The sequence below is a fragment of the Rhodococcus sp. 14-2483-1-1 genome, assembly GCF_002259335.1.
GTDB lineage: Bacteria > Actinomycetota > Actinomycetes > Mycobacteriales > Mycobacteriaceae > Rhodococcoides.
Genome location: NZ_NPFX01000006.1, coordinates 1 through 115,343, shown reverse-complemented (window position 1 = coordinate 115,343; position 115,343 = coordinate 1). Strand labels below are relative to the sequence as shown.

Below are 115,343 nucleotides of genomic sequence, written 5' to 3'. Positions count from 1 at the left end.
CCACCCCCGCCGGACGGGGGTCGATTTTTCGTGTCAAACTGTGGTGTGACGTTCGCGCTGGCCGAAGCAGGATCCGCAGTCGACACGGACACGGGAGAGTTGACGGTGCAGCCGTATTTCGCCCCGGTCTGTCGGCTGGACAACGGCGCGCTCGCAGCGATCGAAGTGCAGCTGCGTGGGCCCGAGAACGGTCCACTTGCCTCCGCCGATGCACTCAAGCGTGCGGCCAGGGCCATGGACGCCAAGCGTGAGCTCGACGCCCTGGCATGGGGGGTCGCTCGACTCGAGCAGTCGGTGCGATTGCCGATGCTCGTCTCGATGGATGTCGATTCGCTCGCCGCCATCGACTCCGCCACCGAAGAGCAACTTCGCCGCGACATCGTCGTCGTCACCGAAGCGGCGCTCGTGGACAGCCCGGCTCGTACTCTCGCGGCGATCGACAAGGCCCGGCGCGACGGCAAGGTCGTCGCCGTAGACGATGTCGGTCGTCGGCCACAGTCGATGACTCTCCTCCCTCTCATCGAACCGGACGTGATCATCCTGGCGGGAACGATGGTGTCCGCACGTCCCGACCTGTCCACCGCGCGAACCGCCCACGCCGTGTCTGCTCAGGTGGAACGAACGGGAGCGGTTGTCGTCGCCAGCGGCGTCGACACGGCGCTGCATCGAAGCCGCGCGCTCGGACTCGGTGCGACGTACGGGGTGGGCGAGCTGTACCCGGCCGCGCAGTCGACCGACGAGCTTCCGGCCGACGCCGCCGAGGTGATGCCTCCGTTCCCCACCTGGAGCACGCCCGCGGTCGCTCTGGAATCGCCGTACGCCATCGCATCCGCGGGAAAGAACGCCACGCGAAGCACCAAGCGCCTGTTGGTCGCGATGAGCACGTCGCTCGAGATGCAGGCTGCATCGGCAGGGCCGGAAACGTTGGTACTCGGCACTTTTCAGAGGGCCGAACACTTCACTCCCACCAGCCGTGCACGCTGGGTGTCGATGGCCGAGCAGATCTCGTATGCCGGCGTCTACGGGGTCGGGATGGGATACGTGCAAGAGGGCGGCATCGTGCATGCGCCTCTCGATCCGACGGACTCGCTCGTCGAGGAGTGGAACGTGGTGGTGCTCGGACCACACTTCTGCGGAGTGCTCGCTGCCATCGACCTGCACCGTGGTGAGGTCGACGCAGACCGTGAATTCGACTACGTGATGTCGTACGACCGAGCGACCGTAGTCCGTTGTGCGCGTGCAATTCTCGCGCGTTTCTGACATACCCGTGACGGCGCTGCCGGAAGGGATGTTTCGGGCAGCCAGGGCAGGGCATACCGGTCAGCAGGTAATGAAGTAGTCCGGACTGCCGCATTGCTCAGGCCCCGTACGTTGAAAAAGCAGCGTACGGGGTCGACTCAGCTATTACCGTTCGGTCGAGGCTCTGTCCACCAATTCCTGCGCGATATCACGAAGCTTTCGATTGCTGTCCTGCGATCGGTCGACGAGCAGAGCGAACGCCGCATCGGCAGAAATGCGATGTATTGCCATCAACATTCCCTTCGCCTGTTCTATCGGTGCTCGCTGCGAGAGTGCCCTCTGAACATCGTCCGGCAGCCCGAAGTGGGTTACGTGCGCTGCGGTCATGGAAGCATTGTTGCGCAACTTGTTCCGACGCAGGTCAGGCATGATAAGACACACCGAATTCGCGTCGAACAGAGCTGTTGGCGTTACCGAATTCGTAGCTTTCCGTGACCGCAGTGTTATCGAACGACTGGGTGATCAGGCGGCAGGGTTGGACAGCGGTCGTCCGATCAAGAATTCGAGAGTGCGGTACGCATCGGTCCTGCGACCGTTGCTCGCATTGTCGTGGTAAGCGGCACCGGCGACCACAACGCCGACCGGAATGCGACCCGACTCGATATCGCGCGCCGTCTGCTCCGCGCAGTTGCGCAACACCGGGCAATCGGCGCACAGTCGCCATGCCTTTTCTGCGCGCTTGCGTCCATGGCGGGGGAGTTGCTGCGAGTCGTAGGCATCCATGTCGTCGATGCACGCACCCTTGAGGCGCCAGACCTGGTCATCTGTCATCGTCGTGATCCGTTTCGCGTCGTGCCGATCGTTCCACGACCCACATTCCCCACCTCGGGTAACTCGAAACACCCAAATGCCTTGCGCCGCCGCGGACCGTAGGAGTCAGACTGCGCGACGGGCCGATACCCGCGCGGCTGCGCCCGCCGCCGCGATGGTCACCAGGCTCCGAGCACGATGGCCGGGCCCTCACCGGGAGCCAGGACGCCGCTTTGCGCGCCGAGTGTCACTGCCGAAACCGGAACGCCGAGTTGGGCTGCCGCGAGTATCCCGAGTCCGGCGGGTTGGCCGGTCAGGCGCATGGCAACGTGCACTGCCACGGCACCGCCTCCCAATACGAGCCCCAGCACGATCATGCCCGGATGACTGCCCAAGGCACGCAGATCGAGGGACGCTCCGAGCCAGACGAAATACAGTGGCCCCAGAAAACCTTCGGTGATGGCGAACAGTTGTTTCGTCAGACGTCTCGGTTCTCCGATTGCGGCGACGGCCAGACCGAAACCGAAGCCGGCGAGCATCACCGACGCGTGAGTGTGGACCGCAAGGGCCGCGAGGCCGAACAGCAGAACCAGGTTGAGGCGCAATTCGAGCGCGAGCTTGCGCTGGGCAGAGGCGTGGTGGATTCGGCGGCGCAGTCCGGTGAGGTCGAAGTGGCGCAGGACAACGAAGATCAGGCCGGCAGTTGCGATGACCGCCGCCGATCCGAGCGCGGCGGGGACGGCGCGCGGTGGATCGATCACGAGGGGCAGCGCGACGATACAGACTGCGTCGGCAAGCGCGATCTGAGGCAGAAGGGACATCAGCCCGGGTGTGGCCGTCTTGCTGGACTCGACGATCGGCATGATGACCGCGGCCGACGAAGAAGCCATCAGCACCGCGTAGAGACCGAGGTGTGGTGAATCGAATGCGGCGGAGACGGCCCAGCCGAGCGCGGTGGCCAGCAGCCCGACGGCCACAGCCCGCACAGCGCCTACCCGGAGGCCGACCCGTAGTCGCGGGTCACGAATGGGAACCTGGCTGCCGGCCACGAACATGACGAGCGCAAACCCCACCTGCGCCAGGAAACTCAGTGTCTGTTCACTCGGATCGATGACGCCGAAGCCGGTGTGGCCGATGGCAATTCCGGCGACGAGTTCTCCGATGACGACGGGTATCCGAAGCCCGCGTGGCAGCGCGAGCAGTGGGCCGAACAATCCGACCGCGGCACACAGGGCAAGCGTCTCGAAGGTCATACGACCGCGCCGTAGGATCGCAATCCGCTGCTGCCGTCATCGTGCATCCTACGAGCGGTGTCGGAACAGCGAATGATCGACGGCACTAGCACGAAGGATGATCGCGCGACCGCACGAAGCGTTGCCAGTCTTCGTCCCACTGCCGCATGCGTGAACGGTCGCCGGCCACGGTAATGAGGTGGACCAGACCACCGATGACGATTGCGCCGAGAAACCACACGAACACGGCTGTGGCAGTTCCGTTGACGACGGCACCGGCAGCAGTAGCGGGTGTATGCGTGAGGTTCCCGCGCGCATCGAGCCACAGTGGCGTGGTGTCACCGATCGAGACGGGTGATGGCACCTGGGCCGAACCCGTGCGCGTAGTGCCGTCCGGTGCAGTCCATCGCACCGTCGCGGTACCGGTCGCATTCGTGCTGACGTAGTCGTCGGACTGGATCGGCTTCGGATAGTCGATGATTCGAGCATCGACCCGAAGATATTCTGCGCGTTGCTGTTGCGATCGGCGCGACAGGTCGCTGTAGGTCACCGAACCGACCGTCGCGGCGACGGGTACGAGCAACAGAAGCATCGCGACCCCGACGACGAACACCGTTCGTTCGATTCTGTCGGGCAGTCGCATCAGGGGATTGGAGATCCATGGACTCCGTCGCCACCAACGGCGCACGTGTTCTGTGAACATGCCCGTCTCCTACTCCCGCCGGCCGTGTGTTCGGCATCGACTACGAGTCTGCGCCGCTGTGCACTGGTTGCGTAAGGGCACAAGGTCCCGATACGCCGAGGGCGGTGGACCGCGAATTGCTCGATCGGACGTTGGATCAGCTCAGAAATACCGCGTCGATGACGACGTATCCGGCTACTGCGAAGACCAGGTAGGCGAAGAGGCGTTGCAGCCGCGCAGTATCGACTCGAGTTCCGAGGTGTGCGGCCAAGAGGGAGCCGACGATTGCCGTCCCTGCGAACGCGAGGGTGATGGACCAGTCGATGCTCGTGCCGGCCAGGTGTGAGACGAGACCGGCAACGGAGTTGGCGACGATGATGACCAGCGAGGTGCCGACCGCGACCGACATCTCGATACCCAGCATCAGCACCAGCACCGGGATGATGAGGAAGCCCCCGCCGACGCCGAACAGTCCGGTCATGAAACCGACGGCCAGGCCCGCTGGAATCGAGCGTGGCGCACAGCGTCTCCAGTTGATGCCCGATCCCGATGTCTTACAGGCTGTTCCGATATCCCCCCGCTCGGCGAGCATGCGGGCTCCGGCAGCAACCATCACGGCGGCGAAGCCGAGCAGCAGTAGCCTGTCCGGCAACAACCGGCCGACTGCGCTGCCGGCGAAGGTCGCGGGAATGCCGGTCGCAGCGAAGACGGCCGCAAGTCGCCATTCGACTCGGCGGGCCCGAAGCTTCGGAATCACGCCAACGGCCGAGGCGGAACCGACGACGAGCAACGAGACCGGGATCGCCTCCGCTACCCCGAGACCCAGGGCGAACACCAACACCGGTACCGCAAGAATCGATCCGCCTCCGCCGAGAAGGCCGAGCAGAATCCCGATCAGGGCGCCGAACCCGAGCGCCAGGGCCACTGTCATCGTGCAATCACTTCGTTTCGTAGAGTCGTTGCCATACCCCAGGGGGTACTTGACATACCCTAGGGGGTATTACACACTGTGTCTATCGCCCCGTGAATCGCGCCTGGCGACAGCAAGATGGAGGAAACCGTGATCCTCGAGCAGTACTACCTCGAATGTCTTTCCCACGCTTCGTATCTGATCGGTGACGAGACCACCGGACGTGCGATCGTCGTGGACCCGCGTCGCGACATCGCCGAGTACCTGGACGATGCGGCGAAGTACGGACTCGTGATCGAAGGCGTCGTCAATACCCACTTCCACGCCGACTTCGTCTCGGGTCACCTCGAGCTGGTCGACGCGACCGGTGCATGGATCGGCTTCGGTGAATCCGCCGAGACCGACTACCCCATCCGGCGACTGCGCGACGGGGAGCGGTTGTCCCTCGGTGACGTCGAACTCGAAATCCTCTCGACGCCCGGTCACACCTGGGAGTCGATCTCGGTGCTGATTCGGCAAAGCCCCGGCGCGACACCCACCGCGGTGCTGACCGGTGATTCCCTCTTCATCGGAGATGTCGGACGTCCGGACTTGGTCAATCTCGGAGATGGCTCCACCACAGACCTGGCCCGTGCGATGTACTCGACGATCCACGAGAAGCTGCTGACGCTGCCTGACGAAGTCGTGGTCATGCCCGCCCACGGTGCAGGCTCGTCCTGCGGCAAGAACCTGTCCACCGAGCTCACCTCCACCATCGGTGAACAGCGGGCGACGAACCCGTCGGTGCAACCGATGACCGAGGATGCCTTCGTCGCGCTCGTCACCGAGGGGCAGCCTGCGGCGCCCTCCTACTTCTCCGCCGACGCCGCGATGAACAAACGAGTCCACCCACTGCTCTCACGAAGCCGCACGATCCCCGCTCTGACGCCCGACCAGGTTCGAGACGAGCTGGCTGCGGGAACACGAGTGCTCGACGCACGAAGTGTGGACGACTTTGCGGCCGGTCATCTCCGCGGGTCGGTCAACGTGGGTTTCGACGGCCGCTTCGCCGAAACCGGCGGAATGGTCGCGGAGATCGGCGGGCGCATCGTTCTCCTCGCGTATCCGGGTGACGAGCAGGAGGCCGCAGTACGCTTGGCCAGAATCGGATCGGACAACGTGATCGGCTATCTGGGAGTCGATGGGGACGGAGCATTTGCTGCGGGGCTGACCGAGCTGGTCGAGGCCGCGCCTCGTACCACCGTCGAGCAACTGGACGCGATGCGCGCAGCGGGTGAGGTGACGCTCATCGACATTCGTAACCCAGGTGAACGCGATCTCGGCACGATACCGGGAGCGATCCCGATCCCGCTGGCCCAGTTGAGGACTCGGCTCGATCAAGTTCCTACCGGTAAGTCCGTCGTGGTGCATTGTGCCGGCGGATGGCGTTCGAGCGTGGCGGCGTCACTGCTTCGAGCGCAGGGATTCGAGGGCGTCTCGGACTTGCTGGGTGGGTACGACGCCTGGGCCGACGCCCACGTTCCGGCCTGACGCACGACAGATCAGAAGAGGAGAAAATCATGTGTTATCCCGTTGCCTGCGCGAAGTGCCACAAGACCGGATGGGGTGGTTGCGGTCGACATGTCGACGCCGTCATGCGATCGGTGCCGGCATCCGACCGCTGTACCTGCCGTGAGAAAGCGACGCCGCCTCGCCAGGAACGTCGAACTGTGCGGTCGTTCTTTCGCCGCTGAATCGCGAAGTGGAGAGAAGTCATCGAGGCGGCGGACCGGTATTCGCATCGGAACGATGTGCCGAGGGGCAGACGTGTGTATGTATCTCGGCGGCCAGCTGCGCCACCGATTCGGTGAGGACGGTATTTGCCTCGATCATGTCTTGCAGCAGGGCGGTATTCGAAAGTGTATGTACCGCAACCTCGCTGCTCACCGAATCCGCGCGTTTCGCCGAGATCAACAGGATTGCGCCCTGAAGTCCTGCGATCATCGAGAGGAACAGGTTCAGCAGGATGAAGGGGTACGGGTCGAATCCGTCGTTCTGGTTGTAGGCGGCCCACAGTGCCATCACACCGAGAAACAGGAAGACGAAGGGCCAGGAGCCCATTCCGTTCCGGACGTAGTCCGCTGCTCGTTCGCCGGTGGTCAGTGCGTCACCGGTTCGGACGCCCGGATGTCTCCTCCACAGGTTCATCGCTCGCAGGTCTTCGATCGGGAGTGTGCAGCAGAATCCATGCTGCCCAGTGTGTTCGGCGTGCCCGTGCTGTGCCAGGGACGAAAGCCCCTGTTCTCCGAGCCCTTCGGCTCCCGACCTGGCCTCTCGGGATACGTCCCGATCCGGCGGTGACTTCCGGCCCTACATGTCGATCGCGGCAGCGCCGACCATCGACAGTGTGCATTGCTCGATGGTCGAGAACGGCATTGGTTCGGATAGTTGGAGGTAGTCCACGATGAAAGCTGCTGTTGTCACCGAGTTCGGCAAACCCCTGGTCGTCAAGGACATCCCGATTCCGGAGCCCGCGCCCGAGCAGGTGCTGGTGAAGATGGAGACGTGCGGGGTCTGTCACACCGATATTCATGCTGCGCAGGGGGATTGGCCAGCAAAGCCGACCTTGCCGTTCGTCCCCGGGCACGAAGGCATCGGAGTGATCGAGGCGGTCGGGTCGCAGGTGTCGAAGGATCGAATCGGTGAGCGGGTCGCCATCGCGTGGCTCGGTTCGGCGTGCGGCGAATGCGATCACTGTGTATCGGGCTGGGAGACACTGTGCGAGAAGCAGCAGAACAGCGGCTACTCCGTCGACGGGGCCTACGCCGAATACGCTGTGGCCCATGCGCGGTACGTCGTCCGCGTTCCTGACAGCATCTCCTCGTTCGACGCGGCTCCTTTGACTTGCGCCGGCGTCACCACCTACAAGGCAGTCAAGGTCGGCGGAGTTGCTCCGGCTCAGCGGGTGGCCATTTTCGGCGTCGGAGGGCTCGGTCACATGGCGGTGCAGTACGCCAAGATCGCGGGCGGGTTCGTCAGCGCTGTCGACATCGAAGACGAGAAACTCGAACTCGCGCGTGAACTCGGCGCAGACCACACCGTCAATTCGACGACAACCGACCCGGTGGACGCCATCCAGGCGCTCGGTGGTGCCGACGTCGCGATCGTTCTGGCCGTCATCCCCAGCGTCTTCGATCAGGCCTTCCGGTCACTGCGCCGCGGTGGTCGGCTGGTATGTGTGTCGATGCCGGCCCACGGTGTGTTCCCGGTGCCGATCTTCGAAACGGTGGTCGGCGGAATTTCGGTACTCGGTTCGATAGTCGGTACCAGGAAAGATCTACGTGAGGTGTTTGCACTGCACGAGGCCGGTCGGACGACGGTGTCGGCGGTCTCCCGCAAACTCGACGAGGTCAACGAATGCTTCGACGACCTCATGGCCGGACGCGTCACCGCACGCCAGGTCTTCGAGTTCTAGCACGTTCGACGCCTGATTCACCACAAACGAGCGAGGTGGATCAGGCGATCGGCGTGCTCATCGATGCGGTCAGACGGACCGCGGCGCAGTTGTCGTCAGAGCTCGGCAGATGGTGCCGGCCCACTCGTCGACCTCGGCGCGTGACCTGTCGTCACCGTCGCCGGCCTCGATCATCCGAACCACCACTCGCTCGAACCTCGACAACGTGGATCGGTCCAACTTGCCGCCGAACAGCTTGTGCTCCATCGCCCAAGTTGCCTCGCTACGTTCCGATTTCGGCGTGGGCTGCAGGCCGGCACCGATGGGACCACTGGAGAACAGCCACACCGGCATGGTCTCGAGTTCGGCTTGCTCACGGGCAACCAGGGATCGGGCATCGCCGAGCCAACGGCCCATGTAGACGCCACTTCCGATGACCACGGCGTCGTACTCGGCGATGCTGTCCACATCGGCGGCGTCACGGACATCGACCGTCACCGATACCGCGGAGTCCGCGAGTCTTGCGGTGAGCGACGAGCCCAGCCATTGCCCGAGTTCACGGGTGGAACCATGACGGCTTGCCGTCGCGATCAGGATGCGCATGGTGGCCTTTCTTTCTCGAGTTTCCAGGGGCCGGTCACGTTCCCAGACCACGTTGCCGGGCCGAAGCATCGAGCAACAGGGACTTAGGACCCGGACCGGTCGCCGAACTGCTCGACATGGCGAAGGCTCCCATCGAGGTATCCGGAGCCGGTGATTCGCGCGAGTCGGCGACCGGGCGACGGGACGACGGTGACCGGGCAATGCGCGCGTGCCAGCAACGACCGGCTGGTCGAGCCGAGCATCATCTCTCCGTAGCCGCCGCGCCCGTGACTTCCGATCACGAGAAGCTGAGCGCCCTGTGCATGATCGAGGAGGGCCTGCACCGGCCGGTCCTTGACCACCACGGTTCGCACCGAAACCGTCGGATGACGCCGGGTGTGCGGCTCGAGCATCCGGGCCAGCTGACCGGCGGCAGCCGGGCGGTTCTCGGGCCATTCCAATCCTCGAATCGGAAACCCGACCGACAGATCCGCGTCGGACCAGCTGTGCACCGCCGTGAGCGGAGCCGACCGTGCGAAGGCCTCTTCGAAAGCCAGTGCCACTGCGGCTGCGCTCGCCTTCGTTCCGTCCACCCCGACTACCACCGGGTGCGTCGCGTCCACGCCGTCGCCCGACCAGCCACGCACGACCGTGACGGCGCATCGAGCATGGGTGGTGACGGCAAAACCGATGGACCCGAGTGATCGTTGTTCGGCCCCGCCGATGCCCCGGGTGGCGATGACCACCATGCGGGCGGTAGCCGACAGTTCGAGAAGCGTGGCGACTGCGGGGTTCTCGGACGAGACGGTGTCCACGGTGATCGCACCGGTCGTCGCGCTCTCCCGTGTGGCGAGCACCCGGGCCTCGTCGAGAATGGTCCTGATCTCCGATCGCGATTGCTCTACAACGGGTTCGGGAAGAACGCCCATCCCCGTCAGCGCTCTCGGTAACGACCTCGCCGAGACGAGAACCAGATCAGACCTGTGTAAGTGTGCGTCGAGAACTGCCCAGCGCACCGCATCCAAGGCTGCAGCTGATCCGTCGACTCCGACGACGGTCGGTAGTGAACCCATCGTGTGACCTCCTCGGTCGTGGTGTCGGAACATTCATCAGACGCCGCGCACGGCCCCAGGCGCGGCAGGACAACAACACCGACACGAAGGACTTCGGTCACCTGTTTCGGTGACGAAAGGTCACGTTGTGCGCACCCGTGACCCGTAGGCTCGGAAGTCGAGGCGCCCAATGTGGACGCAGGTGAGGTGTATCGACGTGGTCACGGTGTTCTTGGTGGACGATCACGAGATCGTGCGGCGCGGTCTGATCGACCTCATCGACTCCGATCCCGACCTCGAGGTCGTCGGCGAGGCAGGCAGCTGTGCACAGGCGCTCGCTCGTATACCGGCCCTGCAACCCGATGTTGCGGTGCTCGACGTGCGACTGCCCGACGGCAACGGCATCGAACTGTGCCGCGAACTTCTCGATCGTCTGCCGAACCTCAAGACCATGATGCTGACCTCGTTCACCGAGGACCAAGCCATGCTCGACGCGATACTCGCGGGTGCGAGCGGCTATGTCGTCAAGGACATCACCGGCATGGAACTGACCCGAGCGATCAAGGACGTCGGTTCCGGTCGCTCGCTGCTCGACAATCGTGCGGCCGCGGCGTTGATGGACAAACTGCGGTCCGGAACGGCGACCCCCGGACCGATCGACCACTTGACCAGCCAGGAGCGCACCTTGCTGGATCTGCTGGGTGAGGGCCTGACGAACCGGCAGATTGCTGCCCGGATGTTCTTGGCGGAGAAGACGGTGAAGAACTATGTGTCCCGGCTACTCGCCAAGCTCGGGATGGAGCGGCGCACTCAAGCTGCGGTGTATGCGTCGAAACTTGCCGACACCGCTCCGCCGACAGGGCGTCACCCGGGGTCACGGGATGGATGACAGGCACGGCGACACCGGATCGTCGTTGCCCCAATTGCGACTCGGTGAATTGTTGGCCGAGGTGCAAGACCGCATCGGCCGAATCGCCGATGCCAGAGTCCAAGCCGACGGTCTGCTCGACGCCATGCTCGTCATCACCTCCGGCCTCGATCTGGAGGTGACGTTGCGGTCGATCGTGGAATCGGCTGTCGAACTCGTCGACGCTCGATACGGAGCCCTCGGTGTACGGGGCGAAGGCCACGGATTGAGTGCGTTCATCAATCACGGAATGGACGAGGACACCCGCGTCGCGATCGGTCCGCTCCCCACCGGCCGCGGGGTGCTGGGACTGCTCGTCGACCGGCCGAACGTGTTGCGCCTGGAAGATCTCAGTGCGCACCCGGAGTCGGTGGGATTCCCGCCGAACCATCCGCCGATGAAAACGTTTCTCGGCGTGCCGATTCGGGTTCGCGACGAGATCTTCGGCAACCTCTATCTCACGGAGAAGAAGGACGGCAAGCAGTTCACGGAGGACGACGAGGTCGTCACCAAGGCGTTGGCGTCCGCTGCCGGCATCGCCATCGAGAATTCCCGGCTGTACGAGGACTCGCGCACACGTCAGGCATGGATGGAAGCAACTCGGGACATCGGCACCGAACTCCTCGCCGGGACCGATCTCGACGAGGTGTTGCAGATGGTGTCTCGGAAGGCATTGCACCTGACCGGTTCCGATGCGGCGTTCATCGCGGTTCCCGAGGACACCGACCAACCGTTCGAGGACGTCACCGAACTCGTCGTGACGGTCAGCGAAGGAGTCGGAGCGGATCGAATGGTGGGTGCTGTCATCCCGGTCGAGGGATCGAGTACGGGAGTGGCGTTTCGACGTAGAACAGCGTTGAGAAAGGGACGTCTCGAATACAAGGTGAGCGGTGTGGACGCTGTCTTCGGTCCCGCACTGATCTCACCGTTTCGCGTTTCCGACGGAGTCAGCGGCGTGTTGGTGGTGCTTCGCAGGGAAGGCAATGGGCCGTTCGAAGATACCCAGCTCGACATGGTCTCGAACTTCGCGAACCAGGCCGCGTTGGTGATGCAGATGGCCGATGCCACCCGTCGGATGCACGAACTCGAAGTGTTGTCCGACCGTGACCGCATCGCCCGCGACCTGCACGACCACGTGATTCAGCGAATCTTCGCTGCCGGCTTGGCTTTACAGAGCACCCTGCAGCGCGCCGAATCCGAGGACATCAGGCAGCGGTTGTCGCGAACAATCGACGATCTGCAAGACACTGTGCAGGACATTCGAACGACGATTTTCGATCTTCAGAGCACATCCCACTCCGCAACACGATTGCGCCAACGCATCAACAGCGCGGTACTCGAACTCACCGAAAACGTCGATATCCGTGCCGTCGTGCGGATGTTCGGACCACTGTCGGTCGTCGACACCAAGCTCGCCGATCATGCCGTTGCCGTCGTCCGCGAGACGGTCAGCAACGTCGTTCATCACGCTCAGGGCGACACCGTTACCGTTACGTTGTCGGTGGGCGACGACATGCAGATCGTCGTGTCGGACAACGGGATCGGAATGCCCGAGGACACCACCGCCAGCGGACTGTCCAACCTCGGTGCCCGTGCCATCGAGTGCGGTGGGTCGATGGACATCGGCCCCGGCCCTTCCGGCGGCACCGAGGTGACCTGGTCGGTACCGCTGCCCTGACGGGTGTAGCCGTTCGTCACCTCTTTCGGTGACCTCCGGCCGCTGCATCGAGTGGGTGTGCGCTCGTAGCGTTCTCGATGAAGGTGCCGAACCTGTTTTCGCACCACCGAGAGGAACCCGATGAACATCGCGCACACCACCGGACCCGTTGTGGTCGGAATCGACGGATCGACAGCTGCGCTCGATGCAGTGCGCTTCGCCGTCCGCGAGGCTCGCGGGCGCGGAACATCTGTGCGTCTGGTGCACGTGATCGAGGCTCGACTGCAGCGCGACACCGTCTACGGCGCACCCGACGTCGACGGTGACTACGCTCGCACCGTATTGGACCGGGCCGCGATCGTGGCGAAGACGAGCGATCCGACCGTCATCGTGGAAGCAGTTGTCCTGCAGGGGCGACCGGAGACGGTGTTGCTGTCCGAAGCGGCGTCGGCGTGTCTGACGGTGTTGGGCACGACTACCGAAAAATCTCTTGCTGCATGGGTTCTCGGATCCGTGGTGCATACGGTGGTCGAATGCTCGGCTCATCCCGTGGCGATCGTCCGTACCTTCGACGCCGAACGCGGCGGCGCAGTCGTCGCCGCATTGGGAGACGCGAAGGTCTCGGCGACAGATGTCGTCGTGGCTCAGGCATTTCAGGAAGCGGCGATGCGCGGGGCCAACGTGTTGGCCGTGCACACCCAGACGGTCTCGACCATTCTGGTCAGCGCCATCAGTGGTCCGGTCGACCATCTACACCCCGAATCGGCAATGGACGTCCGGTTGGAACCCTTCGGTGCGGACTACCCCTCGGTACGAGTGGCGTCGGTCTACGCCGAGGCCGACTCGGGATCGGAGTTGATCGCGGTGTCCGACAGCGCACAGCTGCTCGTACTCGGCCACGAGCGTGATCGCGTGCCGGGAAGTACATTGACCACCGTCCTGCGGCACGCAGAGTGCCCCGTCCTCGTCGTCCCGCACGCATGAGTACCTTCGGCGCGAAAGCGATAGTCGTCGGTGTCGATGGCTCGAGTTCGTCACTCGACGCGGTCGGCTGGGCTGCACGTGCGGCAGAGCTACGCGGCGCACCGCTGAAGCTGGTGTCCGCGTATCAAGTCAAAGCGTTGTACACCAGTGTCGTTGCGCTGCCGTCCCATATCGGCTCCGAGGAGCATGCAGCTGCAGAGTCGATTCTGACGTCGGCGTCGTTGGTGGCGAGGCGATCGGTCGAGAATCCGAACGCACTGACGATCACGACCGAATCGCTTGTCGGACCGACGATTCAGTCGATGCTCGATGAGTCCTCGACCGCCTCGATGTTGGTGGTCGGTTCGCGCGGCAACGGCGAATACTTCGCCGAACTGCTCGGCTCGGTGAGCACGGCGGTCGCCGTGCAAGCACACTGCCCGGTGGTCATCGTGCCGGGAAGCGTCGAGGTGCATTCGTCGCGCGGACCGGTCGTCCTCGGAGTCGACGTGTCGGCACACAACCAGAAGGCCGTCCGCTTGGCCTTCGAGGAAGCCTCGCTTCGGGGTACCGGACTGGTGGCCGTGCACGTGTCGACGGACGAACTGATCTCGTCGCCCGACGCGTCCGCCGCGGACAGGGCTGACGCGATCGTCTCCAACGGCCGAACCGTGCTGGCCGAGAGCCTGTCCGGCTGGATCCATCAGTATCCCGACGTGGCGGTGGAACGAACAGTGTTGCGCGGCAACGTGGCCGACAAGATTCTCGAGGTGGCATCACGAGCGCAGGCCGTCGTCGTCGGTTCGAGTGGACGCGGTGGTTTCAGCGGTCTACTGCTCGGGTCCACCGTCCGGTCACTGGCCCACCGCGTCGACTGTCCGTTGATCGTCGCTCGCGGATAGCTACCGATCGGTCACGACCACCGCCATTCGCGAATTTCGGGGAGATCCTCGAAATGTTCTCGAATGTAGGTGTCGTGTCGGGTCAGTTGGTCTTGGCAGAACTGTCGAAGTTCCGCGCCACCGTCCGATTCGCTCGACGCGCGATCGAGAGCTTCGAGGGCCAGGTGGTACCGACTGATCTTGTTGAGCACCACCATGTCGAAGGGTGTTGTGGTGGTGCCCTGTTCGATGAACCCGCGAACGTGGAATCGCTGGGCGTTCGGGCGGCCGTGCAGCAACTGGTGCACGGCGCGCGGGTAGCCGTGAAACGCGAAGACGACATCGACCGCATCGGTGAACAGATCGACGAACTGCTCGTCGGAGAACCCGTGCGGATGATCTACGACGGGCAGCAGTGCCATCAGGTCGATGACGTTGACTACGCGAACCCGTAGCCCTGGTGTCCACGTACGCAGAAGGTCTGCGGCCGCGAGGGTCTCCTCGGTCGGCACATCGCCGGCGCACGCCAACACGATCTCGGGATCAGTTGACGCATCGGTGTTCTCGGTACCGGCCCAATCCCACCGCGATGCACCGGCTGCTGCATGCGCGCGAGCCTCGGTGAGCGTCAGATACTGGGGATGGCTCTGCTTGTCCACCACCAGAACGTTGACGTGACCTCGACTGCGGAAGCAATGATCGGCAACGGCGAGCAAGGTATTGGAGTCCGGTGGCAGCCACACGCGAACCACCTCGGGGGCCAACGGGATCACCGCGTCGATCAGGCCGGGCCCCTGGTGGCTGAAACCGTTGTGATCGTTGCGCCAGCATGTGCTGGTGAGCAACACGTTCAGTGACGCGACAGGCGCTCGCCAGGGGAGAGAGCTCGCGTGCTGCAGCCACTTGGTGTGCTGAATCAGCATCGACACACTCACCATGGCGAAAGCCTCGTAACTGGCGAACAATCCGTGTCGACCCGACAGCAGGTACGCCTCGAGCCAGCCCTCACACAGATGCTCGCTGAGGACCTCCATGACGCGGCCGTCGGGGGCCAGGTTGTCGTCGAACTCGGTTGTCGGCAGCTGCCAGCATCGGTCGGTCGCCTCGAACACGGCCTGGAGCCGATTGCTGGCGGTTTCGTCGGGGCAGAACAGACGAAAGTTACCTCCGCCGTTGGGTTGTGCGTTGTCGAGGTAGATGTCGCGCATCATCGCCCCGAGCACTGTGGTCGTTTCGTGGGACGTGCGCCCCGGAGACTCGACGGTGAGCGCGTAGTTCTCGAGCTCTCGAATGACCAAGGGCTGCAACAGTAGGCCGCCGTTGGCATGGGGAGTTGCCCCGAGCCGTGCGTCTCCTGTGGGAGTGAGTTCGCGGATGGACTGCGTTGGGGCACCATCCTCGTCGAACAACGATCGCGGATCGTAGGAGAGCAGCCACTTCTCGAGCTGCGCCAGATGCGACGGATTCTCACGAACACCGGACAGCGGCACCTGATGAGCCCAGTGGGTTCCCTCGATCAGCTTGCCGTCGACCTCGTGTGGTCCTGTCCAACCCTTCGGGGTGCGCAGCACGATTGCGGGCCACTCGATGCCGTGGTGCGGTTCGCCGGCGCGGGCGGCATGCTGAATTCTGCGGATCGTGTCGTGGGCGCGAGTGAGAGCGAATTCCATCGCCGGGAACACCTCTCGCGGATCGTCGCCCTCGACGAAGATCGGAGCCCAGCCCTGACCACCGAGATAGTCGGCAATCGACTGGTCGGTGCTGCGCCCGAGCACGGTGGGACCGGAGATCTTGGCGTCGTTGAGATGCAGGATCGGCAGCACTCCACCATCGCGAATTGGATTGAGAAAGGCCGGAATCTTCCAGGAGCCCGACAGCGGTCCGGTTTCGGCCTCACCGTCGCCGACGACGCAGGCGACCACCAGATCGGGGTTGTCGAATGCTGCACCCGCGGCGTGGATCAGTGCATAGCCCAGTTCGCCGCCCTCGTGGATGCTACCGGGGGTCTGCACGCTCACATGGCTCGGAATGCCTCCAGGAGTGGAGAATTGGCGGCACAGACGACGGACACCGTCGTTGTCGAGTGAAATGTCCGGGTAGATCTCGCTGTATGTACCTTCGAGGTAGGTATTCGCGACCAATGCCGGGCCGCCGTGGCCAGGTCCGGTTACATAGAGCCACTCCGAACCGGTTCGGCAGATCAGACGATTGATCAGCGTGTAGATCATCGACAGTCCGGGGCTGGTGCCCCAATGCCCGAGTAGCCGGGGCTTGATGTGCTCCACGGTCAGAGGGTGCCGTAGCAACACATTGTCCTGCAGATAGATCTGCGCCACCGTGAGGTAATTCGCCGCCGCCCAGTAGCGTAGGTCCGCGTCGAGTTCGTCGGTGCTGTAGGTGGTTTCGGTGGTGGACGCGCTCATCGGTTCGTCGGCACGACGACGACGGGAACATCGACCGAGTGCAGCACCGCGCGCGAGGTGGAACCGAGAAGCATCGAGGCAAAGCCACCCCGGCCACGGCTACCGACCACGATCAGCTGAGCATTCTCGGACGCGCGGACCAGTTCACGAACCGGCCTGTCCTGAACCACCACTCGCCGGATTCCGACGTCGGGGTAGTCGATCGACCACCCCGCCAGGCTCTCGGCCAGCGATGTCTTCTCGGCGAGTTCGGAATCGACCCACGGACCCTCGTCGTCACGCGTCAGGACGCTCCCGAGTTCGAGGTCGCTCCAGGCATGTACCGCAACGAGATCGACGCCTCGCATCGACGCTTCCTGCAGAGCGAACCCGATGGCGGGCTGGCTGTTGGACGTGCAATCCACACCCACGACGACCGGACCGTCGCTGACGATGTTCGACTTGATCACTGCAACGGGGCACTTCGCGTGCGACACGACGGCCGTACTGACCGACCCGACCAGGCCACCGGTGAACTCGCCGAGTCCCCTCGAACCGACGACGATCAGCGCCGGCGCGACATCGAAGTGCGTCAGATTGCGTGCAGCCGAGCCATGTTCGAGGCGAGTGTCGAGAATCAGCGAATTGCCTGCCGCGGTTTTGTGCGCAACGTCGACCGCAGCGGTCAACACCCGCTTGGCCTCGACATCCGGATCTGCGAAGGCCCCGATACGGAGGCTGATGGCATCTCCGTAGGTTCCGGGCGCGAACAGTGACGACGTGACCAACTCGAGCGGGGCGTGGCGTCGAACGGCCTCGCGTGTTGCCCAGCGGACCGCGTCCAGCGATGTGGCAGATCCGTCGACTCCGACGACGACTCGGCTCGATGCATTCATGATGTGTTCCCGTCCATTGACTTCTCGTGTGCCGATACGCCTCGAGCATGGCTGGATCGGACCCGACACCGACAGAGGCGGAAGTCCCTCGACTTCGGGCGGAAGTCCCGCAAGTTACCCCCCGGGGGTATCGCTGCTATCGTCGGTGGCATGCACTCATTGGATCGACACGGCCGCCGGGGCCGTGCCGTGGTGACGACAGTGCTGATCGCTGTGTCGATTTTCGGGGTGCTCCTCATGCACTCGGTGACACCGACGACAACGATGAGCGGCGAGCATGCCGCCATGGCGTCGGTGTCCCACCACGACAGTTCGATCGAGGTGGCGGCCGCTGAGCCCGACTGCCCGTGTGCACACCAGATGATGCATCCCTGCGCGGGAACCACGGCGTCGTGGCCTGCTCTGTCGGGACCCATGGCCGGCAACGCCATCGACGTCACGTACACGACCGTGGAGGGCATCGGTGGTCGTGCCCAGTTCGCCTCGGAGCGGGCACCGCCCTGGACTCTGTGGGAGTTGGACCGATCGGTGACCTTGCGAGTGTGACAGGGAGCCCGGTGGACGCGCGTCCACCGGCGGATCGACAGATCTCAGTTGCCTGTTTCAACCTCTCGTGCAAGGAGATTCACATGCGTACAAAACTGGTCGCTGCGCTGGCTGTTGCCACCGTCAGCGCATTCCTGGTCGCCGGTTGCAGTAGCGACAGCTCGTCGGAGTCGGCGCCGGCGGGGAGTTCGTCCTCGTCATCGGCGTCGTCGAACGTGTCCGAGGAGTTCAACGATGCCGATGCGATGTTCGCGCGGATGATGTACCCACATCATGCGCAGGCGGTCGACATGGCCGAGATGGTCGAGGGCCGCACCGACAACCCCGAGATCTTGACGTCGGCGTCGGCGATCGAGGCGGCGCAGCAGCCCGAGATGGATCGAATGGCCGCGTGGCTCACCGAGTGGGGCCAGCCCGCACCCTCGTCCGACATGGGTGAGATGAGCGGAATGGACCACGGTTCGGGCATGGGCATGATGTCCCAACAGGACATGGATGCGCTGACTGCTCTGTCGGGTGCGGAGTTCGACCGCCAGTGGTTGACGATGATGATCGCCCACCACGCCGGTGCGATCGAGATGGCGAACACCGAAATCGCGGACGGCTCCAACGCGGACGCGCAGCAGATGGCTCGCGCGATCGTGACAACTCAACAGCAGGAAATCGACACCATGCGAGCGTTGCTCGGCTGATCCGAACCGATGTCGAGTGCCGCGCCCTCTCCTCGGGGGTGCGGCACTGGCGTTGCGATGGGCCTGCTCGAGTACGCTGAACACTCGGAGAATCCATCTCCGCAGTTCGGTCCGAGGGAGAGCGTTCAGATGGCACGTCCACGGGTTTTGGTCCTCGGCGGCGGATTCGGCGGACTTCACGCTGCGCGACGCCTCCGCAACGAGGACGTCGATGTGACCGTGCTCGAACGCGGCACCTCCCACGTCTTTCAGCCGTTGCTCTACCAGTGCGCCACCGGTCTGGTGTCCGAGGGCTCGATCGCCAGCCCACTACGACACCTGCTGCGCAAACAGAAGAACGTCTACGTGGCACTGGGTGAAGCGACATCCGTCACCACCGTCGGCGACGGCGGAGTGGTGACGGCCAGTCGATTCGACGGGTCGACCTTCGAGCTGCCCTACGAATACCTCGTCGTCGCCGTCGGAATGCAGCAGGCGTATCACGGACACGACGAGTACGTGCAGTGGGCGCCGGGCATGAAGACCCTCGACGACGCCCTCGCAATCAGGCGAAAGTTGATCTCCGCCTTCGAGATGGCCGAATCCCTCCCCACCGCCGAGGAGCGGCGGCCGTGGCTCACCTTCGCCGTCGCCGGGGGAGGCCCGACGGGCGTCGAACTTGCCGGCCAGATACGGGAACTCGCCAGCAGGGCGTTGGCGAAGGAGTTCGATTCGATCCACCCGTCGGAAGCTCGCGTGCTCCTCTTCCACGGCGGCGACCGCGTACTCGAATCGTTTCCCAACTCGTTGACGAAGAAGGCTCAGCGCACCCTCGACACCGTCGGTGTGGAAACCCATCTCGGGGTTCACGTCACCGATGTCACGGCCACCGACGTCGAAGTGACGGCCAAGGCCGAACCGAAGACGGTCACTCGCTACGACACTCACACAGTGCTGTGGACCGCAGGCGTGGAAGCTGTTCCGTTCGTGAAACAACTCGCCGATGCAATGGGCGTGGAGCAGGACCGATCGGGGCGCATCGCCGTGGAGCCCGACCTGTCGATCCCCGGACACCGCAACGTCTTCGTCGTCGGAGACATCATGTCGCTGGACAAGCTCGCCGGGGTGGCAGAAGTGGCGATGCAGGGCGGTAAGGCTGCGGGCGCGGCGATCGCAGACGACATATCCGGTTCTGCGCGTTCGGATTTCAAGTATCGAGACCTCGGCACCGCGGCCTACATCGCGCGCGGACACGCACTGGTGCAGGCCGGGCCGCTGAAGATGTCGGGATTCCTCGGCTGGGTATCGTGGGGCGTCATCCACATCGCGTTCCTGGCCGGCAACCGCAATCGCGTCGGGACGCTGATCAACTGGGCCGCAACCCTGGCCACCGGAACCAGACGCGAACGCGCCATCACCTACGGCGACCCGGCAACGGCGCGTAAGCCGTACAACTGACCTGAGCGTCCACTATTTGCACCCTCACACGGAATCCCGCTTTCGGGGGCGAAGAGTGGACACTGACGTCAGTTGCTGCTGGCGTCGACCGGGTCAGCCGATGCCAGGGATGAAGCCGGGGTAGACGAAGTGCCCTGGGCCGCCGCCGGGGAGCAGGTGGCCAGTCGAACCCGGGTAGTCCATGTTCAACTGAATCAGCTTGTGCGGGTTGCCGTTCGAATCGGCCTGCCAGCATTCGAGCAGCACCCCGTGGAATCCGGTGCACACGATGCGGGTGCTGTTGCCGTAGGGCGAGGTCAGTCTATTCTCGCTGACGAAGGGATTCCAGTAGTCCGGGTCCTGAGGCGTGAGGAACACTCCGGCGACGTCCTGCGGAGCTGTCGGGCTCGGATACGGCGGCGGAGTAGGCCACTCGTCGGCGGCGGCGGTACCCATACCGAGGGCGGCGGCACCTGCAATGACGCTGGCAATGACGGCTGTGCGACGAAACATCTCGATCGACTCCTTCGCGGGGCGGGCACCCAATAGACCACAGACACCCGTCCCGTGGGAACACCTCTACATTTGACGACCATGACGGCGATGGATCGCTACGGGCCTGTGGCGGCAACGGTGTGCGGTGGATTCGTTGCCGGATATTCGATTCGAGAATCGCTGGGGTGGGACTCGTTCTACATCGAGTCCTCGGGTGACTGGTACGGGGCGTTCGTCACCGCGCAGTGGGCCGGCACCCTCGCCGTCATGTCCGCCGCGATCGTGTTGGCCGTCGTACATTCCCGACGCTCCCCGGTGGCGGCCGCACTGGCGGCAGCGCTCGGCGCGGTGATCATCGCGCTCCCGTCGGTCGTACCGATCGCGTCCAATCAGGCGGTCACCACCAACGCCATCGGTGCCGGAGTTCTGGTGGGCATGTGTGGGCACATCGCGGCCGGTCGCCGAGGTCCGTCGGCCGCACTCGCCGTCGGCCTGCTCGGTTCGATGCTGTTCTACGCGGCGATCTCCGGTTTGCGGGGGCCGCGCGAAGGTCGCTGGATGGCGACACTCGGGCCGCAGTACGTCGAATCCACCGTCCCTCTGCTCCTTCTTCTTCCGATCGCAGCCCTTGTGGTGATCGTTGCTTCGAGGGCACCCGTCGTGCGGTTCGAGGCGGCGGATGCGGTGATCGTCGTCGTGCTCGCGTTCGTCTATCTGCTCGTCTACGCCTATCTCGGCAATACGACGTCGTCGTGCTCGCGTTCGTCTATCTGCTCGTCTACGCCTATCTCGGCAATACGACGTCGTCGGTGCGAATGTGGCTCTTCGCCGTCGTGATCGCAGTGGCACTCACTTACGGCGGGGCGCTGAACCTCGACGGCCGCGACGGTCGATATCTGATGGCGGGGTTGGCGATCGCGGCGTCGGGGGTGAATTCGCTGGGGTGGTCGGACGCGTCGTGGTGGGTATTGCTCATCGCTGCGTCGCTGTTCGTCGCGGCGGTACTGGTGGGCCTGCGCCGAGAACTGTCGACGCCCGCGCTCGTAATGCTCGCCGCCGTCACAGCAACCGGCCTGATTCCGGCCGGCAACAGTACGGTCAATGTCCTTGGAGCCGTTGCATATTGCACTGTCTATCCTATTGCCTTGGGCCTTGCTGTCGGATCGATGCAACCCTCGCGCACGGTGGCGTCGACCATCACGCCCCTGATTCCGTTCGCAATGACGCTGTTCTGGATCTCGGCCCCGGTGCCGCCGCGAGAGTTCGGATGGACGGACGGGCTGCCCGACGACGACGTTCAGCCCATCGTCTGGTTGTATTCGCCGCTCCCGGTCGGGGTGGTGACGGCGGTGATCGTCGTCGTGGCCTGTGTTTTCGCAATCCGCAGCGGCACTCCGGAGCATCACGATCGGGTGTCGGATTCCTCCGGTCCGTGACTCCCCGGTCGGTTGCTCGAGGTAACGTCACCTCATCTTCGGCCGATGTAGAAACTCGACCGGTGTAACTCGACGAAAAGGTGAAACAGCGTGCCACGATCTCGACGACACGGCTTCCGGCGAATCGGTTCGGCTACGGCCGTCGCCCTCGCAGTGGCGATTCTTCCGACCGCGCTGATGACGCCCGTCGCGTCCGCGGACGAGCTGCCCGCTTCGACGACCCAGTCGAGCAACGGATCCCGCATCGAGTCGGTGAGCACTCTCGACAACCGCCAGGTGCAGTTGCAGGTGTTCTCCGCGTCGATGAACCGCACCATTCCCGTCACGGTGCAGCGGCCTGCCGACGAGAGCGTGTCGCGTCCGGTGCTGTACCTGCTCAACGGTGCAGGCGGCGGCGAGGATGCCGCTTCGTGGCAGTCGCAGACCGACGCCGAGGCATTCCTTTCCGACAAGAACGCCTGGATCGTGACCCCGCAGAAGGGGAAGTGGTCGTACTACACAGACTGGCTGCAGGACGATCCGAAGCTCGGCAGCAACAAGTGGAGCACCTTCCTCGGTGAAGAGCTTCCCCCGCTGATCGATGCTCAGTTCGACACCAACGGTCGCCAGTCGCTCGCAGCGCTGTCCATGACGGGTACCTCGGTCCTCAACATCGCGATCAAGTACCCGGGCAAGTTCACCGGCGTCGCGGCATACAGCGGTTGCGCACAGACGTCGGACCCGATCGGACAGCAGTTCGTCAAGCTCGTCGTCGAGACGTACGGCGGCGGCAACGTCGAGAACATGTGGGGACCGCTCGACGGCCCCGTGTGGCGCGAGAACGACCCACTGCTCAACGCTGAGAAGCTCCGCGGCACGCAGATCTACATGAGCACCGGCAGCGGCCTGCCCGGCATTCCGAACGACACCTACGCCAACCCGCGCTTGAACAACGATCCGGCGACCCTCGCCAACCAGGTCATCGTCGGCGGCGGTATCGAGGTGGCCACCAACTTCTGCACGTCGAACCTGGCGAAGCGACTCGACCAGCTCGGAATTCCGGCCACCGTCGACTTCCGTCCGGTCGGCAACCACTCCTGGGGCTACTGGCAGGACGACCTGCACAAGTCCTGGCCGTTCCTGGCGGGATCGCTCGGAATCTGATCTTCGTAGAACACGACAACGGCCCCTCGCACATCATGTGCGAGGGGCCGTTGTTCGTTTGCCGGGTGTGTGGATCGAGGTGGGTAATCGAACGTATGATCGAACGATGGCACGGCGCGCGCAACCTCGACCGGCGTCCGCCGTGCGCCCCTTCAAGCTGCTCCGACCGCCGCTGAAGGTGTGGATCGACCTGAACATCCTCTACCCACTACCGCCACACCACGCGTCGAAATTCAACCCCGAAGGATTCGATGTTCGACGCGTGGTGCCGGGCGATCTGGTCGAGTGGTCCATCACCGTGGACGGCGACTGGCTGGGCCGAGTCACGTACGAGCTGATGTCACGCGACCGCAGCGAAACCGTCACGCATTGGGTGCCCAGCCGCGCGCTCAAGCCGCTCTAGAGACGCGAAAGCCCCGCCTCGAACGACGAGGCGGGGCTTTCGTGTAATCACCTTCAGAAGCTGTGCTTGCGCGCCTTCTTGGCGAGCTTGCGGGTGGTGCGCTTCGACGGAACGAACAGGTGCGCGGCGCTGCGGCGACGGTTGCGTCGACGGATCAGCACGAACGCGACGGCACCGGCTGCGGCTGCGATGGCGGCGATGACCGGAGTGCCGACCTTCGCGGCCTGCGCGACATCGTCGCTGTCTATGTTGCGAACTGTGTTCTTCACGTCGTCCGCGACGGCGGAGGCCTTGTCGGCTGCCTTGTCGGCGACCTGGGAGGCCTTCTCCTTCACGTCGTCGACATCGACGTTCTGAACCTTGTCCTTGACGGTGTTCTTGACATCCTCTGCTATGTCGGCGGCCTTGTCGGCCGCATCGGAGGCTGCGTGCTTTGCCTCCTTGGCGGCATCGGCTGCGGTGTCGGCAACGTTCTCGGCTGCGTCGGACACGGAGTCCGCGGCCTGGTGGGTGTTGGCCTTGGCCTGATCCGTTGCACCCTCGGCGCGGAGGCTGTCGTCACCGGTGGCCTCGCCGACCTTCTCCTTCGCAGTCCCGGCCAGTTCCTCTGCCTTGTGCTGAGCCTTGTCGATGAAGTCGGCCATCGGTGCGTACCTCTTTCGTGTAGGTCATCTCCGGCAAACCCGGAGCTGGGGGCGTCGCGGACGACGCCGATAGGTATGAGTCGAAATCGACGCTCCGAAACATACGTCCGACGGGGCGTGTTTCGGGTCACTATCGGCGGGCAGGCTCGAGGCCGACGTCGCCCCCATGCCCGTGGGCATCTCGGGTAGCCGACAGACGCCTATGTCCTCGAGCGGAGCCAGTGCGTTCGGCGGGACGCGCGCGCTGTGCCCGACGCGTAGGCCATCGAGACCGAACGTCGGTCGAAGTCCAAACCGGAACCGCGCGAGGTGAGCAAGATCAGGGCGATGACTCCCGCGGCCCCGACCACCACGGGAGTCATCGGGCACTGGTCCCGAGTGCGATGGCGTCGCATCGGATGAGCCCACGGGTCGTTCCGCGAGCTCCACTTCTGGCGAAGGGCATGTGATTCATGAGAGTTCCTGTCTTCGGGGTGTTGTGAACGGTGCCATTGACATAGCCATTCGTCAATGGCACATTGTGTGATGTAGGTCGCGGTTGTCTGCTCGATCGGTCGAATCGCGAAGGTGCTCGGGGAGACAGCGAGGCGTGACGTGACGACAAGTGCAGGTCGATGGCCAGAGGTCGACGGTTCTGTCGACAACTTCATGGACGTTCTCATCATCGGTGCCGGCATATCGGGCGTCGGCGCCGCGTATCGACTGCAGCAGATGGCACCCGAGCTCAGCTACGCGATCCTCGAGGGTCGCGAGCGGGCAGGCGGTACCTGGGATCTGTTCCGATACCCCGGAATTCGATCGGACAGCGACATCTTCACGTTCTCGTTCCCGCACACGCCGTGGCAGGGGGACACTCTGCTCGCCCATGGCGAGGACATCCGCAACTACATCGTCGATACCGCCTACGCCAACGGTATCGACGAGCACACACACTTCTCGACCATGGTCACGGCCGCGAACTGGGATTCGTCGACGGACCTGTGGACGGTCGACGCCCTGACGAACGGCGTGCCCACGACCTACCGCAGTCGATTCGTGTTCTTGTGCACCGGATACTTCGACTACTCGGGTGGGTACACCCCCGACCTTCCCGGGCTCGACGAGTTCACCGGGCAGGTGGTGCATCCCCAGCAATGGCCGGAGGGGCTCGACCACTCCGGCAAGAGGGTCGTCGTGATCGGGAGCGGTGCAACCGCAATCACATTGGTGCCTTCGCTCGCGGCCGACGCCGCGTCGGTGACGATGCTGCAGCGTTCACCGACCTATATCGCATCACTACCGATGACCGATCCGTTCACCACGATCACTCGGCGCGTACTGCCGGACGCACTGGCGCACAGTGCGTTGCGATGGCGAAACGCACTGTTGATGGTCGGCTCGTATCAACTCTGCCGACGCGCACCGAAGACGGCCCGCAGGGTGTTCCGGGCGATGACGAAGGCGCAGTTGCCGCGTGGGTACGACGTCGACAAGCACTTCGACCCGACGTATGCCCCGTGGGACCAGCGGTTGTGTGTCGTGCCGGACGGCGATCTCTTCAAGGCCATTCGCCGAGGTCGTGCGACGGTGGTGACCGACCGAATCGCGAGGGTGACCGCTGACGGCATCATGCTGGAATCCGGTGACCAGATCGCCGCCGACATCATCGTCACCGCAACAGGCCTCAAGCTCCAGGCCTTCGGCGGAATCGAGCTGTCGCTGGACGGAAATCCGTTCGAGGCGCACGACAAGTTCGTCTACAAGGGACACATGCTCGAGGATGTGCCCAACGTTGCCTGGTGCATCGGGTACACGAATGCATCGTGGACGCTCAAGGCCGACATGACGGCCAAGGCAGTGGCAAAACTGCTCGTGTACATGCGCTCTCACGGCTATACCCATGCGATTCCGGACCGGGCAGGAAAGCCGGTGGAATCTCGGCCGGTCGTCGATCTCGCATCGGGATACGTCACCCGCTCGCTCTACGAGCTACCGAAATCCGGGACCGAACGGCCCTGGTCGGTGCGGCAGAACTATATTCTCGACAGAATCGACGCGCGGTTCGACGACCTGACGGAATCGATGACGTTCGGGCGAACCGTGCCTGCGACGGTGGCCGATCCCGCATCGGTGGACGTTCGGACTGGGTAGACGAGAAGAGATTGGATCGCAATGACTTTCGAGATCGACGGTCCCGCACTGGCGCACACCATCCGCGGAGAGGGCCCGACCCTGGTGCTGATCCACGGCATCGTGCACCGGCAACACGCGTGGGACAGTGTCATCGAGACACTGTCGCGGCACCGGCGAGTGGTGACGGTGGATCTGCCCGGCCACGGCGATTCGCCGGAACTCCCCACCGAGGCATTCGATCTCGGTCCCTGGATCGTGGCCGAATTGGAGCGCTTTCTCGAGCACGTGGCCGTGGACGGCGAGAAACCGCACGTAGCCGGAAATTCGCTGGGTGGGTACTTTGCACTCGAACTGGCCGCCCGCGGGTCGGTTGCCTCGGCCACAGCGCTCTCACCGGCCGGCTTCTTTCGCGGCCACTGGGATCAGACGCGGGCGCTGCTGGTGTTTCGTTTGCTGCGGGCCTTGTCTCGAATCATCAGCCCCATCGCGCCCGCAATCATGCGTTCGGTCGTCGGACGCACCGTCGCCAACGGCGTGTTCTACGCCAAGCCGTGGCGAGTTCCCGCGGAGACGGCCACGATCGACGCGCTCAGCATCACCACCAACCGCGCGATCGATGCGGCCGGAAATGCGTTGCCGCGCTTCAGTATTCCGGTCGACGAGACCGTTCCCGTCACCGTGGCGTGGGGGCGTCGTGACTTGGTCCTGCCGGTGTATCAGGCACCGCTGGTGCGTCGAACGTTTCCGCAGGCCGAAGTGACGACGTACCCGGGTCTCGGGCACGTGCCGATGTCTGACGATCCCGAGCTGGTTGCGTCGATTCTGCTGCGGGGATCACGAGCGGTATCGCAGTCGGCATGAGCGTGGCGGTCAAGGTCGACGGGCGAAGCCTCCGGTGGCGCGACCACAGAATCACTCGGCGGCGTGAACTGCTCGATCGCACCCTGGTAGCCATTCGTGAGCACGGACACGACGTGGGTATGGATGCCATCGCCTCGGCGAACGGCGTCTCGAAAACCGTTCTGTACAAACACTTCACGGACAAGAAGGGTCTCGCCGACGCTGCGATGGCTCGATACGTCGAGACTGCACTGGTGCCCCGGATCCAGGACGCGATCTCCGAGGACCACGACGAGTACCACCTCACCCGTGCGGTGATCAGTGCCTACGTCACGACGGTGGCCACCGATCCCGATATCTACATCTACGTTCATGCCAACAATGCTGTCAGCGGCAACCAGGACATCATCACTGCGGCGGAGGGGCTGATCGCAGATTTGCTGGCCACCGTCATCGCCGACAGATTTCTACAGCGCGAATTCTCGACGGCCGGCTCGATGCCCATCGCGTTCGCCATGATCGGTGCGGTCCGGTTGGCGTCACATTGGTGGATCTTCGATAGAACGATGACGGCCGACGAACTCGTCGACTACCTCACCATGATGGTCTGGGGCGGAATCGCGGGGATAGCGCGCGCTGCGGGATCGGCCGCGACTTTCGCCTCGGAGCCCCACTCGTTGACGCTCGACGGCTGAGCGTCCGCCTGCGGCATCAGCGGTCGAACACCGCGCGAACCGTGGTGGAATCGGGCACGGACTGGCACGCCAATCGGACGCCGTGCTGGAGTTCGTGCTCGTCGAGAGTCTCGTTCGCGAGCATCGTCACGGTGCCTTCGGTGAGCGTGTATGCACACCCGCCGCAGTTTCCTTCGCGGCACACGTACGGCGGATCGAGACCGAGCTCGAGGAGTCGGTCGAGCAGCTTCGTGTCCGCATTCCAGGTGAACTCGGTATCGATTCCGTCGATCTCGACCTGAGCGGTGACGGAGTTCGCATCCGATTCGTCGGAGATCGTCACGTCGCCGGCCTGGAACGGATTGGAGTCGAAGGAGGAGAACACCTCTCGATGTGTTCTGTGCGCCGTCGTGCCGGTGCGGGTGAGCCACTCCTCGGCGACGTTCATGTACTGCGCAGGGCCGCACAGGAAGGCCTCGCATTCGGCCGGAACCGTTGTATTCATCGACGCCAGTCCGGCAGCGGTGGGTAGCCCCGAGTCCGAGGTGTACCAGTGCTGAACGTCGAGACGATCGGGAAAACGAGACTGTAGTTCGGTCAGTTGCTCCCCGAAGATCACCGAGTCGCGGTTCTGGTTGGCGTAGACCAGGGTGATCCGGTTGTCGTGCCGGAACAGGGCCGTTTTGATGATCGACATGATCGGGGTGATGCCGCTGCCGGCGGCCATGAGGACAAAATCCGCGTCCCAGCTCTCGGGTCCGAACATCCCCGACGGCTTCAGGGCCTTCAGTCTCATACCGCGAACAGCATTGTCGTGCAACCAGTGTGACGCTCGACCACCCTGGATGCGCTTCACTGTCACGGTGGGAAGCGAGTCACGGGCCGGGGAACTGGAGAAGGAGTAGCAACGGGCTACCGAGCCACCGTCGGTGCACGGGATCTCCAAGGTGAGAAATTGCCCCGGCTCGTACCGAAACTGGGCTTCCCGGTGATAGGGGACCGCAAAACCGAGAGAGATCGCATCCTCGTTTTCATGGGTCACCTCGGCGATCTCCAACTCGAAGATCCTGTCCTCGGAACCGATGGCAGACGGATCGAGGTCCGCCGATGGCCCGCTCCTGAACATCGTCACGTGTGCTCGCTCCCTTGCGCCTTCGGTGTTGGTCTTCACTGTTACATACTTCGCCACCAATTAATAGGCCATTGACAAATGGCGAATAGCGGGTGACAGTGATGTCGTGACTTCGACCACCGACGCCGACCACCTGCCTCGCGGCGCATTCAGCGCCGGGTCTCGGCGAACTCGTCTGGCTGCCTTGATGACTCGGCTGATTCTGCGTCCGATCACGAACCTGCTCCCGACGTCCCGCGGCGGCATCGAGTTCTCCCGACGCCTGGTCGCTACCTCGATGAACCTGTTCGGTCCCGTCCCCAAGGGCACGAGAGTGGACCTCGTGGCCGACGGCCCGGTTCGTGGCGAGTGGGTGCGTGCGCCCGGACTGACTCCGGGGCCGCGCGTGATTCTCTACATCCACGGCAGCGCATATGTCATCTGCTCGGCGCGTACGCATCGTGGCCTGGCCGCGCGACTGTCCGGCTCGACCGGCCTGCCCGTGTTCACGGTGGACTATCGGCTTGCCCCGGAACACCCGTTTCCGGCCCCCGCCGACGACCTCGAAGCCGCCTACCGCTGGCTGCTCGGCCAGGGATACGAGGCGGCGAACATCGTCGTCGCCGGGGATTCTGCCGGCGGCCACCTCGCCGCCGACCTGCTCATCGAGAACGACCGCACCGGAACGCCTCAGCCCGGTGCGATGGTGTTGTTCTCGCCGCTGGTGGATCTCGACTTCGAGCTCTCGGCGCGGATGGAGCGCACGCGCAAGGATCCGATGATCTCGGCGAAGGCAGCGCGAGGACTCGTGGCGCTCTACACGGACGGTCACGACTCGAGCCTCCCGCGACTCCGACTCGATCTCGCTCGCATGCGCGATCTGCCACCCACGCTGATCCAGGTGGGCGGAACGGAGATGCTGCGAGGCGATGCGCGGCACCTGCACACGATGATCGAGGCGGCAGGCGGACGAAGCGAACTCGAGATCTGGCCCGATCAGATGCACGTGTTCCAAGCTCTCCAGAGGTTGATACCCGAGGCCGAGCATGCACTCGAGCATGCCGCCGAGTTCATCGACCGTGCGCTCGACAGTCAAGTCGTACAAGATGAATCGAAGGAACAGGTGAGCTGATGAGAACCAAGGCCGGAAAACCCTCGTACGGGTCGAGAGCGGTGGTGACCGGTGCAGGCAGCGGCATCGGCCGGGCGTTCGCACTCGAACTGGCGCGGCGCGGAGGAGCCGTCATGTGCGCCGACATCTCGTTGTCGCGAGCGCAGGAGACCGTCGCGATGGTGAACGCACTCGGGGCCATCGGATACGCCGTCGAGTGCGATGTGTCGATCCGCGAGAACGTCGAGGAACTGGCGCTGCGTGCCGGCATCGAATTCGACGGACCCACCACGGTGCTCATCAACAACGCAGGCGTCGGCATCGGCGGAAAGCCCGTCGGCAGCATCGGTTTCGACGACTGGAACTGGGCGCTGGGAATCAACTTGTGGGGTGTGATCCACGGTTGCGAGGTGTTCACGCCTGGGCTTCGGGCCGCCGGTGAGGGCGGGATCATCAACGTGGCCTCCGCCGCCGGCTTTGCTGCCGCACCGCTGATGGGTCCGTACAACGTCGGGAAAGCCGCAGTGATGAGCCTGTCGGAAACGATGGCGGCGGAACTGTCGGGTACCGGGGTGCGGGTATCGGTTCTGTGCCCCACGTTCGTCAAGACCAACGTTGCCGTCGACGGCCGGATCACCGCGAGCTCGTCCCGACTGGCCGAGTTCGCGATGCGCTGGACCGGACGGTCTCCCGACAAGATCGCCGCCCGAACGCTCGACGCCTTCGACCGGGGTCGGCTCTACGTCGTGCCGCAGTTCGACGCCAAAGCCGTCTGGCGATTCAAGAGACTGCTGCCCGCCGTGTACGTGCGTTTTCTCGGATTGCTCAATCGTGTGATGCCCGCCGAGCAGGAGCCGGCGAAGAACGAATCCCTCACCTCGACAACCTCAGGAGCCTGACATGGCAATGGATTTCGATGACATGTTGACCAAGATCAAGGACCGTCAGTGGGCATTGGCCGACATCGATTGGGACGGCCCGGGAGCCGAGACCATCAGCCCCGAACTGCACGCCAAACTCAAGCCCTTCATGTCCGATCTGATGTGGATCGAGAACGTGGGCGCTCGCGGTTTCGCAGCGATGGCGCTCAAGGCTCCGAACGAGACGCTGGCGGAGATCTATCGCTACTTCCATGCCGAGGAGCAGAAGCACGCCAACGCCGAACTCGCCCTCATGCGGCGCTGGGGAATGCTCGACGGCGATCAGATGCCCGAGCCGAACGTCAACGTCAAGCTCGTGATCGACTGGCTGGACAAGCATTCCGACGGGCTGTCCCTGACCGTGCTGGGCACCGTCATACCGATGCTCGAGGTGGCACTGGACGGCGCGCTGGTGAAGTTCATCATGGACGAGATCGACGATCCGGTGTGTCAGGCAGTGTTCAAGAAGATCAACTCCGACGAATCTCGTCATCTGGCAGTCGATTTCGCCGTCATCGAATTGCTCGGGCATTCCCGGATGCGCAAGCTTGTGGTCGAGACCATCGGTGCGTGGATGAACCCGGCCCTCATCGTCGGATTGCTGCGATACATCCCACTGCTGAACAAGATGCGCGACAACATCGTGGAGATGGGTGTCGACGAAGAGCGGCTCTACACCGCGATGAAGCGATTCCGCAGTGTGGGGGAGCGTAGCCCCGAGGCACTCCGCGTGCCGATGTATCGATTTGTGCAGTGGCACAGCAGCATCGTGATCAACCGCAAGCATCCATACCACCGCCTTGCGGACGGCCTGGTGAAGCTCACCCGCCGGTACCCGACCAAGACTCTCAATTCCGAGCCCACCTGGGCCAAGGAACTGACCTACGAGCCCGTCGCATGAGCGAGTTCGACGTGCGCGAAGGCGTACTCGACGCCGTGATCGTCGGTGCGGGATTCGCTGGAATCGGTACCGCTATCCGACTGCGCAACAGTGGAATCGAGAATTTCGTCATTCTCGAACGCGGTAGCGCGGTCGGCGGAACCTGGCGCGACAACACCTACCCGGGCGCAGCCTGCGACATACCGTCCAGGTTGTACTCGTACAGTTTTGCCCCCAATCCGAACTGGTCGCACACGTACTCCGGTAGCGGTGAGATACTCGACTACATCCACACGATGGTGGGCGAGTTCGACATCGAATCGCGTATTCGATTCGGACACAACGTAGTCGACATCATCTGGAACGAGGCCGCCGGACATTGGCACCTGAGCATCGACGGGCGCGCCGATGTTCGGGCGCGCACGGTGGTGATGGCGTCGGGGCCGCTCGCCAATGCCAGCCTGCCGAACATTCGCGGCATCGACACCTACGAGGGGCGCAAGATCCACAGTGCTCGGTGGGATCACGACTACGACTTCGAGGGCAAGAAGATCGCCGTCGTCGGAACCGGGGCGAGTGCTGTGCAGATCGTTCCCGAACTGGTGAAGATTGCCGATACGGTCAAGGTCTTCCAACGCACCCCGGGTTGGACGCTGCCCCGAGTCAATCGAAAGACGCAGGCCGGTACCAAGCGTCGTTATGCGCGGTACCCGCAGACGCAGACCCTGGCGCGTTCGCTGTGGTTCTGGGGCCACGAGTCCGTTGCCCTCGGTGTCGTCTGGAAGACCCCGTTGACACGCATCGTCGAACTGGTCGGTCGCGCCCATCTGCGTCACCAGGTTCGCGATCCGTGGCTGCGGCGACAGCTGACACCCCGGTTCCGGGCCGGCTGCAAGCGACTGTTGATGACCAGTGACTACTACCCGGCACTGCAGAAGCCGAACTGCACGTTGGTGACCTGGCCGATTGCAACGCTCTCGCCCAAGGGAATTCGGACCGTGGAAGGGGTCGAGCACCAGTTCGACGCCATCGTGTTCGCCACCGGATTCGACGTGTCCAACACCGGGACGCCCATACCGATCACCGGGCGCGACAGCCGCGTGCTGGCCGACGAATGGAGCGCAGGGGCCAAGGCGTACAAGAGTATTGCGGTCTCGGGTTACCCGAACATGTATTTCACCTTCGGTCCGAATTCCGGTCCGGGACACAGCTCGGCACTGGTGTACATGGAGGCTCAGATCGATTACATCGTCGAGGCGATCTCCCTGGTGCTCGAGGGAAATCTGCACAGCGCCGATGTGCGACAGGACGCCCAGGATGCCTACAACGAGGACATGCAGCGCAAACTGGCCAAGACGACCTGGAATTCCGGTTGCAGCAGTTGGTATCTCACCGAGGACGGCTTCAACGCCACCATGTTCCCCGGTTTCGCCACCCAGTACGTCAACCAACTCAGAGGTGTCGAACAGGGCGACTTCACCATGGTTCCGCGCCGCGTCGACCTGCCGCGGGAACCGGCACGGGCCGTCGCGCACTCCTGAATCGCTCGCGAGCACGCTTGTCGCTGCGATGACGTTCGGACTCCGATTCGGAACTTCCTTCCGCCGCGTCGTCGACGTATATCCTGTGAGTCGACGCGCGGCGGAGGTAGGGAGCTCGGTGGAATATCGAATCGACGACTTGGCTCGAGAGGCCAAGACGACCACTCGCAACGTGCGGGCGTACCAGGAACGTGGACTACTACCGCCGCCCACGCTCCGAGGACGAGTCGGTATCTACGGTGACGATCACCTGACGCGGCTCAAGGTCATCGACTCGCTGCTCCAGCGGGGTTTCACCTCGGCGCACATTGCCGATTTTCTCGCTGGCTGGGAGCAGGGCAAGGACCTGGAAGAAATCCTGGGCCTGCAGGAAATCGTGACTCGCAAGTGGTCGTCGGCCGAGACCACGATCATCCCCGTCGAATTGATTGCGCAATTTCTCGGTGAGGACAACGACAGCATCGTTGCCCGGCTGGTCGAGGCGAAACTGATCAGGATCGACGGGGATCAGGCCGAGATCCTCGACCCCACTCTCCTCGAGGTGTTCGTCGATCTGAGCCAGTACGGTTTCACCCTCGAACAACTGCTCGACCAGCACGAGCGGACCGCCTCGAAGATGAACGCCATTGCCGAGTCGATGGTGGGAAGCGTGACCGACCACCTGATCGCGCAACACGGTCCGGGTTGGCTTCCCAAGTCGGGGGAGGTGGCCGAGACGACCGAGATGTTCGAGAAGATGCGCAGCCTGGCGATGAAATCTGCCCAGGCAGAGCTGGCTCGCGCCCTCGACCGCGTTCAGGAACAGGCATTGAGCGACTATCTGTCGCAGACGCTGTCCGGCCAGAACGACTGACAATGGTTTGAAGACTGCGACAATCGGACATACCTGGCTCCCGACAGCCGAACGGCGGCTGACCGCCTAAGGGGGCACCATGAGGTTCGTAACGTTGATCGTTCTCGTCTGGCTGATCATCGGCGCATTCGCGTCGTACCAGCGCGGGGATTTCGAGAGCGCACCCGACAACTGCGCAGGCGCGGGCACCATCGCCCTGACCGTTGTCGCGGGACCGCTCAACTACTTCGGGGTCAACCCCGAGGTCACCGATTGCAACGTGACCGTCCCGCAGCCGAGTGAGTGATTCGAGTCTCTGACCGCGCGTACACGGAGCACCTTCCCTAACCTGGTGAGGTGTTCCGTGGACGCTTGTTGCTGCTTCTCGCCTTCGCGATCCCGGTTGTTCTGGTGTCGCTGGTGGGCGTCGGCGGGTACGTCGCGTTCACCAAAGCCCGCGTCGATCCGCTGACGACCGCCGATGCCATCGTGGTACTCGGCGGCGAGCACGACGGTCGCGAGGCCTACGGCATTTCTCTTGCCCAGCAGGGTCTGGCGAAGACGGTGGTGCTCTCCGACCCGTACGGATCCAGCGATCCCACCATGAAGAAGGCCTGCGCGTCATCCACCACCGAGTTCGAGGTGCTGTGTATTCCGCCGACTCCGTCGACCACGCGCGGAGAGGCGATGTTCACCGAGGAGCTCGCCCGCGAGCGGGGATGGAACCACGTCATCGTCGTCACGTGGCGCTACCACTTACCTCGCGCCCGGTACATCTTCGACCAGTGCTTCGACGGCACCGTCACGATGCGTCCGACGCCACGCGCCTACGATTTCTCCCTCGTCGAGTGGGAGTTCACGTACCTCTACCAAATTGCAGGATTCGTCAAGGCCGGCGTGCAGGGGTCGTGCCAGGACGCGGCAAGCGACTGACCCCGATGGGGCTCAGACGATCTTGTAGTAGAGCGTGACGCCCGACTTCCAGGCCAGGAATCCGAACATCGCCGCAGCGATACCTCCCACGACATTCGCGGCGAAAAAGGTTGCCGCGCTCCGGTACCGCCGGCGTCGGGCGAGTCCGATCGTGACCGATGCCAGTGCCGCCATCGGAGCCACCGAGGCCAGGAAGCCGATGCCGACCACAGATCGGAGAGCATCCGGCGGATCGATCGCGAACACGAGCCCCAGCGCTGCACATGCCGTCAGATTCAGCGCGGACAACCGGCGGCGAGACGTCATCGCGAACGCGAACACGAACTGGAGAAGTGCTGCCAGTCCGCCCCCGACGGCCACGAGAACGATGGTCGTCATCGGCTGCTCGGTTTGGTTACAGCTGCACCGATGGCCATTGCGATCAACGCGATCACGGGTGTGAACACGAGGTACACCACCGAATTCCATGCTCCGCGGTGCGTCACCGCCTGGAGCGCGTACAGGCTGAAGGTGGTGAACCCGCACGCCAGCCCGAACACTCCGGCGCGGGCAACCGGGGCCGATCGTCCCGACAGATAGCCCAGGGCGGCTCCGACGACGAGGCAGCCGAACACATCGACGCCGAACGTGCTCATCAACAGCCATCGCGGCGTGACGCGCCACGTCCAGACCTCGTACCGCATCGCCGCACCGACTGCACCGCCGACAGTGACCGCGAGGTACTCACCGATCGATCGACGGCGGTCCGCTCCCTGCAGTCCCTCGATCACCGAAGCGAGCCTAATGGGAGTCGAGCAACTCGGCCGATCGGAAGAAAGTCGGCCAGGGTGGACCAGGGTAAAGTCGCCGTGTGACTGTGGACGACATGGGCCTCGGGCCCCAGCACTTCGATGTGATCGTGGAATGGCGTGATCGGGATGTGGTTCTGGCCGTGTCCGGTGAACTGGATCTGGTGACTGCTCCCGACTTGTCCGAGTCGGTTGCTCTCGTGCTCGAGAAGTCGCCGACGGCGATGGTGATCGATCTCAGCAATGTGGGATTTCTCGCGTCCGCTGGTATGTCGCTGTTGGCGTCCACCCATCAGCAACTCGGCGGCGAGGCCGGGTTTGCGGTGGTCGCAGAGGGTCCGGCCACCGGTCGTCCACTCACTCTGGTCGGTCTGGACGAGGTGTTCGGTATCTATGCAACGGTTGACGAAGCTTTTGTTGCACTTCGTAAGGGTAGATCCTGAACTTTTGGGTAGACGGGACTCATGATGGCGACACTCTCCGGAGGTGACGACTCACGTTCCGACAGTTCGATCTCGACGGCAGGCACGCGAATGAAAGAACTGCTGTTCACCGGCGAGCCTGCCGACGCTGATCGAGCGTCGGCCATTCGTCGTGAGCTCGGTGAGTGGTTGGACAGCGTGGGCGTCGATCCGGATCGTGCTTACGACGTGGTGTTGGCAACGTACGAGGCGATAGCCAACAGCGTCGAGCACGCGTACCGGGATCATGCCGATCGCGGGACTCTCGATATCCGAGTGTTGTGGGTGGCGGACGGTCGGATCGATGTGAAGGTTGTCGACCGCGGGGATTGGGCGTCGCACAACTCCGATCCGAATCGCGGGCGCGGAGTCCCGCTGATGCGAGCATTGGCCGACAGCGCGGCGGTCACCTCGGATCAGAACGGCACGACGGTTCACATGATCTGGGATGCGATCCGTAGTACCTGATTCCTCCGGCACACTGGTGGCATGGTCGACATGCAGATCGCTACGGCGGAGAAGAAGAAGATAACTCTCCCCAACCTTCGTGTGCTGTGGCAGTTCGTTCGACCGCACAGCCGCACCCTTGCGCTCGGAATGACCCTCGGTCTCGTCGGAACGGGGGCCGCCCTTGCTACGCCGATGGTCGCGAAGGGAGTGCTCGACGGCCTCGGCACCGATGCCTCGCTGATCGGGCCGATTCTGCTGCTCGTCGGTTTGCTCGTAGTGGGGTCGGTGGTGCTGTACTTCCAGTGGATCGTCCTGGGGGTGTTGGCCGAACGCATCGTTCTCGACGCCCGCAAGTCCATCGTTCGCAAGTACTTCGGAGCCACTGTCGGCAGTCTCGGCACGCGGCCCACCGGCGAGCTCGTCACCAGAGTCACCTCCGACACCGTTTTGCTGCGTGAGGCGGCGTCGAATGCGTTGGTGGGCATCGTGAACAGTGTGGTGGGCTTGGTGGGCGCACTGATTCTGATGGCAGTTCTCGACCTCGTTCTGCTCGGTGCGATCGCGACGGCCATTATCGCGATCGCGGTTCTGTTCTCGCGTCTGATGCCGCCGATTGCCGTGGCGCAGCGGCAGTCTCAGGAAGCAGTGGGTCGGTTGGGCGGGATTCTGGACGGCACCCTGCGGGCAATCCGCACCGTCAAGTCGAGCAGGGCCGAGACCCGCGAATCGGAGCGGGTGATCTCCGAGGCGCGCACGTCGGCTCAGCACAGCGTGCGAGCGGTGAAGATCTCGGCACTGGCGTGGACGTTCGCCGGTGGCGGTGTTCAACTGGCAAGCATCGGGATCCTCGGTCTCGGCGGCTATCGAGTCAGCACCGGAGCGCTCGCGGTGTCGAGTCTGATTGCGTTCCTGCTGTATGCATTTCAAGTGATGGGCCCGGTTCAGACCCTGGCCACCAACATCACCGCGCTGCAGGCCGGAATGGCAGCGGCTGCACGTATCCGCCAGATAGACGATCTGGTGACCGAGGTGGGCGTGGAAGGCGCAGCGAACTCGACGAGAACCGACTCGGTTGCCCCCGCCCTCGAATTCTGCAGCGTCACAGCACGATACGCACCCGGTCGAGAACCCGCCGTGCACGGCATCGATCTCGAGGTGCCGGCACGTGGACACACGGCGATCGTGGGCCCGTCCGGTGCAGGCAAGACGAGCGTGTTCTCGTTGATCCTGCGTTTCCTCACGCCCGAGAGCGGTGAGATTCGGCTCGGTGGCACCCCCTACGACAATCTGACCATCGACGAGGTGCGATCCCGATTGTCCTACGTGGAGCAGGAGACACCGGTGATCCCCGGGTCGATCCGAGACAACCTGCTGTTCAGCCATCCCGAGGCCAGTGAGGCCGACATCTGGGCGGCACTCGAGTCGGTACACCTGGACTCGACCATTCGTGCGTTGGACGACGGGCTGGACACCGATCTGATCGGCTCGACCGTCTCCGGCGGTCAGCGTCAACGAATCGCGTTGGCACGAGCCATCGTTCGTCGGCCCGAGATTCTTCTGCTGGACGAGGCCACGGCACAGGTCGACGGTCGCACCGAGGCGGCCATCCACGAGGTGATTCGAGCCATTGCGTCGGAAGCCGCCGTCGTCACCATCGCGCACCGGCTGTCCACCGTGCTCGATGCCGACACGATCCTGGTGATGGAGGACGGAGTCGTCCGCGCTCGCGGCACTCACGAGGAACTGATGAACTCCGATTCGCTGTACCGAGAACTGGTGGCTGCGTTGCGAATCGGCGACGCCACCGCGCTGCCGACGCCGAGTTGACCAGCTAGCGTCCGGAACCGGACTCCGTGGTGGTGGTCTCGTCGTCCGACTCGTCCTCGGACGTGGTGGTCGTTCGGTCGGCACCGGTCGTGCGACGCGAGCTCCGCGTTGTCGTCTCGGACCGATCCGGAGTGGTCGTCGTGGGACGAGCCGTGGTGGGCACCGCAACCTGCCACGTGGGGGACGGAGGCACGACGACGATGGTCGAGCTCGGCGACGACACGACCGAGCTCAGGTTGTCCGACTTCAGTGCGGGTGGACGCACCGTCTGACTCGTGTCGTCGAACGCACCGCCCAGAGCACCGATGGTCAATCCGACGGCGATGGCCACTCCCGCGCTTGCCACTGCTGCCAACGCGATGACCTTGTCGCGCATGCACAGACCCTAACGCCGTGGCCGAACCCGGATGGTCGGCAATGATGCGAGAACGTTACCTCAGCGAGCGAAGCGGTGAGGGGTGGACGTTCATTGCGGCGTCAACCGCAGCACGGTGGGCAACGCGTCCGCGATCAGTTCTCCGGCCAGCTCGTACTCCGAGGGCTCACGGCGGTACGGATCTCCGATGTCCAGAGTGTCGACCCGATGCACCGCCCGCGCATCCGCGAGAGCCGCAATCGACTGTGCACCCGACGCAGCGGCCAGGCCGGATGCTTCGAGGAGTGTGAATGTCCGACGCATCTGCCGCGGTGCGAGGGCCAGAACGGCATCGCGATGGGCGGACGTCATCGTCAGGACCAGGTCTGCGTCGGCGGCGATAGCCGGGGTGAGGCGTCGGGCAACAAAACCGTCCGGATCGCCGCCGAGCTGAGTCAGCACCATCGCCGCCGTCGGGTCCATGGCGTGACCGGTCAAACCCTGGGTTCCGGCGCTGCTCGCAGTCACATCGAAGCCGCCTTCGTGGGCGAATGCGGCAGCGAGTCGCTCGGCCGTCGGAGATCGGCAGATGTTCCCGGTGCAGACGAACAGAACGCGCATGCGGCAACTGTAATGGTGTGGTCGACGCGAGATGTCGCGTCCACTGGGGCGCAGTCGCGGGACGCGCTACAGTGTGCCTTTGGGGGGATCGAGACTGGTTCGTGACATCGGGTCTCGGCGTGTGTTCACGGGGAAATCGACAAGAGGCGGGTAATGACCGAAGTTCTCGGTGTGTCGGTGGGAGCCAGTGCGGTGCGCATGGCTCGCCCTGACGCGCGCCCGCAGAATTCGGGTCGTCTGGGTTTTCACCACGACACCGTCGACGCTTACTGGGATCGCGCCGAGGAGTTGGCGGCCGAGTCGATCGGGGTGGTGCTGTCGCAACCGGGTGACGGCGGCCCTGTGCAGGCAACCGGAGTGGCGTACCGCGACCAGCAGCAGTTCGGTGAGATCCAGCAGGCGATGGCGAGCCAGCGGCTCTACAACTACCGGCTGGTGCCCGAGGCGCGTGCGGCGTTGCAGTATCTGGAGGCATCGGGCGAACTGGGCCACTTCGGCACGATCGGGCTCTACGACCTCGGTAGCTCCGGGTTGACGATAAGCGTCATCGACCGCGGCACCGGCCAGGTGCTGCTGGCCGAGCGCACCATCGACATCAGTGGAGACGACTTCGATCGGCTCATCTCGGACAACCAGCTCGCCAAGCAAGGCGTCGACATTGCCGACAATCAGGAACTGAGCCAGTTCACCGCGCGGTGCCGCGTGGCCAAGGAGCAGCTGTCGACCAGTGGCGCGGTGTGCCTGCCCGGTGACGGCGGCGTCATTCTGATCTCTCGTGAGGCGTTCGAGTCGCTGGTCACCGTTCCGATCGAGTACTCGGCTCGGTTGGTGCGCGACGTCATCGGGCGGTCACCCAAGCACGTCGACGCTCTTGTCCTCATCGGTGGCGGAGCGCGTATTCCGCTGGTGGAGTCGATTCTCAGCGCGTGGATCGGCCTTCCTGTCATCACCCCCGCAGATCCGGAATCCGTCGCTGCCCGCGGAGCGGCACTGCTGGCGACTCCGGTTGCGGACGCGCCGCGTCAGCCCACTCCGGCCCCGGGCGTTCGGCAGTCGTCGTCCGAGCCCGCATCGTTGTCGGGAGCTCCGGATTGGTTGAGCCCCGATCCCGCGACCGACAAGCCGGCCGACTCCAAGCGCAAGGTCCGCGGCGCGGTGCTCGTCGCGGGCGGTCTCGTTGCCGTTGCCGCGCTCGGCTTGTCTCTCGGGTACGGCGGTGGTTCGACACAGCCGACGAGCGCTCCAGCGGAAACGACCGCTCCGATCACGGCGGTGCCCACCACGCCGAGAACAACGGTTCCGCCCACCACGGCGCCACCCACCACTACCACGGTGCCGCCCACGACCGAGGCCGCCCAGGCTCCGGCGCGCACCTATTCCGAGCCGGAATACGATCCGCCGGCTGCACCCGCGCCCGCACCCGCCCCGGCACCGCTGATCCCCGGCCTTCCTCAGATTCAGCTTCCGCAGATCCAGTTGCCGGCACCACCGGTCATCCAACTGCCGCGCTTCTAGCCCGCTTCGGCGTCAGGCCGCGATCAGGGCAGCTGCAACTCGGCGAGAACCGCCAGGTGATCGCTCTCGGGGATCGCGAGCGGCTGGACCGACAGGGCACGAACGGAATCGCTCGTCACCACATGATCCAGGCGGGCCAGTGGGCGCTCCGAAGGGAACGTGCGGAACAGGCCCGAGCCCGCTGCGTCGGCCGCGTCGGAGAACGGAGTCGACGCCAACGTTCGGAACTGCCGGTGATCGTTGGTGGCGTTGAAGTCTCCGGCAACAATTGCGGTGTCCTGGTAGGTCTCCATGATCGACCGCATCCTGGCCAGGTCGGCATCCCATTCGGCGGTGTGCCTGGGTGTTGCCGGCGACATCGCATGGAACGAGACGAGAGTCAGATCCTGCCCGTCGACGGTGGTTTGGGCCTGTACCGGCACGAAGCCGAAGTTGTCGAGACGGGTGCCCTCGGTCAGTGGGGTGCGGCTCCACAGGCCGGTGCCGTCGGCCACCGGCAGAGCTGCGGTGAAGGAGAACGGGAGTAGTTGGTCGATACCCGCAGCCTGCAGATCGGTCACTTCCTCGGGTGTCAGTTCCTGGACGGCGAGGATGTCGACATCGTGGTCACGGACGGCGTCGACGATGGCTGCAGCGTCGGCGTCCCCATGCGCGACGTTGACGGTCAACAGGGACAGCTCGGGGCCGGAGTTGTCCGGCCCGTCGGCCAGGAACATCGGCACCTGCACTCCGACGACAGCGATGGTGAGCAGCACAGCGACTGCCGACCCGACGCGGGCGCGGGCAGCGGCGAAGAGGATCACTGCGGCGAGGGAGGCCACGCCCAGATACGGAGCTCCGACTACCAGCGCCACGAAGGAGATCTCGGTCACTCCGACTTGCCGGATGACGAACATTCCGAGGGTCACGGCGACCAGAGCCCAGCCGACGACCTGCGCTGCGGTGCGAATGAAACGGCGCATCGCCGCGGTACCTCCTGTTGCGTGCCCGAGTTGGGCATGGATGTGTCTGGTGTTGTCTACACTCGGCATGTGCCCAGCTCAGAGCCGATATGCAAGTGCCATCACGAACAAGCTGCGCACCGGCATTACCGGCGTGGAACCAACTGTTCGCTGTGTGACTGCCCTCGTTTTCGGGGTCCGATACCGCTTCTGTCGAGATGGTGGCCCAGAAAATAGTTCGCCGGACAAAAACAATCTTACCGTCCGATCCTGTGCGAATAATAAATCCAGTCGATAGGATTAGGGGCCTGGATACAGGCAATACGGACAAATGCGGCTCGGGGACCGTCCGACATTCGATCCGGTAGGAGAGGCTTCATGTCGAACGATGCAGTGCTGGACAGGCTCGGAACCGGATTACGGGTCCTCGAGCTGGACCCCATCACGTACCGACCGCACCCGATTCACAACCACGACCGCATCTGGACCGAAACCAACTGTTACGTCGATCTCTGGATAGAGGTTCTGCACTCTCTCGGCGCGGATCCCACTCCCGCTCTGGCGTTCGTGCTCAGTGCCGGGTGCGACGGCAGGCAATGGGACTTCGTGAAGATCATGCCCGAGGACCTGCGCACCCTCTACGGCATCGACGTGGCCGAGATGAACGTGTGGCGGCCCGTGCTCGAGCATGTGGTCGAGGGTCTGGACGACGGCATCCACGTCACCGTCGAAGTCGACGGCTTCTGGCTGCCCGACACCGCAGGCACCAGCTACCGAAACCAACACACCAAGACCACCATCGTGCCGAACCTCGTCAACCGCGAGGACAAGGTGATGGGGTACTTCCACAATCGCGGGTACTTCGATCTCACCGGGGCCGACTTCGACGGGATCTTCAACCTCGCTCCCGAACCGCATGCCGAGGTGCTGCTGCCCTACGTCGAGCAGATCCGCGTGGACTCTGCGGTACTCGATGCCGGATTCGGTGATCGAGACCTCGACGTCGCTCGCGCGCACCTGGCACGGCGGGCACCGGGAAACCCGGTCGACGCGCTTGCCCGGCGCATCGTGGCCGACATTCCGCTCGTCCAAACCGCCGGGCCCGACGCATTCCACCTGTGGTCGTTCGGACTGCTCCGCCAATTCGGAGCCACCGCGGAGCTCGCGGCGAATTACGTCGAATACCTCGACGGCCGCGGCGCGCCCGGTGCTGCCGCGGCAGCACCACACTTCCGCGATGCCGCCTCCGGTGCCAAAGCCGTGCAATTCCGAATGGCACGCGCCGCACGTGGCCGGGACGTCGTGCTCGACGAGCCGCTGATCGAGATGAGCAAGAACTGGGCGGCAGCCATGGATCTCGTTGCAGGCGCAGTGGGCACGTGATCGATCTGCTCGACGGCGCTCGGTGGCAGCTGGCCAGAACCGACGCCGGCTCCGTTCTCGACCCCGGTGATCTAACCGCCGATCTCGAGTGGATCGACGCAGAGGTGCCCGGAACGGTGGCGTCGGCCCTCGGCACGTCGCTTTCCGGAGTGAACCCGGACGGTCACGACTGGTGGTTCGTGGCGGAGGTCTCCACCGCCGACCACCGTCGGGTGCGAGTGACGTTCGGCGGCATCGCAACTCGTGCCCAGATCTGGATCGACGGCAGCCACCGCCGAACGGTGACGTCGATGTTCGTTCCCGAGATCGTCGATCTGACCGAATGCGGCCCCACAGTTCGTATTGCCCTGCACGTCGAATCGCTTGCTGCGCAACTGAAGTCCCGACGTCCACGCGGGCGTTGGCGATCGTCGTTGATTGCAGCGCAAGGGCTTCGGCACGAGCGCACGACGATGCTCGGCCGGGCACCCGTGTACGGGCCCCTTCCGATCGCCGTCGGACCATGGCGTCCGGTGTCGATGGCGCCGATTCCCGATGTTCGTCGCAGCGAACTGTCGGCAGCTGTGTCCGGCACGGACGGGATCGTGGTTCTGCGCGCCGAGCTGGATTCGCCACGAGACGCGCGAATCGTGATCGACGACACCATGTCTCCGGTTCACACAGTCGAGCTCGGCACGGTCGAGCGCATCGATTCGACTCTGACGTTGCCGGATGTCGAACTCTGGTGGCCGCACACGCACGGCCGACCGCGAACGTACCGGGTGGCGCTCGAGATCGACGGCACCGTTCATCGCATGGGGGTCGTCGGGTTTCGTACGGTGGAGCTGGACCGCACCGCGGGCGGCGCGCAACTCGTGGTCAACGGAGCGGACGTGTTCTGCCGAGGTGGAACGTGGACGCCGCTGAATCCGGTGCGGTTGTGGTCCTCGGAGGCGGAACTGCGTGCCGCGCTCGAACAGCTCCGATCCGCGGGTCTGAACATGGTGAGGGTGGTCGGCACCCTGGTGTACGAGCAACCCGAATTCTGGTCGCTGTGTGCAGAACTGGGCATCATGGTGTGGCAAGACGTCATGTTCGGCACCGTCGACCCGCCCACCGACGAGACCTTCACGGCGTCGGTCACCCGCGAGCTCGACGCGTTGGCCGATACCGTGTCGGCGAACCCCGCCCTGATGATCGTCAGTGGGGGAAGCGAGACGCAGCAGCAACCGACGATGCTGGGGCTTGCCGCCGACGATCAGCGAATGGAGATGCTGGACAGCGTTGTTCCCGACATTCTGGCCGGTCGCCTGCCCGCGGTGGCGTATGTGACATCGAGCCCGTCCGGTGTGCAGGGGGAATTGCACACGCATGTGGGCGACGGTATCGCCCACTACTTCGGGGTCGGCGGCTATCTCCGCCCGTTGTCCGATATCCGCACCGCCGGTGTACGTTTCGCGGCAGAGTGTCTGGCTTTTGCCGTTCCTCCGGAGCGAGCGTCGGTGGAGAGGTTCTTCGGTTCCGCCGCAGTTGCCGGCCACCACCCGGAATGGAAAGCTGCCGTTCCACGCGATCGCGGCTCGTCCTGGGATTTCGAGGACGTGCGAGATCACTACGTACGCAGCATCTTCGGAGTCGATCCGCATCTGATTCGCCGGGACGACGCCGAGCTGTACCTCGATTACGGCAGGGCCGCGACGGTCGAAGCGTTCACGGAAGCATTCGGCCATTGGCGTCGGGCATCCTCGGGGTGCGCCGGTGCCCTGGTGCTCACGTTGCGGGATACGGTTCCCGGTGCCGGCTGGGGCATAGTCGATAGCGCCGGTGTACCGAAAGCGCCCTTCTACGCATTGGCGCGGGCGAGCGCGCCGGTGGCCCTACTGTTGTCCGACAACGGACTCGACGGTTACTCGGTGGAAGTGGTCAACGACGGCCCGGCGCGCACGGGCACGGTTCGAGTGGTGCTGCACGCGTCTCGGGGCAGTCACGAATTCGAGCAGTCGGTGAAGGTGGGCACGAATTCCTCGGTGGCGCTGACGGTGGACTCCATCGTCGGCACGTTCACCGACGTCAATCATGCTTACCGCTTCGGCCGTCGAACATACTCCGCCGTCACCGCTGCATTCCTGGACGCCAGTGGGGTGGAGGTGACGCGAACCACCGTCCTCGTCGGCCCGCAGGCCCGTCAGAACTCTGTCGGCTTGTCCGCCGAGGTCACCGAAAAGCATTCCGGTACATGGGAATTGACGGTCAGATCCGAGTGGGCAGCGCAGTACGTCTGTGTCGACATCGAGAATTTCCAGGTGTCCGACTCGTGGTTCCACCTGGCACCGAACGAACCCCGGACGTTGACTCTCGTCGGTGTTGGGGCGACTGCACCACGTGGGCATGTGCGTGCGCTGAACTCCTTGCAGCGGGCCTCGGTGGCACCGACGGTCGTGAACAGAACTTCGTAGTGGACTACGAATTCAGTCCATGGCCCAAGCCGCGCACGTGCCGCTAGCGGCTCGTGCTGAGTTTGCCTCGGGCATAGCCGATTCCGGCCGCGCCGACGCTTGCCACCACGGCCATCGCACCCCAGGCGCGCACCGGATTACCGCGGGCAGCGGCACTGGTTTCGCGACCGACTGCGCGAGGCAGGATCTTGGCGGTGTAGGCCCGCTCCGAGGACAGGGCGTCCTCGGCCCCGATCAAGCGGGCGATAGCTGCCTTCGAGACGCCCTCGGCGTAGCTGCGAGTGATGAGGTAGCGCGGACGAGTGCGGTCTGCGCTGACCGTGTGATCGACGACGATCGAGGGATCGAACACGATCTGTGCATCGGGATGCGTCTGGCGTAGACGGATGCACAGTTCCGTTTCCTCGCAGCCGAGCGGAACGCGACCGATTCGGCCGATGCCGGAGACGAATCCGCCGAGTGCGACGACCGGTTCGCGGCGGAACGACATGTTCGCGCCCATGAGGTTGCGGACCTGAGCGGTTTCCGTTGGCTGCCCGCGGTAGGTGCACCCGACGACCCAATCGAGTTCGCCGGGTTCACCCACTACCTCGGCCGGTAAGAAGGCCGGACGTTTGTCCGGCCATACCGGGTATGCAGAGCCCCCAACGGCGTACACGGCATCGTCCGAGTAATGGGACAGAATGGCTCCGAGCCACTCTGTGGTGCGCGGTGACGCGTCGTCGTCCAGGAAGACGACGATGTCACCGGTAGCGAGATCCAGAGAGGTGTTGCGCGCACCGGACAAGCCGCGCGGGTGGTTGTTCTCCACCACGTTCACGGTGTCGTGCAGCGGCAGGAACTCCTCGCGTGCGCGCTCGGCCAGCTGTGCGTTGTGATCGATGACGACGATCAATTCGTCGGCCGGTACGGCCTGATCGAGGACGGCACGCACGGCGGTCCGAAGTTCGGACCACCGAGCCAACGTGTACGCGCAGATGACGACCGAGGAAGTCGGCAGACTCACGCCGTCCTCTCGCGCAGTTCGAGAACCTCGTTGTACGACTCCAGGGCCTCGAACTCGAGGTCCATGTCGGTACGAGCGTCGATCGACTCACGCAACGGACGAACGATGGACTTGCGCTTGATGCGGCGAGCCCGCATGCGCTCGGTCATCAGCGTGCGCAGTACTCGGAAGCCGTCGGAGAAGGTGCGCAGGTTGCTCTGGCCGTAGATCCGGGCCAGTTCGACGCTCGGCACCTCTTCGATACGAACCGAAGCCTCGGCGAAGCGGCAGTTGATGATGGTCTCGATCTCGAAGCCGTCGCCCCAGAGCATCATGCCCTCGGCTCCGGGCTGATCGACGACGGGCAGATCCAGCACCGGCACCAGGTCGCGCCAGAAGGCGTTGTAGCCGTAGCAGAGATCGGAGAAGCGGGTTCCGAACAGCGTGTTCGCCACCAGGTGCAGGCCGCCGTTGCCGGCGCGACGCAGCGGCGTGATGTCGTGGCTGCCGCCACCCTCGCAGAACCGGCTGCCCTTGGCGAAGTCTGCACCGGCGATCAGGGCCTCGACGAACCGCGGAATCTCGGCAGCGTCGGCCGAACCGTCGGCGTCGAACATGACGATGATGTCCCCGGTGGCAGCCTCGAAGCCACAGGCGAGTGCATTGCCCTTGCCCTTGCGAGTCTGCTTGATGATGCGGATATCACCGCGGATCTCGCGAGCGGCATCGATGGTGCCGTCGACGGATCCACCGTCGACGAGCACGAGCTCGTAGTCGTGGGAGAGCAGGGGGAGGACATGGCGAAGGTTCGCGGCCTCGTTGAGCGTCGGGATGACGACACTGACGCGGGGATTCTGACGATTCAACATATCCATTCCACAGGGGTCGAGTGCGATGGGCAGATGTCTCCGAGCTCCGTGAAACGACCCCCGCCGCATCCACAGACAGTGTCTTGGCGCTTGTTGTGAAGCGTAAGAACCTGTTTCCATTGACTGATAGCAAGCTTAAAAGATGCGACGAGTTTGTCAAGCTGCAAACAAACCAACTGGAAGATTGTTTGGAGACGCTCGTCATAGTTTGTGATGCGGCTACCGAGATCGGTACTGGTAGACGATCGTGTCGGCATCCTGGTACCGAACCGACCACGCCGAGTTGGTGCGCAGCCACTGCCGGAAACGGTTCACGGCGTCGTCGGGAACGAACCCGTAGTAGTGCATCGCTTCCAGCGACTGCCGAGTCAACACCATGTACGTCGGTGTATCGCTGACCGACGCGTTGTAGTCGATCTGGCCGAGCTTCTCCGGCGTCGGGAAACCCTGCATGTACTCGGGGCCGAGAGCGTACAGAGGAACGTCCCAGTAGTCGTTGGCCTCGGTCAGACGGCCGTAGTCCGATGTCGACCGAGCCGGGTAGCCCGAGGAGTAGAGCATCGTGACGGCGGTGCCGGAGGGCGACTGTGCGGCCACCGCGCGGGCATCGTCGATCTGGTCACGATGCTCGAGCACGATGGGCCACAGTCCGAAGTACGCCTGCAGGCCGAGGACAGCCGAACCGATCGCGCCGGCCGTGGCGACCGCGACCGAAGTACGGGCGGTGAGCCTGCGGGCCCGCGACGGCCGGTCCTGGGACGGCTGACGGTCGAACAAGGCGAGGAACATCGGCGTGATCAACAGAACGCACCCGGGGATCGCGTAGAGGTACACCCGGAAGATCGCCTCGCCGCCGTAGCTCTGCCCGGCGAGCAGCATGATCGAACCGAATGCCATCACCATCGGGGCCCAGAACGTCTTCTTGGTACGCCAGGCGTAGATCGCCGAGACGAACGCCAGGCCGAACACCCCGCCGGACAGCGCCCGGCAGACCAGGGACGTGATCTGTTTGCCCAGCACGCCCTCTTCCTGGACGTTGCTCGCCGCGTTCTGAACCGGGTCGAACCCCTGGAAGAGCCCGTACGGTGCCACGATCGGCAACCGTGGATACAGGTACCCCAGCAGGATGACGCCGAGCGGAATCATCAGCCACCACGGCTTGGCTCGTCGCGTCACCAGCAGTACACCGGTGACGGCCATCAACCAGTACGGAGTCAACTGATGCGTCGGCACCAGCGCTGCGAACGGAACGATCGACAGGAACGCCGCGGATCGGGTCAGCGGCGAGGACATCAGCAGCGCCAGGAAGCCGACGGCGAGCAGCAGCGCCCAGGCCTGCGGGGAGTAGTAGTCCTGGCCCACCCAGTTGATGACCTCGGCGAGCATCGCGGCGGTGACGGCGGCCCGCTTGGTGAACTTCATGACTCGGGCCAAACCGTAGATGCACGCGGCGAGCACCACGTGGATCATCGGCGCGAACACGTGCGCCAGCGACAGTGTGTCGTAGCCGGTGACGTGCTGGAACCACGCCGAGACGAGGAAGAAGCTGGGCCACTCGCTGTAGATGTCCACCCCGCTCGGGGCCAGCCGGTTCAGGTCGAGGACGAATTCGGTGACGGCGACGTGCTTGTACGTCCAGTCGTAGATCGGTGCGGACGTGATCAGTGTGACGGTGAATCGTTGCACCACGATGGCGAGGCCGACCGCGACCATCATGGTGCGCAGCTGATTCCGCCGCAGTGCGATCAGGAACGCAGCGATGATCAGGACCATGCACAGCACGAGCCCCGGGCCGGTGCCGGCGGTCAGCAACCCGAACTGCGAGTACGTCGCTCGTTCGAGACCGGGCAGCATCGGCAGCCACAGAAAGAAGGCCAATGCGAGAATCAGGCCGGCAACGTTGCGGCGCAGTGTGTCTCGGTCGGTCAGCACGAACTTGGTCGACGCGAAGGCCGCGGCGCGTGACGACGGTGAGACGACTGCACGTGTGTGCACGATCCACTCGGGCAGGTCGGGACGACCGTGCTTGCGGTACCACAGCACCGACGAGCCGATCAGGGCCAGACACAGCCACAACGTCCACATCCGGGGCGACCAGCGGTATCCCCACATCGCCGCCGACACCATCAGTGTCACCACCGAGATGCTCAGAATCGGCAGCGCAGCCGGAACCGCGGTACGGGGGATGCGAACCCACGACAGAATTGCCGCACCCGGACCGAAGAACAACAGGACGGTGAGCAGCACGACGCGAACGAGCGTGGGCAGCGCGATCATCGAGGCCAGACCGGACCCCGCTGCCAGAACGGCGATGTCGGCGTAGCGCAGTCGACTGCCCGCGTGTCGCGTCGTGCCGGCCGCGGTATCGGTTGTGCCGACGGGCCATTCGAAGGTCCAGTCGGACGGGACGAACAGCTTGTGCCGCAGGTCCCCGAGGGACCGGTGGCCGGAATCAGTCGAGGACCGGCTCACGGCTCACCCCCGCCAACGGAGTGCGCTCGCGACCTTCGCGCCTGCTGCGCCGAATGGCCGCGGGGCCCTTGGCGATGGACAGCAATTCCATTCGGCCGATGCCGTCGGGAAGGTCGGCAGCGAGATCGTCAGGAGGCGACGCGACCTTGCTCATCTTGGCCGACAACCGAATTGCGCTGCCGAGCCGGCGGAGCGCCACCGTGGCGGCGAGCGTCGCAGATCTGCGGTTCGTGGCGACGGTGTACAGCCAGGCACCGAGGCCGAGGCCGTAACCGCGGGCCTGCACCGCCAAGGCCTCCGAGTCGGCGCGGTGTCGGTGCCACACGATGGCCGCCGGCTCGTACACCAGCTTGTCGCCCGCCATCAATACTCGAAAGAACATGTCGAGGTCCTCACCGCCGTTGGTCGGGGAGCCGACTCCCAACGCCTCGTCGAATCCTCCCAGATCGAACATCCGTCCGCGGTCCACGGCGAAATTGGCCCCGGTTCCGTACATGCCGACCTGGAACGGAAACAGCGGTACATCGTCCGGGGGGTTCTTCAGGTCGTAGACCCGAGGCGTGACCGAACTCGCCCACCCGACACGGCGGTCGAAGTACGCCTGAGCCTGGGTTCTGATCTCCCCGCTCGGCACGATCCCGGACACGCACGTCACCCGGTCGGCTCGTGCGAAACCGCGCGCGATGCTCTGCAACCACTTCGCATCCACCGCGACATCGTCGTCGGTGAACGCGACGATGGTGTTTCTCGCCGCACGCAAACCCGTGTTCCTTGCCCTCGACAGCCCTGCCGTCGGTTCGGACACGACGCGAATGCGCTTGTCGCTCAGACCGTGGACGTACTGCTGCGTCGCATCGGTCGGAGAGGCGTTGTCGACGACGACCACCTCGAAATCGGGGTATTCCAGAGCGGACACCGATGCGAGCGCGCCCTTCAGGTGATCGACCCGATCACGGGTGCAGATCACCACCGTGATCGGGGGCAGTGACCGGCCGGGTTCCGGCAGAGCCTCGGGCATCGGAACCTGCGCGAGAGACATGGCCGCTCGTCGCGCGTCTTCTGCCGCGACCGCGCCGTCGACGACATCGAGTTCGACGAAGCCGAGCGGGTCCAGTCCACGTCGGATCAACAGCCGGGCACGCCGATAGCCGTCGGAATCGTCGAGGGCGAGAGACTCCGGAAGATCCTGCTCCAGGTCGATGTCACCGATCCACACGGCACCGTCCCAATCGGGAGACTGGAGTCTGGGGAGCGCGGGAGGTAACACGGGAGGGGATCCTTTCGGGTGACACACATAGGGCAGGTACTGCGGTCTCAATCGGTGCGATACCGCACCCAGTCGACCGCCATGGTCGCCGGGAACGGCGTCGAATTGTCGGTGGGCCCGGGCCAGTCGCCGGCAACGGCGACGTTGAACAGCAGGAAGAACGGCTTGTCGAACACCCAGTAGTCGTCTCCGCCGACGAGGTCGGCCGGGGTGACGGTAGCCAAGGTGGTGTCGTCGATGCCGGTGGTCACGCGGCCCGGTGAGCGTTCGACCCAGTAGGTGTGGAAGCCCTCCGACAGCGGCTCCGGTGGAATACCGCCTGCGTCCACCTTCTGGCTGGTGAGCGAATTCGGCTGGGGCGCATGGATTCCGGTGTGGTACTGGTCTGCCTGGTTCAGGGTCTCCATGATGTCGATTTCGCCGGAGAGGGGCCAGCCGACGGAGTCCAGATCGGTACCGAGCATCCAGAACGCCGGGTGCAGTCCGGCTCCGGCAGGCATCTCGATCCGAGCCTCGACGCGGCCGTAGGTGAACTCGAACTTGTCCTTGGTGGTCACTCGGGCCGAGGTGTAGCCGTCACCGTTGCGCATGGCGTTGATGACCATGTGGCCCTGGCCGTCGAGGGAGGAGTTCTCGGTCGAGTCGGTGTAGTCCTGCTTCTCGTTGTTTCCCCACCCGGTCCGACCGACGTCGTGGCTCCATCGGTCGTCCGCCAACGCGTCGCCCGCCGTTCCCGAGAAGTCGTCGTAGACGGTGTATCCGGGCTTGGCTGCCGCGGTGTTCGACGCCGACGTCGTGGAGGTGGCGTCGACGCCGCCCTCGGCCGTGGATCGACCATCGGACTCGGATCCGTCCGAGCGATGCGCAATTCCGTACACGGTGCCGGTGACGACCAGTCCCAACACCACGAGAAGTGTCAGCACCGACGGCCAACGGCGGCGCGGACGCTCGACGAGCAGACCGGAGCCGGGGAGCCGCGAGACCTCGACGGTCCCTGTGCCGGACTCCCCGCCCGATGCGGAGTGACGGCTCACGCGGACTCGTCGAGGGTTTTCGGCACTCGCGTCGCGTTGAACTGCGAGACCGAGAGGATCAGAACGCCCACCAGAAGGGAGTAAGTGGCGACGCGTTCCATGGAGCCGATGCCGAGTCCGAATTCGTGACCACCCATGTAGGCGAAGTACCCGGCCAGACCGACGGCACCCAGCGCAGTGACCACGATGCGGATCGTTCGTCGCAGACTCCGGTGCCCACCGGCGACGACGAGGCCGAAGTTCCCGAAGATGAAGAACACGGTGGCACCGAACGAGTGGATCGGGTAGTTCACGCCTTGGTTGACGACGCCGGCCGTGATCGCACCCGCACCGGCAACGACGAAGAACGAGGCTGCCCTGCCATCGATCCGGCGAACGATGTACCACGATCCGCCCACGGCCGCGATCGCCACACCGAACAGCACCATCGAGGCGTTCAGCAGGACGTAGAGCTGGCTGCACGGCCAATCGCCGACAGGACCGCAGAAGGGGATTCCGAGTTCGCTGATGTAATTGTTGCGGTAGCTGTAGAGCCCACGCCATGTGGCCGAGACGATGTACTCGACAAGGACGAACTGCACCACCGACAGCCCCGCCCACCGAGCGACATGGGCAACGAAGCGCTCTCGTTTCGGTGCTGCGGTCGGCTCGGCCCGCTCCGTCGCGGCGTTCACTTCGGATTTCGCTTCGGTGGTCATGCGGTCTTCTCCTGAGGGGCGAGCAAGGCGAGGGGGTCGGCTGCCACGAGATCGAGTGCTGCCTGCACGGTGTGGCTGTCGAAAACATTGTCGTGGAACGATGCCGAGACGAACACGACCGAATCGATGGTCTCCATCGTGATCATCACCGACTCCGGTCTACCGGGAGCCGCGATCACGAAGAACGCGCGGTCGGCAGGTTCGGCAATCCAGGAAACCGGCTCCAGCTGCCTGACTCTACCGACATCCGAGAACATGAGTTCGACGTTCGGCCGCACCGGAACGCGGTCGTCGAACACACCGGAGACAGCTCGATGCTCACGCTTGTACTTGATCGTGCTGATCGTCGCGGACGCGATCGGACGACCCTTGTCGATGGCACCGGACAACGCGTCGTTCACCTCACCGGGCGAGGCGGGATCGATATCCGTGAAACCGATCCCAGCGGCGAAATTGCCGAGCACCGTGGTCGACGGCGGGAGGTAGCGGCGGCAGTCGAAGAGAAACCCTGCGGACCGAGCGACCGAAAACGATGTACGCACGAACGCCGTGGACACGGCCGCGCACATCACGGCACTGACACTCGCGCCGGGCAGATTGGATTCTCGCCACCGACGAATCGCGGTGGTGGTGCCCGCCGGCGTCACGGCAACGGCGACCGCGGCGGACGGTGTCCAGGGCACAGATGCTGTCGGCGATGCGGTGCTGGATACCTCGGTCGATTCCTGCTTCATGCCGGGACGAACGCGGCCGTAGATCGTGTCGATAACCTTCCGGGGATTGCGAAAAGCCCAGTGCAGCAATGCCTTCCGCAAAGGATGGCCCTCCACTGCACTGCCGGCCCAGGCCGGAAGCGAAGCGTCAGGGGTGGCGTCGGCCAAGTAGGCGAACAGGTCGACCGGCAACAGCGCGTCGCCGAGGCCGTGATTGAGATCGAGGAACAGGTACCGACCGGCCAGGCGGATCCGAACGGGAACCTCGGCAGCGGACGCATGCGAGAACTCGGTCAACTCCTCGGCCAACTGCTCGTGGTCGACGTGAGGGCCCTCGGTGATGTGCTCGACAACCCGATCCGGCTCGAAAGCCCATGCCGCCGAGGACTGTTGGGCACGCAGACCCAGTCGAGTTGCCGGACCGATGGACGCCAACGCGAGCACGCGGCCCTGCACACGTGCGAGATCGCCGAAATCCGCAGGCCCCAGCACGGTGACGATTCGTGAATCGGACCGAAGCATGTCCAACGAGCTTGCTCGATAGATCTGGGTCATGGCGCCGTCCTGTGTTGAGCGTGCACCGGAATGCGACGCGGCGACGGCTCGTCGTGTTGCCGCGGCGCGTCCTGTGGCTCGCTGTGACGAGGTCCGCGATCTCCTGTTTCACCGTGTCGGGGTTCCCGTCGACTCTCGCGGGGGGAGCCGCCGTCACGATCGTCGATCGGCCCGCGTGGACCGGGATGATCGGGCGATCCAGCATCGTTGCCGGACTGACCGTTGCTGCCTGCCGACAGCTCACGGATCCACCGAATCAGCGGCACGATCAGCACGAGTGCGCCGAATGCCTCGGCAGCGAGGTAGGCCCAGCCCACGGCCGCGATGCCCATCGACGACGACAGCCCGATCGATCCGCCGATGATGAGCGAGGTGGCCACGACCTGCACGATCACGGCCAATCGCATGCGACGACGGACCCGAGCCAAACCGTCGTAGAGGGAACCGACCACCGAGAGCGGAATGGTGAGCGCGGCGAGCTGCACGATGATGGTGCCCTGGTCGCGGTAACCCTGGCCGATCAAGCCGAGGCCGAACGGTGCGATGAAGGCCAGGAAGATCGACCCTCCGACAGCAACGATGCACACGAGAGTCATGAACCGTTTGGTCAGGCGGTGGAACTGTTCGGGATGTGCGGCGACCTCGGCGACATACGGGCCGATCAGCACACTGATCAGAATGTAGAGGGCGCTCACGATCGACCAGGTGAGGGAGAAGTATGCGTTCTGCTCGGCTCCGAGGGTGGCGACGACGATCATCGGCACGAGCAGTGGAGCGAGCGAACCGAGTGCGGTGATGCCGTAGGCCGAGCCGAAGTAGGCCCACATTTCGCGTCTGGGCGGCAGATCCGGCTTGCCGGCGTACCGCTGTTCGGTGCGCACGTTCTTGAAGATGGCGCGCAGGACGAAGATCGATGCCACGATCGCGGGGACCGCCCACGCAGAGATGATCGAGGTGCTGCGCTCGGTGGTGAAGAGCGCCAACAGGAGGATGAACTTCAGGACGGCGTGGAAGACGTTCTTGCCGGCCGCCCAGCGTGCGACACCGAGACCGGACGAGGTCTGATCTTGGAGCGCGAACACCGCGAGCACCGCGACGAAGAACGGGAACGTCACGATTTCGGCGGTGTTGGTGAACATCTCGTCCCTGGGAGCCACCAGGAGGAAGCCGCCGCCGAGCACGAATGCGAACGCCGTCACGGTGAGATAACCGCGCACGATGAACGATTTCGCCAACCGGCCCGAGACCGGAAGGAATCGCTCGTACATCGAACCGAGGCTCAGGTTGGAGAGCGTCGAAAGCATCACCGCGGACGTGATGACGGCAGACGCGCTGCCGACCTCTGCCACGGGATAGAGGCGGCCTGCCGCAGCCCAGAACAGCAATCCGAGCGCCCCGGTTATGGCCGTCGAGAGCATCAGTGCCAGCGAATTGAGCGCGAGGTTACGATCGGACGCCTTCGAACCCGGACCCGATTCGGGTACCGACTTCACGTCGGCTGCGGCGAGGTGATCGGGGTTCGTATCCAACACGCGGACCGAATTGTGACGTGGCACGGTCGAAACCGGCATCGTCGGACTGTTCATCAAACCCATGTCGAACCGCGCAGGTTCGACCGGATACCACCGAAGTTGTTCGAGCTGCTCGTGTTTGGGTGGCGCGATCCTGGGAGCGCGGTGCTTCACAGCCGGACCCGCCCCACTGCGACAGGCGGCGACGGCGCGGAGATCTCGATGTCGAACGCAGCGGAGGTGGCCGCGATCAGTTCGGCTCTCACGTTCTCCCGTAGATCGCGGCCGTAGAGCGAATGATCACCGGACTCGAAAGACGTGACGGTGGGGACGGATGCTCGACGCTGCAACCGGCGCATACCTTCCGGCCCCCGGTTGGTCTCGAACCAGGTGGCGTCGGAGGGGGAGAGCAGTACCTGCGTCCGAACGCCCCGATCGCTGAGAAGACGCAACGAGATCTCGGGCACTTGAATCAGCCCGCGCCGTCCGAGCCAGATCCAGAGTGCATAGGGAATCCGCGGCTGCAGTGCATTCTTGGTCGCGACACCCCAGTGGTGCAGTCGATCGAGTACCCGCGCCCGCAGTCCTGTCTCCTCGGTGTGCATCGAGGAGCGTTTGACGAACTCGAGTCGACGAGTGGTCCAGTCCAGCGTGTTGAGAAGTACTGCCGACCGCACTCCCATCTCTCGGGCAGCAAAGCTGGAATACCATGACCCCGAGCACATTCCGGACACCAGCACATGGTCGGGGGAGGTACCCGACTGCTGGACGGCGGTGAGGGCGTCCTCGTTTCCTTCGGAACTGTAGAGCCGAGTCACCTCCCCATCGGTGACGGCACCGGACTCACCGGTGCCACGCCGATCGAAGCGCACCGTCGAGACTCCGAACCAGGGGAGCAGCCGGGCCAGTTCCACCCACATGCGCACCGGACCGACGCGATGCTCGTTCGCGGTGGGGTAGAACACCACCGTCGGCCCACCGGGTAGGCAGCGATCCGAACTGGAACGAATCGCGAAAAGCTCCTGCGCACCTAGGAATTCGATGCTCTCGGCGATTCCGTCGACCAGTGATCGCGTTCGACGCAGCACCTCGACGTCGTAGGCGGGTCGGCTCGGGAACTTCGACGCCGTCCAGGTGGCGAGAGTGGCGATGTCCGCGGCCGGGATGATGACCTCGAAGTCGCTCGGCTCGAGAAACTCGTCGTGATCGGACAACGTGTGCTCGTCGGCCGAGAGTGCGTCGACCAGTCGGCGTACCGGCTTCGAGTCACCGCGCTCGGCGCGAGTGGCGACCAGTACCGGTGCGTCGGTCGTCGTCTTCGCGGCGTCGAGTGCGGCGAAGTCTGCGACCGAATCAGGATGCAGCACAGCGCCGATGATCGACACACGGGGATCGGCGTCGGAGTCGGTGGTGACGCTCACCGAATACAGTGCGCGCTGCTCGTGCAGGTACGACCGTCCGCGGACGACCGGATCCCACAGCGTCAACGAGGTCAGTGGCCCACACTCGGCGGCGACCGAACAGGCCAGGAGTGCGCCCATGCGGAGGCCCACCAGCCCGACCTCGCCCACACCGCAACTGCGCACATAGGCAACGGCCTCGACGACGCTGCGCTGCCAGTGGCCGACCGCGCCGGGCCCGTCCTGATCTCCCCACGAATCTCCGGTGCCGCGGTAGTCGAATCGCAACACCAGAAGTCCCTGCGCACAGAGCTTCTGCGCCAGCAGAGTCATGCCCCGGTACGAGTCCACTTGCTCCTTGCCGAGCGGCGGGCACAGGACGACGCCTCCGCGAGCCCGGCCGTCGGACGGCACGTGGACGGTACCGAACAGCGGTGAATCGGACGGACCGAACCACGTCGGGTACTTGCCGCCCGGGGTACGCGAGGAGGACTCGGCGGGAACGGAGCCGATGCGCCGAGGAGCGGTGCGGGAACTGTTCACTTCAAATGGTCCTTCTGCGTACACGGGTGAAGCGGAATCGATCAGGGGCGCAGTGCAGCCGGCCACGCGGAGCGATCGAGCCCGTGGGTGCGGAGCATCGCCAGCGCGATGCGTTCCATACCGAACCCGACGCATGCACTGTGAGCCGGTTCGCCGCCGACGGTTGCGATGTCGAAGGTGTGGCCGAAGTGATCGCGGTGGCAGTTGCACGAGACGACCGCGGTGCCGTCGTCCAGATCTCCGTAGAGCTTGACGACCAGTTCGGTCTTGAGGTTCTCGTTGCGCTGGTTTGCCGCGAGCATGCGTCCGGCGCGACCGAAGAACGGATCGTTGGCGATGACCGCCTCGGCTTCGAGTCCCAGATCTGCCAGCACCTGCAAGCCGCGCGGCACCCAGCGTTCGCGGTGCTCGATCGCCTCGTCGGGGGTGCCGACGCGGACGAACTCGTGCATCCGAAATGCTTGCATCCGAGCCGGATCGACCGCAGGCTCGTGCCGGAAGCAGAAGCCGTAGATGTCCATCAGGGCACCGTCGGCGGGCAGTGTTCCGGTGAGCATCGAGTACGACGGGTGGCAGGCCGCCGAGACCAACATGGTTCCGGCGGAATGCAGAAAGTGATCCCAGTCCTTGCCGTCGGATCTCTCCGCCAACAACGCTGCGTGCTCCTTGTTGTCCCCCTCGAACGTATTGATGGCACCGGTGAGATTGGGGAACGACGCGATGTAATCGGTGCGCTCGAAGGCCTCTCGGGGGAAGACCGGAGCGAAGCGGAATCGCTTGGCCCGATAGCCGTGCTCGGTGGCCCCGGCCGCGACGACGCGAGAATCGATGAATTCGATGATGTCCTCGAATTCGCCGCTGCGCCCGTACAATCCGGGAATCGAGCTGGGCACCAACAGGCCCGCGTCGATGAGTTCGGCGCGGAAAGCTGCTCGGGCTGAGTCGAGTTCGCTGATTTCGGTCTCCGGTACGGACTGTGTGGTTGTCATCATTTTCCCTTGTAGACGAGGGAGAGCTGCGAGTTGTGGCCGAGGATGCGCTCGTTGCTCACCATGATTGCGGACCCGTGCGCATCTCGGAGGTGCCGGCCGATGCTGAGCTCGCCGTCCTGTCGGTAGCCGGAGATGCCGCAGATCTGCAGGGCCTTGCCGACGATGTCGATGACGAGCGTCGACGCGGTGACCTTGACGTTGTTGATCTTGAGCGCAAAACCGATTGCCCCGAGCTCGGCCGGACTGTCTGCGACGGCCTCGAACTTCGCCGCTGCGCCGAAGACCGTGTCCACCAACTGCTCGTGAACCACCATCAACTCCGCCAGCCGCAGTGCGCTCGGCGGCGGTGTTCCCGGTGTCTTGCGCGCGGCCTTCTGTACGGACTTGCGCGCCTTGGTCACGGCGGCGTCGGCGATGCCGAGCCAGGCCGATCCCCACAGCACGTGTGCCACCGGAAGCATGGTCTGCGCGGAGATGTCGCCGTAGTTGTCGCCCAGAATGTTCGACGTCGTCGTGCGCGCGGCCAGCATGAAGCCGGGACTGCAGGTGCCGCGGAATCCGAGGGTGTCCCAGGTGCCGGTCTTCTCGAGCGTCACATCGGGCTTCTCGCACACCACGAGGACCTGGTCGCTCGGCGGGCTGTCGACGCTGCGTCGCGCCGTTGCCAGCACGATCTGTGCGTACTCGCCGTACGAGATCACAGGCGCATTCTTGCTCAGGGTGATCCGCTCACCGTCGTACTCCACCGCACAACTGCTCGAGCGGACGTCGCCGCCGATGTTGATCTCGGTAGTGGCAGAGGCCACCAGGATGCGATCGGTCACAATTCGTCGCTGCAGGTCTGCCATGGCGTCGGACTTGCCGTGGCGCACGATGCTGAGCACCTGCGACTGGTGCATGACGAAGATCATCGCCGTCGATGCGCACTCGGAGCCGAGGGCACGCGAGATGCGGGCGATGTCTGTCAGGGTTGCCCCGCCACCGCCGAACTCGCGCGGAATCCCGACACCGAGCAGCCCGGCGTCGCGCAGCGCATCCACCGATTCGGTGGGGAAACGGGCATCGCGATCGACTTCGTCGGCATAGGTCCGCAGAACGGCCAGCACGTCGGTCATCGACTGGTCGATCGAGCTCTCGTAGACGGTGGTCATGGCTTCAGTCCGTCAGCTGGGCGATGGCCGCGGCGATGGCGTTGATGCTGCCGAACGTCGACTTCTGCAGCATGGTGTCGGGGAATTCGACGTCGAACTCGTCCTCGAGGGCGATCATCACGTTGACACTCGCGTGCGAGGTCAGGCCGCTGTCGTACAGATCGGCGGCTTCGTCGATGCCCTCCACGGGGACCGGCAGCTTTCCGAATTTCTCCAGAACAGTTCGCACCCGAACCACGTCCTGAGCATTGAGCGTCTGCATCGAAAACCTCCACCGATCGCGTTAATCACGAGACCGGACGGCCTCGTAGTCGTCTCCAGGTCCGCTGGCTGTGCGCCTTTTCGACCCAAAGTCTCCCCAGACCCTCCCAAACAATATCCTAGATTGTTTAGTAGCGTTAGTTCGATGCCCGCATCGGTCCTTCGGACCGCCGTACACTTCGAGTGGAGCGGGGGCTCGTGAGGGCGCCGGATCGGGCGCCGAATCGCAATGTGCAAAGGACTGTCTGGTCGATGAGTGGAGTCTGCGGGGTGTCCGTCGGTACCGGTGCCGTGCGCATCGCGTACATCGCGGACGGGCGCCGCGTCGAAGACTCCATCGATGCAGCGGGTGCACACGACCTGCTGCCCGGCAAGCTGGTCGACCACGGCCCGTTCGAGGACATCGTGCTCGCCGGGTGGGACACCGCAGCCGTCACGGCCCTTCTCGACACTCTGGGCGACCGAACGGTCCCGAAGGCCCGCATGGTCGAGGAATCTCAGGCCCTGATGGCCTATGCGCGCACGGTTCCGGAACTGGCCGACAAGGACTACGTGCTGGTGGTGGACCTGGGCAAGAAGGGGCTGTCGGCCACCGCGCTCGACGTCGCGGGCGACTACATCGAGTGGACCGCACGCACCGTCGACATCAGCGGCGATCGCTTCGACGAGGTGGTCCGCGGCATCGTGATGGCCAAGGGCATCCTGCCTGCACCGGTCGGCCCGGAGGGCGACGAGGAATATCAAGCGTTCTTCCGTGAACTCAAGGAACTCGTCAGCTCGTCGGCGGGTGTCCGGGCACCGAACCGCGGCCCGATGTTGCTCAGCCGCAAGGAATTCGAGCGCGAGATCACCCCACTCGTGTCCGACGCCCTGGACTGGGCGTCCAAGCAGGCTCCCGACGCGGTACTGCTCATCGGCGGCGGCGCAGCCATTCCCGCGGTGCGCACGATCATCGAAGACAAATGGAATGTGCCGGTCCATGTGCCGGACGCGCCGGCAATGGCCATCGCCAAGGGCGCAGCGCTCGACGAGAGGCCCGTTATCGGAGCCGCCGTCGACACCGATGTTCCGGATGCCGCGGATGTTTCGGACGCGGATGTGCTGAACGCGGATGTGGGAATCATCACCGTGCCGGACGACGCGTCGGAGCTTCTCGATGCGCCCCGGACCACGGATTTCGGCGCGGTCGACGAGTGGATGGTCGACGGCCTGACCGTCGATCAGCTCGCCACCGAAGAACTGGCGATCACCTCGACCGTCTTCGACGCTGCCGCAGCCGACTCTTCGGTGATCGGGCCCGCGGTTGTAGAGCCTGCGGTTGTAGAGCCAGCGGTCGAAGAGCCCGAGGTTCTCGAACCCGATGTCGTCACCCAGCCGGCGCGGCGCACGACGAGATGGTCGGTGCGGGACGCATCCGTGCTGGCGGCGGTGGCCCTGGTGATCGTCGCGGTGGCAGGTCTGGTGTTCACCCGCGGGAACACTCCGGCACCCACCCCGCTCATCGACGAGCAGATTCCGGTCGATGCCGGCTTCGCTGCCGCGCTCGCCGACGCGGCCGGTCCGGCCGAGGATGCAGCTCCCGGGCCGGCCGAGCTGCCCGTCCAGGGGCCGGTTCGCCTGTCGGACGCGGATCTGTACGAGCGGGCCTTCACCTACGACGGCGAGCTCTACCGACCGGAAATCGGTTCGGAACTGCCGGAATAGACCGCACGACGGGAACGAGCGGCTCCAACGGGGAGCGAGACCCGTATTGCCATGGCTGCTCAGGGGCGCGCGCCCCGTAGTTTCGGTCGAGGCGGTAGCCTGGCGCTCTGGACGAGGTGTACCGCGTCCGCCGTAACTGCCGAACGAAGTGAGGCCGACAACCGTGACTGTGCTGCTTGGGGTGTCCATGGGGACCCGGGCTGTGCGCACGGCGCAGCCCCGAGCCGAGCAGTTCCAGGCTCCCGTCGCCGACGCTTCCGGCCTGGTCACCGACATCGAGCGACCACTGTTCTTCCGCAACGAACTCATCGACAGCGTGGGCGGCGACCTCCCGCATCTGGCCGCCGAGTCGATCGGCGCGGCCGTCGAGACCGAGCCCGAACTCGCCACCGGTGTCGCCTACCGCGACCCTCGGCAGGCCGATGCGCTGCATGCCGCGCTCGCCGGTGCCCACCTGCACAACTACCACCTGGTGCACGAGGTGGAAGCCGTCGTCGAGTACCTCGCAGCAACCGGCGAGGCCCGCGACCACAGGTCGGTCGCGCTGTTCGATCTCGGCAGTTCCGGACTGACGGTCAGCGTCGTCGACCTGGTGCAGCGGACCGTCACCGCCTCGCAGCGATCGGGTGAGTACAGCGGCGACCTGCTCGACGCCTACGTACGCAACAACCAACTCCAGCGCCTCGGCAAGAAGACGACGGACCCCGACATCTCGCTGTTCGAGAAGCGCTGCCGAATCGCCAAGGAACGCCTGTCCACCCAGGATGCGGTGTGCCTGCCCGATGCGAGTGGAATGATTCTGCTCTCGCGCGAGAACTTCGAGCTGTTGATCACCGACCTGCTCGACGAAGCCATCGAATTTGCGCGCGGAGTGTTGATCGGCGCGAACGTGCCCATCGACGCCGTCGTGTTGATCGGTGGAGGCGCACGCATGCCGATCGTGCAGAATCGCGTCGGGCCGCTGCTGGAACTGCCGTCGATCGTGCCGACCGAGCCCGAGACCGTCGCTGCGCGTGGAGCGGCTCTGGCCGCGCGACCTCATTCGCGCACTCGAACCGATCCGCGACGGAGCCCCGACGCGAACCGGCAGGCGGTACCGCAACCCTCGGATCGGATCGACCCCGCGACTCGCGTCGACTCGGCCCTCGCATCTGCGCCGATTCCGCAGCACCGACCGGCACCGCCGCGTCCGCCGCAGTCGCGGGTGGCGCGGCCTCGGCCCCCGCAACCTACTCCGCCGCCGGCAGCGCCGGTCCGTCCGATTCCGGCTCGCACCGAATCGATGCACGCCGCACCGCCGGTACCTGCTCCGGTGCCGACCGCAACCCGTCCGGTGCCCGCGCGTCCCTGGGTCGCGTCGGCCCCGGTCGACACCACCATCGCCGACGCGGTCGACCCCACGAGTACGGTCGGCGGGTTCGAATCCTCGAGATTCACCGATTCCCTTGTCGATTCTCCCAATTCTTTTGCTGTCGAGCCGGAGTCGTCTCCGGCCGTAGCGGATGATGTTCCGGGCGACCACGTGCAGGGGGCGCGGGTCGACGGGGAGGTCGTTGCGTTGAGCACGAATGCCGGGGAGGGCACCGTCGAGGACGCGGTCGACGATTCGGAGGTGGCCGACACTGCTGTAGCGCACAGTGTCACGCAGGCACCCGAGAAGCGGGTCGACACCGAGGCGACGGTCGACGACGACGGTAAGCCGGTTCCGTTCCAGCTGAAGAACATCTACTGGCTCGATGCCGACTACGACGACGACGACGGTGAGGACGATCGAACCCGCGCTCGGCGCAGGCTTCGCACCGGTGGTGTGCTCGCGCTCGGCCTCGCCGCAGTGGTAGGCGTATCCGGGTTCATGCTCACCCATCAGAACACGCCGCAGGTGGTCGACACCTCGGTGAGCCGCACTCAAACTCAGGCCCCCGCCGCCACGACGGTTGCGCCCACGTCGGAGACACCTGCTCCGGTGTTGCCGCCTCCCGCGCCGGAAACCACCGTCGAACCGACCACCGTGCCGTCGGAGACCGAGGTCTACCAGGAGCCGTGGACGCCGGAACCGACGACGACGACCACCACTGCCGAGCCCGCACCGCCGCCGCCGGTCGAGTCCGTCCCCCCGACGACGCAACAGCCGCCGCCGCTGATTCCGGGCTTCCCGGACTTCACGCTGCCCGGCTTCCCGCCGATCGCTCCGGCTGCTCCCTGACCCGATTCACCTCTCTCCGTGAGTGTTTCGCGGTCTGATGTGTTCGAAGATCAGGATCGTCTCGGTTGCGGCGACGGCAGGGTCGGCGCTGAGATTCTCGACGACGAAATCGCGGAGCGTGGCGGTGTCGACGGTTGCCACGTGGACGAGGAAGTCGTCGGCACCGGCAATGAAGTAGATGTTCAGCGTCTCTTTTCGGGAGGCGATCTTGGATCCGAATTCGCTGATCCGCCGTCGAGCATCTGCTTGGAGCCGGACCGAAATCATGGCCTGGATGCCTTGGCCGAGGGCCTCGGGATCGATGTCTGCGTGAAAGCCACGGATGACACCGCGTTCGACGAGGGCACGAACCCGGGCCAGTGCGGTGGACGGGGCCACGCCGGCAGCGGCAGCAAGTGCATTGTTGGGTGTACGGGCGTCGCGACGGAGCTCGTCGAGCAGGATGTGATCGATCCGGTCCAACGGGATGGGCCGAACATCGTTCGGCTGGGACCCCGTGCCACCCGTCTCGAACGAACTATTACTCACCATTTCAGGATCGTACAGAATTATATTCACTTCCGTTGCGGGTATTCCGTAGATAATTCATAGTTGGCCTACACGGATGGAGCCACGGCTTCACATCACCCACCACCGAGGAGGCCGCCATGAAGATCGGAATTCCACGCGAGATCAAGAACCACGAATACCGGGTGGCCATCACCCCGGCAGGCGTGCACGAACTGGTCTCGCGAGGACACGAAGTGATCATCGAAACCGAGGCAGGAGCCGGATCGTCGTTCACCGACACCGACTACAAGGCCGCCGGTGCACAGATCCTCACCGATGCCGCCGAGGTCTGGGAAACAGCCGAGCTGCTGCTGAAGGTCAAAGAACCTATCGCCGAAGAGTATTCACGCCTGCGCAAGGGGCAGGTGCTGTTCACCTACCTGCATCTCGCGGCGTCGAAGGCCTGCACCGATGCGCTGCTGGATTCGGGTACCACGGCCATTGCCTACGAAACGGTCACTGCCGCAGACGGTTCGCTGCCGCTGCTCGCGCCGATGAGTGAAGTTGCCGGGCGCCTTGCGCCGCAGGCCGGTGCCTACCACCTGATGTCCAGCGAAGGAGGACGTGGAGTTCTCATGGGCGGAGTGCCCGGAGTACGTCCCGCCAATGTCGTTGTCATCGGAGCCGGTGTGTCCGGAAAGAATGCCACTGCAATCGCTTTCGGTATGCACGCCGACGTCACCGTTCTCGATCTCGATGTGAAGGCGCTGCGTGCCATCGACGATCAGTACCGCGGTGCCGTCAAGACTCTGGTGTCGAATGCGTACGAACTCGAACAAGCCGTTCTCGCCGCGGATCTCGTCATCGGTGCGGTGCTGGTGCCCGGAGCCAAAGCTCCGAAGTTGGTATCCAACAGCCTGGTTCAGCGTATGAAGCCAGGTTCGGTGCTGGTCGACATCGCCATCGATCAGGGCGGCTGCTTCGAGGATTCGCATGCCACCACCCACGCCGATCCCACGTACAAGGTGCACGAGTCGGTGTTCTACTGCGTCGCCAACATGCCAGGAGCCGTTCCGCGCACGTCGACCTACGCGCTCACCAATGCCACCCTGCCGTACGTCGTCGCACTCGCCGACAAGGGTTGGGAAGCTGCCTGCGAGGCAGACGCGGGTCTGAAGGCAGGACTGAGCACGCACAACGGTGCACTGTTGTCGGAGACCGTCGCAGCTGCATTCGCCTGAGGAGCGGCTCCGCCGCACGTGAGCGGAAACGCGTAGTCCACTACGAACTTTCGTGCACGTGCGGCGAAGCCGCTCTACGCGCTGTGGCGACCCGAGCCCCGCGATCGAGCGGGCTTGGGCGTCCGCGACGACGACGCGCCTTTTCTGGACGAGTTGATCGGCCGGGCGAGCAGCACGGCGATCGCGGTGGTGAGGGGCACCGACAACGCGAGGGCTACACCGCCCACGGAGGATCTGACTATTTCGATCGACACGGCGTCGCCGGTCAACACGTCCTGAATCGACCGATCGGCGACGCTGAAGAGCAACAGCAGCGGCAGCGCGCCACCGGCGTAGGCGAGTACGAGGGTGTAGACGGTACTGGCGATGTGATCGCGCCCCACCCGCATCGCGGCGGTGAAGATCTCGCGCCGCGACGCGGTCTCGTCGACCGATGCCAACTCGAAGGCCGCCGAGGCCTGAGTGATCGTCACGTCGTTGAGCACACCGAGCGAGCCGATGATGAAGCCGGCCAACAGCAGCCCCGTGACACTGACGGTGCCGATGTACGTCTGCACCGCGGTGTTCTGTTCCTCCGACAACCCGGTCAGGTGCGTCATCCGAATCGCGACGTACGACAGGACTGCGGCCAGGCCCATCGAGGTCAGTGTGCCCAGTAGCGCCGAGCTGGTGCGCAGATTCACCCCGTGCGCCAGATACAGCACGGCGTAGAGGATCACCGCACCGGCGACGAGAGCGACGGGAATGGCGGGTGCGCCGTCGAGCAGAGCCGGCAACATGAACACCACCAGCACGGCGAACGCAATGAGTAGGCCGACCAGCGCGCGGAATCCCCGCCAGCGGGCAACGACGCAGATGACCACTGCGAACACGCCGACGATCAACCCGAGCGGAAGTCCGCGGGAATAGTCGTTGAAGGAGTAGCGGATTCCACCGGAAGGATCTGCCTGCAGAACCAGTCGGATGTCCTCACCGGCGCTCAGCGTCGGTTGGCCGGGACCCGGCGCGATCTCGAGCACCGTCCGCTTGCCCGCGTCCTGGCCAGAGGTGATGTCGACGATGCTGCGCTGACATTCGTACGAGTCGTTGACCGCAGGCGTCGGGTTGCCGGTGAACGCTCTGCCTGCGTCGGGACTCCCGCATGGCCCGATGCTCTGCGAAGTGATGGTGCCCGCCTCGGTGGACACCGCACCTCCGCCCGAGGTCTGGAACGGCAGTGGGATGTCGATGTTCTGTTTGCTGGGCCACAGCGCGAATGCACCGGCGATGACGGCTATACCGATGACGACGAGCAGTCCGACGACGACCTTGGCGGCGACCGGGCCGAGCGGCACCGGACTGTCGCTGTGTCCGTGACCGTGGCCCACATGGGAGTCGAGGCCCGGCTTGGTGCCGTCGGGATGATTGCCGTGTGGTTCCACGGTGCAAGGCTAGTACGGGGCCATCTCGGTGGCCGATGCGAGGAGCTCGGTGGCGGGGAGCAGGGGGGGCGTCCCCCGCCACCACCTGACCGACCCGGGGGGGAGGGGACGACCAGGGCTCGCGGGCACCGAAGTGCCGTCCGCCAATCTACAGATCATTCGGCCGCGGGGCGCGCTCCCGCCCAAGTTTCTTGCGTCACTTTCAACTACTCGAGCGTAACTTTCGACGTCACTGCTTGTAGGAAGCGAGAAAGTTGCCGAACCTTTCGATCGCCACAGCCAGATCTCGTGCCCAAGGCAGAGTCACGATGCGCACGTGATCGTGACCGGGCCAGTTGAAGCCGGTCCCCTGAACCACGAGGATTTTCTCCTGTAGCAACAGATCCTGCACCAGTTTTTCGTCGTCGTAGATTTCGTGCACTTCGGGATCGAGTCGCGGAAACGCGTACAGCGCTCCCCGCGGCTTGACGCACGAGACGCCATGAATCGCGTTGAGTTTCTCCCATGCGACGTCACGCTGCTCGAGCAGGCGTCCGCCGGGCAGGATCAGATCCTCGATGCTCTGGTAACCACCGAGCGCGACCTGAATGGCATGCTGCGCAGGCACATTGGGGCACAGCCGCGTCGACGCGAGCAGGTCGATTCCCTCGATGAACCCCGCTGCGTGCTTCTTCGGCCCGGTGATCGCGAGCCATCCCGCGCGGTAGCCGGCCACGCGATACGCCTTGGACAGCCCGTTGTAGGTCAGGCACAGCAGATCGGGAGCCAGGCTCGCCAGCGAGGTGTGCTGCGCGTCGTCGTAGAGAATGCGGTCGTAGATCTCGTCCGCGAGCAACAACAGCTGGTGCTTGCGCGCCAGATCGACGATGCCCTGCAGAACTTCCTTCGAGTACACCGCGCCGGTCGGATTGTTGGGGTTGATCACCAGCAGGGCGACGGTCTTGGGAGTGATCTTCGACTCGATGTCGGCCAGATCGGGATTCCACCCGTTCTCCTCGTCGCACATGTAGTGCACGGCCTTGCCACCGGACAGCGTCGTCATCGCCGTCCACAGCGGGTAGTCCGGGGCCGGGATCAGCACCTCGTCACCGTCGTCGAGCAACGCCTGCATCGTCATCGTGATGAGCTCGGACACCCCGTTACCGAGATAGATGTCGTCGACGTCGAGCTCGGGGAAACCCGGTTCGAGCTCGTAGCGGGTGACGATGGCACGTCGCGCCGACAGAATGCCCTTCGACTCCGAGTAACCCTGGGCGACGGGCAGTGCGGCGATCATGTCTCGCACGATCACGTCGGGGGCCTCGAAGCCGAACGGAGCCGGATTACCGATGTTGAGCTTGAGGATGCGGTGCCCCTCGGCTTCGAGTCGGGCGGCATGGGCGTGTACCGGTCCACGGATCTCGTACAGCACGTTCTGCAGCTTGGTCGACTGCTGCAACGTGCGGTAACGCGGCTGGGAGTTGATCTGTGGAGTGGTCACCCGTCATATCGTGCCAGGCGAGCGGTGTCGGTTTCCACAAGGTTGTTTCGGCCGGGTTGTCGGTGGCGAGTGGAACAATCGACTCATGTGCGGACGGTATGCCAGTACCCGGAGTGACACCGACCTCCAGGCGGTGTTCGACATCGCCGAAACAGTGGGCGAGGAGGTGCCGCCGTCGTACAACGTGGCCCCGACGCAGACGGTGCGTACGGTGCTCGAACGCGCACCCAAGGACGAGCCGGAGTCCGACGCCGTGCGGCAACTGCGTTCGGTGCGCTGGGGTCTGATCCCCTCCTGGGCGAAGGACGCGAAAATCGGTTCCCGGCTGATCAACGCCAGGTCGGAGACCATCACCGAGAAGCCGTCGTTCAAGAAGGCCGCGAGCCGTCGACGCTGCATCGTGCCTGCGGACGGGTACTACGAGTGGGAGAAGCGCGACGGGGGCAAAGTGCCGTACTTCCTGCATACGGAAGGCGTGCTTGCGATGGCAGGCCTGTACGAACTCTGGCGAGACCCCACCAAAGCAGACGACGACGAAAACCGCTGGGTCTGGTCGGTCACCGTCCTCACCTCGCCGGCAGCCGATGCGCTCGGCCACATCCACGATCGCTCGCCGGTCGTGCTCCCACCGGATCTCCGCGCGAGCTGGCTCGATCCCACCGTGACCGACCTGGGCGCGGTGCAGGACATGTTGGCGGCAATCCCGGAACCCCGGCTCGCGCCCTACGAGGTGAGTACCGCGGTGAACAGCGTCAAGAACAACAGCCCGGAACTGTTGACGCCGGTGTGACGGTGGCTCAGGTGAGTCTCGTTCGGCAGATGTCGAGGATCGCCGCCCGCTCGTCGGGGGACAGATCCTCGGCCACCGGCGAATCGAGAATACGACGCAGCCGCTGGAAATAGGTACGCCCGTCGACACCGAATGCGACGTAGATGTCCTCGTCGCTGCCGCCGCCGTATCCCTGCCAGGTTCGGCCGAATGTCAGAATCTCGTGGTCCACCGATTGGGTAGTGGTCCGGCGCATGGTGTTCCCCCTACTGCTGCTTGTCCTCCATCATCCGGGTCACTGTTGAAGGGCCGGTGAACAACGCGTTACGGCCACGTCAGTTCACTAGGGTGGAGCTCGTGACTGCACTCGCCTTCGGATCCTGGCCTTCGCCCATCACTGCAGCAGACCTGTCGTCCGCGGGCCATCCCGTCGAGGGCGGTCGCTACGTCGGCGACGAGATCTGGTGGTCGGAACTGCGACCTGCCGAACAAGGTCGGACGGCGATCTGTCGCCACGTCGATGGAGAAGTGCAGCCGATTCTGCCCGCACCGTTCAACGCCCGCACCCGAGTACACGAATACGGCGGCGGGGCATGGACTGCGACGGCAGACGGCGACCTGGTGTTCGCCGAGTTCTCCGATCAACGCGTCTATCGCCTCACCCCCGGCGGGTCACCCGTGCCGCTGACTCCGAAACCGGCTGTGGCGTCGAGCATCCGGTACGCCGAATTGTCGGTGGTCGGTAACGACGTCATCGCCGTCCGTGAGATGCACGACGCCGGTGCGGTATCGCGAGACATCGTGGCGATCGACCTGAGCGGCGGCGGAGTGCGCTCGTTGGTGGCGGGCTCGGACTTTCTTGCGTTCCCGCGCTTGTCGCCCGATGGCACCCGCATCGCTTGGATAGCGTGGAACCATCCGCAGATGCCCTGGGACGGAACCGAACTGCGCGTGGCTTTGCTGGCCGATCCGTCGTCCTGGACGGTGCTGCTGGGTTCGACCGAGGAATCGGTGATGCAGCCGGAGTGGATCGACGACCAACTGTTGTACGTCATCAGCGACCGAAGTGGTTGGTGGAACCTGTATTCGGTCACTCTCGATGGAGCTCTAGCGCCGCTGCTGACGCTCGACGCCGATTTCGGGGCCCCGCTGTGGCGACTCGGATCGAGTTGGTACAAGGTGCTGGGCGACGGAAAGCTGCTGACCGTGCGGACCGTCGGTACCGACACCCTCGCCGTGCTCGACCCTGCATCCGGCACTCTGGACGACATCGCGCTCGAGGGTGTGACGTCGGTAGGTCTCGGTGGGCGCCGTGGATCGACCGTGTTGATCAAGGGCGGTGGCGCGCAGGTGGCGAGCGGGCTGTTCGCACTCGATCTCGAAACCCGTGGACTCACGCCTGTGCGTTCGGGTTTCGAGTCCGTCCCCGACGGTGCGTACTTGCCGGAGGGACGTCAGGTGACGTTCCATGGACCGAACCGCGAGGTGCACGCCATCGCCTATGCGCCGCGCAACCCGTCGTACGAAGGGCTCGACGGGGAACTCCCGCCGTACGTCGCGTTCGTGCACGGCGGCCCCACGGCACACGTGGCACCCGCACTGAACCCGCTGTTCGCGTACTTCACCAGCCGCGGCATCGGCGTCGTGGATGTGAACTACGGCGGGTCGAGCGGGTACGGCCGCGAATACCGCAATCGCCTGCGCGGGCAGTGGGGCGTCGTCGACGTGGAAGACACCATCGCCGCCGTGCAGGGGCTCGCCGACAGCGGCCTTGCCGACCCGCGCCGGTTGGCCATCGAAGGTGGCTCCGCAGGTGGTTGGACGGTGTTGGCAGCACTGACGTCTTCGGATGTATTCGCATGCGGGGCTTCGTATTTCGGTGTCGCCGAGCTCGAGCTGTTCGTCGCCGAGACCCACGACTTCGAATCCCGTTACATCGACGGTCTCATCGGACCCTTGCCCGAGGCCATCGACCTGTACCGAACCCGTGCACCGGTCAACAACGTCGACGGACTCTCGTGCCCGGTGCTGTTGTTGCAAGGACTGGACGATCCGATCGTGCCGCCGTCACAGGCCGAGCGATTCCGAGACGCCATGGTGCAGAAAGGAATTCCGCACGCATACCTCGCCTACGCAGGCGAGTCGCACGGATTCCGCAAACTCGAGACTCAGGTGAACGCACGAGAGTCCGAACTGTCCTTCTACGGCCAGGTCATGGGATTCACGCCGCCCGGAATCCCCGAGCTGGAGCTGTGGCGTCCCCCTAGCTGAGTGGCGGGTGTGCGCGCTTCGCCTCGAGAAACTCGAGCAGCGCGCTGGGGATGGCGCAGTACTTGCTGTTGCCCACGGACAACTTGCTGCCTGCCTCGAACGCGGCCTTCGACGGGCCGTCGTTCTCGAGGATCAGTGCGCAGAGGCGCTCGTCGGTGCGGCCCGATTCGCAACACTTCTCGACGTGTGCTCGGTCGTCGGGGGTCAACGCCGCCCACCACGCGTCGTAGCGTCGCCAGAGCTTGTCCGCGTCGTCGGTCATGCCTGCTCCTACTTGTCGGGTATGCCGTGCGTTTCCGACCATACTCACGGTGCCCGATTCGTCCACGTCGCGGGGGTGCGACAGGAGCTTCACGCCGCATTTGCAGGGTGCGCGCCCCTGCTCCGACGTGAGCGGGGGCGCGCAGTCGGTAGAAGAGGCGCTCACTTACGGTTTCGGGCGCGCTCGGCAGCGTCGAGAATCATCCGATCGACCAGTTGGGGACGGTCGAGGTCTGCCCAGGCGATGCGCACTACCTGACGGCCGGTTGCGCGAATGCGATCCTCGCGACGCTTCTCTTCCCACACCACGTCCGCCGCGGACCTTCCTTCCGGCACATAGCGTGCGTACTTCACCTTGCCGTCGAATTCGAGCACGGTCTCGATCTCGGGCAGGTCGAAGTCCACGCGCCCGACGAAGCCACGGGAATCTGTGATCGGTACCTGCAGCTGTGGGGTGTGACCCAGGTGATGCAGCAACACCCGGGTACGCGATTCACCCACACTCTCGGACCGGCCGTCCATGAATCGCGCAACCTTGCGGGCCATCCGATTCCCGGGATGGTTCGGGCATGAATCCAGCACTGCAACAATCTGTTCCACGGTCACACCTGCGGTTCGCGCGGCGACATCCGCAATGCACACCGCCGTCTCGAACGGAAGAGTGCGAGCGCAATCGGCGACGGTTCGCGCGAGCCCCGTAACCAGCACACCGTCGAAGGTCGTGACTTCCTCGTCCGTGTAGGGAGACGTGTGCAGACTTCTGACGGCGCTGCTGCGCCCACCACCACGGGCGCGATTGCGCGTGATGTGCACTCGGCTCAGATCGGCATTCCACACGTCGAGACCGTGAAAGACGGCCGCGCTCACATGACTGACGACTGCGTCGGGTGAGGTGGTCGCGTCGAACACAGCCTCCGCGATGACGCGGTGCTTCTCCTCCGTTGTGAGCGAGTCGAACTGTGTCCTGCTCACGAACCGTCCGGGTCGCAGTCGACGCCAGGCCCGCGTTCGGCAGTACCGCTGCAATTCGGCGTCGGAGGTGCCGCGGGCGAGAGCGTCGGATCGCGAGACGATGCGGGTCATGCAGGAATGCTCGCCAGCGCAATCGCTTTGGACAAGCCCCCTGTGCCTGATTGTGGATAACTGAAGTGCCTGTGGATAACGGTGCCTGTGCACAGCGTGGCCGGGGACCTCACATCCCTACTGACGACTGCGCGCCCCTGCTCTGAGGTGAGCGGGGGCGCGCAGTCGGTAAAAAGGGTGTGAGGTTACTTTCGGCGACCCGGAACCTTGGCTCCCGGAGCGAATCCGAGTCCACCGGCCTTCGGCTTGGGCGGAGTCCGATCATCCGAACCGCTGGACGCCGCATCGGCTGCAGTGTCCGACTCTTCTGCTTCCGGTGCCTCTGCTTCCGGTGCCTCGGCCGCTGGTGCCTCGGTAGTCGGTGCGTCGGCTACCGGTGCTTCGGCCACCGGTGCCTCGGCTTCCGGGGTCGGCTCGGCCTTCTCCGGCTCCGCTTTTGCCGGCTCGGCTGGTGTCGCCGCAGGTGCAGCGGCCGCCGCACCCGGTGTCCGTGCGCCTGGCTTCTTGAATCCGGACTTCACGGCCAGGCCCTTGGGCTGGACGGTCGGCTTGGATTCTGCTGCAGCGGAATTCGTTGCAGCGGGCTCTGCGGCGGCGGGTGCTTCCGAGGTCGCGGCCTCGGCAACAGGTGCCTCGGAAGCAGATGCCTCAGCAGCAGGTGCCTCGGCAGCCGGAGCTTTCGCCGCAGGGGCACTCGCGGTCTTGGCTCCCGGCTTCTTGAATCCGGACTTCACGGCCAGGCCCTTGGGCTGGACGGTCGGCTTGGATTCGCTTGCCGCAGCGCCTGATTCCGCGGATTCGCTCGCGGTCTCGGGGGCAGGTGCCGCAGCAGCCGGTGCAGCCTCGGCGGGCTTGCCCGGTGCCTTGGCTCCCGGCTTCTTGAAGCCCGACTTCACGGCCAGACCCTTGGGCTTGACGGTGGGGGTCGACTCCGAGGCCTCTGAGGGAGCAGGTGCTTCGGTGGCCGCGGGAGCGTCGGCAGGTGCCGGGGCGGCCGCCTTCGCGCCGGGAGCCTTGCCCTTCATCTGCAGACCCTTGCCACCGGGTGCCTTGCCTCCGGCCATTCCGAGACCCTTCGGCTTCGGAGCAGCGTCGGCGGGAGCGGCCCCTTCGGTGTCAGGCTCGGCGGTGTCGGCCTTGGCAGCGGAACCGGGTGCCTTCGCCCCTGGTGCCTTGGCCAGACCCTTCATCTTCAGTCCGCCGCCGGCCTTGGGAGCGGGAGCTGCCGGAGCGGTCTTCGCCTCGGCAGGCTCTTCGACGGGTGCGATGCGCTCGGCCTCTTCGACCTCCATCGCCTTTTCGGTTTCGAGCTTCTCCTCCGGAGTGCGCTCACGCGGGATGACCTTGATGTTCTCGGCCAGCACCGAGGACTCGACGCGGGTGATCGACTCGAGCATCAGCTGCGCGACATCGACAACCTCGACGCCCTCGTGCGCGCCGCCTTCCTGCCGGGCAGTGACACCGTCGGTGAGCATGACGCGGCAGAACGGGCAACCGGTGGCGATCTTCTTCGGGTTGGTCGCGAGTGCCTCGTCGACCCGGTCGATGTTGATGCGCTTGCCGATGTTCTCTTCCATCCACATGCGAGCGCCACCGGCACCACAGCACATGGAACGCTCACCGTGACGCGGCATCTCCTTGAGGTTGGAGCCCGACGCGGCCATGAGCTCACGCGGAGCGTCGTACACCTTGTTGTGACGGCCGAGGTAGCACGGATCGTGGTACGTGATGTCCTGGCTGACCGAGGCCACCGGGATCAGCTTCTTCTGGCGCACGAGGCGGTTGAGCAGCTGCGTGTGGTGCACCACGTCGTAGTCGCCGCCGACCTGCGGGTACTCGTTGCCGAGTGCGTTGAAGCAGTGGGCGCAGGTGACGACGATCTTGCGCTTGGTCTGCTCGACACCGTCGAACACGTTGTTCAGCGTTTCGATGTTCTGCATCGCGAGCTGCTGGAACAGGAACTCGTTGCCCGCACGGCGAGCGGAGTCGCCGGTGCAGGTCTCATCGGCACCGAGCACCATGAACTTCACACCTGCGGTGGCGAGCAGCTCGGCGACGGCCTTCGTGGTCTTCTTCGCGCGGTCCTCGTAGGCACCGGCACAGCCGACCCAGAAGAGGTATTCGTAGTCCTGGAACGAGTCGGCGTCCTGGCCGAAGACCGGGATGTCGAAGTCCATCTCGTTGATCCAGTTGAGCCGGTCCTTGGAGTTCTGGCCCCACGGGTTGCCCTTGTTCTCGAGGTTCTTGAACAGACCTGCGAGCTCGGACGGGAACTCGGATTCGATGAGCACCTGGTAGCGGCGCATGTCGATGATGTGGTCGACGTGCTCGATGTCCACCGGGCACTGCTCGACGCAGGCACCACAGGTGGTGCAGCTCCACAGTACCTCGGGGTCGATGATGCCGCCCTCGATGGCGTCGGCGACGAGCTTGCGATCGGCCTCGTCCCGGGCGGACTGCGGAATGGCGTCGAGCGCCTTCTGGTCGACGTTGCCTTCTGCATCGACGAGTCCGACCTCGTCACCGGCCATGTCCTTCTTGCCACCGGCAAGCAGGTAGGGAGCTTTGGCGTGGCTGTGGTCGCGCAGCGACATGATCAGCAGCTTGGGGGAGAGGGGCTTGCCGGTGTTCCACGCGGGGCACTGCGACTGGCAGCGGCCGCACTCGGTGCACGTGGTGAAGTCGAGCCAGCCCTTCCAGCTGAAGTCCTCGATCTTGCCTGCGCCGAACGCGTCGACGTCGGGATCGGCCTCTTCCATCTCGAGGACCTTGCCGCCGGACATCATCGGCTTGGCCGGTCCGAGGGCCACGGTGCCGTCGTCCATGCGCTTGAAGTAGATGTTCGGGAACGCGGTGAAGCGGTGCCACGCGACGCCCCAGTTGATGCGGGTGCCCACGATGTAGAGCCAGATCATGCCGGACATCAGCTTGATCAGCGCAAAGATCGAGACCATGTTGGAGTTGGCCGGCAGCAGCTCGGCGAGGCGCATCGTGAAGAAGTCGGTGTACGGGTTCGAGTGTCCGTACGTGGCGATCTTGCCCGCCTTGACGAACACCATGCCCAGGCCCTCGATGAGCACGACGGCCTCGACGAAGTAGGCGGCCTTGAACCCGGAGCCGGCGAAGCGCGACTGACGCTCGGGCTTACGCGGGTGGTTGAGCTGGCGAATGATGATCAGCGTGGTGATGCCGATGACCGTGCCGAGCCCGAGAATCTCGTCCATCAGGTGGTAGATCGCGGTGTCGCCGACGATGGGCCAGTGGAACTCGGGGTTGAACGTCTGTCCGTAGGCCTCGAACCAGAACACGGACCCGACCATGAAGCCGATCATCACCAGCCAGTGCGCCCAGCCGACGGTACGGAACTTGACCATCTTGGTGTGGGCGGCGAACTCGATGATCATCTGCTTGAAGCGGGGGACGATCGGTCGCCAACGGTCGGGTGCCGGCTGACCCAGCCTCACGATGTTGAACATGCGCAGGGCCCCACGAATGAAGGCGTACCAACACACGAGGCTGAGCAGAGCACCGACTGTGCCCAACGTGATCGTCAGGGCGTTCATGTCGTGGCCTTTCGCTGTAGGTGGCAGCTGGGACAGCTACCGCTGGTTCAACCCGTCGAGCAGGATGACGGCCTAAGTTACTAGCCAGTAGCAATGTAACTGTACTGATGGGTAACTTAGCATCGATCGGACGAGCGACGCTGGTGGGCGTCGAAATGAGGCCATCCGACGGGCGGGCTGAACTCGTCAGTAGGTTGTCTCGCGGATCACGTTAGGCGTAGGCCTCTCACGTGCTGTCGAGAAGGCAGTCCTTACCTGTCCTTTGTGTTGCCGGATCGTCGCTGCGGTGGGCCCGATTCCGTGTGGGAGCCGGTGACCCTTTCCGGGCTGTATTCGACCGATCGAACGACATTTTTCGCGACATGGTGAGCCCCCACGGCCCCGTGTGCACCGGAAATCGAAAATGTTTGTGACAGTTGGTAACTGATAGGTGTCGGAGTAGTTGCAAAAGGACAACGAACGGTACGATTCGTGCGCTACACTTCGGTCGCACCAAAAGTCGCAAAAGGGTCATCGGGGTGACTTTGCGTTTGACGGTTGCCTAGCGGTACTGCCAAGCACTCCATGCACAGAAACGGAACAGAACTCCACATGAAACTCAGCAAACTGGTCGTCACTTCGGCCCTCGTAGCAGCGGCTATGGGTCTGGCCAGCGGAACCGCTTACGCACAGCCCGATTCCAGCTCGACGACCCCCGACACGAACTACTCCGTCGAGCTCGAAGACCGCACCATCGTCACCACCATCGATGCGGGCGTCTTCAAGGTTGCCGACGACGGCAAGACGGTCGACGTCCTCGACGCCGCCGACAAGATTCTGGTGACGCTCCCGCTCTCGTTCAACTTGGGCGGCCTGAACTTCCCGTACGAGCAGAACGTCGATGACAACGGCAAGACCCTGCGCCTGGTCCCGAACCTCGACTTCACGAAGGTATCGGCCAACTCGCGCAGCATCGGTGCCACGACCGTCGCATCGCCCGAGGAGAACCTCGCGGCACAGCAGAACTTCTCCTCGCAGCTCGGTATTGCAACCGCTATCGGCGGATTGACAGGAACCGCGATCGGTGCGGCGATCGGTTGCGTCGTGACTCTGGCCGCCGGTTGCATCGCGGGATTGGTAACGGGTGCAGGCGTTGGTGGAGTCATCGGCACCATCACCGCCGGCGGCCCGACTCTCGTTGTTGCAGGCATCGACTTGCTCAACACGCTGAATGCGGCACCCGGCACCACGGTCTGGGCAAAGTAAGCAACGTTCCACACAAAAACCCGCACTCTCGTCGAGGGTGCGGGTTTTTTGTGCGTCAGTACGGCTACGACGTGCGAACCGTCAGTCCGGGGTTCTCGGCCAGCACATCGTTGATGGGGGTGGCGAACAGTTCGGGTCGCTGGCCCTGCAGCATGCTGAACACCATCGCGATTTCGCACGACGGTTGATCGCCGACATTCGATGCGCTGGCGATGCCGACGGCGAGGGTGCCGCTGACGATCGGTCCACCGCTGTCGCCGCGGAGAGCGCAGATGGAAGTCGAGAAGCTACGGTCCATGACGGCCTCACCCATGGCGACGTTCTGGCCCGTGGACAGGATTGTGCCGCAACTGAATCCGGTTCTGGAACCGGACTTGCACACCGGTGCACCCACGATGGGATCCACCGTTCCGGTGACGTGCAGCGGTCCCGAGCCGGGCACTCGCACCGCATTGCTCTCGAATTCTCCGACGTTGGCGTCGTCGATGTCGATCAAGGCGTAATCGTTGTGCGACTGGCTGGTTCGGTAGAACGAGCCGAACTTCGACCCGACGAGGCTCCCGTACATCGGATATGCGCCTGTCGACGCTGCGGAACCGGTGTCGGCTGCGCCCGGATTGCAATGGCCCGCAGTGATGTTGACCGAACCACGCGTCGGGTCGACGGCATTGAATCCGAGTGAGCAACGCAGACCGAGGCCGGCCGGGGTGCCCGCGAGGAAGCTGTCTCCTCCGAGATAGGAACTGGCACGAATCGGACCGGCAGTGGGCGCGAGGTCGAAGGGAAGCAACTCCAGCATCGGGTCGACGGCGTCGCGCACTCCCTGCGGGATCTCTATCCCGGGGGCGACCGTTACGAATCCGTTGGCCGATGCGGCGTCGGCCACCTCGGCGTGGGTGGGGCCGTCCGCAACCGCGACGACAGGCCGACCGTCCGCATCGAGCCAGGTACCCGTGACAGCTTCGGAACCGACGGCGGAAGCGAACTCTGCCAATCGGCGAGCCGCGTCGGCTCGGTCGAGGAACTGTTGCGGATTCAACGCGAGATCACGGGCAACGGCGTCGGCCAAGTCGGGCGGCAGCACCTGATCTGCGCTCACCACGGGCGCGGCAGTGGCGACAGGAGCAGACACCGCCATCGTGATCAGGCACGACACTGCAACCAACGACAACCCCAGCGCACGGCGACGCATGAAACCCCTCCCCCAAGGCATCCGCGATGTGATGCCGTTCACGACTATAGGGGGTGCGCAGCTGTCGACCTACTGGCTTACTCGGTTCGCAGGGTGGATTCGGTTGCGTCGACGACCTGATCGATGGGAATGCCCAGGCTCGCGGTGCCGCCGTACTGCGCCAACGCCAGGTTCGCCTCGTTGCAATCGGGCGCGCCACCGCTGTTGGATCCGCTGGTGATTCCGAGCGCGAGTGTTCCCGTCACGATGGCACCACCGCTGTCGCCCGCCAGAGTGCACGCGGTACTGGCGAACCCACGAACCGTGCGGGAGGTGCCGTCCTCCATGTAGAGCTGTGTCTCGACGCGGTCGGCGGCAACAACGCCACACGTGAACGACGACGACTGACCGGACTTGCAGACCGGCGCTCCGATCACGGGTGCTGCGGTTCCGGTGATCGTGACGGTGCTGCCGTTGGCTCCGCGGACGGTGGGACGGTCGAGGCCGGACGCAATGCCGCTGTCGTTCAGGGCGATCACCGACCAGTCGAGGCCGTCCTGTGCGCCCAGGCTCGACCGATCGAACGACCCGATCTGGGTGCTACGCGCAATGTCCGCCGGATCGGGAAGGTACACCGGTGCGCCGCCGGCTCCGGTCGCCTTGTTCGGATTGCAGTGTCCGGCAGTCAAATTGACGGCTTCGCCGGACTTGTCGACGGCGTTGAATCCGAACGAACAGATGCTGATGTCGGTGGTCGGAGCATCGGCGATGGGCCCGGTGCTGGTGACATAGGTGTCGCCGCCCATGGGAGTCGGGTCGACCGGCTTGTTTCCGCCAGGGGAGAGGATGACCTTGATGTTGGCCAGCAGCGTCGGCAGGTTGAGCGCGCTACCGATCGGGCTGTTCACCAGGTCGATGACGACCTGGTTGTCGATGAAATCGATGGCCGTTCCGTTGATCTGCTCGGAGATCTCACGGGGGAGGCCGGCGATCCAGCCGTTGAGGTCTGCGAGCGATTTCTCCAGCCCGTCCGCCGACACCGGTGACTGAGCGGTGGCATATCCGTCCTTGGCCACTGCCTGTGCTGCGGCAGGGGAGGTGACGGCGACGACGGCGTTGCCGTCGGGTCCGATCCATGCGCCGGCGAAATCGGCGGGGCGGCTGGCACGGAAGTCCGATGCGTAGGCGGACAGTTCCTGCGCACGAGCGGCTCGATCGAGATACTCCTGCGGAGAGATCTTCAGATCGCGCTGCACGGCCTCGACGAGTTCTGCGGGAAGCCGATCGGCGGGAGATTGGACGACGGGCTCGGCGGCCGCTGTTCCGGAGAACGAAGCGAACAGTAGGAAAGCCGTCGAGCACAGCACTGCAGCACGCAGAGCCCCGGTGTTACGCATGAAATCCCTTCATCGGGTGCCTGGTATCAGCGCCCCACCCTAGGGCATCAGTCGCTGAACCAGTGTTTGTGCAGGTCAGGGCTGAGCTGCCGTCGTCGTTGTGGTTGTCGTCGTGGTGGTGGTAGCTGTCGTTGTGGTCGTCGCGGCCGGGGTGGTCGTCACCGGGGTCGTGGTCGGCACCGGGACGGTGGTGGCGACCACGGGCGGGGGCGTGGGGATCGGTGCCGGCGGCGGCGCAGGCAGCGGTGTGGGTTGGGGCGGGGTGTACGGCTCGTACGTCGGTTCGTCGACCTCCTCCGGCACGACGACGGCCGGAGCGGGAGTGACGGTAGTGGTCGACGGCGTGCGGGTCGAGGTGACGACCGGCGAGCCCGCGTCGGTGACGGCCGGGGGCGTCGGGGCCGGCGAACTGCCGAACACGCCGCTGACTGCCGCGATCGCCAGCACGATCACCACGCCCGCCGCAGCACCGGCAATGACGGTGGTGATGGTGCGCGAGCGTTCGCTGCGTTCTTTCTTCGCCTCGGCGGACGCGACAGCCGGGGCAAGAACAGCCGGCACGTCACCGGTGTTCGACGCGTTCTCCTCGGCCGGTTCGACCGGGTGGGACCGGAACTCCGAGGGCTCGAACATCGGTGCCACCGCCGGCAGGGCCTCGGAGAAGGCGAGGGACTTCTCCGGCGGGACAACAGGAATGGCGTCGGTGTCGAGCGAATCGGTGCCGTCGTTGCGGGTGACGATCGGCGCGGCACCGGTGACGAGAGAATTGCCGTCGACATCGTCGACCTCGGCCAGCAGCAAAGCGCCTCGGGGCGCTGCGAGTGGCTCGACAACCAGCCGGCCCGACGTCCGTTCGGCAATCTCCGCCGCCACCGACTCCAGTTCGGCGCTGCCTCCGGTGAGCACCACGGTCCCGGTCTGCGGCACGTCGAGGGTGCGGACCGAAGGCGCGACCAGCTCGGCGAACTCGGCTCGCGTCACGGTCGTGGACTGCGACAGGCCCGGCAGATCGACCGAGATGGTGGCCTGCTCGTCCGTGCTGAGCGCATGTTTGGCTGCCTCGCAGGAGGCAACGACGCCGGTGAGGGCGGCCAGGACTGCCGCGTCGGACAGATCGATGTGCTCGCGATCGGTCACCACATGATCGAACAGTGCGTCGGTGAACACGTCTCCGCTGACGGCGGTGGTGCGAACCGTTCCGCCTCCGGGATACGTCGAGATGTCGGTGCCGGTGGCACCGATGTCGATCACCGTGGCGGCCGTGCCGGGGTTGCGCTGCGCGAAGGTGCTGGCGGCTCTCGCGTCGGGCACCAGTGCGATTGCGGTGAGACCGGCGTGATCGAGCGCATCACGCAGCAGCGCTACGCTCTCGCGCGGCCATCGCGTCGGGTACGTCATGGTCGTGACGGGTGCGTCGGCCGACTCGGTTGCCGAAGACATCATGGTGACGAGGCAATTGGCCGCGTTGGCCATCAGGTCCTCGGCGCGGTACGCGGCGGCGTCGGGTTCGAGGTCTTCCTGCTGACCGACCAGGTCCACGAACCGGGTGAAGGGCGCGGTGTCGGCGGGTTCGCCGAGATGGGCGCGACCGTCCTCGTCGAATCTCAGAGTTGTCGGTACTACGACGACCGTCGGCTCGTCGTCGGCGCGGACGCGGTGGACCGCCACCGACCTGGTGTTGCCGACGGTGATTCCGAGATGCCCCGCACCGCTCATCGAGTTCCCTCTGTCGCTGCGTCACGTGCCTGCTCGGTCACGGGTTGTGGTTCGGTCGAATCCGGTTCGGTCGTCTCGCCGGTGTCGTCGGCCGGTTCCTCGACCGGAACCTCCGGTTCGGGTTCGACCGGATCGATGGTCTCACGCGGTTCTTCGCGGTCTCTGCTCTCGGGCGTTTCGAGCGCCGGGCGGGTGTCGATCTCGGTCGGGTCCGGCTTGCTTCGAGGGTTCTCGGAGGTTTCGGCCGGGCTCGTTTCTTCGGTAGTTTCCAGCGGAAGAGGTGCGACCGGGGCGATCTCGGCGGCCGGCTCCACGACGACGGTCGGGAAATCGATCGGGCCACCGGCTCCGGTCCCGGACGACGTCGTCGGCGGTATCAGCTGGGCGTTGCCGATGGTGGGCACCGTCGTGTCGGTGGAGGTCCCCAGCTGAAGCGCGATCAGGGACGCGCCGACGATCAACGCCGAGGCGAATGCCGCCGCCGCGAACAGCGGGCGACGGTCGGATCGTGTGGGGGACAGCACCGCGATCCGTTCGGTGACGGCGTCGACGGGGAATTCCGAGGCCAGAATCGCAGCACCGCGCGCCGCGGCGACGGCTGTGTCCCGGCCCTCCAGGGTCGCTCGCACCGACGCATTCCACGCAGCGAGCGCCTCAGCCTCGGCCACCAGCGACACGTGCGCGAGGCCGTGCGCATTCATCGCCGAACGCAACGCGAAGACCTGATCGGCCGTCCAGCGGGCCGGGTAGGTGGCGGCCGCGGCGAGGTCGCCCGGTTGCAGATCGATCGACGACGCCACCTCGGTGAGCAGGCACAACAGGGCCATCGACGTCAGCTGCTCGGCCGGAAAGACGGTGCCCCTGCTGCCGGTGACGCCGACGCCGTCGGCGAGAGAGTCGAGGAAGTGTGTGTACGACTCGGAGTTCTGGTCGGGTGCGTCACCGAGCGAGACGGTGCCGTCGGGATGAGTGTTGAGCACGGTCGAGTGCAGCGACGCCAGGTGCAGCGACGGGCCGGGCGCAATGGGATGCGACACCGCGGCGACGGCGCGTTCGTCGTCCAGATGGAGGCCGACGTCCGGCGTGCCGATCCTCACACTGCCGGGCTGCTCGGTCATGGGGGTGCTGCCTGTTCTGATCGGTTACCGATGGTCGGTCGTTATGTCGCTTCGGGCCCTCACACAGTTACACTGCCGGTCGCTGCGCTGGTGGAGCCTCCGTATCCCATGGCGCGCAGCATCGAGATGAGCTCCGAACGAGACTCCGCCCCGAGCCTGCGCCGTATTCGAGCCACATGATGTTCGACGGTCTTCGGGGAGATGTAGAGGCGGCTGCCCACCTCGCGGTACGTGACTCCGAGCACGAGCAACTCGGCGACCTCGGCCTCGCGTTCGCTCAGCGAACCCGTCGGTGTCGGCGTGGTTCCCGAAGTGTCGCGTCGGTGCGAGTTGGGCGGTTGCGATCCGGTTTGACGCAGCGACCTGGCGATGTGCAGCAGTGCGGTTGCGGTCGCGGTATCGCTGACGGTCAGCGCGGCCTCGCTGGCCAATCGGGCTCCGTCCCAGGGCAGTCCGAACGCCGTCAGCGTTCGTGCCGAATTCTCCACATCGGTCGGATCGGGCCTGCCCTGCAACACCCCGAGCCAGGCGCGACCGGCCGCGGCGAGGGCGGCGCTGTAGGGGTGGGTGGGAGCGGCTGCCGCGAGAGCCTTGGCGTGCGGCACCAGCGCGTCGGGAGTCTGCGCCACGATGGCCGCCTGAACCTGATACCAGTGCAGCGCCGACGCCCACACGGGCGGATCTCCGAGCGCGGCGAGCAGATCGGAGGCCTGCCCCACAAGATGTTCGACGCGGTCGACCTGTCCGAGTCGGGTTGCAGCCAAGAGCAATTCGCCCAGAGGTAGCAGTGCGAACAGATCTGCGGAGTATTCGGCGATGACGTTCTGTGCACCGGTCCATGCCGTCATCAGCGATCCTGCGTCACCCGATCGACGAGCCAGGCCCACCCGGATCGCGTGCAGGAAGAGCTGATTACGCATGTGGGACAACGGAATCCGGAGGGTATCGAGCGCAGAGCTCGCCTCGGCTGCATCGCCCCGCAGCATCGACGCCCAAGCCCCCAGGAGGATCAGTCGGGTGTGTGCCTCGGACCCTGGACGCCGTTCCGGTAGCGCCCGCGCCAGGATGGAATCGACGCGAGCGAGGTCGCCGCAGTGCACTGCATGAAGGGCCGCGACGGCCGCGGCGGTGTCGGTGGCACACGAACGATCGGAGACGTTGCCGGTCAACGACATTGCCCGCATCAGTGAGTGTGCGGCAGCGCTCGACTCGGCTGCACTGCGAGAATCGATGGACCCGAGGACGCCGGCCACCAGGAAGGTGCCGGACGCAGTGCTCGACGTCGGCGCAAGGCCGGACACGGCGGTCATCGACCGGTCCGCGCCGCCGCGATCACCGGCTGCGGCAGCGGACAGCGCAGCCCACACCCCATCGGGCCCGAGTCGATCCTCGCCGAGCCAGACGAACAGTTGTGCGCTGCGGGAGAGCATTCCGCGCTGCGCGGCAATCGAGGCCGAGACTCGAACCGCTGTCCGCAGATCCGAGGAGTCGCAGACGGCGGCGCTGTCGAGGATCACATCGGCGTAGCGCCCCGCCTCGTCCAGATCGCCGGCGGCGGCCGCGACCTCGGCCCGCCGAACGGCGAGCACCGCCGGATCGAAACCGGCATCGACGGCGGCATCGTACAGCGCGCCTGCAGTCTCGACCGACGCCGAATCTGCCTGCTGTACAAGAAAATCGGCCAAACCGGCGTGGACGACGCCGCGCTGCGCCAACGCACGCGCGGCGGTGGCGTCGAGCAGGCGGGATCGGGCTGCGACGTCGGTGACGGAATGGAGCAGTACGCGGCAGCGCCGATCGCCGATCAGTTCGGTCAAGGGAACCTCGGCGGCCGTCACCAATGCGCCGGTGGAGTCGAGCAAGCCGGAGCTGCAGGCGAGGTCGACGACAGATTCGACCTCGTTCGAGCGGGCGACGAGCTGCGCGGCCGTCGCGGGCTCAGGAGCGATACCGAATCGAGCCGCGAGCAGCAGTGCCCGAGTGTCGTCGGCGGTGTCGAGCAACATCCGACGATGCTGTGCAGCAACGGCTTCGGAGACCGCTCGCAGGGGAGCTGGGTCGGAGAGTTCTGCGCCGAGCGCGGCAAGAGCGGCGTCGACGGCGGCAAGAATTCCCCCGGTGGACTTCGCGATCGCATTGGCCAGGGCCGCTGAGATGGGCCGTGCAGTGGCGGCTGCTCGTGCGGCGATCGACGTCTTGTCCAGCGGAACCAGAGTCAGTCGACCGGAACCGGCCGACGCGATCAACTTCTCGATTCGAGAGTCGAACTCGCGCGGAGCCGTCGCCACGACCAGCGTGATATCCGAGCGAGTTGCCGCCGCAGCGATCTCGTCCAACCTCTGCTCCGACAGCAGATGCGCGTCGTCGACGAGAACCGTCGAGCCGGACGGTGCATCGGCGATGCTGCCCGGATGCGGATCCACCGACGCCGCGATCGCGTCGAGAACAGCGGAGCGACCGGAGCCGTTCACTCCGACGACAACATGAAAACCAGTGGTGTCGAGGGCATCACGAACGAAACGATCGGCGCGTTCGACGCCGACGAGGGATGGTCGGATGCTGATCACGGTCGACTCAGCGGCCGGTCAGGCCGCCGACGACTCCGCCGAGCCCGTCGCCGACGCCACCGACCGCACCGCCGAGCCCGTCACCGACTCCGCCGACCACGCCGCCGAGCCCCTGACCCACGCCTTGACCGACATCGCCGAGAGTGGGGCCTTGGTAGCTGGGAACCTGCACGCTCGGGACCTGCACAGCAGGTGGTTGGTAGCTGGGAACCGTCGGGGCCGCGACCGACGGGATGGTCGGCACGGTTGCTGCGCCGTTGTCGGCAGGGGCCGCGGCGGGGGCAGGGGATCCCGCAACCGGTGCGCCGGTGGCCGGATCGATCTGCGTCACCGTGCCGTCGGCGTTGACGACCGTGGTGGGGGTGCCCTCGGATCCGACTGCAGCGGCGTCGTTCTCGCCGGGAGCGGCCGTCGTGGGCTGGGCGTCCGCAACTGCGGAGGTGGTTCCCGGTGTTTGGGTGCTCGAGATCTCGGCGTTGGACTCGGCCGGAGCGGTGTTGTCGGAGGTCAACGCTGTACCCACCGACAAGCCTCCGCCGGCGAGAAGCGCGAGGACGACCACGGATCCGGCGACCAGGCCGGCCTTCTTACGGCCCGACATGCCTGCGTCGGATTCGACGGCAGTAGGCGTCGGTGCCGGTCTGGGGGTTGGGCGCGGCATCGGCGCGGCCGAAACTGTGGGTGCGGCAGAGGCCACGGAGGCCGTGGGGACCGCAGCCAGGGACGCTGCGTCTGCTGCGGCGGTGGCGTCGGCGATGTCGCTTCCGAGTATCGCGGCTCCGATCGCGACGGTCAGTTCCGGACGAGGTCCGGCGACGACGGGGGCGCGCAGTTCGGACGAGATGAGTTCGGCAACGAGGGGGATGGCCGAGCTGCCGCCGACGAGCACCACCTGGTCGATGTCGGTGACCTCGAGTCCTGCGGCGGCCACGGCGTCCCGAACGACCCCCACGGATGCCAGCAGCGATGCGCGTACCAGCTCTTCGATCTCGGAGCGCACCAGGCGAACCTCGGTGTGCAGACTGGGCAGGTCGACAGTGAGCGAGGTGGACGTGTCGTAGGAGAGTTGTTCCTTGGCCTGGCCACACCGGGCTCGCAGTTCGACCAGCGCACCCACGGTGTCGGGGTCGAACGGATCGAACTCGAACGACTGACTTCCCGAGACGGTATCGAGGACGTACTGCATGATCGCGTGATCGAACTGCGCACCGCCGAATTCCTGCGAATGGACACCGCTGCCGACGACTCCCGCGTCGGTGCCGGTCCGAATCAGGGTCACGTCGAGGGCGCTGGCACCCAGGTCGTAGATCACGGCGAGGCCGTCGGACTGTGTTCCGCGAGTCACCTCGAGCCAGCGCATCGTGGCAACGGACTCGGGTACCAGCGTGACATCGGCCAGTCCTGCGCGGTCCAGCGCCTCACCGAGGGCCTCCGCTGTGTACGCCGTCCAGCGGGTGGGGTGGGTGACGACGACCGTGGGGGCGGAATCGGCTCCGGCGGACACCTCGGCCACGAGTGCGCGAGCGGCTGTGGCGTACAGATCCTCGGCGCGGTGACTGCGGCCGTCGTCGTCGATGAGTTCCACCGGGTCGCCCACTCGGTCGGCGAATCCGCTGATCAGATGGCGGGCCGATCGGTCCCACAGCTCGGCGAGGCTCGGGGCCGCACCGGGGCGAAGATCGAGTGCCGAACGCTTGACCACCGAGGTCACGGGGTCGGTGTCGAGTGCAGCAGCCGCTGTCACCGAACCGATACGTATGCCGAGCCCTGCGTTCATAGTGGTGTCGCCGCCTTCATCTCGCCCCAGCCGTCAGTGGTACTGCCGTCACTCGCACTGTCGGACTGCGTTCGTTGTTCGTTACGTCTCACAGCAGGTTAGAGCGCGAAACGAGTGAAATCCCCTAAAGCGCCCAGATCCCCTAACGAAAGCCCCCTGGCGACCCCCGGGGTAGTAGGGGGATCGGCCCCGTTGGGCGGGGGCTCTTCGATGCATAGCTTTGTGATCAACCACGAAGTACCACTCGTCAAGGAGACCCAGATGGCTACCAACGCCGTACTCGATTTCATTCTCAGCCTGCTGCGCGACGACCAGGCTGCAGCGGCCTACTGCGCCAACCCCGAGACGACGCTGGCCGCTGCCGGCCTCGGCGACGTGACCCACGCAGACATCGTCGCCGTGGCACCCCTGGTCGCCGAGTCGGGCTTGTTCGCCGGAGCGGGCAGCCAGCTGTCGGCCATCCTGGGTGCAGGCGGATCGGCCGGCCTCGAGGGCGCACTCGCCGGAGGCGCGAGCCTCGGCGGCGGCTTGTCGGCCGGACTCGGACTGGCTGCAGGCGCAGTCGCCGGCGGCGGACTCGCTGCAGGCGGCAGCCTGACCGGCGGAATCGACGTGACGGGTGAGATCGCCGCATCCCTGCAGGCAGCCCTCGCCGCCGCGCTGGCGGTCGGTGGCCAGATCGGCGTGGAGCTCGGTGCTGCATTCGGTGGTGCCCTCGACGCCTTGATCGGCGCAGGCGCAGGTATCGGTGGCGGAATCGGCGGCGGTGTCGGTGGAGGTCTGGATCTGGACCTCGACGGTCTGCTCGGCGGAACCGTCGGTCTCGGCGCTGCGTTGACCGGTCTTCTCGGAGCGGGCGCGGGCATCGGGGGAGCGATCGGCGGCGACATCACCGCACAACTGCAGGCCGCCCTCGACGCCGCCCTCGGCGCGACCGGTGCCGTCGACCTCGGCGCACTGGCCGACATCCAGGGTGGACTGAGCGGCGCGCTCGGCGCGATCTTCGGAGTCGGCGGAACCGTCGGAGCCGAGCTCGGCACGGCGCTCGGTGGAGTCTTCGACGCCGTCCTCGGTGCAGGAGCCGGCCTCGACATCGCAGGTGATCTGGGTGCCGCTCTGACCGCGGGCATCGGCGGCGCACTTGCAGGCCTCGGCACCGTCGGTGCAGATCTGACGACCGATGTCGGTGCAGCACTGGACGGAGCACTCGGTGCCGGTGGCGCCTTGGTCGGCGACATCGCCGGTGGCGTCGGCGCCAGCCTCGGTGGGCTGTTCGCAGCCGACGGTGCCATCGCGGGATCCATCGGAACCGCACTCGGAGCCGTCCTCGACGCCGGTGCGCTTGCAGACCTCGATGTCGACGCCCTGCTGGCTGCGGGCGGCAGCGTCGGCGCGGTCGTCGGCGGTGCACTCGGAACGGCACTGGACCTCGACACCAGCGCGATCGGCGGCCTGACCGCTGCCCTCGACACCGCAGTGGAGGGAGTCCTCGGCGCAGGTGCCGGAATCGGCGGCGACATCGCCGGCGGGCTCGCAGGCGGCCTGGCCGGTGGAGTTGCCGGTGCCGGTGGAGTCACCGGAAACCTCGAGGGCATCCTCGGAGCCGCATTCGGCGTCGGCGGTACCGCCGGAGCTCAGCTCGGCACCGCACTCGACACAGTGCTCGACACCGGCGCAGCCCTCGACCTCGGAGCCGTACTCGGTGCCGGAGCCGACCTGAGCGCAGGACTGTCCGGAGCGATCGATACAGCAGTAGCCGCCGGGGCCGATCTCACGGGGACCGTCGACGCAGCACTCGCCGGTGTGGGCGGAGTCGGCGCAGATCTGTCGGGCGGTCTGGCCGGAGTGGGCGGCGTGGGTGCCGGCCTGACCGGCGGACTCGCCGGACTCGGCGGGGTGGGCGCGGGCCTGACCGGCGGACTGGCCGGACTCGGCCAGGTCGGCGCAGATGTGACCGGCGGCCTCGGAGCCGTCGGAAACGTGGGTGCGGATGTCACCGGTGGCCTCGCAGCCGTCGGGAATGCCGGTGCGGGCCTGACCGGCGGACTTGCCGGCCTGGGCGACGCGGGAGCCGGCTTGTCGGGTGGCCTCGCCGGCCTCGGCAGCCTCGGTGGCGGTCTGGCAGGCGGGGTTGCCGGCGGAGTTTCCGGCAGCGTCGACGCTGCGGCTCAGGCCGGAGCCGGACTCGAAGGAGCTGTGACCGGTGGCATCAGCACCGGAATCGACGCGGCAGCATCCGCAGGCGCAGGCCTCGAAGGAGCTGCGAATACGGCAGGATCCGTTGCCGGCGGCCTCGAAGGTGCGGCAGGCGGAGTGGTCGACGCGGGAACCTCGGTGGGCGGCGAGATCGCGTCGAACGTCGGTGGCGGACTCGACGCCGGTGCTTCGCTCGGAGGAGGCATCGCCTCCACCGTGGGTGCAGGAGTGGGTACGGGTTTGGATGCTGGTGCCGACGCTGCGGCGTCCGTGGGCGGCGGGTTTGATTCCGCTGCCGACATCGGTGGCCAGGCGGCGGGCAGCGTCACCGGTGGTCTGGAATCCGGCGCGGAGGGACTGGCGAATGCAGGCGGCAGCCTTTCCTCGGCCGCGAACGGTGCAGCGTCGGGATCGTTCGAGCACTCCAGCTCCTTCGACGGCGGCGCAACCGCGTCCGGCACGGGCTGGTCGAGTGTCGACTCCAACGTCTTCGGACAGGCCGAGAGCGATTCGAGTCTGTTCAGCGACGGCAGCCTGCACGGCTCGGTGGACTCGGCAGCCGATTCTCTCGGCCACGCTGTGACGGTCGATCACGACATCGATCCGCTGCACCCCTGATTCGGTCAGCGACACCAGTGCACGGCCCCGAGTGTGTTCGTCACACTCGGGGCCGTGTCGTCGCTAGAGTTCTGTTGGGGACGTCGACGAGAACGGGTTGTGAAGCGAGAGTATGGACGGGCACACAACGGAGCTGGCCGAGCTGTTGAATCGCACCGCGGCGGTGGCGACATCGGCGGGAAGATCCGACCTGGTGGATCGAGTCGAGGCGGCACGGTCGAGAGTCCTGGATCCACGCCGACGCATCATCGTGGTCGGACCGCTCAAGCAGGGCAAGAGTCAGTTCGTGAATTCGCTGCTCAATCTGACGGTGTGCTCGGTCGGCGACGACGAGACCACGGCCATCCCGACGGTGGTGTCCAACGCCGAGAGTTTCTCCGCGCAGCTCGTTCTCGCAGATCCGGGTAGTGAGCCCATCCGCGTCGACGTGCCGGCCGAAGAAGTCACGACCGTCACCCCGGCGAGTCCCCGAGCTCAGGGTCGTGAAGTGTTGCGGCTGGACATCGGAGTGCCGAGTCCATTGCTCGCCGACGGTCTGGTGCTGGTCGATACACCGGGTGTCGGTGGGCAGGGAAATCCGCACGCTGCAGGAACATTGGGACTCATTCCGTCCGCAGACGCAGTACTCGTCGTGTCCGACGCCTCCCGCGAATTCACCGAGCCCGAACTGTCCTTCCTCCGGCAGGTGCAAGGGCTCTGCCCGGCCGTAGCCGTGCTGATCACCAAGATCGATCTGTACCCGCACTGGCGGCAGATCGTCGAGGCCAATCGCGGGCACCTCGATCGCGGCGGCCTCGAAGTACAGATGCTCCCGGTGTCGTCTCTGTTGCGCTCTCACGCACTGCGTTTGAACGACGAGGAGCTCAACGCCGAGTCCGGTTTTCAGCAGCTCTACGCGTTTCTGCGCGACGACGTGGTGGCCCGCGCGGATGTATTGGCTCGCGCGTCGGTCTCACTCGACGTTCGTTCGGTCACCGAGCACCTGTCGCTTTCGTTCGGTAGTGAGCTTGCGGCGCTGAAGGATCCGGAGCGGGCGGCCGCGGCCGTCGCCGGTCTGCAGCGCGCCAAATCCGCTGCCGAAGAACTGCACAAGCGCTCGTCGCAATGGCAGCAGACGCTCGGTGACGGCATTGCCGATCTGGCGTCCGATATCGATCACGATCTACGCGACCGGTTGCGCCGCGTCACCCGGGAGGCGGAGGAAACCGTCGACGAGGGGGATCCGGGCAAGGATTGGCCGCAACTGGGCGAATGGCTCGAGGAGCAGATTGCCGCGTCGGTGGGCGACAACTTCGTGTGGGCACACGAGCGGGCATTGTGGCTCTCGGAGTTGGTGGCCGAGCACTTCGCGTCCTCCGGGGCGGCGGCGCTGCCGGATCTCGACCTCGGTGATTTGGACAACGTTCTCGAACCCGTCTCGTCGTTGGCCGAGCTGGAATCCGGTCGTGTCGGTATCACGCAGAAGGTTCTCGTAGGGATGCGCGGCTCCTACGGCGGTGTCCTCATGTTCGGCCTGATCACCACATTCGTCGGGTTGAGTCTGCTCAACCCGATCTCGATCGGCGCGGGTGTTCTGCTGGGCACGAAGGCCTACAAGGAGGACAAGGAAAACCGCGTCAAGGCACGTCGTTCCGAGGCCAAGATGGCGATCCGCCGCTTCACCGACGACGTCAGCTTTCAGGTCGGCAAGGAGTCGAAGGACCGGCTGCGGCAGATCCAGCGGGTGCTGCGCGATCACTTCACCTCGATCGCCGAACAGACTCTGCGGTCGCTGAACGAGTCCCTGCGCTCGGCGCAGGAAGCTGCCGCGGCCGACAACACGGACCGCGCCGCCCGCATTGCTCAGCTGGAGCAGGACCTGCGAGTGGCAGCCGATTTGAACTCTCGGGCAATCGCTCTCGTCAAGGACACCGCGGTATGAGCGTGACGGCTCTGAACCGGGCACGTGATCTGATCTCGGCTGCTCGATCGACGTACGCGGGGGACGCCGAAGCCTCGTGGATGCTCGACGAATGTCTGTACCGCCTGGACGAGCCGCTGCGGGTGGCCCTGGCGGGATCGCTCAAGGCCGGCAAATCCACACTGCTGAATTCGCTTGTGGGGCAGGATATTGCTCCGACCGACGCCACCGAATGCACCAAGGTCGTCACGTGGTATCGCAACGGCGTCACCCCCGCCGTCACCGCCTGGTACGACGGTGACCGGGCCGCGAACGTTCCGGTGCAGCGACGGGATGGCCGATTGACCTTCGACCTGGGGTCGTTGACGGCCGCGCAGGTAGATCGCCTCGACGTCGAGTGGCCGGCCAGCACGTTGGCGCAGACGACGATCATCGACACCCCCGGTACGTCGTCGCTCTCGCGCGATGTCTCGGCACGCACGCTCGCGATGCTCACTCCCGAGAACTCGTCGTCCGGTGCCGACGCCGTCGTGTACCTGCTGCGCACGCTCAACGCGTCGGACGTGTCGTTTCTCGGGCAGATCGGCGCGCACGTGGGCGGTGATTCGGGGCCACTCGGCGTGATCGGGGTGGTCTCGCGGGCCGACGAGGTCGGCTCGGGCCGGATGGACGCGATGATGTCGGCCAAGGAGGTCGCCGCGAGGTTCGCGTCCGAGCTCGAGGCCACCGGTTTGTGTCAGGCGGTGGTCCCGGTTGCGGGTTTGCTCGCGCTCGGTGCGGAAACGTTGCGGCAGAACGAATTCGCTGCGTTCGAGATGCTGGCGACGGTACCGACAGAGGATCTGCAGTTGGCGATGCTCTCGGCCGATCGCTTCGTGCGACCCGAGAGCACGTTGCCCGTCGATGCTGCGCTGCGGGCCAGCATCGTGGACCGCTTCGGATTGTTCGGTATTCGGATGGCGGTCACTCTGATTCGGCTGGGGGTGCGCGATTCGCCGACGCTTGCAGCCGATCTGGTCGAACGCAGCGGCTTGAGCGAACTGCGCTCGGTGATCGACGTGCAGTTCGGTCAGCGGGCCGACCAACTGAAATTGCATTCGGCTCTCGTTGCGCTGCAACGAATTCTGGAGTTCCGGCCGGAATCACATGCCCTGCGTACCGAAGCCGGGCGGATGCTGGCGGACGTGCACGGCTTTGCCGAACTGCGTCTGCTCGGCCGATTGCGTTCCACCACACCGAAACTCCCGGAGGGTGCCCTGCTGGACCTGCAGCGCGTCATCGGCGGGTTCGGCATTTCCGCCACCGAACGCCTGAATCTGCCGGCCGATGCCGGTCGCGCCCAACAACGTGAGACCGCGCTGGCGGCAGTGCACAAGTGGCGGGGGTTGTCCGAGCACCCGTTGCTGGATCAGTTCACCTCTGGCTCGTGCGCCCTCGCCGCGCGCAGCGCCGAGGGAATACTCGCCTCACTGGCCTGAGTACCGCCGGGGGAGTAGAGCGACAACGGTGGCAGCGGCGGCTGCTGCTGCTGCGACGAACGGTCCCCACTGCAGAACACCGCCGAGCAGTACGGGAGCGTCGGAGACGAAGGTCGAGAACGTGACGGCCGCACCGATGGTCAAGATCCCGACTGCGCCCATCAGGACCTTGGACGACGTCGCCGCGCCGCGCAGCAAATTCAGCGCGACGAATCCGAGCATTACGAGTACCGCCGATGCGGCCCCACTGGACAACAGCGTGGCCGAGGCGGTGTTGCGGACGTCGGCTGCACTGGCCGTCGAATCCTGCTGCGACACCGCAGTTTCGACGCCGAAAAGCACGGGTTCCCAATTCAGTGCGATCACCGCGGCCAATGCGAGCATCAGCGCCGCTGTCAGAGCCCACAGAGCACCCGCGACCTTCGGTAGAACCGAGTGAGTGGGCTCCTCCCGCGGCCGAAGAGGCTCGACGAAAACATCCGGCCGCGGCGGTTGCGGACGCGCAGGCCGAGGCCTGTGCGCTGTCGGATCGTTCGGTTCTTCGGCCACGATCCAGCAGTCTATCGGGCCGAGGTGACGGGCTGCCGCCTCAGCGCAGCACCACGGCCACGCCCTCGTACGGACGCAGTGTCATCGGGAAGCTGTTCAGCTCGTCCACGGTTGCGATCTCGTTGTCGTCGTACACGTCGATGGCGCACGTGCCGGGCACCAGGTGCTTGGACTGAATGGTTGCGCTGATCTCCTCGGACGAGAAGTTGAGCACTGTGGCCTGGATGGTCCCCTGGCTGAGTTCGTGCACCATCACCAGCAGGCCCTTGTGCGAGACCGTAGGAATGTCGATCTGCTGGGCGGTGGCGATACCGAACCGCTTGCGCAGCTCGATGATTCGCGCCAGTTGGCGGGCGAACGACTGCGGGTCGGCCAGCTGCTCGGGGAGCGAGCCGTAGAGGCTGCGTCCGCGCGGAATGCCGGACTCCGAGCGGACGGCCTCGGGGAAATATCCCATCAGATCGTGAGCGCCACGGTTGATCCACCGGGTGTCACCTTCCCGAATGAGATCGTCTACCTCTGCGGCATCGATGGGCAGAATGCCCAGTAGGTCCCAGCCCGAGAGGGCGAACACGCCCGGCTGCAACGCGTTGTACATCGCCAACAGAAGGTGGGCTCGCTTGACCGTCTCGATGTCTGCCTCGTCCATTCGGTCGAGATCTCGGATACCGAGGGACGCGGTGATGACACTTGCTGTGGTGCAAGCGATTCCGTTGGTCGTGAAGGTCCGGTTGTACGGTGCCCAACGTCCGGTGAGGCGATCGGTGAGTTCGCCGCGAATGCGATCACCCAGGTCGCAGCCCTTCACCGTCTCACCGCCGTAGGAGAACTCGTCCTCCGCATGCAGGGTGGCGAAGTGGATGAGCTCGAACGTCATCTCGTCGTGGTTCTGCAGCGCGTGCACCAGAGATGCCGTGTCGACGCCATGATCACGCGCCAAAGTCATCGTGAGCCTGAGGAATTCGGTGTTTCCCATGACCAGCGCATGCTGATAGGCGGGGCGGTTGATGAAGTCGTACGACAGGTCGGCACCGTTGGTACCCATGGCCTTGATGTCGTCGATCGTCAGGTTCAACTCCTGGAAGGTGAATCCGCCCATCTTGCGCACCACGCTGGCGATCAGGTGGTTCGCGGCCTCGGAGAGCGGATGGCCCTCGGACCAGCCCGGGCCTTCTGCTCGACGCTCGACGCCGAGAAAACCGTTGGCATCCAATCGCAGTGCTCCTGCGCCGAGGTCGGCGATGGAGTGACACGCGTCGCCGATCACCAGTCGCATGCCGGCGAAAGAGGGGTCGAGCCAGTTGATCGACGGCTGACCTGCCTTGAAGTAGTGCAGGTACACCCAGCGGCGTTCGACGCCATCGATACCGACAACGGGAGGTGTTGCGCTCCAGTTGGTTTCCTTCACTCCGAGCTCGTAGAAGATCACTCGCTGCAGCTGGCCGATGATGTAGCCGGCACGAGCGAGATTTGCCTCGGCCTCGGCGTCTATGTTCTGCGAGTCGGCTCCGGCGCGCACTCGGGGCAGCAGGTGCCAGTCCTGCGGTTCGATCTCCACCATGTGGTAGATGCCGGGGTAATCGGCCACGGCCATCTCGGCGAGTCGGAAGTCCGCACCCTTGCCGGTGTGACCGGGCACGATGTCGTCGATGACGATGCCGTCGTATGCCGAGGCCACCACGCACAGGCGTCGGAACTCTTCTTCCGATCCGAACGCGGGGTCGATCTGCATGCCGATGCGGTCGAAGTGGCCGTCGACCGAGGGGGTCGGCCGCCAGCCGTGGATGCCGCCTGCCACCTTGACGGGGCCGGTATGCACTGCGGTGACACCGATTTCGGAGAACGCCTGCCAGAGCTTCTCGTCGCCGAGGGTGCTCAGAAAGCTTGTCTGCGGAGCGTTGATCACCGAGATGGGGTAAGCGGTGAACCACACCGGTGCGCGCTCGACGGCGGCGCGAGGATCGGGATCGGCATACGGGTTCTGCCACATGCTGCCCTTGCCCGAGAGTTGCTCGGCGATCAGCTTGGCGTCGCGCAGCATCGACTGTTCGGTGAGCCAGTCCACGTACTCCGGGTTCGATGCGACCGGTTCGCTGTCGGGAGTGGGGCCGTTGCTCCGGTTGGCGCGGCGCACCGAGGGGCGAAGTGGTTTCGGCCGAGCCGGGTAGAACTTCTCGTCGTAGGTGATCTCGCTCGGTTCGTGCTGCACTTCGGGATCCATGTGCCTCCGTAGCCTCGCTTTTCTTCAACCCTACGTAGGGCGCGGCCGATCCGCAGGGTTGTGGTTCCCCTGATCGTCGACGGGCGAAACCTTGCCGGTCGACCGGTGAAACCTACGCCGAACTACACCGATGTCATTCGTCGGGGCGTTTTCCTTCGATATGCGAACGTCATCGAATCGAGACCGCCTGGTGTGGAATGTCTGATTCCGATAGGCCATAGTGAGTCAAGTACCAACTGTCCCTCCAGTCACATCAGACTCACGGGTCACATCCCCTCAGCTACAGGAGTTGTCCATGCGACGTCTTGCCCGCACATCGATCCTGGCCTCGACGGCCGCCCTGGCCGCCGGCATCGGTGCGGTCGTCCTCGTGCCCATGGCCTCGGCCGAACCGGAAGAGCCGGTGGGCCCGCTCGGCTCGGTCGTGCTCGAAAGCCCCGACCTGGTGGTCGCGATGTCCGCGGTCTGCGACACCACGGTCAAGGACGCCCCCGAGGGTGGCGTCGTGGCATTGCAGGTCAAGGTCGACAACGTCGGCGCGGACGACGCCTCGAACGTCAACGTCAACTACGGCGCACTGCCGGGCGTCCAGGGTCAGAACACCGAGACGACCATCAAGGCAGGCGAGTCGGCGACGTACACCGTGCCCTCCGTCGATCGTGAATGGGTCGCTCGTCCCGCCGGTGCCGCGGCCTTCGCGAGCGCTCTCGACGCCGACTTCATGAACAACATCACGGCCGGGCTGCTCAGCCACAGCTGCATCCCCGCGCCTGCTGAAGAGCCTGCCGAGTAATTCTCGACCCGACTTTCCTCCCGCTGCGCCGCGACGATCCCCGCTGATCGTCGCGGCGTACTGCTGTGGAGGGGCTTCGCCCAGTGCGCGGAACCTCGTAGCAGGGGTCGAGTTCCCGCTCACCTGGGTCGTTCCGCAGGCTCCACTCCCGTGCACATGCGGCGCAGCCGCTCCCCTGGGGAACAAATTCGCCACACCCTCCGTTGTGCAGGTCAGCAGCCTTGAGTGGATGAGGCTCAAGTTGGAAGTTGACGCGACAGATCGCGTTATGCAAACTTGAGTGGAGTTCGCTCACCCAGGGACTGAATCCACGCAATAACAGGAGGAAACATTATGGCTCGTGCGGTCGGTATCGACCTCGGGACCACCAACTCGGTCGTGTCCGTCCTCGAGGGCGGCGAACCGGTTGTCGTCGCCAACTCCGAGGGATCACGCACCACCCCGTCGATCGTCGCTTTCGCCAAGAACGGTGAAGTGCTGGTCGGCCAGCCCGCGAAGAACCAGGCGGTCACCAACGTCGATCGCACGATTCGTTCCGTGAAGCGCCACGTCGGCACGGACTGGACCGTGGAGATCGACGGCAAGAAGTACACCCCTCAGGAGATCTCCGCGCGCACGCTGCAGAAGCTCAAGCGCGACGCCGAGGCCTACCTGGGTGAAGAAATCACCGACGCGGTCATCACCGTTCCCGCGTACTTCGAGGACGCACAGCGTCAGGCCACGAAGGAAGCCGGCCAGATCGCCGGCCTCAACGTCCTGCGCATCGTCAACGAGCCCACCGCGGCCGCTCTCGCATACGGCCTGGACAAGGGCGACAGCGAGCAGACCATTCTCGTGTTCGACCTCGGTGGCGGCACGTTCGACGTCTCGCTGCTGGAAATCGGCGACGGCGTCGTCGAGGTTCGTGCGACGTCCGGCGACAACCACCTCGGTGGCGACGACTGGGACGAGCGCATCGTGACCTGGCTCGTCGACAAGTTCAAGGCTCAGAACGGCATCGATCTGACCAAGGACAAGATGGCGCTGCAGCGTCTGCGTGAGGCCGCCGAGAAGGCGAAGATCGAACTGTCCTCCGGGCAGAGCACGTCGATCAACCTCCCGTACATCACGGTCGACGGCGACAAGAACCCGCTCTTCCTCGACGAGCAGCTCAGCCGCTCGGAGTTCCAGAAGATCACCTCCGACCTGCTCGACCGCACCCGTGCGCCGTTCCAGGCAGTGGTCAAGGACTCCGGCATTGCCGTCAAGGACATCGACCACGTCGTTCTCGTCGGTGGTTCGACGCGTATGCCCGCCGTCTCCGAGCTGGTCAAGGAACTCTCCGGTGGACGCGAGCCCAACAAGGGCGTCAACCCGGACGAGGTCGTGGCCGTCGGTGCTGCACTGCAGGCCGGTGTGCTCAAGGGTGAGGTCAAGGACGTTCTGCTCCTCGACGTCACGCCGCTGTCCCTCGGTATCGAAACCAAGGGTGGCGTCATGACCAAGCTCATCGAGCGCAACACCACCATCCCGACGAAGCGTTCCGAGACCTTCACCACCGCCGACGACAATCAGCCCTCGGTGCAGATCCAGGTCTTCCAGGGTGAGCGCGAGATCGCCTCGCACAACAAGCTCCTCGGCTCGTTCGAGCTGACCGAGCTGCCCCCGGCTCCTCGCGGCGTCCCGCAGATCGAGGTCACCTTCGACATCGACGCCAACGGCATCGTGCACGTCACGGCCAAGGACAAGGGCACCGGCAAGGAAAACACGATCAAGATCCAGGACGGCTCCGGCTTGTCCAAGGAAGAGATCGACCGCATGGTCGCCGACGCGGAAGCTCACGCAGACGAGGACAAGGCTCGTCGCGAAGAGGCCGAGGTTCGCAACCAGGCCGAGTCCCTCGTCCACCAGACGGAGAAGTTCGTCAAGGACAACGAGGACAAGGTCGACGCCGAGCTCAAGGGACGCGTCGAAACCGCAATCGCCGACGCCAAGACGGCTCTCGCGGGCAGCGACATCTCGGCAGTCAAGACTGCCGTGGAGAAGCTCTCGACCGAGTCGCAGGCTCTCGGCACCGCCATCTACGAGGCTCAGGCCAAGGAGCAGGGCGGGGCAGAGGGTGGCGCCCAGGCCGCTGACGACGGTGTCGTCGACGCAGAGGTTGTCGACGAGCCCGCCGACGACACGGACAAGAAGTGACGTCGGAGAACACCGAGCAAGAACCGGTCACTTTCGTGGACAAGCGAAAGATCGATCCCGAGACCGGTGAAGTACGGGAAGGTGACGCAGTTCCGGAGCCCCTCGTGGGCACTGGGGCTGCGCCCCAGCCCGACTCGGTGGACGAAGGGACCGTCGACGGTGACGTCGTGGAAGACCCGCGTGACACGCAGGTCGTCGAACTCACCGCAGATCTGCAGCGCGTGTCGGCGGAGTACGCCAACTACCGGCGTCGTACCGACCGCGAGAAGCAGACCGGAGCGGAGAACGCGAAGGCGTCCGTCGTCTCGCAGCTTCTCCCGGTTCTCGACGACCTCGAGCGAGCTCGCCAGCACGGCGATCTCGAAACCGGACCGCTCAAGGCAGTGGCAGACAAGTTGGCAGGGGTGTTCTCGAACATCGGCCTGACCACCTTCGGAGCCGAGGGTGACGCCTTCGACCCGGCCATCCACGAGGCCGTCTCCCACGAGGGCGACGGCAGCAGTCCCGTCGTCGGGACGCTGATGCGTCCGGGCTACAAGCTCGGCGAACGCGTTCTGCGGACCGCGATGGTCGGCGTCGTGGACAGTGCAGCACAAGAATCGGATGCACCTGCGTCCGACGAGCAGTAAACAGAAGTAGCGCGAGAGGAGGAAACGCCCGGTGAGCCAGCGGGAGTGGATCGAGAAGGACTTCTACAAGGAGCTGGGCGTTTCCTCCAGCGCGACTGCAGAAGAAATCAAGAAGGCGTACCGAAAGTTGGCCCGGGACAACCATCCCGATGCCAATCCGGGCAACGCCTCGGCCGAGAACAAGTTCAAGGCGGTCAGCGAGGCGCACGCCGTGCTCGCCGACCCGGCCAAGCGCAAGGAATACGACGAAGCACGACGGCTGTTCGCCTCGGGTGGTTTCGGTAGCCGCGGCGGTGGCGGTGGGTTCTCGCCCGGCGCAGGCGGATTCGGCGGTGGCGGCCAGACCTTCGACGTCGGCGACATCTTCGGTCAAGGCGGCGGCGACGGCGGAATCGGCGACCTCTTCGGTGGCCTGTTCAATCGCGGTGGCGCTCAACAGCGCCCGCAGAACAACCGGCCCCGACGCGGCAGCGATGTCGAGACCGAGACGTCGCTGCAGTTCCGTGAAGCGGCACAGGGCGTTACGGTCCCCCTGAAGTTGACCAGCCCGTCCTCGTGCACCACCTGCCACGGCAGCGGTGCAAAGCCCGGAACCAGCCCGCGCGTGTGCCCCAAATGCAACGGCCAAGGCGTCGTCAACAGAAATCAAGGCGCGTTCGGCTTCAGTGAGCCGTGTGACGACTGCCGTGGCAGCGGGTCCATCATCGACGACCCGTGCGTCGACTGCCGTGGTACCGGAGTGCAGAACCGCACCCGCACCATCACCGTGCGTGTACCGGCCGGCATCAGCGACGGGCAGAAGGTCAGGCTCGCCGGTCAGGGCGAAGCGGGTCTGCGCGGAGCGCCATCGGGCGACCTGTTCGTGACAGTACGGGTCAAGCCCGACAAGGTGTTCGGCCGCAACAACGACGATCTGACGGTGACCGTTCCGGTGAGCTACGGCGAACTGGTGCTCGGTACAACGCTGTCGGTGCCCACCCTCGAGGGTCGCGTCGGAGTGAAGGTGCCACCGGGGACCGTCGACGGCCGAGTGCTGCGGGTGCGTGGACGCGGTATCCCGAAGAAGTCCGGTACCGGCGACCTGATGGTGACCGTCAAAGTTGCCGTCCCGCAGAAACTGGACGATGCTGCTACCGACGCTCTGAAGAACTATCTGGAAGCCGAGAAGGCCAGCGGATTCGACCCGCGGGCCGGGTGGGCAGGTGTGTGATGTCGGTGCCTCCCGAGGGCGGTTCCCCGAAAAATGGTGGAGCACAAGCTGATCCCGACGCGCAGATCTTCGTGATCTCCGTCGCGGCACAGCTGGCCGGTATGCACGCGCAGACACTGCGCACCTACGACAGGCTCGGACTGGTCACCCCGCACCGCACCACCGGCGGCGGTCGACGCTACTCCCCGCGTGATGTCGCACTGCTCCGTGAAGTGCAGCGACTCTCGCAGGACGAGGGCGTCAACCTCGCCGGCATCAAGCGCATCATCGAGCTCACCAATCAGGTCGAGGCTCTGCAGTCGCGAATCAGCGAACTGGCTCAGGAGTTGGCAGCCGTGCACGCCAGCTATCGCCGCGACCTGGTGCCGATTCAACGCAACGCCCTGGTGGTCTGGAAGCCGAAGCACCAGCGCTAGGGTCGCCGCCACTTTGCGGGCTCAGATCCTCGCAAACGCGCGCGCATTTGTCAGATGCGCGCATTGTCGTCCCTGATTCGCTCTCTATTCCGCGCGCGTTCAGCAAACGCGCGCGCGTTTGCGCCGGCGAACCTCGCGCCGGTGGCGAACCTCGCGCAGGTCTGGCCCACCGGAGTCGAGCCAGTCCACCGGAGCCGCTTCGCGGGTCTCTGCCACACATATCCCCACAAACGCGCGCGCATTCCTCAGGTGCGCGCATTGTCGTCCCTGATTCGCTCACTATTTCGCGCGCGGCCAACAATTGCGCGCGCGTTTGCGACGTCGAGCGGGGCAGCGGTGCCGAACCTTGCGCGCGTTTGCGAGACACCCGCCACCGACCCCTATCCTGGTCGGCATGCAGGCGTGGAGTTCGACGGTCGTTCAGTATCACCGCCTTCGGAACGACCTCGCGGTCATCAGACTCGAGGGCGATGTGGTTCCGTTCACAGCAGGCCAGTCGGTATCGGTGACAGTTCCCCAGAACTCAGCTCTGACGCGGCGATACTCACCCGCGCTGCCGCCCTCGCTCGACGGCAAACTGGAATTTCACGTCCGAGCCGTTCCCGCTGGATGGGTGAGCGGGTCGATCGTCAACGAGACACGGCCAGGGGATGTCTGGCAGATCAGCGATCCCCAAGGCGGTCTGCGTGTCGACGACTCGGGTCGCGACGTCGTCATGATCGCGGGCGGCACCGGCCTCGCTCCGTTGCGGGCAATTCTGCTCGATCTCACGCGCTGGGAGCAGCCGCCCGACGTCACGCTGTTCGTCGGCGGAAAATCGCCTCGCGACCTGTATGCCGGGGACATGCTGTGGTTGATGGCGTCGCAATTGCGGTGGTTGACCGTCGTTCCCGTCGTCGATCAACTGAACGAGCCGTGGGCTCCGGATCGATGGAACGACCGCATCCGTGACGAAATCGGTTCCACCGCCGCGTTCTTCGAGCCCGAGCACTGTTGGGAAGGCAGTATGGCCGACGTCGTCGCCACCCAGGGGCCATTCCTGGACAGCCAAATTCTGGTGTGCGGATCCCCGGGAATGGAAGCGGCGACCGTGCGCGCCCTGGTCGAGACCGGCACCCCACTCGAGTCCATCCGCCGCTGAAGCGCTGTCCCAAGAGATCAGGGCAGCTGCAGAATCCGTCGTAGATGTGCCAGATCCGCCGCAGATACCGTCGTGAATTCCGGCGGCGGGGCGTCGGCGATTGTTCTGGCTTTCTCCGCAAGGCGACGGCCGGCATCGGTGAGCCCGATGATGCGGCGTCGGCGATCCTCGGGATCTTCGGTGCGCACCACCAATTCGCGCTTCTCGAGCTCGCGAACGTTGAGGGAGACGTACGGCGCATCGGACGCAAGAATCTCGGCCAGCTCGGTCACCGTCCGATCTCCCGCGAGCAATTTGGTGAGCAGCTTCGCCCGCAGAAAGCTCATGCCGGTGGCGTCGGCGACGGCCCGTCGGGTGTCGTGTTTCTCGAGCATCAGTGAGCGCATCTCGCGCCAGACATGCGCTGCGTCGGCGGTCATACGAGCACCGGACGGCCGATGTTCTCGGCGGTCGAGCGGGCCCACCGGCCGGTGGTGACCAAGGCGAGCACGGTGACGACCACGCCTGCGCCTGCGATGACGAACCACGCGGGCACGGCCGCGGCGGTGAAACCGTCGGAGATCTCACCGACGATGCTCGCGGTGACGATGGAGCCGACGACGGCCACGCCGAGCGACTGACCCACCTGCCTACTGGTCGACGCGATGGCGGACGCGACTCCGGCCTGGCTGCGCGGCATTCCGGACACCGCGGTATTGGTGATCGGAGCATTGACCATGCCGAAGGATATTCCGAAGATCACGTAGGCAACCGCCAGCCACGCGAACGACGTCGTCGGAGTCAGTCGGGTGAGCATCAGCGCCGAGGCCACGAATCCGATTCCGGCAACGAGCAGCGGAATGCGCGCACCCAGGGTGCCGACGATGCGGCCGGAGATCGGCGCGAAGATCAGCGTCATCAAGGCCATCGGCAGAGTGTAGAGACCGGCATGCAGCGGGGAGTAGCCGCGCACGTCCTGCAGGTACAGGGTGTTGAGGAACAGAAATCCGCCCAGGGAAGCGAACGCGCACACGGCGATCACCGTCGCTCCGCTGAACGGTGCGCTACGGAAGAACCTCAGTTGGATCAGGGGTTCCTCGATCCGCGACTCGACCACCAGCAGGCCGACGAGGGAGCCGACTGCAATGGCACCGGTGAGCACGATCAGCGGCGATCCCCAGCCCTTCGCCGGGCCCTCGATGATGGTGAACACCAGCGAGGCGAGAAACGCGAATATGAGGAATTGACCGGCCGGGTCGAACTTTCTCGCGTGCTCGGCTTTGGATTCGGGGACGAACTTCACTGTCATCGCCAGTGCGAAGATGCCGACCGGGACGTTGATCCAGAAGATGGACTGCCACCCGGCACCGGTGACGAGGATGCCGCCGAGCGCGGGGCCCGCCGACATCGAGATCCCGACGACAGCACCCCACATTCCGATGGCCCCGGCACGTTCTTTCGGGTCGGTGAAGGTATTGGTAATGATCGACATCGCGACGGGATTCATCATCGAGCCGCCGACGGCCTGCAGCATGCGGAAGGCGACGAGCCAGCCCAGTGACGGTGCAATGCTGCACAGTAGGGACCCGACCACGAACGTTCCGGTCCCGATCAGGAAGAAGCGTTTGCGTCCGAACTTGTCGGCCATCGAGCCGCCGAGCATCAGCAGCGAGGCGACGACCAGCGTGTATGCGTCGATGATCCACTGCAGGCCCGATACCGATGCGTTCAGGTCGGCGCGCATCGACGGCAGTGCAACGTTGACGATCGTGTTGTCGGTGCTGACGAGAAACAGGCTCAGGCAGCAGATGCCGAGCACGAGATACCGGTGTCGTCGAGTCAACTCGGCCACGTCCACCTCCGCGATAATGCTTGTATATCTATAACTATTACATGAGTACTCCTAATTTGTTCACCGAGCAAGTGAGTGCGCCCAGATGCGTGCCCGATAGGGTGTGTGTCACAGACTTGCTCGAACCCGATCGCTCGCCGAATGGAGAACAACAGTGGCTTCCGAGATCGCACCAGGCGACCTGGTTCAGGCGTCCGGGCACGCCGGCCCGTGGAAGGTGCTCGAGATTCGTCAGGGTTTGGCGTTGCTCGAACACCACGACGGGCATCGGTTGTCGGTGCGCACCACCACGGTCGAGGTGGTGCGCAAGGCGTCGAGCAGTGAAGGTTCGGCTCGGCAGGCCGAGGCGGAGACCGACAGTCCCTCACTGTTCGACGAGAGCTGACCTACCTCCCTTTACCGTCGGCGGCGTATTTCCGACGCAGCGACTTCGAGATCTGCTTGTACTCGCGCAGCTTCTCGCTGCGAGCTCGGGCGTCGTGCCTCGAGGTGGCCCAGGCGTTCTCCCGCAGCAGCTTTCGGTAGTTGCCGAGTCTGCGTTCTGTGAGCTCGCCCGCGTCGACGGCGGCAAGCACTGCGCATCCGGGCTCGTGTTCGTGCGCACAGTCACCGAACCGGCACAGTGCAGCCAGTTCTTCGATGTCGGAAAAGGCGCTCGCCACAGCATCTTCCGATCCCTGGATACCCACCGACCGCAGACCCGGGGTATCCAGCAGAACGAGGCCGGACGCCGGAATCGGCACCAACTCCCGATGCACCGTCGTGTGCCTGCCTTTGCCGTCGGCGTCGCGGGTGGCACCGGTTGCGAACGCCGAGCCGCCCAGAAGGGCGTTGCCGAGCGTCGACTTGCCGGATCCCGACGGCCCGATCAGTGCGACCGTGCCTCGCAGATGTCCTGTCAGTGAGTCGATTCCGCCGGTCGAGACAGCGCTCGTGCTGCATATGGTGACACCCGGTGCGGCTGCCAGTATTCGTTCTTCGTCGACGCTGCCGCTGTCGTTCTTGGTGATCGCGAGAACGGGGACGCCGCCGCTGCCCCAGGCGAGGGTGATGTAGCGCTCGACGCGACCGAGGTCGAGGGCCGTGTCCGACGCGACGGTGATCACGACGGTATCGACGTTGGCTCCGAGAACCTGTGTCTCGGACGTCGATCCGGCGGAGGCGCGTTCGATGGCCGTCCGGCGGGGGAGGATGGCGATCAGCCGGAACGAGTTCTCGTCCAGGGTCACCCAATCCCCGGTGCAGGTATTGCTACCTGTGCCTCGGACGATGCCGCTGTCGGTGACGGCGTCGAACTCACCGCGGTCGACGCGAACGATGCGGGCGAGAAGTGCGTTCTGAGAATGCTTTTCGAATTCGGTCAGCCAGTGCTGATCGAGACCGTAATGGTCGAGTGGAGACATGCGAGATCCTTGGGGGAGGAGGAACGAGGGCTCGGGGGTGCTGTCGTCCAGGTGGCCACGATGCCCACCTCCTCACTTCTGGCATGCATGAAAAGAAACCGTCGACGGCAAACTTACAGCCGTCGACGGTCGGAAGGAAAGCGATTTAACGCTGCGTGGGGTTCGAGCCCTCCGCAGGTTGTGCAAGCGCGGTCAGGAAGGAACGGGCCCAGCGGTCGACGTCGTGCGCGAGCACCTGCCGACGCATGGCACGCATGTGGCGCTTTCCTGCCTCGGGTTCCTGTTCGAGCGCGCCGATGATGGCGTCCTTCACGCTGTCCAGGTCGTGTGGATTGCACAGGTATGCCTGGCGCAGTTCTGCTGCGGCACCGGTGAATTCGCTGAGTACGAGCGCGCCACCGAGATCGCTGCGGCAGGCCACATACTCCTTGGCGACGAGATTCATGCCGTCGCGCAGTGGCGTGACCAGCATGACGTCGGCGGCGACGAAATAGGCCAGCAGGTCGTCGCGGGGGATCGGCCGGTGCAGGTAGTGCACCACCGGATGACCCACCTGGCCGTATTCGCCGTTGATCCGGCCCACCTGCTGCTCGATCTCGCCGCGCATCGCTACGTAACTTTCGACGCGTTCCCGGCTGGGCGTGGCCAACTGCACGATGACGTTCTCGGCGGGGTCGACGCGGCCCTCTTCGAGCAACTCGCGGAAAGCGTTGAGCCGGACGTCGATTCCCTTGGTGTAATCGAGTCGATCGACGCCGAGCATGATGCGCTTCGGGTTTCCCAGGTCCTTGCGGAGTTGCTTCGCACGATCACGGACGGCCTTGGAGCGAGACTTGGTGTCGAGGTCGCCCGAGTCGATGGAGATGGGAAAGGCCCCGACACGCACGGTCCGGAAGCCGACCTGCACGACGCCGAGCTTGGACCGCACTCCGACGGTTCCTCGGGACGTGGTTCCCCCGGCGAGGCGTCGGGCAAGGTAGAGGAAGTTCTGCGCGCCGCCGGACAGATGGAACCCGATGAGATCGGCACCGAGGAGTCCCTCGACGATCTCGGTGCGCCACGGCATCTGCATGAACAGCTCGATCGGCGGGAACGGGATGTGCAGGAAGAACCCGATGGTCAGATCGGGGCGCAGCATGCGCAGCATCTTCGGGACGAGCTGGAGCTGGTAGTCCTGGATCCAGACTGTCGCGCCCTGTGCCGCCGCCTCGGATGTCTTCTCGGCAAAGCGGCGATTGACCTCGACGTAGGCGTTCCACCAGTCGCGGTCGTACTCCGGTTTGACGATGACGTCGTGGTAGAGCGGCCACAGGGTGGCGTTGGAGAACCCCTCGTAATACTGGGTGTACTCCTTCTCGCTGATCGGGACCGGTCGCAGCTGCAGGTCGTCCTCGACGAACGGCTCGACGTCGACGTCGGACACGCCGACCCATCCCACCCAGGCACCCTTGTTGGCGCGCAGGATCGGCTCGAGGGCGGTGACCAACCCGCCGGGGCTTCGCTTCCATCGCGTGCTTCCGTCCGGAAGCTTTTCCAGATCGACGGGCAACCTGTTGGCTACGACGACAAAATCCGAACCCTGCGAGGCGTCAGCCACAACTGTCCAATCCGCTTGTAGATCTCTGGGGAAACAGCCCTGCGAAAACCTGTCAGTCGGTCTTCGCTACGGGGTCTATACCCAGCATCGACAACAACATGCGGCATTCGTCGGCATCGGTCGCGTAGGCGGCGACGACGCGCTGAGCCTGGCTGGCCGTCTCGTACTCGAGTGGGACGATGTCTTCGTCGGCGATGTCGTTGTCGGTGGAGGTCTTGGCAGGCATGGTGTTCTCCGTACTCTCTGCTGGACTTACGTGGTGTTCCTGGCCACGACTCTATGTAAATGTGGCACCCCATCGCCAGTTCCCGATCCCTTAGGCTGCAACAAATGACCGATTCTGTGCCGCTCCGCCATGCTCGAACGGTGGTGGAGGGCCCTCCTCCAGCCACCGGCTCCGCGATTCTGCGCCGCACCGTACGACGCCATCGCGCTCGCTTGATCGGCTCGTCGATGCTGTTCGGGGTACATCAACTGTGCGAAACGATGGTCCCGGTGGCCATCGGTCTCATCGTCTCGCGGGCCATCGACACCGGTGACGTCACGGCGATGATCGTCTCGCTGATCGGGCTGGCGGCCCTGTTCGTCACGCTGTCGTACGCATGGCGCATCGGTGCTCGCATCATCGTCGTCGCGATCGAGCGGGAGGCGTACCTGGTGCGTATCGAGGTTGCCGGACGCGTCCTCGATCCCCGTGGACTGCGGACCGAGCTGTCGTCGGGGGAGCTGCTGACGGTGTCGACGTCCGATGCCGAGAAGGAGTCGTGGATCCTCGATCTGATCGCCCGGGTCTTCTCATCGGCCGTCGCGGTGGTGGCGTCGGCGGTGGCATTGCTGATCATCGACATTCCTCTCGGCCTGGCCGTCGTGATCGGAACTCCGGTCATTCTGATTGCACTCCAGCGCCTCGCCCCGTTGCTCACTCGTGCGGCCACCGCACAGCAGGCCGAGATCGCCGGGGTATCGGGGATGGCCACCGATCTGGTCAGCGGAGTGCGGCCCCTGCGCGGTATCGGTGCCGAGAACGCTGCAACGCAGCGGTTCGTGACGTCGAGCAGAACGGCACTGGCAGCGACGCTGAAACTGGCCCGCGCCAACAACGTCTATCAGGGCCTCGCCGCGGCGGTCAACGCGCTGCTCGCCGTCGGAATTGCCGGGACCGCAGGCTGGTTCGCGTTGCAGGGCCGGATTTCGGTCGGTGAGTTGATCACCGTCATCGGACTCTCGCAATTCGTCATCGAACCTCTCACCGGGTTGTCGAGGATCCCCGGTGTGGTGGCCATGGTGCGTGGATCGGCCGATCGGCTCGCCCTGGTACTGGGTGCGGAACACGTTCTACCGCAGTCGGAGTCCGCGGTTCCGGTAGGTACCGAACTGACCGTCGAGGACGTTCGGTTCCGGTCGCTCGACGGCCTCGCATTCCGAGCCGCACCGGGTGAGTTACTCGGAGTGGTGGCCTATCGGCCGCAAGACGGCGAAGCGATCGCCGCACTGCTGTCCGGCCAGATCTCCGAGTCCGATTACACCGGAACGGTACGTATCGGCGGGATCCCGGCGGGTCGGATCGATCTCCGACGCGCCCGTGAGACCGTTCTCGTCGAGCCGCACCTGACCGACCTCTTCGCCGGCACCGTGCGTAGCAACGTCACCGCCGGGCGTGAGCGGCCCGAGGCCGAACTCGACCGAGTGCTGCAGGCATCCGCGGCCACCGACGTCGTCGAACTGCACGAAGCCGGCCTCGACCACGCCGTCACCGACCGCGGAGCGAGCCTGTCCGGCGGGCAACGTCAACGAGTCGCCTTGGCCCGGGCGCTGTCGGTCGATGCCCCGGTGCTGGTGCTGCACGACCCCACGACGGCCGTCGACGCCGTCACCGAACACGCCATAGCCCGCGGTGTTGCCGAGCTGCGGCACACCGAAAGCGCCTCGCAAACAACGATCCTCATCACCACCAGCCCTGCGCTGCTGTCGGTGACCCATCGCGTTCTCGTCGTCGACGGCGGACGCGTCGTCGCCGAGGGAACGCACCACGATCTCGCGTCCTCGGACTCGCAGTACAAGGACACGGTGCTGCGATGACGACCCCCGAACTACTTCCGATCGCAACCGGGGCACGGTCCGGGAAGTGGCTGCTGGAACAGCTGCGCCTGCGGAAGGCACGAACGGCGGTGACGCTGCTCCTCGGCGCGATCGCCGCGGGGATGTCGCTGGTGCCGGTGTACGTGCTCGGTGTGCTGGTCGACCGCGTCCGCGACGGAGCCGACACGTCGACGATCATCGGCGTCGTTGTGGTGATCTCGGTGGCAGCGGTGATCGGCGGAATCGTCACCGGATTCAGTGGCTATCTGATCAGCACACTCGGCGAGGGCATCCTGGCCTCGCTGCGCGAAGCCGTCGTTCGGCGCGCCCTGCATCTGCCGGTGGCGACGTTGGAACGAGTAGGCAAGGGCGACTTGCTCTCTCGGGTGGGCGACGACGTCGCAGTGATGGCTAAGTCGATCGGTGAAGTGATCCCGCAGCTCGTCGGAGCATTCCTGCTCGTGTGCCTGAGCATGATCACGATGCTCGGAATCGACTGGCGTCTCGGCCTCGCCGGACTGGTGGCGTTGCCGATGTACGTGCTGGCGCTGCGGTGGTACCTGCCGCGGTCGGCTCCGCTGTATGCGGCCGAACGCGTCGCGATGGGCGAGCGTGCGCAGTCGTTCGTCAGCAGCATGCAGGGCGCAAAGACGGTGCGCGCGTACGGACTCGAGTCTGCCCATCTGAGCGACATCGACCGGTCTTCGGCCAAGGCCCGAGACATCGGCCTCGAGGTCTTTCGACTCTTCACCCGCTTCGGCTCGCGCAGCAACCGCGCCGAATGCGTGGGACTGTCGGTGATCCTGTTGGCCGGGTTCCTGCTCGTACGAGGCGATTACGTCACCGTCGGTGAGACGACGGCCGCGGCCTTGCTGTTCCACCGCCTGTTCAATCCGATCGGCACGTTGTTGTTCACCTTCGACGACATCCAGTCTGCCGGTGCGTCGTTGGCCCGCCTGGTCGGCGTCGTGGACATTCCCGACGAACGGCCGGTGGGCGACGGTTCCGTACCCGTCGACGCCACCCTGGACGTCACCGATCTGCGACACGCGTACGAGGAGGGTCACGATGTGTTGCACGGAGTGAACCTGCGCGTCGCTGCGGGTGAGACGGTGGCGCTCGTGGGGTCAACCGGTGCCGGCAAATCGACGATCGCGGCCATCGCGGCCGGCTCGATCGCGTCGACGTCCGGGTCGGTTCGCGTCGGCGGCGCAACGCTGGACGCGCTGGGCAGTGAGGGCTTGCGCCGTCACGTCGCAATCGTCAGTCAGGAAGTGCACGTTTTCGCCGGCCGGTTGATCGACGACGTGCGGTTGGCTGCGCCGGACGCCGAACGCGCCGACGTCGAAGCCGCGTTGCGGACCGTCGGCGCGTGGGGGTGGGTCGAGGCGCTCGAAGACGGACTCGATACCGCCGTCGGCGAGGGCGGGCACCAGTTGACCGCGGCACAATCGCAGCAATTGGCCTTGGCGCGTTTGGTTCTCGCCGACCCGGCCGTCGCGGTGTTGGACGAGGCCACCGCGGAGGCCGGCAGTTCCGGTGCGCGAGAACTCGAAGCTGCCGCCGAAGCCGCGACGAAGGGTCGCAGTACGTTGATCGTCGCGCATCGCCTGACTCAGGCCGCTGCGGCCGACCGCGTAGTGGTGCTCGAACACGGAAAAATCCTGGAGCAGGGTCCGCACGAGGAGCTGGTCGCGGCCGGTGGACGGTACGCACAGTTGTGGGCGGCGTGGCAGGGCCGCTGATTGGTTTAGCTATTTGCCTATAGGTATTAGTTTCAGCTACGGTCTTCTTCGACAGAGGAGGAGGCCGGCATGGCACGCGCAGGATTGACCGCGCAGCGCATCGTGGCAGCAGGAGCGGACCTGGCCGACGAGGTCGGCTTCGATCGCGTGACTGCGAGCGAGTTGGCACGACGCTTCGACGTCAAGGTGGCGAGCCTGTATTCGCATCTGAAGAACTCGCACGAGTTGAACGTCGGCATCGCGCTGCTGGCGTTGGAGGAACTGGCCGACCGGGTGTCGGAGGCTCTCGCGGGCCGAGCGGGTAAGGACGCGTTGGTGGCCGTCGCGAACGCATATCTCGACTATTCGCGTGAGCATCCCGGTCGCTATGCGGCGACGCAGTTTCCGCTCGATCACGAGACCGCTCTTGCGAGTGCGGGAGTTCGTCATTCGGCGATGATGAAGGCGATCCTCCGGGGGTACGACCTGGGCGAGGAGGATAAGGTCCACGCAGTTCGATTGCTCGGCAGTGTCTTTCACGGCTATGCCAGCCTCGACGCGTCGGGCTCGTTCGCTCACAGTGCACCCGACTCGCAGCAGTCGTGGACACGCATCCTCGACGGAATCGACACACTCTTACAGCACTGGAGGCAGTGACATGGAACCGATCTCCGAACGCGACATCAGGTCGTCGTTCGTCAATTCGTCCAAGGGCGACGCCAAGCGGGTCACCCTTCCCGAGGCTTTCGACGCAGTACCGTGGGACGATCTCGACTTCTTCGGTTGGGTGGATCCGAAGCTCGCCGGAAGAAGCTACATCATCGTGCCTTCCGGGGACGCTCCGCGCGGAATCGCGTTGCGCTACAAGCCCGGAGGGCCGCGCACGGCGCAGATGTGCAGCATCTGCCTCACCACACACGCAAACGGCGGGGTCTCGCTGATGGCTGCTGCGAAGGCCGGAGAATCCGGCAGGCGTGGCAATACCGTGGGTACCTACATCTGCTCGGACCTTGCGTGCTCGCTGTATGCGCGAAAGAAGAAGACCCCGGCGTTGGGTCGGCAGTTCAAGGAAGACTTCGATGTCGAGACCCGCACCGCTGCAGTCGAAGACAACATCGGTGCGTTTCTCGCTCGCATTCTCGGTTGATCACGGGGCGGTGTGTACTCGCATGCCGGTGTCCCCGGCCTCGACGTCGGTGCGCAGCACGAATCGCCGGTCGTAGTCGCCGCCGTTTTGGGTGCGGTAGGGGATGGGCTCCTCGGTGTGCAGACTCTTCACTCGCTGGAGGAGTTCCGATTCCGCTGCAGCGTAATCGGACTCGGCCATCCGGTCGGCGCTCGCCACGAGCACCGGTGGCAATACGGACATGCCGGTATAGAACAGGATGCCGTGCTGAATCGGGTACAGCATCTCGTCCAAGCAGCCGTTGATACCGCGTGGGGAGACGGTGTGTTCGCTGCCGCCCATGGTGACGACGACCATCGCGCGCTTTCCGGCGAGCATGCCGTCGCCGTAGCGCCGGGTGCTGCCATCCGATGCCCTGATGCCGTAGCCGAAACCCTCCACGAATACGCGATCCACCCAACCCTTCATGATCGCGGGCATCGAGAACCACCACAGCGGAAACTGCAGTACGACGGCGTCGGCACGCAGTAACTTCTGTTGCTCGGCCACGATGTCCTGGGTCTGGGTGCCGGCCGCGAGGGCGGTGCTGGATGCGGTCGCCACCTGGAATCGCTCCGTCGGATCGTGGGCATAATCCTCGGCGGTGACCACCGGATTCCACTGCATCGCATACAGATCCGACTGCTCGACGGTATGGCCGTCGGCGCGGAGTCGCTTCAGTGCTGCGTCTCGCAGAGAGCCGTTCAGTGAGCGGGCTTCTGGATGGGCGTAGACCCACAGGATGTTCATGCACTCGATCCTGGGTCAATAGACCTTTGGGCAACAGTGGCACAAATGACAACTTGTGAAAGATTTCGGCCAAGGCGGTCGCTGCGCACAAGGAACTGCACGTGGGAGGATTCGGCCATGACGCATCGCATTGCCGTCTACGTACGTGACGGCCTCCTCGCCATGGAGTTGGGCATCGTGCACCGCCTGTTCGGACAGGCGCACTCCGACTCCGGCGATGCGCTGTACGAGGTGACTACCTGCACCGACGTGCCCGGCCCTGTTCGCACCGATTCCGACGTTCACATTCTCGTCGAACGCGGACTCGACGCCGTGGCCGAGGCCGATACCGTGATCGTTCCTGCCTCCGACGCCGACTACGAGACCGACGGTGTTGCCTTGTCACCCCTGTTCCGCGTGGTGACGAATCAGCGATTGGCGTCGATCTGCACAGGCGCGTTCGTTCTCGCCGCGGCGGGAGTTCTCGACGGCAAACGGGCTACCACGCATTGGAAGTCGGCCTCCCGATTCGCCGAGCTGTATCCGACGGTCCTGCTCGATCCGAACGTGCTCTATACCGAGGACGGCAACATACTGACGGCGGCAGGGGAAGCATCGGGAATCGATCTGTGTCTGTACATGATTCGTCAGGATTTCGGTGCGGCGGTGGCAAATCGGGTGGCCCGCGGAACCGTCGTGCCACCCCATCGCAGCGGTGGTCAGGCGCAGTACATCGACACCCCGGTTCCACAGACGTACGGCACATCGACGGCGGGCACGCAGGAGTGGGCACTGAGCAACCTGGGCGCATCCCTGTCGGTGGAGGACCTAGCGCGACGGCAGTCGATGAGTGTTCGGACGCTCTCCCGCCGTTTCATGGCCGAAGTCGGAATCTCCCCGGCCCGCTGGATCGTGGCGCAGCGGGTGCAGCGTGCACGGGAGTTGCTCGAGAACACGGATCTGACCGTCGAACGCATCGCGCACGACACCGGATTCGGCACCGCGACATCGTTGAGAAACCAGCTTGCTGCGGAGCTGGGTGTTTCGCCCAGTGCATACCGAGCGACGTTCAGGGTTGGTGGTCGACTCGCCTAGCATGGCTCACCGACAAGGTGAGTTTTCCGAATCATTATGCAGGGCAATAGTTTTCGAATCGACTATCATTGTGTATCGAACATGCATTCGATACACTTACCTCATGACCACAGATATCTGGCAACTGAGCGAGGCAGAACTCCTCGCCGACGCTGCCGATGTCTCCCACCGAATCCAGCTGATGGAAGCCCGACGCATCGCCCTCGTCGCCGAAATCGACACTCGAGTGGCCCGCGAGAAACTCGGATTCCCCGGACCCGCAGGGTGGTTGACCTCCACCACCCTGCTCACCCCCAGCAAAGCCACCAAGATC

General features: G+C 65.0%; 101 protein-coding genes and 3 pseudogenes. 52 read left to right on the top strand and 52 right to left on the bottom strand.

Going from position 1 to position 115,343, the window contains the following annotated elements:
* The first annotated feature begins 45 nt into the window (after positions 1-45).
* Positions 46-1,260 carry an EAL domain-containing protein gene (locus CH294_RS05585; protein ID WP_032405491.1) on the top strand — a complete coding sequence of 405 codons (1,215 nt, stop codon included), beginning with the start codon at positions 46-48 and terminating at the stop codon, positions 1,258-1,260.
* Positions 1,261-1,404: 144 nt separating this feature from the next.
* Here CH294_RS05585 and CH294_RS05580 read toward each other — a convergent pair.
* From CH294_RS05580 to CH294_RS05560, 5 genes and pseudogenes are all read right to left on the bottom strand, one after another.
* Positions 1,405-1,587: pseudogene (locus tag CH294_RS05580) on the bottom strand (ANTAR domain-containing protein); the annotation flags it as partial.
* Between the two features lie 174 nt (positions 1,588-1,761).
* The gene (locus CH294_RS05575) at positions 1,762-2,070 is read right to left on the bottom strand and encodes a WhiB family transcriptional regulator (RefSeq protein WP_032405493.1); all 309 of its coding nucleotides are present in this window, start codon (positions 2,068-2,070) and stop codon (positions 1,762-1,764) included.
* Between the two features lie 105 nt (positions 2,071-2,175).
* A pseudogene (locus CH294_RS05570) lies at positions 2,176-3,302 on the bottom strand (cation:proton antiporter).
* Between the two features lie 85 nt (positions 3,303-3,387).
* Positions 3,388-3,984, bottom strand: a complete 597-nt coding sequence (locus tag CH294_RS05565; RefSeq protein WP_141216450.1) for a hypothetical protein — start codon at positions 3,982-3,984, stop codon at positions 3,388-3,390.
* 136 nt (positions 3,985-4,120) lie between these two features.
* Positions 4,121-4,894 (bottom strand): sulfite exporter TauE/SafE family protein, encoded by a 774-nt coding sequence (locus tag CH294_RS05560; RefSeq protein WP_094737247.1) that lies wholly within the window; start codon positions 4,892-4,894, stop codon positions 4,121-4,123.
* A gap of 129 nt (positions 4,895-5,023) precedes the next feature.
* Here CH294_RS05560 and CH294_RS05555 point away from each other — a divergent pair, with 129 nt between their 5' ends.
* Positions 5,024-6,403 (top strand): MBL fold metallo-hydrolase, encoded by a 1,380-nt coding sequence (locus CH294_RS05555; RefSeq protein ID WP_094737360.1) that lies wholly within the window; start codon positions 5,024-5,026, stop codon positions 6,401-6,403.
* Positions 6,404-6,625: 222 nt separating this feature from the next.
* On the opposite strand, the gene CH294_RS05550 is transcribed toward CH294_RS05555, so the two are convergent.
* Positions 6,626-7,060 (bottom strand): DUF1003 domain-containing protein, encoded by a 435-nt coding sequence (locus CH294_RS05550; protein WP_094619113.1) that lies wholly within the window; start codon positions 7,058-7,060, stop codon positions 6,626-6,628.
* A 256-nt stretch (positions 7,061-7,316) separates the two neighbouring features.
* On the opposite strand from CH294_RS05550, the gene adhP reads away from it, so the two are divergent.
* Positions 7,317-8,327 (top strand): alcohol dehydrogenase AdhP, encoded by a 1,011-nt coding sequence (gene adhP, locus CH294_RS05545; protein WP_032405496.1) that lies wholly within the window; start codon positions 7,317-7,319, stop codon positions 8,325-8,327.
* 69 nt (positions 8,328-8,396) lie between these two features.
* Here adhP and CH294_RS05540 read toward each other — a convergent pair whose 3' ends face one another.
* Positions 8,397-8,909 carry a flavodoxin domain-containing protein gene (locus CH294_RS05540; RefSeq protein WP_094737246.1) on the bottom strand — a complete coding sequence of 171 codons (513 nt, stop codon included), beginning with the start codon at positions 8,907-8,909 and terminating at the stop codon, positions 8,397-8,399.
* A gap of 83 nt (positions 8,910-8,992) precedes the next feature.
* Complete coding sequence (locus tag CH294_RS05535) at positions 8,993-9,961, bottom strand: universal stress protein (RefSeq protein WP_052057775.1); 969 nt, start codon at positions 9,959-9,961, stop codon at positions 8,993-8,995.
* A 196-nt stretch (positions 9,962-10,157) separates the two neighbouring features.
* On the opposite strand from CH294_RS05535, the gene CH294_RS05530 reads away from it, so the two are divergent.
* The 4 genes from CH294_RS05530 to CH294_RS05515 all read left to right on the top strand — a co-directional run bounded on the left by CH294_RS05530 (position 10,158) and on the right by CH294_RS05515 (position 14,369).
* A complete protein-coding gene (locus CH294_RS05530; RefSeq protein ID WP_032405498.1) occupies positions 10,158-10,829 on the top strand; it encodes a response regulator transcription factor in 672 nt (223 codons plus the stop codon).
* Positions 10,822-12,525 (top strand): GAF domain-containing protein, encoded by a 1,704-nt coding sequence (locus CH294_RS05525; RefSeq protein WP_094737245.1) that lies wholly within the window; start codon positions 10,822-10,824, stop codon positions 12,523-12,525. The genes CH294_RS05530 and CH294_RS05525 overlap by 8 nt, the downstream gene beginning before the upstream one ends.
* Positions 12,526-12,645: 120 nt before the next feature.
* Entirely contained in the window at positions 12,646-13,488 is an 843-nt protein-coding gene (locus tag CH294_RS05520; protein ID WP_094737244.1) for a universal stress protein, read from the top strand.
* Positions 13,485-14,369, top strand: coding sequence for a universal stress protein (locus CH294_RS05515; protein WP_094737243.1), 885 nt, complete (start codon positions 13,485-13,487; stop codon positions 14,367-14,369). Before CH294_RS05520 ends, CH294_RS05515 begins: the two co-directional genes overlap by 4 nt.
* 11 nt (positions 14,370-14,380) lie before the next feature.
* Here CH294_RS05515 and CH294_RS05510 read toward each other — a convergent pair whose 3' ends face one another.
* Positions 14,381-16,771 carry a phosphoketolase family protein gene (locus CH294_RS05510; RefSeq protein ID WP_094737242.1) on the bottom strand — a complete coding sequence of 797 codons (2,391 nt, stop codon included), beginning with the start codon at positions 16,769-16,771 and terminating at the stop codon, positions 14,381-14,383.
* Positions 16,768-17,646 carry a universal stress protein gene (locus CH294_RS05505; RefSeq protein WP_094737241.1) on the bottom strand — a complete coding sequence of 293 codons (879 nt, stop codon included), beginning with the start codon at positions 17,644-17,646 and terminating at the stop codon, positions 16,768-16,770. The genes CH294_RS05510 and CH294_RS05505 overlap by 4 nt, the downstream gene beginning before the upstream one ends.
* A 150-nt stretch (positions 17,647-17,796) precedes the next feature.
* Here CH294_RS05505 and CH294_RS05500 point away from each other — a divergent pair, with 150 nt between their 5' ends.
* The 3 genes from CH294_RS05500 to CH294_RS05490 all read left to right on the top strand — a co-directional run bounded on the left by CH294_RS05500 (position 17,797) and on the right by CH294_RS05490 (position 20,321).
* The gene (locus CH294_RS05500; RefSeq protein ID WP_249305075.1) at positions 17,797-18,192 is read left to right on the top strand and encodes a DUF6153 family protein; all 396 of its coding nucleotides are present in this window, start codon (positions 17,797-17,799) and stop codon (positions 18,190-18,192) included.
* Positions 18,193-18,275: 83 nt separating this feature from the next.
* Complete coding sequence (locus CH294_RS05495; RefSeq protein ID WP_094737358.1) at positions 18,276-18,884, top strand: DUF305 domain-containing protein; 609 nt, start codon at positions 18,276-18,278, stop codon at positions 18,882-18,884.
* Between the two features lie 129 nt (positions 18,885-19,013).
* Positions 19,014-20,321 (top strand): NAD(P)/FAD-dependent oxidoreductase, encoded by a 1,308-nt coding sequence (locus CH294_RS05490; protein ID WP_094737357.1) that lies wholly within the window; start codon positions 19,014-19,016, stop codon positions 20,319-20,321.
* Between the two features lie 93 nt (positions 20,322-20,414).
* Here the strand turns inward: CH294_RS05490 and CH294_RS05485 are convergent, their stop codons facing one another.
* Entirely contained in the window at positions 20,415-20,813 is a 399-nt protein-coding gene (locus tag CH294_RS05485) for a hypothetical protein (protein ID WP_094737240.1), read from the bottom strand.
* 81 nt (positions 20,814-20,894) lie between these two features.
* Between CH294_RS05485 and CH294_RS05480 the strand changes: the two genes are divergently transcribed.
* From CH294_RS05480 to CH294_RS05465, 4 genes are all read left to right on the top strand, one after another.
* Positions 20,895-21,632: a hypothetical protein gene (locus tag CH294_RS05480; protein ID WP_094737239.1), complete on the top strand. Its 738-nt coding sequence runs from the start codon at positions 20,895-20,897 to the stop codon at positions 21,630-21,632.
* Positions 21,548-22,231 (top strand): hypothetical protein, encoded by a 684-nt coding sequence (locus CH294_RS05475; protein WP_141216449.1) that lies wholly within the window; start codon positions 21,548-21,550, stop codon positions 22,229-22,231. Before CH294_RS05480 ends, CH294_RS05475 begins: the two co-directional genes overlap by 85 nt.
* Positions 22,232-22,321: 90 nt before the next feature.
* Positions 22,322-23,374, top strand: coding sequence for an alpha/beta hydrolase family protein (locus CH294_RS05470; protein WP_032376173.1), 1,053 nt, complete (start codon positions 22,322-22,324; stop codon positions 23,372-23,374).
* Positions 23,375-23,480: 106 nt separating this feature from the next.
* On the top strand, positions 23,481-23,777 hold the full coding sequence (locus CH294_RS05465; RefSeq protein ID WP_032376174.1) for a hypothetical protein: 297 nt from the start codon (positions 23,481-23,483) through the stop codon (positions 23,775-23,777).
* A gap of 53 nt (positions 23,778-23,830) precedes the next feature.
* On the opposite strand, the gene CH294_RS27695 is transcribed toward CH294_RS05465, so the two are convergent.
* Together CH294_RS27695 and CH294_RS27385 are read right to left on the bottom strand one after the other, a co-directional pair.
* The gene (locus CH294_RS27695; RefSeq protein WP_094737237.1) at positions 23,831-24,421 is read right to left on the bottom strand and encodes a CsbD family protein; all 591 of its coding nucleotides are present in this window, start codon (positions 24,419-24,421) and stop codon (positions 23,831-23,833) included.
* 200 nt (positions 24,422-24,621) lie between these two features.
* Positions 24,622-24,783 (bottom strand): hypothetical protein, encoded by a 162-nt coding sequence (locus CH294_RS27385; RefSeq protein ID WP_155289401.1) that lies wholly within the window; start codon positions 24,781-24,783, stop codon positions 24,622-24,624.
* 232 nt (positions 24,784-25,015) lie between these two features.
* On the opposite strand from CH294_RS27385, the gene CH294_RS05455 reads away from it, so the two are divergent.
* Genes CH294_RS05455 through CH294_RS05445 form a run of 3 tightly spaced genes read left to right on the top strand, consistent with a single transcriptional unit; the run spans position 25,016 to position 28,068 of the window.
* Positions 25,016-26,551 (top strand): NAD(P)/FAD-dependent oxidoreductase, encoded by a 1,536-nt coding sequence (locus tag CH294_RS05455; RefSeq protein WP_347566874.1) that lies wholly within the window; start codon positions 25,016-25,018, stop codon positions 26,549-26,551.
* A gap of 21 nt (positions 26,552-26,572) precedes the next feature.
* Positions 26,573-27,394, top strand: a complete 822-nt coding sequence (locus CH294_RS05450) for an alpha/beta fold hydrolase (RefSeq protein ID WP_094737235.1) — start codon at positions 26,573-26,575, stop codon at positions 27,392-27,394.
* Positions 27,391-28,068 (top strand): TetR/AcrR family transcriptional regulator, encoded by a 678-nt coding sequence (locus CH294_RS05445; RefSeq protein ID WP_037146940.1) that lies wholly within the window; start codon positions 27,391-27,393, stop codon positions 28,066-28,068. The genes CH294_RS05450 and CH294_RS05445 overlap by 4 nt, the downstream gene beginning before the upstream one ends.
* Positions 28,069-28,084: 16 nt before the next feature.
* On the opposite strand, the gene CH294_RS05440 is transcribed toward CH294_RS05445, so the two are convergent.
* Complete coding sequence (locus tag CH294_RS05440) at positions 28,085-29,173, bottom strand: ferredoxin--NADP reductase (protein WP_094737356.1); 1,089 nt, start codon at positions 29,171-29,173, stop codon at positions 28,085-28,087.
* A 112-nt stretch (positions 29,174-29,285) separates the two neighbouring features.
* Here CH294_RS05440 and CH294_RS05435 point away from each other — a divergent pair, with 112 nt between their 5' ends.
* The 7 genes from CH294_RS05435 (at position 29,286) to CH294_RS05405 (ending at position 35,375) form a co-directional block, all read left to right on the top strand.
* The gene (locus tag CH294_RS05435) at positions 29,286-30,290 is read left to right on the top strand and encodes an alpha/beta hydrolase (protein WP_283164491.1); all 1,005 of its coding nucleotides are present in this window, start codon (positions 29,286-29,288) and stop codon (positions 30,288-30,290) included.
* Positions 30,290-31,168, top strand: coding sequence for an SDR family NAD(P)-dependent oxidoreductase (locus CH294_RS05430; RefSeq protein ID WP_094737234.1), 879 nt, complete (start codon positions 30,290-30,292; stop codon positions 31,166-31,168). Before CH294_RS05435 ends, CH294_RS05430 begins: the two co-directional genes overlap by 1 nt.
* Position 31,169: 1 nt before the next feature.
* Positions 31,170-32,090, top strand: a complete 921-nt coding sequence (locus CH294_RS05425) for a reductase (protein ID WP_094737233.1) — start codon at positions 31,170-31,172, stop codon at positions 32,088-32,090.
* Positions 32,087-33,610 (top strand): NAD(P)/FAD-dependent oxidoreductase, encoded by a 1,524-nt coding sequence (locus CH294_RS05420; protein WP_094737232.1) that lies wholly within the window; start codon positions 32,087-32,089, stop codon positions 33,608-33,610. The genes CH294_RS05425 and CH294_RS05420 overlap by 4 nt, the downstream gene beginning before the upstream one ends.
* A gap of 118 nt (positions 33,611-33,728) precedes the next feature.
* Positions 33,729-34,463: a MerR family transcriptional regulator gene (locus tag CH294_RS05415; protein ID WP_094737354.1), complete on the top strand. Its 735-nt coding sequence runs from the start codon at positions 33,729-33,731 to the stop codon at positions 34,461-34,463.
* A 79-nt stretch (positions 34,464-34,542) separates the two neighbouring features.
* Positions 34,543-34,749 (top strand): hypothetical protein, encoded by a 207-nt coding sequence (locus CH294_RS05410; protein WP_032376182.1) that lies wholly within the window; start codon positions 34,543-34,545, stop codon positions 34,747-34,749.
* 50 nt (positions 34,750-34,799) lie between these two features.
* Positions 34,800-35,375 (top strand): YdcF family protein, encoded by a 576-nt coding sequence (locus CH294_RS05405; protein ID WP_094737231.1) that lies wholly within the window; start codon positions 34,800-34,802, stop codon positions 35,373-35,375.
* 12 nt (positions 35,376-35,387) lie between these two features.
* On the opposite strand, the gene CH294_RS05400 is transcribed toward CH294_RS05405, so the two are convergent.
* Positions 35,388-35,753, bottom strand: a complete 366-nt coding sequence (locus CH294_RS05400) for a CrcB family protein (protein WP_094737230.1) — start codon at positions 35,751-35,753, stop codon at positions 35,388-35,390.
* A complete protein-coding gene (locus CH294_RS05395; RefSeq protein WP_094737229.1) occupies positions 35,750-36,145 on the bottom strand; it encodes a CrcB family protein in 396 nt (131 codons plus the stop codon). The genes CH294_RS05400 and CH294_RS05395 overlap by 4 nt, the downstream gene beginning before the upstream one ends.
* 95 nt (positions 36,146-36,240) lie before the next feature.
* On the opposite strand from CH294_RS05395, the gene CH294_RS05390 reads away from it, so the two are divergent.
* Genes CH294_RS05390 through CH294_RS05380 form a run of 3 tightly spaced genes read left to right on the top strand, consistent with a single transcriptional unit; the run spans position 36,241 to position 38,901 of the window.
* Positions 36,241-36,606, top strand: coding sequence for an STAS domain-containing protein (locus tag CH294_RS05390; RefSeq protein ID WP_170944610.1), 366 nt, complete (start codon positions 36,241-36,243; stop codon positions 36,604-36,606).
* 21 nt (positions 36,607-36,627) lie between these two features.
* Positions 36,628-37,092 (top strand): ATP-binding protein, encoded by a 465-nt coding sequence (locus CH294_RS05385; RefSeq protein WP_052057768.1) that lies wholly within the window; start codon positions 36,628-36,630, stop codon positions 37,090-37,092.
* Positions 37,093-37,113: 21 nt separating this feature from the next.
* A complete protein-coding gene (locus CH294_RS05380) occupies positions 37,114-38,901 on the top strand; it encodes an ABC transporter ATP-binding protein (protein WP_094737228.1) in 1,788 nt (595 codons plus the stop codon).
* A gap of 4 nt (positions 38,902-38,905) precedes the next feature.
* On the opposite strand, the gene CH294_RS05375 is transcribed toward CH294_RS05380, so the two are convergent.
* Together CH294_RS05375 and CH294_RS05370 are read right to left on the bottom strand one after the other, a co-directional pair.
* Entirely contained in the window at positions 38,906-39,277 is a 372-nt protein-coding gene (locus tag CH294_RS05375) for a hypothetical protein (protein ID WP_032376185.1), read from the bottom strand.
* A gap of 90 nt (positions 39,278-39,367) precedes the next feature.
* Positions 39,368-39,877: a low molecular weight phosphatase family protein gene (locus CH294_RS05370; protein WP_080734186.1), complete on the bottom strand. Its 510-nt coding sequence runs from the start codon at positions 39,875-39,877 to the stop codon at positions 39,368-39,370.
* 153 nt (positions 39,878-40,030) lie between these two features.
* Between CH294_RS05370 and CH294_RS05365 the strand changes: the two genes are divergently transcribed.
* On the top strand, positions 40,031-41,392 hold the full coding sequence (locus CH294_RS05365; RefSeq protein WP_052057766.1) for an Hsp70 family protein: 1,362 nt from the start codon (positions 40,031-40,033) through the stop codon (positions 41,390-41,392).
* Between the two features lie 23 nt (positions 41,393-41,415).
* On the opposite strand, the gene CH294_RS05360 is transcribed toward CH294_RS05365, so the two are convergent.
* Positions 41,416-42,354, bottom strand: a complete 939-nt coding sequence (locus CH294_RS05360; RefSeq protein WP_094610980.1) for an endonuclease/exonuclease/phosphatase family protein — start codon at positions 42,352-42,354, stop codon at positions 41,416-41,418.
* A 357-nt stretch (positions 42,355-42,711) separates the two neighbouring features.
* Here CH294_RS05360 and CH294_RS05355 point away from each other — a divergent pair, with 357 nt between their 5' ends.
* A complete protein-coding gene (locus CH294_RS05355) occupies positions 42,712-43,716 on the top strand; it encodes a DUF1839 family protein (RefSeq protein ID WP_052057764.1) in 1,005 nt (334 codons plus the stop codon).
* Positions 43,713-46,151 (top strand): glycoside hydrolase family 2 protein, encoded by a 2,439-nt coding sequence (locus CH294_RS05350; RefSeq protein ID WP_094737227.1) that lies wholly within the window; start codon positions 43,713-43,715, stop codon positions 46,149-46,151. The genes CH294_RS05355 and CH294_RS05350 overlap by 4 nt, the downstream gene beginning before the upstream one ends.
* 43 nt (positions 46,152-46,194) lie before the next feature.
* Here CH294_RS05350 and CH294_RS05345 read toward each other — a convergent pair whose 3' ends face one another.
* From CH294_RS05345 to CH294_RS05290, 12 genes are all read right to left on the bottom strand, one after another.
* Entirely contained in the window at positions 46,195-47,157 is a 963-nt protein-coding gene (locus tag CH294_RS05345) for a glycosyltransferase family 2 protein (RefSeq protein ID WP_032405515.1), read from the bottom strand.
* Complete coding sequence (locus CH294_RS05340) at positions 47,154-48,011, bottom strand: glycosyltransferase family 2 protein (protein ID WP_080734185.1); 858 nt, start codon at positions 48,009-48,011, stop codon at positions 47,154-47,156. Before CH294_RS05340 ends, CH294_RS05345 begins: the two co-directional genes overlap by 4 nt.
* Positions 48,012-48,224: 213 nt before the next feature.
* On the bottom strand, positions 48,225-50,477 hold the full coding sequence (locus CH294_RS05335; protein ID WP_094737226.1) for a hypothetical protein: 2,253 nt from the start codon (positions 50,475-50,477) through the stop codon (positions 48,225-48,227).
* On the bottom strand, positions 50,458-51,744 hold the full coding sequence (locus CH294_RS05330) for a glycosyltransferase (RefSeq protein ID WP_249305074.1): 1,287 nt from the start codon (positions 51,742-51,744) through the stop codon (positions 50,458-50,460). The genes CH294_RS05335 and CH294_RS05330 overlap by 20 nt, the downstream gene beginning before the upstream one ends.
* 47 nt (positions 51,745-51,791) lie before the next feature.
* Positions 51,792-52,778 carry a glycoside hydrolase family 16 protein gene (locus CH294_RS05325; protein WP_249305073.1) on the bottom strand — a complete coding sequence of 329 codons (987 nt, stop codon included), beginning with the start codon at positions 52,776-52,778 and terminating at the stop codon, positions 51,792-51,794.
* Complete coding sequence (locus CH294_RS05320; RefSeq protein ID WP_094737224.1) at positions 52,775-53,476, bottom strand: DUF998 domain-containing protein; 702 nt, start codon at positions 53,474-53,476, stop codon at positions 52,775-52,777. The genes CH294_RS05325 and CH294_RS05320 overlap by 4 nt, the downstream gene beginning before the upstream one ends.
* Complete coding sequence (locus CH294_RS05315) at positions 53,473-54,744, bottom strand: hypothetical protein (protein WP_094737223.1); 1,272 nt, start codon at positions 54,742-54,744, stop codon at positions 53,473-53,475. Before CH294_RS05315 ends, CH294_RS05320 begins: the two co-directional genes overlap by 4 nt.
* Positions 54,741-56,315 (bottom strand): lipopolysaccharide biosynthesis protein, encoded by a 1,575-nt coding sequence (locus CH294_RS05310; RefSeq protein WP_176458364.1) that lies wholly within the window; start codon positions 56,313-56,315, stop codon positions 54,741-54,743. The genes CH294_RS05315 and CH294_RS05310 overlap by 4 nt, the downstream gene beginning before the upstream one ends.
* A 110-nt stretch (positions 56,316-56,425) precedes the next feature.
* Positions 56,426-58,198, bottom strand: a complete 1,773-nt coding sequence (locus tag CH294_RS05305; RefSeq protein WP_249305071.1) for a hypothetical protein — start codon at positions 58,196-58,198, stop codon at positions 56,426-56,428.
* Positions 58,199-58,239: 41 nt separating this feature from the next.
* Positions 58,240-59,187, bottom strand: coding sequence for an amino acid--[acyl-carrier-protein] ligase (locus CH294_RS05300; protein WP_032405519.1), 948 nt, complete (start codon positions 59,185-59,187; stop codon positions 58,240-58,242).
* Entirely contained in the window at positions 59,187-60,341 is a 1,155-nt protein-coding gene (locus CH294_RS05295; RefSeq protein WP_032405520.1) for an acyl-CoA dehydrogenase family protein, read from the bottom strand. Before CH294_RS05295 ends, CH294_RS05300 begins: the two co-directional genes overlap by 1 nt.
* A 4-nt stretch (positions 60,342-60,345) precedes the next feature.
* Positions 60,346-60,603 carry an acyl carrier protein gene (locus CH294_RS05290; RefSeq protein WP_032376192.1) on the bottom strand — a complete coding sequence of 86 codons (258 nt, stop codon included), beginning with the start codon at positions 60,601-60,603 and terminating at the stop codon, positions 60,346-60,348.
* A gap of 251 nt (positions 60,604-60,854) precedes the next feature.
* On the opposite strand from CH294_RS05290, the gene CH294_RS05285 reads away from it, so the two are divergent.
* A complete protein-coding gene (locus CH294_RS05285; protein ID WP_141216448.1) occupies positions 60,855-62,306 on the top strand; it encodes a hypothetical protein in 1,452 nt (483 codons plus the stop codon).
* 163 nt (positions 62,307-62,469) lie between these two features.
* Positions 62,470-64,509 (top strand): Hsp70 family protein, encoded by a 2,040-nt coding sequence (locus CH294_RS05280; RefSeq protein WP_141216447.1) that lies wholly within the window; start codon positions 62,470-62,472, stop codon positions 64,507-64,509.
* A 6-nt stretch (positions 64,510-64,515) separates the two neighbouring features.
* On the opposite strand, the gene CH294_RS05275 is transcribed toward CH294_RS05280, so the two are convergent.
* Positions 64,516-65,040 carry an Lrp/AsnC family transcriptional regulator gene (locus CH294_RS05275; protein WP_037172859.1) on the bottom strand — a complete coding sequence of 175 codons (525 nt, stop codon included), beginning with the start codon at positions 65,038-65,040 and terminating at the stop codon, positions 64,516-64,518.
* A 116-nt stretch (positions 65,041-65,156) separates the two neighbouring features.
* On the opposite strand from CH294_RS05275, the gene ald reads away from it, so the two are divergent.
* The gene (ald, locus tag CH294_RS05270; RefSeq protein WP_032376195.1) at positions 65,157-66,239 is read left to right on the top strand and encodes an alanine dehydrogenase; all 1,083 of its coding nucleotides are present in this window, start codon (positions 65,157-65,159) and stop codon (positions 66,237-66,239) included.
* A 74-nt stretch (positions 66,240-66,313) separates the two neighbouring features.
* Here the strand turns inward: ald and CH294_RS05265 are convergent, their stop codons facing one another.
* Together CH294_RS05265 and CH294_RS05260 are read right to left on the bottom strand one after the other, a co-directional pair.
* On the bottom strand, positions 66,314-67,660 hold the full coding sequence (locus tag CH294_RS05265) for a YibE/F family protein (RefSeq protein ID WP_052077959.1): 1,347 nt from the start codon (positions 67,658-67,660) through the stop codon (positions 66,314-66,316).
* A gap of 229 nt (positions 67,661-67,889) precedes the next feature.
* A complete protein-coding gene (locus CH294_RS05260) occupies positions 67,890-69,140 on the bottom strand; it encodes a pyridoxal phosphate-dependent aminotransferase (protein WP_032376196.1) in 1,251 nt (416 codons plus the stop codon).
* Between the two features lie 85 nt (positions 69,141-69,225).
* Here CH294_RS05260 and CH294_RS05255 point away from each other — a divergent pair, with 85 nt between their 5' ends.
* Positions 69,226-69,930, top strand: coding sequence for an SOS response-associated peptidase (locus tag CH294_RS05255; RefSeq protein WP_032376197.1), 705 nt, complete (start codon positions 69,226-69,228; stop codon positions 69,928-69,930).
* 7 nt (positions 69,931-69,937) lie between these two features.
* Here the strand turns inward: CH294_RS05255 and CH294_RS05250 are convergent, their stop codons facing one another.
* Positions 69,938-70,165, bottom strand: a complete 228-nt coding sequence (locus CH294_RS05250; RefSeq protein ID WP_032405525.1) for a DUF3263 domain-containing protein — start codon at positions 70,163-70,165, stop codon at positions 69,938-69,940.
* 101 nt (positions 70,166-70,266) lie between these two features.
* Here CH294_RS05250 and CH294_RS05245 point away from each other — a divergent pair, with 101 nt between their 5' ends.
* The gene (locus CH294_RS05245) at positions 70,267-72,180 is read left to right on the top strand and encodes a prolyl oligopeptidase family serine peptidase (protein WP_094737351.1); all 1,914 of its coding nucleotides are present in this window, start codon (positions 70,267-70,269) and stop codon (positions 72,178-72,180) included.
* Here CH294_RS05245 and CH294_RS05240 read toward each other — a convergent pair.
* The 3 genes from CH294_RS05240 to CH294_RS05230 form a co-directional block, all read right to left on the bottom strand.
* The gene (locus CH294_RS05240) at positions 72,173-72,442 is read right to left on the bottom strand and encodes a hypothetical protein (RefSeq protein ID WP_141215907.1); all 270 of its coding nucleotides are present in this window, start codon (positions 72,440-72,442) and stop codon (positions 72,173-72,175) included. The two genes, CH294_RS05245 and CH294_RS05240, sit on opposite strands and share 8 nt — an antisense overlap.
* Positions 72,443-72,603: 161 nt before the next feature.
* Positions 72,604-73,524: a hypothetical protein gene (locus tag CH294_RS05235; protein ID WP_094737220.1), complete on the bottom strand. Its 921-nt coding sequence runs from the start codon at positions 73,522-73,524 to the stop codon at positions 72,604-72,606.
* A 185-nt stretch (positions 73,525-73,709) separates the two neighbouring features.
* On the bottom strand, positions 73,710-77,087 hold the full coding sequence (locus CH294_RS05230) for a (Fe-S)-binding protein (RefSeq protein ID WP_094737219.1): 3,378 nt from the start codon (positions 77,085-77,087) through the stop codon (positions 73,710-73,712).
* A 591-nt stretch (positions 77,088-77,678) separates the two neighbouring features.
* Here CH294_RS05230 and CH294_RS05225 point away from each other — a divergent pair.
* Positions 77,679-78,332 (top strand): hypothetical protein, encoded by a 654-nt coding sequence (locus CH294_RS05225; RefSeq protein WP_094737218.1) that lies wholly within the window; start codon positions 77,679-77,681, stop codon positions 78,330-78,332.
* A gap of 64 nt (positions 78,333-78,396) precedes the next feature.
* On the opposite strand, the gene CH294_RS05220 is transcribed toward CH294_RS05225, so the two are convergent.
* The 6 genes from CH294_RS05220 to CH294_RS05195 form a co-directional block, all read right to left on the bottom strand.
* Positions 78,397-79,524, bottom strand: a complete 1,128-nt coding sequence (locus CH294_RS05220; protein WP_094737217.1) for a S1 family peptidase — start codon at positions 79,522-79,524, stop codon at positions 78,397-78,399.
* A gap of 77 nt (positions 79,525-79,601) precedes the next feature.
* Positions 79,602-80,900 (bottom strand): S1 family peptidase, encoded by a 1,299-nt coding sequence (locus CH294_RS05215; RefSeq protein WP_032405530.1) that lies wholly within the window; start codon positions 80,898-80,900, stop codon positions 79,602-79,604.
* A gap of 75 nt (positions 80,901-80,975) precedes the next feature.
* The gene (locus CH294_RS05210) at positions 80,976-82,616 is read right to left on the bottom strand and encodes an Hsp70 family protein (protein ID WP_094737216.1); all 1,641 of its coding nucleotides are present in this window, start codon (positions 82,614-82,616) and stop codon (positions 80,976-80,978) included.
* The gene (locus CH294_RS05205; protein ID WP_094737215.1) at positions 82,613-83,734 is read right to left on the bottom strand and encodes a hypothetical protein; all 1,122 of its coding nucleotides are present in this window, start codon (positions 83,732-83,734) and stop codon (positions 82,613-82,615) included. Before CH294_RS05205 ends, CH294_RS05210 begins: the two co-directional genes overlap by 4 nt.
* Positions 83,735-83,793: 59 nt before the next feature.
* Positions 83,794-86,301, bottom strand: a complete 2,508-nt coding sequence (locus CH294_RS05200) for a helix-turn-helix transcriptional regulator (RefSeq protein ID WP_094737214.1) — start codon at positions 86,299-86,301, stop codon at positions 83,794-83,796.
* 7 nt (positions 86,302-86,308) lie between these two features.
* A complete protein-coding gene (locus CH294_RS05195; RefSeq protein ID WP_094737213.1) occupies positions 86,309-88,078 on the bottom strand; it encodes an Hsp70 family protein in 1,770 nt (589 codons plus the stop codon).
* Positions 88,079-88,339: 261 nt separating this feature from the next.
* Between CH294_RS05195 and CH294_RS05190 the strand changes: the two genes are divergently transcribed.
* The 3 genes from CH294_RS05190 (at position 88,340) to CH294_RS05180 (ending at position 94,270) form a co-directional block, all read left to right on the top strand.
* Positions 88,340-90,892: an IniB N-terminal domain-containing protein gene (locus tag CH294_RS05190; protein WP_094737350.1), complete on the top strand. Its 2,553-nt coding sequence runs from the start codon at positions 88,340-88,342 to the stop codon at positions 90,890-90,892.
* A 112-nt stretch (positions 90,893-91,004) separates the two neighbouring features.
* Positions 91,005-92,813 (top strand): dynamin family protein, encoded by a 1,809-nt coding sequence (locus tag CH294_RS05185; RefSeq protein ID WP_094737212.1) that lies wholly within the window; start codon positions 91,005-91,007, stop codon positions 92,811-92,813.
* Positions 92,810-94,270: a dynamin family protein gene (locus CH294_RS05180; RefSeq protein ID WP_170944593.1), complete on the top strand. Its 1,461-nt coding sequence runs from the start codon at positions 92,810-92,812 to the stop codon at positions 94,268-94,270. The genes CH294_RS05185 and CH294_RS05180 overlap by 4 nt, the downstream gene beginning before the upstream one ends.
* Here the strand turns inward: CH294_RS05180 and CH294_RS05175 are convergent.
* Together CH294_RS05175 and treS are read right to left on the bottom strand one after the other, a co-directional pair.
* Positions 94,259-94,819 (bottom strand): hypothetical protein, encoded by a 561-nt coding sequence (locus tag CH294_RS05175; protein ID WP_094737211.1) that lies wholly within the window; start codon positions 94,817-94,819, stop codon positions 94,259-94,261. The genes CH294_RS05180 and CH294_RS05175 overlap by 12 nt on opposite strands.
* A gap of 40 nt (positions 94,820-94,859) precedes the next feature.
* Positions 94,860-97,040, bottom strand: a complete 2,181-nt coding sequence (treS, locus tag CH294_RS05170; protein ID WP_032405537.1) for a maltose alpha-D-glucosyltransferase — start codon at positions 97,038-97,040, stop codon at positions 94,860-94,862.
* Positions 97,041-97,335: 295 nt separating this feature from the next.
* Here treS and CH294_RS05165 point away from each other — a divergent pair, with 295 nt between their 5' ends.
* The 6 genes from CH294_RS05165 (at position 97,336) to CH294_RS05140 (ending at position 103,407) form a co-directional block, all read left to right on the top strand.
* Complete coding sequence (locus tag CH294_RS05165) at positions 97,336-97,833, top strand: Pro-kumamolisin, activation domain family protein (protein WP_032376211.1); 498 nt, start codon at positions 97,336-97,338, stop codon at positions 97,831-97,833.
* 333 nt (positions 97,834-98,166) lie between these two features.
* Entirely contained in the window at positions 98,167-100,011 is a 1,845-nt protein-coding gene (dnaK, locus tag CH294_RS05160; protein ID WP_032376212.1) for a molecular chaperone DnaK, read from the top strand.
* Positions 100,008-100,640, top strand: coding sequence for a nucleotide exchange factor GrpE (gene grpE, locus CH294_RS05155; RefSeq protein ID WP_032405538.1), 633 nt, complete (start codon positions 100,008-100,010; stop codon positions 100,638-100,640). The genes dnaK and grpE overlap by 4 nt, the downstream gene beginning before the upstream one ends.
* A gap of 31 nt (positions 100,641-100,671) precedes the next feature.
* The gene (gene dnaJ, locus CH294_RS05150; RefSeq protein WP_094737210.1) at positions 100,672-101,850 is read left to right on the top strand and encodes a molecular chaperone DnaJ; all 1,179 of its coding nucleotides are present in this window, start codon (positions 100,672-100,674) and stop codon (positions 101,848-101,850) included.
* On the top strand, positions 101,850-102,266 hold the full coding sequence (locus tag CH294_RS05145) for a helix-turn-helix domain-containing protein (RefSeq protein WP_052057737.1): 417 nt from the start codon (positions 101,850-101,852) through the stop codon (positions 102,264-102,266). Before dnaJ ends, CH294_RS05145 begins: the two co-directional genes overlap by 1 nt.
* 394 nt (positions 102,267-102,660) lie before the next feature.
* Entirely contained in the window at positions 102,661-103,407 is a 747-nt protein-coding gene (locus CH294_RS05140) for an FAD-binding oxidoreductase (protein WP_094737209.1), read from the top strand.
* Between the two features lie 17 nt (positions 103,408-103,424).
* Here the strand turns inward: CH294_RS05140 and CH294_RS05135 are convergent, their stop codons facing one another.
* Complete coding sequence (locus CH294_RS05135; protein WP_032405541.1) at positions 103,425-103,826, bottom strand: MarR family transcriptional regulator; 402 nt, start codon at positions 103,824-103,826, stop codon at positions 103,425-103,427.
* A complete protein-coding gene (locus CH294_RS05130) occupies positions 103,823-105,238 on the bottom strand; it encodes an MFS transporter (protein WP_094610986.1) in 1,416 nt (471 codons plus the stop codon). Before CH294_RS05130 ends, CH294_RS05135 begins: the two co-directional genes overlap by 4 nt.
* Before the next feature lie 154 nt (positions 105,239-105,392).
* Here CH294_RS05130 and CH294_RS05125 point away from each other — a divergent pair, with 154 nt between their 5' ends.
* Positions 105,393-105,623, top strand: a complete 231-nt coding sequence (locus CH294_RS05125) for a hypothetical protein (protein WP_032376217.1) — start codon at positions 105,393-105,395, stop codon at positions 105,621-105,623.
* Position 105,624: 1 nt separating this feature from the next.
* On the opposite strand, the gene rsgA is transcribed toward CH294_RS05125, so the two are convergent.
* The 3 genes from rsgA to CH294_RS27380 all read right to left on the bottom strand — a co-directional run bounded on the left by rsgA (position 105,625) and on the right by CH294_RS27380 (position 108,464).
* Positions 105,625-106,641 carry a ribosome small subunit-dependent GTPase A gene (gene rsgA, locus CH294_RS05120; RefSeq protein WP_094737208.1) on the bottom strand — a complete coding sequence of 339 codons (1,017 nt, stop codon included), beginning with the start codon at positions 106,639-106,641 and terminating at the stop codon, positions 105,625-105,627.
* Between the two features lie 145 nt (positions 106,642-106,786).
* A complete protein-coding gene (locus CH294_RS05115) occupies positions 106,787-108,238 on the bottom strand; it encodes a trehalose-6-phosphate synthase (RefSeq protein ID WP_032376219.1) in 1,452 nt (483 codons plus the stop codon).
* Positions 108,239-108,290: 52 nt separating this feature from the next.
* Positions 108,291-108,464 carry a hypothetical protein gene (locus tag CH294_RS27380; RefSeq protein ID WP_008710019.1) on the bottom strand — a complete coding sequence of 58 codons (174 nt, stop codon included), beginning with the start codon at positions 108,462-108,464 and terminating at the stop codon, positions 108,291-108,293.
* A 104-nt stretch (positions 108,465-108,568) separates the two neighbouring features.
* Between CH294_RS27380 and CH294_RS05110 the strand changes: the two genes are divergently transcribed.
* From CH294_RS05110 to CH294_RS05095, 4 genes are all read left to right on the top strand, one after another.
* Positions 108,569-110,317, top strand: a complete 1,749-nt coding sequence (locus CH294_RS05110; RefSeq protein WP_249305070.1) for an ABC transporter ATP-binding protein — start codon at positions 108,569-108,571, stop codon at positions 110,315-110,317.
* Positions 110,314-112,062, top strand: a complete 1,749-nt coding sequence (locus CH294_RS05105; protein ID WP_094737207.1) for an ABC transporter ATP-binding protein — start codon at positions 110,314-110,316, stop codon at positions 112,060-112,062. Before CH294_RS05110 ends, CH294_RS05105 begins: the two co-directional genes overlap by 4 nt.
* 69 nt (positions 112,063-112,131) lie before the next feature.
* Positions 112,132-112,698 (top strand): TetR/AcrR family transcriptional regulator, encoded by a 567-nt coding sequence (locus tag CH294_RS05100; RefSeq protein WP_094737206.1) that lies wholly within the window; start codon positions 112,132-112,134, stop codon positions 112,696-112,698.
* Position 112,699: 1 nt separating this feature from the next.
* Positions 112,700-113,188, top strand: coding sequence for an FBP domain-containing protein (locus CH294_RS05095; RefSeq protein ID WP_037146865.1), 489 nt, complete (start codon positions 112,700-112,702; stop codon positions 113,186-113,188).
* Here CH294_RS05095 and CH294_RS05090 read toward each other — a convergent pair whose 3' ends face one another.
* Positions 113,189-113,956 carry an NAD(P)H-dependent oxidoreductase gene (locus tag CH294_RS05090; protein ID WP_094737205.1) on the bottom strand — a complete coding sequence of 256 codons (768 nt, stop codon included), beginning with the start codon at positions 113,954-113,956 and terminating at the stop codon, positions 113,189-113,191.
* A gap of 117 nt (positions 113,957-114,073) precedes the next feature.
* On the opposite strand from CH294_RS05090, the gene CH294_RS05085 reads away from it, so the two are divergent.
* Together CH294_RS05085 and CH294_RS05080 are read left to right on the top strand one after the other, a co-directional pair.
* Positions 114,074-115,030 (top strand): helix-turn-helix domain-containing protein, encoded by a 957-nt coding sequence (locus CH294_RS05085; protein ID WP_170944592.1) that lies wholly within the window; start codon positions 114,074-114,076, stop codon positions 115,028-115,030.
* A 103-nt stretch (positions 115,031-115,133) separates the two neighbouring features.
* Positions 115,134-115,343 (top strand): annotated as a pseudogene (locus CH294_RS05080) (HNH endonuclease); the annotation flags it as partial.

Bases quoted from the DNA above. Each gene is read 5' to 3' on its own strand.
- CH294_RS05575 (WP_032405493.1), bottom strand. From the start codon at position 2,070: ATGACAGATGACCAGGTCTGGCGCCTCAAGGGTGCGTGCATCGACGAC.
- CH294_RS05565 (WP_141216450.1), bottom strand. From the start codon at position 3,984: ATGTTCACAGAACACGTGCGCCGTTGGTGGCGACGGAGTCCATGGATC.
- CH294_RS05560 (WP_094737247.1), bottom strand. From the start codon at position 4,894: ATGACAGTGGCCCTGGCGCTCGGGTTCGGCGCCCTGATCGGGATTCTG.
- CH294_RS05550 (WP_094619113.1), bottom strand. From the start codon at position 7,060: ATGAACCTGTGGAGGAGACATCCGGGCGTCCGAACCGGTGACGCACTG.
- adhP (WP_032405496.1), top strand. From the start codon at position 7,317: ATGAAAGCTGCTGTTGTCACCGAGTTCGGCAAACCCCTGGTCGTCAAG.
- CH294_RS05540 (WP_094737246.1), bottom strand. From the start codon at position 8,909: ATGCGCATCCTGATCGCGACGGCAAGCCGTCATGGTTCCACCCGTGAA.
- CH294_RS05535 (WP_052057775.1), bottom strand. From the start codon at position 9,961: ATGGGTTCACTACCGACCGTCGTCGGAGTCGACGGATCAGCTGCAGCC.
- CH294_RS05525 (WP_094737245.1), top strand. From the start codon at position 10,822: ATGGATGACAGGCACGGCGACACCGGATCGTCGTTGCCCCAATTGCGA.
- CH294_RS05520 (WP_094737244.1), top strand. From the start codon at position 12,646: ATGAACATCGCGCACACCACCGGACCCGTTGTGGTCGGAATCGACGGA.
- CH294_RS05515 (WP_094737243.1), top strand. From the start codon at position 13,485: ATGAGTACCTTCGGCGCGAAAGCGATAGTCGTCGGTGTCGATGGCTCG.
- CH294_RS05510 (WP_094737242.1), bottom strand. From the start codon at position 16,771: ATGAGCGCGTCCACCACCGAAACCACCTACAGCACCGACGAACTCGAC.
- CH294_RS05505 (WP_094737241.1), bottom strand. From the start codon at position 17,646: ATGAATGCATCGAGCCGAGTCGTCGTCGGAGTCGACGGATCTGCCACA.
- CH294_RS05500 (WP_249305075.1), top strand. From the start codon at position 17,797: ATGCACTCATTGGATCGACACGGCCGCCGGGGCCGTGCCGTGGTGACG.
- CH294_RS05495 (WP_094737358.1), top strand. From the start codon at position 18,276: ATGCGTACAAAACTGGTCGCTGCGCTGGCTGTTGCCACCGTCAGCGCA.
- CH294_RS05490 (WP_094737357.1), top strand. From the start codon at position 19,014: ATGGCACGTCCACGGGTTTTGGTCCTCGGCGGCGGATTCGGCGGACTT.
- CH294_RS05485 (WP_094737240.1), bottom strand. From the start codon at position 20,813: ATGTTTCGTCGCACAGCCGTCATTGCCAGCGTCATTGCAGGTGCCGCC.
- CH294_RS05480 (WP_094737239.1), top strand. From the start codon at position 20,895: ATGACGGCGATGGATCGCTACGGGCCTGTGGCGGCAACGGTGTGCGGT.
- CH294_RS05465 (WP_032376174.1), top strand. From the start codon at position 23,481: ATGGCACGGCGCGCGCAACCTCGACCGGCGTCCGCCGTGCGCCCCTTC.
- CH294_RS27695 (WP_094737237.1), bottom strand. From the start codon at position 24,421: ATGGCCGACTTCATCGACAAGGCTCAGCACAAGGCAGAGGAACTGGCC.
- CH294_RS27385 (WP_155289401.1), bottom strand. From the start codon at position 24,783: ATGACTCCCGTGGTGGTCGGGGCCGCGGGAGTCATCGCCCTGATCTTG.
- CH294_RS05450 (WP_094737235.1), top strand. From the start codon at position 26,573: ATGACTTTCGAGATCGACGGTCCCGCACTGGCGCACACCATCCGCGGA.
- CH294_RS05445 (WP_037146940.1), top strand. From the start codon at position 27,391: ATGAGCGTGGCGGTCAAGGTCGACGGGCGAAGCCTCCGGTGGCGCGAC.
- CH294_RS05440 (WP_094737356.1), bottom strand. From the start codon at position 29,173: ATGTTCAGGAGCGGGCCATCGGCGGACCTCGATCCGTCTGCCATCGGT.
- CH294_RS05430 (WP_094737234.1), top strand. From the start codon at position 30,290: ATGAGAACCAAGGCCGGAAAACCCTCGTACGGGTCGAGAGCGGTGGTG.
- CH294_RS05425 (WP_094737233.1), top strand. From the start codon at position 31,170: ATGGCAATGGATTTCGATGACATGTTGACCAAGATCAAGGACCGTCAG.
- CH294_RS05420 (WP_094737232.1), top strand. From the start codon at position 32,087: ATGAGCGAGTTCGACGTGCGCGAAGGCGTACTCGACGCCGTGATCGTC.
- CH294_RS05410 (WP_032376182.1), top strand. From the start codon at position 34,543: ATGAGGTTCGTAACGTTGATCGTTCTCGTCTGGCTGATCATCGGCGCA.
- CH294_RS05400 (WP_094737230.1), bottom strand. From the start codon at position 35,753: ATGACGACCATCGTTCTCGTGGCCGTCGGGGGCGGACTGGCAGCACTT.
- CH294_RS05390 (WP_170944610.1), top strand. From the start codon at position 36,241: ATGGGCCTCGGGCCCCAGCACTTCGATGTGATCGTGGAATGGCGTGAT.
- CH294_RS05385 (WP_052057768.1), top strand. From the start codon at position 36,628: ATGATGGCGACACTCTCCGGAGGTGACGACTCACGTTCCGACAGTTCG.
- CH294_RS05380 (WP_094737228.1), top strand. From the start codon at position 37,114: ATGGTCGACATGCAGATCGCTACGGCGGAGAAGAAGAAGATAACTCTC.
- CH294_RS05375 (WP_032376185.1), bottom strand. From the start codon at position 39,277: ATGCGCGACAAGGTCATCGCGTTGGCAGCAGTGGCAAGCGCGGGAGTG.
- CH294_RS05370 (WP_080734186.1), bottom strand. From the start codon at position 39,877: ATGCGCGTTCTGTTCGTCTGCACCGGGAACATCTGCCGATCTCCGACG.
- CH294_RS05365 (WP_052057766.1), top strand. From the start codon at position 40,031: ATGACCGAAGTTCTCGGTGTGTCGGTGGGAGCCAGTGCGGTGCGCATG.
- CH294_RS05360 (WP_094610980.1), bottom strand. From the start codon at position 42,354: ATGCGCCGTTTCATTCGCACCGCAGCGCAGGTCGTCGGCTGGGCTCTG.
- CH294_RS05355 (WP_052057764.1), top strand. From the start codon at position 42,712: ATGTCGAACGATGCAGTGCTGGACAGGCTCGGAACCGGATTACGGGTC.
- CH294_RS05340 (WP_080734185.1), bottom strand. From the start codon at position 48,011: ATGGATATGTTGAATCGTCAGAATCCCCGCGTCAGTGTCGTCATCCCG.
- CH294_RS05320 (WP_094737224.1), bottom strand. From the start codon at position 53,476: ATGACCACCGAAGCGAAATCCGAAGTGAACGCCGCGACGGAGCGGGCC.
- CH294_RS05315 (WP_094737223.1), bottom strand. From the start codon at position 54,744: ATGACCCAGATCTATCGAGCAAGCTCGTTGGACATGCTTCGGTCCGAT.
- CH294_RS05310 (WP_176458364.1), bottom strand. From the start codon at position 56,315: ATGCCGGTTTCGACCGTGCCACGTCACAATTCGGTCCGCGTGTTGGAT.
- CH294_RS05300 (WP_032405519.1), bottom strand. From the start codon at position 59,187: ATGACAACCACACAGTCCGTACCGGAGACCGAAATCAGCGAACTCGAC.
- CH294_RS05295 (WP_032405520.1), bottom strand. From the start codon at position 60,341: ATGACCACCGTCTACGAGAGCTCGATCGACCAGTCGATGACCGACGTG.
- CH294_RS05290 (WP_032376192.1), bottom strand. From the start codon at position 60,603: ATGCAGACGCTCAATGCTCAGGACGTGGTTCGGGTGCGAACTGTTCTG.
- CH294_RS05285 (WP_141216448.1), top strand. From the start codon at position 60,855: ATGAGTGGAGTCTGCGGGGTGTCCGTCGGTACCGGTGCCGTGCGCATC.
- CH294_RS05275 (WP_037172859.1), bottom strand. From the start codon at position 65,040: ATGGTGAGTAATAGTTCGTTCGAGACGGGTGGCACGGGGTCCCAGCCG.
- ald (WP_032376195.1), top strand. From the start codon at position 65,157: ATGAAGATCGGAATTCCACGCGAGATCAAGAACCACGAATACCGGGTG.
- CH294_RS05255 (WP_032376197.1), top strand. From the start codon at position 69,226: ATGTGCGGACGGTATGCCAGTACCCGGAGTGACACCGACCTCCAGGCG.
- CH294_RS05250 (WP_032405525.1), bottom strand. From the start codon at position 70,165: ATGCGCCGGACCACTACCCAATCGGTGGACCACGAGATTCTGACATTC.
- CH294_RS05240 (WP_141215907.1), bottom strand. From the start codon at position 72,442: ATGACCGACGACGCGGACAAGCTCTGGCGACGCTACGACGCGTGGTGG.
- CH294_RS05235 (WP_094737220.1), bottom strand. From the start codon at position 73,524: ATGACCCGCATCGTCTCGCGATCCGACGCTCTCGCCCGCGGCACCTCC.
- CH294_RS05230 (WP_094737219.1), bottom strand. From the start codon at position 77,087: ATGAACGCCCTGACGATCACGTTGGGCACAGTCGGTGCTCTGCTCAGC.
- CH294_RS05225 (WP_094737218.1), top strand. From the start codon at position 77,679: ATGAAACTCAGCAAACTGGTCGTCACTTCGGCCCTCGTAGCAGCGGCT.
- CH294_RS05220 (WP_094737217.1), bottom strand. From the start codon at position 79,524: ATGCGTCGCCGTGCGCTGGGGTTGTCGTTGGTTGCAGTGTCGTGCCTG.
- CH294_RS05215 (WP_032405530.1), bottom strand. From the start codon at position 80,900: ATGCGTAACACCGGGGCTCTGCGTGCTGCAGTGCTGTGCTCGACGGCT.
- CH294_RS05210 (WP_094737216.1), bottom strand. From the start codon at position 82,616: ATGAGCGGTGCGGGGCATCTCGGAATCACCGTCGGCAACACCAGGTCG.
- CH294_RS05205 (WP_094737215.1), bottom strand. From the start codon at position 83,734: ATGACCGAGCAGCCCGGCAGTGTGAGGATCGGCACGCCGGACGTCGGC.
- CH294_RS05195 (WP_094737213.1), bottom strand. From the start codon at position 88,078: ATGAACGCAGGGCTCGGCATACGTATCGGTTCGGTGACAGCGGCTGCT.
- CH294_RS05190 (WP_094737350.1), top strand. From the start codon at position 88,340: ATGGCTACCAACGCCGTACTCGATTTCATTCTCAGCCTGCTGCGCGAC.
- CH294_RS05185 (WP_094737212.1), top strand. From the start codon at position 91,005: ATGGACGGGCACACAACGGAGCTGGCCGAGCTGTTGAATCGCACCGCG.
- CH294_RS05180 (WP_170944593.1), top strand. From the start codon at position 92,810: ATGAGCGTGACGGCTCTGAACCGGGCACGTGATCTGATCTCGGCTGCT.
- treS (WP_032405537.1), bottom strand. From the start codon at position 97,040: ATGGATCCCGAAGTGCAGCACGAACCGAGCGAGATCACCTACGACGAG.
- CH294_RS05165 (WP_032376211.1), top strand. From the start codon at position 97,336: ATGCGACGTCTTGCCCGCACATCGATCCTGGCCTCGACGGCCGCCCTG.
- dnaK (WP_032376212.1), top strand. From the start codon at position 98,167: ATGGCTCGTGCGGTCGGTATCGACCTCGGGACCACCAACTCGGTCGTG.
- CH294_RS05145 (WP_052057737.1), top strand. From the start codon at position 101,850: ATGTCGGTGCCTCCCGAGGGCGGTTCCCCGAAAAATGGTGGAGCACAA.
- CH294_RS05140 (WP_094737209.1), top strand. From the start codon at position 102,661: ATGCAGGCGTGGAGTTCGACGGTCGTTCAGTATCACCGCCTTCGGAAC.
- CH294_RS05135 (WP_032405541.1), bottom strand. From the start codon at position 103,826: ATGACCGCCGACGCAGCGCATGTCTGGCGCGAGATGCGCTCACTGATG.
- rsgA (WP_094737208.1), bottom strand. From the start codon at position 106,641: ATGTCTCCACTCGACCATTACGGTCTCGATCAGCACTGGCTGACCGAA.
- CH294_RS27380 (WP_008710019.1), bottom strand. From the start codon at position 108,464: ATGCCTGCCAAGACCTCCACCGACAACGACATCGCCGACGAAGACATC.
- CH294_RS05110 (WP_249305070.1), top strand. From the start codon at position 108,569: ATGACCGATTCTGTGCCGCTCCGCCATGCTCGAACGGTGGTGGAGGGC.
- CH294_RS05105 (WP_094737207.1), top strand. From the start codon at position 110,314: ATGACGACCCCCGAACTACTTCCGATCGCAACCGGGGCACGGTCCGGG.
- CH294_RS05100 (WP_094737206.1), top strand. From the start codon at position 112,132: ATGGCACGCGCAGGATTGACCGCGCAGCGCATCGTGGCAGCAGGAGCG.
- CH294_RS05095 (WP_037146865.1), top strand. From the start codon at position 112,700: ATGGAACCGATCTCCGAACGCGACATCAGGTCGTCGTTCGTCAATTCG.
- CH294_RS05090 (WP_094737205.1), bottom strand. From the start codon at position 113,956: ATGAACATCCTGTGGGTCTACGCCCATCCAGAAGCCCGCTCACTGAAC.
- CH294_RS05085 (WP_170944592.1), top strand. From the start codon at position 114,074: ATGACGCATCGCATTGCCGTCTACGTACGTGACGGCCTCCTCGCCATG.